The sequence below is a fragment of the Pseudomonas sp. GV071 genome, assembly GCF_003050835.1.
Lineage (GTDB): Bacteria > Pseudomonadota > Gammaproteobacteria > Pseudomonadales > Pseudomonadaceae > Aquipseudomonas.
On sequence record NZ_QAOJ01000011.1, the window covers coordinates 1 to 115,343 of the forward strand.

Below are 115,343 nucleotides of genomic sequence, written 5' to 3' on the forward strand. Positions count from 1 at the left end.
CTGCATGCGCAAGCTGCTAGTGATCCTGAACGCCATGCTCCGTGACCAGACCCATTTCGATGCGAATAAAGCTTGATTTGAAACACGGTTGCTCCCTCCGTCGTCGCTCCAGGGGCCGGGCTGAGGGCCATCCATGGCCCCATCCCTCTTCGCGGCTCCCGGCCGCTACGACCCCTTACGCAACGACTCCGCTCGGCCTGGCGCTAAAGGGGCGGGTAGATCAAAAGCGATAGATCAAGAGCGGTGGATCACAAGCGGTGGATCACAAGCGGTAGATCACGCTTCGTGACTGACTTACGGGCGGCTAATCACCCCCATCAACCACCGGGTCATGAAGGATGGCGACACCTGCCCCAACCAATACAGCACTTTAAATTGCAGGCTGATCGGCCGATGCACCGCCGCACCGTGGGCCTGCTGCCAGCAGGCCTCGGCGATGTCTTCGGCTGTCAGGTTTACCCCCAACCGCCTCAGCGCCGGTGGTTCGAACTGCTGGCTGGAAACCATCGGCGTACGCACGAACGGCGGCATCAGGTCGCCGACACGAATGCCATGGGCACGCCATTCCAGATCCAGCGCTTCGGTGAGCCCGCGCACTGCCAGCTTCGAGGCTGAGTAGCTGGCCATATGCGGCGTGCCGTACAGGCCCGAGGCCGAGCCCATGTTGATCACCTGCGCGCTCGGCGTGGCCTTGAGGTAGGGAAAGGCGGCGTGGGTCATGTTCAGCAGACCCAGCACGTTGATGTTGAGAATGGCGGCATGCTCGGCCTGGCTGATCTGTTCGAACAAACCAAAACGCAAAATCCCCGCGCAGTTGAACAGCAATCGCAGTTGACCGTTATGCCGGGCGCAGAACTCACCCAGCACGCGCTGCACCTCGGCCACGTCGGTGACATCCAGGCGCGCATACCAGGCGCCTCCCAGCTCCGCCGACAACGAGGCCAGTGCCGCCTCGTTGATATCCAGCAACCCCACCTGCCAGCCCTTGGCGTGAAACAGCCGCGCGGTCGCCGCACCAATGCCGGAAGCGGCACCGGTAATCAGAATGTTGTCCATTTCAGCGCCCTGCCTGACGAGCGAGCTGCTCCTGAATAAAGCTGGCCACCCGGTTCAGCGCCAGGTCCGCCACATCCAGCAACCCGGCGTGGGCCTGAAAGACGTGCCAACAGCCGGCATAACGCTGCAACTGCACCGTCACCCCCGCCGCGGTGGCGCGCTCAGCCAGCCGCAGGCTGTCGTTGAGCAGCACTTCGTCTTCGCCCACCTGAATCAACAACGGCGGCAGGCCGCTGAGGTCGGCGTACACGGGTGACAGAAACGGATCGCGGCGATCGATATTCGCCGGACAGAACAATGCACCGGCCTGCTGAATCCACGCCAAGCTCAGCAACGGATCGCCAGCCGGCGGCTTGTGCAGTTGGCTCAGGCTGGCATCGGTCAGCGGCGAAAAACACACCAGCGCCGCCGGTAACGGCTGGTTCAACGCCTTCAATTTGAGCACCAGGCCCAACGCCAGATTGCCGCCGGCCGAATCGCCACCGAGCAGAATCTGCTCGCCGCGATAACCCTGCGCCAACAGCGCCTGGTACGCCGCTAGCCCATCGTCCAGCGCCGCCGGAAACGGGTGCTCCGGCGCCAGCCGATAATCCGGCACACACACCGCCAGTTTGGCGCGCTTGGCTAACTGGCTGGCAATGCCGCGGTGGGTGGATGGCGCACCAATCAGGTAGGCGCCGCCGTGGAACCACAACATCACCTGCTCGGTGTCGTGCGCCGGGCGGTGCCATTCACAGCGCAGGCCCGCCAATGTGCTGTCCGCTCGGCGCACGCCGCGCGGAATCACCGCTGAGGCTGTCAGCGCGCGCAGCATCCAGCGTTGCCCGGCAATCGGCATCGGCGGGCGAATCAGGCTGCGAAACAGCAGAATCAGGCTGGTGCGCAGCACGCGGGCCAGAATGCGTTGACTCAAGCGTGGCGGCTCAACGAATGCAGTCATAGTGGGCAAGCTCCGGGCGGCGGGTGTAGTGGCGGTAAGTGAAGGTGAAACCGGGCCAGTTGACGGTGTTCTTGCCGCTGGCGGTTTTGTACCAGCTGTTGCAGCCCTGCTGCCAAATCGAATGGTCGACGGCTTTTTGCAGACTGTGGTTGAACTCGGCCTGCACGGTGGGCTTGAGGTCCATGTAGCGCAGTTGCTGCTGCGCCAGTTGCTGGATGCAGCCGAGCACATAGGCGAACTGGCTCTCCAACATGTAAATGATCGAGTTGTGGCCCAGGTTGGTATTGGGGCCATAGAGAATAAAAAGATTGGGGAAACCGCTGACGCTAATGCCCAGGTAAGCTTCGGCGCCCTCCTTCCAGGCCGCATTCAGGTCCTGGCCGTTGAGGCCGGTGATCTGCATCGGCGCGAGGAAATCAGTGGCAGCGAAACCGGTGCCATAGATGATCGCGTCCACCGCCCGCTCGCGGCCGTCGGCCGTGCGCACGCCGGTTTCGGTAACCGACTCGATGTCTTCGCTGACCACCTCCACGTTGCTGCGCACCAGCGCGGGAAAGTAGTCGTTGGAAATCAGAATGCGCTTGCAGCCCATGGGGTAATCCGGCACCAGGCGCTGGCGCAGTGCCGCATCAGCCACGCTGCGGTGCAAGTGCCAGTGAAACCTCAGCTGCATGGCCTTCATCATTTTCGGCACTACGGTAAAGGCCAGCACGCGCGCCTCGTGCTGCACGTACTTGAGGCCACGGTCGATCTTCTGCAGCCACGGCAAGCGACGCATCACGGCGATTTCCCACGGCCGGTAGGCGCGGTCCGGCTTGCTCAGCACATAGGCCGCCGAGCGCTGGAACACATGCAATTGCGCCACCTGCGGGGCAATCTGCGGAATGAATTGAATGGCACTGGCGCCGGTACCGATCACGGCCACGCGTTTGCCCGTGAGGTCGTACTCGGCATTCCAATTGGCCGAATGAAACGCTTCGCCTTTGAAGCTATCCAGCCCGGCAATCCGCGGCACCAACGGCCGGTTCAATTGACCACAGGCACTCACCAGCGCCTGCGCACTCAGCACCGCACCATCGACACAGGTAACCCGCCACAACCCAGCCTCGGCGTCGAACTGCGCATGGCGCACCTCGGTGTTGAAGCGAATACGGGGGCGCAGCCGGTACTTGTCGGCGCAGTGCTGCTGGTAGGCAAAAATCTCCGCCTGGGGCGCGAACTTGCGCGTCCAGTCGGTTTTCGGTTCAAAGGAAAAGGAATACAGGTGCGAGGGCACATCGCAGGCCGCGCCGGGGTAGCGGTTATCGCGCCAGGTGCCGCCCAGGTCGCTGGCTTTTTCCAGCAGCAGAAAGTCGCTGATACCCGCACGCTGCAACTGGATGGCCAGGCCCATGCCGGCAAAACCGGCGCCAATAATCAGCACGCGCAAGGGCGCCGCTGACGGGGACGTGTTGTTCATTGTTGTTATCCCTGATGGTCAAGTGGCAGTAGCCACGGCGCTAAGACTAGAACGCCACACTGGCGATGGTTATGGCATAGTCGGCCATCAACTTGTGATTTTCGGACAAAACATGCCGAACACCGCCACCCCCACCTGGCCTACCCGCCGCAGCGCCATCAGCGCCCAACTGCTGACCCAATTTGGCCTCGACCAGGGCTTGGCGCTGGACACCTGCCTGGCGGGTACCGGCCTGGACCTGGCGTTACTGGCCGACCCCGGCGCCGAAATCGACGCGACCCAAGAGCTCCTGCTGATCGGCAATCTGGTGACGGCCCTCGGCCATATCCCGGGCATCGGCATCAAAGCTGGCTTGCGCTACCAACTCAACACCTATGGCATCTGGGGGTTTGCCATGCTCAGCAGCGCCAACTTCCGCGACGCCGCGCACCTGGGCTTGCGTTACCTGGACCTGACCTATGCCTTCAGCGGCATGCGCCTGGAAGAGCGGGATGACGAAGCGCACTTTATCCTCGACTCGGACCAGGTGCCGGCAGCCTTGGCGGGCTTTATTCTCGAACGCGACCTGGCCGGGGTGCTGAGCATCCAGCGTGACCTCACTGCCGTGCCGATGCCACTAACCGCCGTGTGCCTGACCGTAGCCGAACCTGCAGACCTCAGCCTGTACCTCGACCTGCTGGGCGTGCGCCCGCAGTTCAACGCCCGCGAAAACCGCCTGATCTTCCCCCGCGCCCTGCTCGACCGCCCGCTGCCCGGCGCCAACCCGCAGGTAATGCAGCACTGCGAACAGCAATGCCAGGCGTTGTTGGCCAAGCGCCGCGTGCGTGGCGGGCTCAGCGGGCGAATCCGCGACCGTTTGCTGGCCCAGCCTGGACGGTTGCCGGATATGGAGCAGTTGGCGGATGAACTGCACATGACCAGCCGCACCTTGCGGCGGCGGTTGTTGGCGGAGAACAGCAGTTATCGGCTGTTGCTTGAAGAGGTACGCCAGGCGTTGGCGGAAGAATTGCTTGGCACCGGTGGTTTGACGTTGGAGGAGATTGCGGAGCGTTTGGGCTACGGCGAGATGTCCAATTTCATGCATGCATTCAAGCGCTGGAAAGGGGTGACGCCGGGGCAGTTTCGGCGGTCTGGGGTTTGAAGGTTTGCTTTGCGGGCTGGTCCGGTTTCATTGTCACGAGCGCTGGGCGCGAAACAAAATGCTCCGCACATGGGGTAGAAAACCTCCTCTATCCATGCAACAAAATCGGCAAAAAAAAGCCCGCCATTAAAGGCGGGCCAAGTCAGGAACAACCGTTTAAACAGTGTCAGTTTTCAACGTGTGGTCGGTGAGCATCCCATTGATCACCGTAGCCGCATCCGGCCCGCCGTAAGCCGCCGCCAGATCCACCCCAGTCAACACCACGCTCTGCGCAATTCCGCCGCCAGGCGTGGTGCTGATGTTGATGGTGGTGGTGCTACCGAAGTTGAAGCTCAGGTAGTCATCCAGCGCCGTGCCGGTCTGGGTCACCCCGGACAGCAGTTGCGACAGGTCGAGCACATCCGAGTTGGCGCCGGTGCGGGTGAAGTCACTGATGGTGTCAGTGCCACCCAAGCCGCCTTTTTCCCAGATGAAGGTGTCATGGCCATCGCCACCGATCAGGGTGTCGTTGCCCAGGCCGCCAACCAGGAAGTCATCGCCACCCAGACCGCTGATGGTGTCGTTGCCAGCGCCGCCATACAGGTAGTTGCTGCCGTTGCTGCTGCCGCCGCTGTTGCCCGTCAGGGTGTCGTTGAACTCCGAACCGATCAGGTTCTCGATGCTGCTGAACGTATCCGAACCTCCGCCGCCACTGGAGGTACCGGCGCTGAGGTTGACGACCACCGCCGAGTTGGCGTCGATGTAGCTGGCGGTGTCTACGCCATTGCCGCCGTTAAGCGCATCGTTGCCCGCGCCGCCGGCGAGGATGTCGTTGCCCTCCCCGCCATTGAGCGTGTCGTTGCCCCCCAAGCCGATCAGAATGTCATTGCCGTCACCGCCGCTAAGGGTGTCTGCGGAGCCATCGCGGCCGAGCAGAATCTCATCGCGGAAGGTGCCGTCCAGGGTGCTGTCGCCCGCATCGCGCACCACACTGACCGCTGCCGTATCCAGCGCCGTGGCGTGGTCCAGAGAGGCGGTGTAGTTGAAGCTGCCGCCGTTGGTGGAGCTGTTGCCAATCTCGGTGAAGGTGATACTCGAGCCGTTGTGAGTGACCGTACCGTCCAACGCGCCATTGGCAGCGATGGTCGATAGCAGGTTGTGGCTCGGGCCGGTGTCATTGGCCAGCAGCGCCCAGGTCGGGATGTTGATCTCATCGGCACCGGTCTGCGCGTTGACGTTGGTCAACACCAGATCATCACGCACCACCATCGGCGCCTGGCTGGCACTGATGGCGATGTTCAGCGCCGCTTGCGCGCTACTGTCGCCGTCCAGGTCCATCAGGGTGAACAGGATGGTCGCGGCAATCGCCGTGCTTACCACGCTCGGTGGAGTGAACGAGTAGGCGCCGGTGCCCACATTCACCGCCAGGCTGCCACCCGAAGGCAGGCCCAGGGTGAGAATCCCGGAGGAATAGACCCCGGTAGTCGTGCCTGAACCGCTACTGGCCACGGTGTTGCTGGTTTTGTCGTAGGTGAAGGTTTTGCCATCCACCGTCAGGGTGCGCACGAACCCGCCATCGGCACCGAAGCTGCCACCGGTAGTGAGGTTGCCCAACAGTGGCGAGGCCTGGGCAGTGCTGACCAGTACCGAGCTGAGGTTATTCAGGTCGGTGACCACGGTGCCCGTGGTATTGGTGTTGGTGGTGCCGTCGTAGGCAATCGGATGCAACGCCGCCTCGGTGCTGCCGCTGCCCATTCCCAGGGCGTAGGCGCGCACGTTATTGGCGGTGAGGAAGTTGATCCACGCCTGCTCTTCCGAGAGGGTACCGCCGCCAGGCCAGCCCGCGCCTGCACTGCCGGCAGCGTTAGAAATCCCGGCATCACCGTTCGGCTCGTTGGGTTCACCGTCGGAGAGGAAGTACGCCACGTTCTGCACATTGCCGGTGACGATCTTGCCCGGCTGAGCATAGGTACTGATCGCCTGGATCAACGCCGCGTCATAGTTGGTGTTGGTGGTAGGGTCCAGACCCAGGATCGCGGCCTTGGCGTCAGCAATCGACACCCACACCTCCTCTTGCGTGGCCGAGGAGGCAAAGGTCACCACACTGACCTTCACATCACCCAGCGCGTCGTATTGTTCGAACAGCTCCAGCAGGGCATTTTTCGCCACATCCAGGCGGGTCATGCTGCCCACCCCGGCGCCGCTGTCCATGCTCCCGGATATATCCAGGACGATCATCAGATTGGTGTTCAGGCTGGTGGAAGCCTGGCCGGTTTGGGTGATATTGGCCGCTGTCGGGGCATCGTCGCGGAAGCTGATGGCGTTGCCCAGGTTCAGCGAGGTGCTGGCCGAGTCGCCGTCCTTGTCCACGACCGTGGCCACCAGTTGCACCAGGTTGGCGGCACCCAGTGTGGCGACCTGATCCGGCCCGGAGTTGGGCAGGTGCAGAATCGCGCGGGCCTGGTCGAGGCTGACCTGGCCGGTAACGGTGTCGACGCCCACGGTAAACACCGTGGTGGCGCCCACGCGACCGACCACCTCGTTACCGACCTTGTACAGCAGGATATCGCTGCCAGTGGCGCTGTCTTTCAGGCCGCTGTTCACCCCGGCAGCACTGACATTCAGGCTGTAGGAAGTAGTCCCCAGGCCATCGGCACCGCCCACGGCGGTGAACGAGCCAGTGAAGTTTGCCGACGCATTGCCGGCCAGGTTGGTTTCATCCACCTGCAGGGTCACCGGGGTGACGTTGCTCAGGCTGATGCTCGGAGCGTCATCTTTGAAGCTGATGGCGCTGCCGAGGTTGAGGCTAGCAGTGGCGGTGTCGCCGTCTTTGTCGACCACAGTCGCTACCAGCTGCACCAGGTTGGCAGCACTCAGGCTGACCTCCTGATCCACCCCGGTATTGGGGGTATGCAGCACGGCACGCAGTTGGTCCAGGGTCACTGCACCGGTGCTGCTGTTGACCGACACACTGAACACCAGCTCATTGCTGCTGGCCGTGCGACCGACAATCGCCCCACTCTCGACGCTGAGCAGCACGTTCTGGCCGGTGGCCGAGTCATCCAGGCCACTGTCCACACCCGCCGCGCTGACCTTCAGGCTATAGGTGGTGGAGGCAATGCCATCAGCCCCACCGACGGTGGTGAAGGAGCTGGCGAAATTGACGATCGCATTGGTCGCCAGGTTGCTTTCATCCACCTGCAGGGAATCGGCAGCGGCCGCGCCGGCACTGATGCTCGGGGCGTCATCTTTGAAGCTGATGGCGTTGCCCAGGTTGAGGTTGGCCGTGGCGGTGTCACCGTCCTTGTCGGTGGCGGTGGCAGTCAGTTGAATCAGGTTGGCAGCAGCCAATCCGGCGACCTGATCCGGCCCGCTATCCGGGCTATGGATGATCGCGCGCACCTGATCGAGGGTGACCAGGCCCGTGCTGCTGTTGACCGAGACACTGAACACCAGCTCATTGCTGATGGCGGTGCGGCCGACAATCACCCCGGATTCGTTGCTGAGCAGAATATTCTGCCCAGTGGCCGAGTCGTCCAGGCCGCTGTCCACGCCCGCCGCACTGACCTTCAGGCTGTAGCTGGTGCCGGCCAGGCCATCGGCGCCACCCAGGGCGCTGAAGGAACTGGCGAAGCTGGCATTGGCGTTGGTCGCCAGGCTGGTTTCGTCCACCTGCAGGGTGCCCAACTGGGCACTGGTGAGGCTGATGCTCGGCGCGTCATCTTTGAAGCTGATGGCGTTGCCCAGGTTCAGCGTGGCACTGCTGCTGTCACCGTCGTAGTCGGTACGGGTGGCGGTCAGTTGCACCAGGTTGGCGGCGGCCAGGCCTGCGACCTGATCCGGACCACTTTCCGGGGTGTGGGCAATCGCCCGTTGCTGGTCGAGGGTCACCTCGCCCGCAGCGTTCACCGACAGGCTGAACACCGTGGTGCCGCCTACCCCGCCGTACTTGCCGACCACATCGTTGCCGATTTTGTACAGCAGGATGTCGTTGCCGGTGGCGGTGTCTTTCAGGCCGCTGTTAACCCCGGCAGCGCTGACGTTCAGGCTGTAGGTGGTGCTGCCCGCAGCGTCGGCGCCGTAGCCGCCGGTAAAGGCGCTGGCGAAGCTGACGCTGGCGTTGGTGGACAGGCTGGTCTCGTCCACTTGCAGGGTCGGTGCCGGCGCGGTGGCCAGACCGACTACCGGCACATCGTCCTCGATCTGCACCAGGAAGCCGCCGCTCAAGGTCATCGGGTTGCTGCTGCCATCCACGGCTTTGAGGATGCTGGCGAAATTCAGGCTGAGAATTTCGTTGTCATCGCCATTGCCCACCGGATGGTCCAGCGGCCCTTTGAGGGTGAAGGTGTAGTCACCGTTGCTCGACAGCTGCAAGGTGAACACCTGCGGCCCGCTGGCGCCGGCTTTGGCGGTCAGGGTATCGCCCGACACGCTGTACACCAGGGCGACGCCATGGGAGGTCGCAGCCGGCAGGCCACTGGTGTTGCTCAGCAGGCTGAACTGCGCGGTGCCAGGGCCGGACACCAGGTCGCCAACGCTGCCGGTGGCGATGGTGTTGACGCTGTCGCCATCGGTGATACCGGCGGCCAGTTCGTCTTCGTCGACACGGGCGATGACCGGGCCGGCATCCTCGACGTAAACCGTCAGGGTGGCCGACGACGGATCGCCGTCATGGTCGATGATGCTGTACTGGAAGGTTTCCACCTTGTCGCCACTGATGGTGGTCGGTGCGCTGTAGCTCCAGGCGCCGGTGCTGAAGTTGAACGACAGTTTGCCGCCTTCAGGCGTAACGATATTGCTCAGGCTGTTGCCAGCAATGTTGGCCCCGGGGCCGCTTGGGTCGATGGTATTCACCCCGTCCCACACATAGGTCACACCACCGATCTGAATCGACTGGATATGGCCCGGACCGTCGGCGCCATAGCCGTCGTCGTCGCCACCCCCTACGGCGTTGTTGTTGCCCAGCAGCACGTTGCCGTTGACTACGCCGGCAATCTGGCCGACCAGGGTGTCGATCAGGGTATCGAAGCCGCTGACCAGAATCGGGTCAACGGTGCCATCCAGATCTACCTGCCCCAGGTGGGTGATGTCGATGCCATCGCCGATGCCGATGGCGGTAACCCTGATGTGGTTGTTATCGACGAAGTTATTCCACTCGATGGCACCGGCATCACTCAGTGAGTTGCCGCCGCTACCGGTGTTCTGGTTGGGGTTGCCGTCACTGATAAAGAACACCTGATTGTTCGCACCCGGAAGCGGCGTGAAGTCGGTGACCACCTTGTGCACCGCGTCGGTGAAATCGGTGCTGCCATCGAACGGCCGAGTGCCACCGGTGGCCGGGTTGAGGGCATTGATCTTGGCCGCGAAGTCGGCGTAGTTGTCATAGCTTGGGTACGACGCCGCGCCATCCGAGAACACCACGATCTGCGCATGCACATCGCCTGTGGTCGCAGCAAACAGCGCCTGGGCCGCGGCTTTCACCGCCACCAGCATCTGGTTCAGTTCGGTATTGTTGATGCTGCCGCTGAAGTCCAGCACGAACACGGTATTGAAGCTCTGCGCCGGTGCCACCTGCACATAGGCCTGGTCGGACTTGGCCAGTGGGGTGTCGTCGTCGACGTCGATGTTCAGGCTGCCGGTGGCTTTGTCACCGTCCTTGTCGGTGACCTGGTAGCTCAGGCTGAAGCCCTGGTTGTTTTCCGCATTGGCGGTGGCGTGGTCGATCGGATTGTTCTGCGTCACGGTGTAGGCACCGGTGCTGGTGTTCAGCGTGACGGTCAGCACGGTGGTGCTGCCCTGCTGAACCAGCAGCGAGGTGCCTGAGGTGACGTAGTTGAAGCCGCTCGGTGCGCCAGTGGTCAGCCACTGAATCGACCCAGCGCCATCGGCGCCATAGCCATGGATCAGGGTGCCGCTGGTGTTTTGTGCGTTGATGTCATCGCCAATGCCACTGGCATTGCCATTGGGCAACGCGTCGTCGTCGAGCAGCACGGTGTTGTTGCTACCCACGCTTGGGCCGTCATCTTTGAAGCTGATAGCGTTGCCCAGGTTGAGGGTGGCGCTGCTAGTGTCGCCGTCGTAGTCGGTGATGGTCGCGGTCAGTTGCACCAGGTTGGCGGCACTGAGGGTGGCGGCCTGATCGGCACCGGTGTCCGGGGTGTGGGCAATCGAGCGGACCTGATCCAGGGTCACCTGGCCACTGGCATCCACCGCCACGGTGAACACGGTAGTTCCGCCCACCCCGCCAATTTTGCCGACCACGTCATTACCGATTTTGTACAACAGGATGTCGTTGTTGGTAGCGCTGTCCTTCAGGCCACTGTTAACCCCGGCACTGCTGACATTCAGGCTGTAGGTGGTAGAGCCCGCGCCGTCGCCACCATACAGGCCGGTAAACGAGCCGGCGAAGTTGTGGCTGGCGTTGTCCAGCAGATTGGTTTCGTCCACTTGCAGCGAGGCGGCGGTGGCGTTGCCGGCACTGATGACCGGCACGTCGTCTTCGATATTGACCAGGAAGCTGCCGGCCAGCGTCAGCGGATTAACGCCGTTGGTGGCCTGCAGAATGCTGGCGAAATCGAGGGTCAGCAGCTCGTTGTCATCACCGTTGCCAACCGGGTGGTCCAGCGGGCCTTTGAGGGTGAAGGTGTAGTCGCCGTTGCTATCCACCTGCAGGGTGAACACCTGCGGGCCTGTTGGGCCGGCGGTGGCGGTCAGGGTATTGCCGACCACGCTGTAGACCAGCGCGACTCCATGGGAGGTGGCCGAGGCCAGACCGCTGGTGTTGCTGTTCAGGCTGAACTGCGCGCCGCTGCCGGCGGCGCTCAGGTCGCTGACACTGCCGGTGGCAATGGTGGTGAACGCATCGCCATCGGTGATACCGGTGGCCAGTTCATCTTCATCGACGGTGGCCACCACCGGCGAGGTGTCTTCCACGTACACCGTGAGGGTGGCCGAGGATGGGTCGCCGTCGTGGTCGACGATGCTGTATTGGAAGGTTTCCACCTGGTCGCCGCTCAGCGACGTCGGGGCGCTGTAGCTCCAGGCGCCGGTGCTGAAGTTGAACGAGAAGGTGCCGCCGGCCGGAGTGGCGATGTTGGTCAGTTGATTGCCAACAATGTTCGCCCCACTGCTTGGGTCGATGGTGTTCACCCCGTCCCAGACATAGGTGACGCCGCCCACCTGAATCGACTGGATATGCCCTGGGCCATCGGCGCCGTAACCATCGTCGTCGCTGGTGCCGGCCACGCCGTCGCTGCCGTGCAGCACGTTGCCATTGACCATGCCGGCGATCTGGCCGACCAGGGTGTCGATCAGGGTATCGAAGCCGCTGACCAGAATCGGGTCAACGGTGCCATCCGCATCCACCTGCCCGAGGTGGCCGATGTCGATGCCATCACCAATGCCGATGGCGGTGACCGTGATGTGGTTGTTATCAACGAAGTTGTTCCACTCGATAGCACCGGCATCACTCAGCGAATTGCCGCCTGTACCGAGGTCCAGGTTGGGGTTGCCGTCGCTGATAAAGAACACCTGGTTGCTGGCACCGGGGATCGGGGTGAAATCAGTCACCACCTGGTGCACGCCGTCGGTGAAGTTGGTGTTGCCGTTATACGGCCGGGTACCACCAGCGTCCGGATTGACGGCGTCGATTTTGGCCGCAAAGTCGGCGTAGTTATCGAAGGTTGGATAGGACAACGCATCGCTGGAGAACAGCACGATTTGCGCATGCACATCGCCAGTGGTGCCACTGAACAGCGCCTGGGCCGCGGCTTTCACCGCCACCAGCATCTGGTTCAGTTCGCTGTTGTCGATGCTGCCGCTGAAGTCCAGCACGAACACGGTGTTGAAATTCTGCTGCTGCGACACCTGCACCGAAGCCACATCGTTTTGCGCTTGCGGGGTGTCGTCATCGACGTTCAGTTGCAGGGTGCCATTGGCCTTGTCGCCGTCCTTGTCGGTGACCTGGTAGTTGAAGGTGAAGGCCTGGTTGTTTTCGTTGTCCGCGTTGGCGTGATCGATCGGTGCGTTCTGCACCACGCTGTATTGGCCGGTGCTGCTGTTGAGGCTCACGGTCAGCACGTTGGTGCTGCCTTGCATCACCAACAGGCTGGTGCCGGAGGTGGTGTAGGTGAAGCCAATGGGCGCGCCGGTGGTCAGCCACTGAATCGAGCCGGCGCCGTCGGCGCCGTAGTTGTGCGCCAGGGTGCCAGTGGCATTCGAGGTGTCGACGTCGTCATTCACGCCGCCGGCAATGCCGTTGTCCAGGGCATCGTCGTCGAGCAGCACAGCGTCATTGCTGGCGACACTGGGGCCGTCGTCTTTGAAGCTGATAACTTTGCCGATATCGACGGACGCAGTGGCGCTGTCGCCGTCGCCATCCACCACGGTGGAGCCCAGGCTGATATGCCCGGAACCGAGGTACGCGGCTTCGTCCGGGTCCAGGGTTGGGTGCACGATGCTGCGCAGCTGATCTAGGGTCACGGTGCCGCTGGCATCGACGTTAAGGGTGAACGAAATATCACCACCCATGCCGCCAACGCGGCCGACGATGGCACTGCCCTCTTTGAACAGCATGATGGTCGAGCCGGTGGCGGTATCCACCAGCCCGGAGTTGGAGCCAGTAACGTTCAGCGCATAGCTCTGGCTGGCCAGGCCGTCGGCGCCGGCCTGCACGTTGAAGGTGCCACTGAAATTGGCACTGGCGTTGGTGCTGAGGTCGGTCTCATCCACCTGCAATTGCAGCGACGAACCCCAGGTAACGTTGGTGGCCACGTCGTTGTAGTCGTAGTCCGAGCCCAGGGTGAGGTCTTCCCAGTTCTGGTTGCCGGCACTGCCGTTGTCTTGCAGGTGCGAGCCGCCTGGATTGAGGGTGGCGTCGTTGAACAGCACGTTGGCACCATCCGAACCGGTCAGCGGCGTGCCGCCCACCGAAGCAACCCAGGCTCCGCCGACCAGACTGAAGGTCACGCTGGCACCGTTGACCAGGCCAGGGTTGTTGCTGGCGCCATTGGGGATGATGAAGAAGCCAGTGTGGGCCGGGTCCAGACTGCCAAGGTCGGAGGTGTCGCCAGCACTTTGATTGTGCACGTTCGCCCAGATGATCTTGCCGTCTACCGGCGTGCCATCGGCGGCCTTGGTGTAGTAGCCATAGCTGTTGTTGTAACCGGCGCTGCTGCCTTCGAAAGTGACGAAGGAATTGCCGCCGAGGTCGGCCGCCTGAATGGTCGGGCTGTCGTCGTCGATAGAGACGGTCAGTGAACCGGTGGCGCTGTCATCGTCCTTGTCGGTGACGGTGTAGCCGACGTTCAGGAGGATGTTGTCTTCGGTGCTGGTGTCCGGGTGCATCAGCGGTTGCAGGAGGTTCACCGTGTAGGCGCCAGTGGCCGGATCGGTGAGGGTCACGGTCAGCAGCGCGCCGCGGGCGGAGCTGATGGTCAGGGTGTTGCTGCCGGCATCCCAGGCCGAGGTCACAGTTTCACTGCCCAGAGTGGTCGGGCCCGTCAGCACAATGCTTTTCAGGCCATCGGCACCGGCCGCAAAGGTCAGGTTGCCGGAGGTGCTGGTGGCAGCACCCGGCACATCGCCTGGACCGCCATTGATGCCGCCCGACAGGCCTTCGTCGTCGAGCACCACTGGCACAGTGGTTTGCCCGGCAGTCGGCGCATCGTCGTGGAAGCTGATGGCGTTGCCGAGGTCGAGGGTGGCGCTGCTGCTGTCACCGTCCTTGTCGGTGATGGTAGCGGTCAGTTGCACCAGACCGCTGCCCAGGCCAGTGGCCTGATCCGGGCCGGTGTCCGGGCTATGAACGATGGCCAGGCGTTGATCGAGGCTGACCTCGCCGCTGGCGGCATCCACCGAGACCACGAAGGAAATCGCCCCCGCCGAGCCGCCCACGCGACCGACGATGTCATCACCGACTTTGTACAGCAGGATGTCGTTGCCACTGGCAGTGTCTTTCAGGCCGCTGACCGTGCCATCGGGCACTGCCGCCAGGCTGTAGCTGGTGGTACCGGCGCCATCGGCGCCATAGTTGCCGCTGAAATTGCCGCTGTAATTGCCATGGGCATCGGCGCTCAGGTCGGTTTCATCCACCACCAGGCTGGCCACTTTGCCCTCGCCCACGCTGATGCTCGGGGCATCGTCGAGGAAGCTGATGCGGTCACCGATGTTGACGGTGGCGGTGTCACTGTCACCGTCCTTGTCGGTGATGGTGGCACTCAGTTGAATCAGATTGGCCACCAGGCTGCCGGTGGATTGGTTCGGCCCGGTATCCGGACTGTGTTCGATGGCGCGCTGCTGGTCGAGGGTGACCGTGCCGCCCGCATCGACGGTGACTTTGAAGGAAATCGCGCCGGAGGCATCGCCCACCCGACCGACGATATCGTTGCCCTCTTTGAACAGCACAATGGCGTCGCCACTGGCGGTGTCCACCAGACCGCTGTCGGCGCCGTCGGCACTGACGTTCAGGTTGTAGGCAAGGGTACCGGGGCCATCGGCACCGAAACTGCTACTGAAGGCACCGCTGAAATCGGCACTGTGGTCAGTGGCCAGGAAGGTTTCATCCACTTGCAGGAATGCCACCTGGCCCTCGCCCGGATTGATCACCGGCGCATCGTCGTTGAAGGTAATGGTGTTGCCGATGTTGAGGGTGGCGGTGCTGCTATCGCCATCCTTGTCGGTGATGGTCGCGCTCAGCTGCACCAGGTTGGCCACCAGGCTGCCGCTCGATTGGTTCGGGCCGGTGTCAGGATTGTGCTCAAGGGCGCGTTGCTGATCGAGGGTGACCACGCCGTCGGCGGCTACCGTGACCTTGAACGACACGTCGCCTGCCGGGCCACCGACCCGGCCGACAATATCGCTGCCTTCTTTGTACAGCAGAATCGCGTCGCCACTGGCGGTGTCCACCAGGCCGCTGTCCGCACCGGCGGCGCTGACGTTGAGGTTGTAGACCAGAGTGCCGGCGCCATCGGCACCGAAGCTGCTGGTAAAGGCGCCGCTGAAATCGGCTTGGGCATCGGTGCTGAAGTCGGTTTCATCCACCAGCAACGCGATGCCGGCGGCAGTGCCGGGCACGATGCTCGGGCCGTCGTCGCGGAAGCTGATCACCCCGCCGAGGTCGAGGGTGCCGGTGGCGGTATCGCCGTCGTTATCGGTAGCGGTGGCCACCAGGTTGACGTGGCCGAGGCCGAGGTAATCGACGTCGTCCGGATTGCTGCCATCGGCATGCACCACGGCACGAATCTGGTCGAGGGTGACCTTGCCGGTGCCATCGACGCTGAGGGTGAACACCAGGTCGTTGCTACCCACGGTACGGCCTTCAATGCCACCGGCACCCAGGGTGAGTACCACCCCTTCACCGGTGGCGGTATCCACCAGGCCGGTGCTGGTGGTGCCGAGGGTCAGGTCATAGGTCAGGCTTTGCAGGCCATCGGCACCGGGCTGCACATTGAAGGCGCCGCTGAAGTCGGCTGAGGCGTTGACGTCCAGGTGGGTTTCATCCACCTGCAATTGCAGGGTCGAGCCAAAGGTGACGTTGGTGCTGACGTCGTCATAGTCGAAGTCGGAGCTGTTGGTGAGGTCTTCCCAGTCCTGGTTGCCAATACCACCGACGTCTTGCAGGTGCGCACCGCCCGGGTTGAGGGTGGCGTCACTGAACAGCACATTGGCACCGTCGGAACCCACCAGTGGCGTACCGCCGACAGAGGCGACCCATTGGCCGCCAACGAAGCTGAAGGTGACTTCAGCACCATTGCTCAAGCCGGCGTTGTTGCTGGCGCCATTGGGAATGATGAAGAAACCGGTGTGGGCCGGGTCGACGTTGCTGATATCGACGGTATCGCCCACGGTCTGGTTATGCACGTTCGCCCAGATGATCTTGCCATCCACCGGGGTGCCATCGTCGGCCTTCACGTAGTAGCCGTAGCTGTTGTTGTAACCGGCGTTGCTACCCTCGTAGGTGACGAACGAGCTGCCGCCGATATCGGCGGTCTGGATGGTCGGGCTGTCGTCGTTGATGGTCACCGTCAGGGTGCCGCTGGCTTGGTCGTTGTCGCCATCAGTGACGGTAACGCCGACGTTGAGGGTGATGTCGTCTTCGGTATCCACCGCTTCGTGCATCAGCGGTTGCAGCAGGGTTACGGTGTAAGCACCGGTAGCGGTGTTGGTCAGCTCCACAGTGAGCAGTGCGCCACGGGCCGAGCTGATGGTCAGGGTGTTGGTGCTGGCATCCCAGGTCGAGGTCACGCTTTCGCCGCCCAGGGTGGTCGGGCCGCTCAGGGCCACACTTTGCAAGCCATCGCCGCCGGCCGCGTAAGTCAGGTTGCCACTCACGCTGGTGGCCGCTCCGGGCGCATCATCCGGGCCGCCGTTGATGCCGCCGCTGAGGCCGTCTTCATCCAGCACGGTGTTGGCGGTGACATTCCCGGCAGTCGGCACATCGTCTTCGATATCGATGGTGAACAGGCCATTGGCCTGGTCGAAGCCTTGCACCGGGTCGCCGTCGAAGTCGGTGGCGGTCAGCAGGTGGGTGAAGTCGATGCCAAGGATTTCACCGTCGGCAAACAGCTCGCCATCGTCGCCATCGGCTTGTGGGTGGTCCAGCGGGCCTTGCAGGGTGAAGCTGAAGCTGCCGTCGGCACCCACTTGCAGGGTGAACACGTCATAGCCGGGCACGCTGGCGGTCAGGGTGGTGTAGCTGCCGTCACCGGCGATGGTGACGGTGAATTCCAAGGCCACGCCACCGGAAGTCAGGCCCTGGGCCTGCATCAGCGCGTTGGCGGTAGCGGTGCTGACCAGGCCGAAGCTGCCGATGCCATCGGCACCGAAATTCACCAGGCTGAGCAACGAACCGGGGCCGGCTTCGTAGCTGGCGTACACGGTTTGCGCTGGATCAGCATCCGCACCTTGCGGGTCGCTGTCTTCGTTGTTGCCCTCGTAGGGCGCGTTCAGTGCCGGCTGGGCTGGCAGGGCGAACAGGCTGGGGCCTTCGCTGGGTGGGGTCTGGGTCAGGGCATCTTCATGCACGGTGCCGCCGACGTGGGGGAAGGCCAGCAGTTGCGGGCCGTTGTCACCATTGCCCTCGCCTTCGCCATCGAAGGTCACCAACTCGGGGCTGTCGTCGTTGACGCTGACCGCCAGGTTACCGGTGGCCGGCGTGCCGTTGCCGTCGGTGATGGTGTAGTTGAGGTTCAGATTCAGGGTGTCTTCGGCGCCGGCCACCGGGTGGTCCAGCGGCAGTTGCAGTTCGAAGCTGTACGCACCGGTGAGCGGGTTGGTGTTGGTCGCGGTGAACACCACCGGGCCGTCAGCACCGCCGCGGTGGGCAGTGAGGGTCAGGCCATCGGCGCTGATCACCGCGACCAGGGCCAGGCCATGGGAGCTGAGGGCGGACAGGTCGACCGCGTTCCAGGAAAACGCGCCAGGGCCGTCCGCGCCGAAGTTGTAACCGAGGCTGCCGCTGATGGACGCCGGCACACCCGGCAGGTCATCGCCGTAGCTGCTGCCTTCGATGCTGCCGGGCAGCTCGCCGTCTTCGTCGAGGGCAATCGCCACGTCACCGGCTGTCGGCGCGCTGTCTACCGCCACACGATTGGCGTCGGGTTCCGGATCGGGAAATTCAGGGCCACGCACCAGGCCTTCAGTGGGGAAGCCAATGGTCGGGTCGACCGCGCCACCGACTTCGGTCAGCAGCACAAAGGAGCGACCGCCGCCGGCGCCGCCTGCACCACCCGCACCGCCTGCACCTGGGCCGGCTGCGGTGGCTTCACCCTCTTGGGTGGGGTCGACGCCCGCCTCGATGGCGGCCTGCAGTTTTTCGACGTCGGTGAGTTCTTTCTCGCTGGGGGTCGCCGGCGCAGTGGGGTCTACGGGCGTAGTGTCGTTGCCACCGCTTTGGCCGGCCAGCAACGAGGAATCAAGATTGAGGCTGCTTTCGCGGCCGAGGGTCAGTTCACCGCCGTTGGCCAGGGCCACGGCAACGGCGCCTTGCGCGCCTGTATCCAATTGTTCGCCGGCGTAGACCCGATCACCTTCAGTCAACGCGCGTCGCGATCCATCGCTCGCTACCGCATAGACCTCGCCGATTACCTTACTGACGACACCAATTAACGTAGCCATGATTCCTTCCTCACTACCGCTGCCGACGGACCGTCGACACGACATTTCAAAAGGGCCAAAAGCCTTTCAAAACCTGAGGAATTTGAGAAACCAACTGAAAGTTATGCATTGATGCCTTGCATCAAAAAGCCATGACGTCAAAAAATTATCGCCCTAGCCTGCCTCGAACTACCAGCAGATGTTCTCCCCGTTCCAGACGCTCTAAACTGCATTTGACCGTGATTTACAAGCCTCGCCAGAGCCACAGACCCCGAAAAACGTGACTTGCAGGCAAAAACAATGTGCTCGTTTTCACACACTGCATAAGATTTTTTGTTCATAAGACTTGTTCCAAAAATTTCTTAGCTTCTTCTAAAGATGTTCTTAGCTGTGATGTTACAAGCCTGAAACGGTTCATTGGGCATATAAGCCAATTTATTGGCGAAACCAACACAACACACACATCTGGAGAAGTACCCATGCCTGCACTAACCCCCTTGTGGAGCAGCGTGCTGCTGGCTTTGGTCTGCGCTCAAGCGCAGGCCATGAGTCTGTCCGAAGCCATCCAAAGCACCATCGACACCCACCCTGAGCTGCAAGCCAGCATCAACGACCGCCGCTCCACCCTGGAGCAAGTCAAGGTTGCCAAGGGTGGTTACCTGCCCGTTGTCGATGCGATTGCCGGCTACGGCCGTGAGGAAACCGACAACCCCACCACCCGTGGGCTGACCGGACACAACAAGGAGCAACTGACGTACGGCACCTCGCAACTGCGTTTGCGCCAGATGATTTTCGATGGCTTCAACACCCCCAATGAAGTGGCCCGCACCGAAGCCGTGGTCGACTCGCGCGCGTATTACATTCAAGGCACCGCCGAAGACCTGGCCCTGCGCACCATCGAGGTGTACTTGGAAGTATTGAAGCGCCGCGAGATGGTGGCACTGGCGAAAAACAACCTGCAGGCCCACCAACGCATGGGTGACCAGATTGGCCTGCGCAGCGAACGTGGGGTGGGCAGCGCGGCTGACACCGACCAGTCCGCCGCTCGTGTGGCCCTGGCGGCCAACAACCTGTACACCGAAGAAGTGAACCTGGCCGACGCCGAGGCCAACTTCTTTAGCGCCGTCGGCCGCATGCCCGACGAGCTGGAAACACCCGCCTCGATCAAAGGCCAGGTGCCGGAAGACCTCGCCAGCGCGCGGCAAACGGTGATCGACAACAACCCGCTGCTGAAATCGGCGCAGTCCGATGTCAACGCCGCCGAGAAACAATACGAAGTGGCCAAGTCGCCCTTCTACCCACGCCTGGACGCCGAACTGGCCGCTAACGCCAACAACAACACCGCCGGTGATGAAGGCCACGACAACTCCTGGCGGGCCGGCGTGGTAATGACCTACAACCTGTTCAACGGCGGCCGCGACAAAGCCAACCTGCAGTCCTCGGCCTACAAGATCAACCAGGCCATGGACATCCGTAACAATGCCCTGCGGGTGATCAACGAAAACCTCTCGCTGGCCTGGAACGCCATGCAGAACGCCCGCCTGCAAACCCCGAAAGCGCGCGACTACGCCGACTACACCAAACGTGTGCGCATGGCCTACCAGGACCAGTTCGGCCTCGGCCAACGCACCCTGCTCGACTTGCTCGACAGTGAAAACGAGCTGTTCACCGCCAACCGCCGCTACGTCGAAGTGCGCTACACCGAAGAGTTCTCGATGTACCGCCTGCAATCGGCCATGGGCGACCTGCTACACAAACAAGGCACCGTGCTGCCAACCGAAGCCACCGCCCTCAACGACGTGAAGAGCACAGCGCAACTACCTGCGATGAAATAACCCCGTGCGTAAAGCGCACGCCGTTACGTAGGTTGGGTTAAGCGCAGCGCAACCCAACAGGGAGCCCAGAGGGCTCCGCGTGAAGGTCTCCTGAGGGACAGATACGAACTACCTGCCCGCCTCAAGACCGCTACGCGTAAGCCAGATGACCGACAAGCGCCGGCCTCTGGCCGGCCTGTTGGGCTTCGCTGCGCTCAACCCAACCTACTCGATAGCGTATGTATCAGCCCCGACGTTTGAAGTCCGGCGACGATTGTCTGAACCCCTCTACAACGGTGTGTTCACACAGCAGTCAGCCGAGTTCTCAAGGTCTGAATCAGGAGTAGCAAGACTGTGACCACCATGGAACGGGCCGGCCCCTCCGGCGATCCGCGGTTAGACCATGACGACCCGTTGCTCGACGGGTTGTTGATCCTCTGCAACCTGCACAATTGCTCCGCCAGCCGCGGCAGCCTGAGCGCCGGCTTGCCGATGCCCGAACAACGCCTGAGCCCCGAACTGCTGCCCCGCGCCGCAGCCCGCGCCGGTCTGCAAGCACGTTTGCTGCGCCGGGAACTGAAAGCCATTTCCGCCCTCAACCTGCCGGTGCTGCTGCTGTTCAAAGGCGGGCGCTGCGCCGTGTTGCGTGAATGGGGGCCGAACAATCAGGCGCTGATTCTGCCCAGCGAGGCCGAAGGCGGCGAGCAATGGGTCAGCCGCGAGCAGCTGCAAAACGAATACGCCGGCCAGGCGCTGTTCGCCCGCCCCCGCCACGAACTGGAAGACTTGCGCACCCCGCTGGTGCCAAGGGTCGAGGCGTGGTTTCGCGACACCCTGAAGCTATCGCGCTGGCTGTACGCCGACGCCATTCTCGCCAGCCTGCTGATCAACCTGCTGGGCATGATGGTGCCGCTGTTCGTGATGCAAACCTACGACCGGGTGGTGCCCAACCAGGCCACCGCGACCTTGTGGGTACTGTCCATCGGCCTGTTGCTGGGCACGATTTTCGAACTGCTGCTACGGGTGCTGCGCTCGCACTTGCTGGATGTCGCCGGCAAGAAAACCGACGTGGTGCTGTCGGCCACCCTGTTCGAACGCATCACGGGCATGTCCATGATCGCCCGCCCGGCCAGCGTCGGCGGCTTTGCCCAGAGCATCCACGACTTCCAGGGCCTGCGTGAATTTCTCACCGCCGTAACCCTGACCAGCATCATCGACCTGCCCTTCGCCCTGCTGATGATCATCGTCATCGGCCTGCTCGGTGGCTGGATCGTGATAATCCCGCTGCTGGCCTTCCCCATCACCATCGGTTTTGCCCTGATCATCCAGTCACGCCTGCGCGACACGGTGCAGAAAAGCCTGGCCCTGGGTGCTGAGCGCCAAGCCCTGCTGATCGAAACCCTCAGTGGCCTGGAAACCCTGAAAGCCTGCAGCGCCGAAAGCGAGCGTCAGCACAAATGGGAAACCACCCACGGCGCCATGACCCGCCTGGATGCCCACGCGCGCAACCTGTCGGCCCTGGCCACCAATGGCACGCTGTTTCTGCAGCAGTTCTCCGGCATGGCGACGATCATCGCCGGGGTGTATTGCATCATCGACGGCAACCTCAGCGTCGGCGCTCTGGTTGCCTCCTACATGCTCGGCAGCCGGGTAATGGCGCCACTGGGACAGATCGCCGGGTTGATCACCCGCTACCAGCAAGCACAAATCACCATGCGCAGCACCGACGCGATGATGAGCATGCCGCAAGAGCGCCAGGCCAAGCAGCGTCCGCTGGAGCGCACCCACCTCAAGGGCGCGCTGGACATGCACAAAGTCAGCTTCACCTACCCCGGCGCCAGCGCCCCGGCCCTGGTCGGTGCCAGCCTGCACATGCAGGCCGGCGAACGCATCGGCATCATCGGCCGCAGCGGCTCGGGCAAAAGCACCCTGGCGCGGCTGATCATGGGTTTCTACACCCCCGAAGAAGGCCAACTGCTGCTCGATGGCCTCGACCTGCGCCAACTCGACGTTGCCGACCTGCGCCACCAGATCGGTTACGTCGCCCACGACTTGCCGCTGTTGTCTGGCAGCCTGCGCGACAACCTGACCCTCGGCGCCCGCTACGTCAGCGACGCACGGATGCTGGAAGTGGCCGAGATGACCGGCGTCAACGAGCTGGCCCGGGCGCACCCGCAAGGCTTCGAACGACCGGTGGGTGAACGCGGCCAACTGCTCTCCGGCGGCCAGCGCCAAGCCGTACTGCTGGCCCGCGCACTGCTGCTCGACCCACCGATTCTGGTGCTCGACGAACCCACCAGCGCCATGGACAACGCCAGCGAAGAAGCACTGAAAGCCAAGCTGCAAACCTGGGTCCAGGGCAAGACCGTGCTGCTGATCACCCACCGCACCTCGATGCTCAGCCTGGTCGATCGCCTGGTGGTGCTCGACAACGGCCAGGTGATGGCCGACGGGCCGAAAGAAGCAGTCATCGATGCCCTGCGCAAAGGCCGCATTGGCCAGGCCTCGGTGTGACGTCAACGAATTGAGTGTGTAACGGGAATCCCATGGACCTGAGCCAACCCCCACGCGGCTATTTTTCCAGCCTGCGGCAGAAGAAGCAGGACACCGAGTTCATGCCGGAAGTCGACGGCGTGGTCCGCGAAGACTCCCCCTGGCTGTCACGCATCACCTTGTGGGCCACCTGCGCCCTGCTGCTCACCGCCCTCGGCTGGGCGCACTTTGCCGTGCTCGATGAAGTCACCACCGGCGAGGGCAAAGCCATTCCCTCGAGCAAGGTGCAAGTGATCCAGAACCTCGAAGGCGGCATCGTCACCGAGATCTTCGTGCGCGAAGGGCAGATGGTGAACAAGGGCGACAAACTGATGCGCCTGGACGACACCCGTTTTCTCTCCAACCGTGGCGAAACCGAAGCCGATCGCCTGGCGCTGGTGGCGCGGGTCGAGCGCCTGTCTTCCGAAGCCGAAGGGCGGCCGATGGCGCTCTCCCCCGACATTCTGGAAAAGGCCCCGCAACTGGCGGCCGACGAATTGGCGCTGTACAGCTCGCGGAAAAAACACCTGGAAAGCGAACAGCGCACCCTCAACGAACAGCTGCGGCAGAAAACCCAGGAACTGGCCGAATTCCGCTCCAAGGTCGAGCAATACCGCTCCAGCCTCGGCCTGCTGCAACAAGAGCTGAACATGTCCGAACCGCTGGTGGGCACCGGCGCGATTTCGCCAGTGGAAATCCTCCGCCTGCGCCGCAGCGCCGTGGAAATCCGCGGTTCGTTGAACTCCACCTCGTTGGCCATTCCGCGCGCCGAAGCGGCCATCGATGAGATCAAAAGCAAAATGCAGGAATCCGACCTGGCCTTTCGTTCCGACGCCTCGAAAGAGCTCAACGAAAAACGCACCGAACTGCAGAAAATCACCGCCACCAGCGTCGCCATCGACGACCGGGTCACCCGCACCACCGTGGTTTCACCGGTGCACGGGATCATCAAGACCCTGAAGATCAACACCATCGGCGGCGTGGTGCAGCCGGGTAGCGACATGCTGGAAGTGGTGCCGTTGGAAGACAACCTGCTGATCGAAGCGAAAGTCCGCCCGCAGGACGTGGCGTTTCTGCACCCTGGACAGAATGCGATGGTGAAATTCACCGCGTATGACTACACGATTTATGGCGGGCTGAAAGCCAAGCTGGAGCTGATTTCTGCGGACACGGTGACGGACGACAAGGGCAATAGCTTTTATCTGATTCAAGTGCGCACCGATAAAAACCATCTGGGCACCGATGAACATCCGTTGCTGATTATTCCGGGGATGGTGGCCAATGTCGGGATCGTGACCGGGCACAAGAGCGTGTTGGATTACCTGCTCAAACCCGTACTCAAAGCGCGCTCGGAAGCCATGCGCGAACGGTGATTTGACGGTACTCCGTAGGTGAGCGAATGAAGACCTTCGAGTCTTAAAACCCCTCCGCCACCAACGCCTGCTTCACCGCCGGCCGCGCCTTGAACGCCTCACGAAACCGCGTCAACGCCTGCAGCTCGTCCAGCTTGCCACCTACCCGCCCTGCCCACCCGGCAAACACCCCCAGGTACGCATCAGCAATGGTGTAGCGCTCTGCAACCAGAAATTCCTGGCCCTGCAAGTGCCGATCAATATGCGCAAACGCCGCGTAAAGCTGCTCCAACGCCTGCGCCCGAATCCCGGCATGGGCGCCCTCATCCGCGCTGTAACGCTCCGGCCGATTCAACGGCCGAAAGCCACCCACATGCACCTCAGAAGCCAGATAGCCAATCCAACTCTGAATCTGCGCCCGCTCCACACTGCCCACCGGCGCGAACAAGGTAGTCGCCGGTTTCAGGTCAGCCAGGAACGGCAGAATCGCGCTGTTCTCGGTAATGATCCGGCCATCATCCAACTGCAACACCGGCACCCGACCCAAGGGGTTGATCTGGTGAATCGGCGAGTCCGCCGTGCGCAACACCACGCGCTCCACCTGAATCGGCAAGTCCAGTTCATGCACAACAACATGGGCGGCAAACGAGCACGCGCCGGGGGAGATATACAGGGTGGTGGTCATGGGGATCCTTAAGACTCGGGAGCGAGGTTTGCCCTATCGCGGCTAAAGCCGCTCCTACGGATTGTGCAGCCTCGTAGGAGCGGCTTCAGCCGCGATGCTGTTTAACCTTCACTAGCAGAAGAAAATAGGCCGCCCTGCCCCTGCCTGAAGAAGGGCGACCAAAACCGGTTGTTTTGATTAGCGCGCGGTAATGACCGAGAGCTTGGTAATTCCTGCCCGCTCGATCGAAGCCATGGCCTTAGCCACCTGGCCGTAGTCCACTTTCTCGTCGGCCTGCAGCTGAACGCGCAGTTCGGCATCTTTGGCCTTGGCGGTTTCCAGGTTGCCTTGCAGCAGTTCCAGCTGAACTTCGTCTTTGTTGATGAAGAACTTGCCGTCGCCGTCGATGCTTACCACCAGCGGATCTTTCTGCTCGACCGGCGCCACCGCTTCGGTCTTCGGCAGGTTGATCGGAATGGCGTTGGTCAGCAGCGGCGCGGTAACGATGAACACCACCAGCAGCACCAGCATCACATCCACCAGTGGCGTTACGTTGATCTCGCTGAGTACTTCATCGCTGTCTTGAGTGGAGAAGGCCATTACGACGCCTCCTTCACTTTCTGCGCAGGGGCTTTGCCGCCTGGCAGCTGGATCAGTTTGAACGCGGACTTCTGCGCCAGGCTGTAGAAGTCATGGGCGAAATCGTCGAGGTCGGCGGAGTTGAGTTTCAGGCGACGCAGGAAGTAGTTGTAAACCAGCACCGCCGGTACCGCGACGGCGATACCCACACCGGTGGCAACCAGGGCTGCACCGATAGGACCAGCTACCGTTTCCAGGCTGGCGGAACCGGCGGCGCTGATACCTTTCAGGGCTTCCATGATGCCCCACACGGTGCCGAACAGACCGATAAAGGGCGAGGTGCTGCCGATCGAAGCGACCACTGCCAAGCCCGATTCCAGGGAGCGGCGCTCACGCTGGATCTGCTGACGCAGGGCACGCTCGAGGCGGTCCTGGTGGTTGATCGCCTGGCTCAGGTCCTGGGCTTGTTCATGCACCTGGATAGCACCAAAGCCGGCCTGGGCCACACGCGATACTGCGCCCGGCTGGGCATTCACCAACTCGGCCGCGCCATCCAGGCTGGAGGCGCCCCAGAACAGCTTCTGGAACTTGCGGTCCTGGCGCTTCAGGCGGCCGAACTGCAGGGCCTTCAACAGGGCCAGGCCCCAGGTCAGCACGGAGAAGCCGACCAGCAGCCAGATGACCGCGCTTTCAATAGATTCGAGGGGGGATGTGGCCAGTAAGCTCATGATTCAACTCTCTCTGTAATTTTCTAATTCTGTAAATTTCTGCTGATGCGTATTCGGAGCTGCAGTTACCGCGGCATCTTGAATTCCAGCGGTACCACGACCCAGCCATCGATGGCCTGGCCGCCCTGCTTGGAGGGCACGAAGGTCCAACGCTTTACCGCTTGTATCGCTGACTTATCCAACAGCTCACGGCCGCTGGAGGTTTGAATCTGGATCTCCGCCGGGCTGCCATTGGCCAGTACCCGAACGCGCAACAACACCGTGCCTTCCCAACCGCGCCGCTGTGCCAGGGGCGGGTACTCCGGCTGCGGGTTCTTCAAATACGCCGCGTATGATGGCGGCGAAGGTGGTGCCGGTGGCGCTGGTGGAGCGGGTGTCGGTGCTGGCGCGGCTACCGGAGGGGGTGTTGGCGCTGGCGGTGGTGGCTCGACCGGTTTCGGTACAGGCTTGGGCGGTGGTGCCGGTTTCGGTTTCGGAATCGGTTTGGGCGCAGGTTTGGCGGCCAGCTCATCCACCACGGGTGGTGGTGGCTCCACAACCGGTGGCGGCGGAGGTGGTGGTGGAGGCGGTTCCACCACCGGCGGTGCCGGCCGGGTGAACTCGATTTCCATCGGCGGAATCTCCGGCGGCACCACCGGCAACGGCGGTGTGCTTTGCTGATTCAGCCAATAGATCAGGCCCCCGTGGGCGACCACAGCGAGGATCGCCAACAACACTTTTTCCCGACGACTCAGGGCGCCGACCGGAGCGACGTGATGACGACGGCTGTGCGCCAATGGCTCGCGATGGCGATGGCCGAGATCGACCAGATCGGCACTGGCCGGCGTCTGCTGCCACAGCCGCTGCGTTGTCGCGGCGGTTTGAACATTGCCCATGTAAAACTCCTTGGGATTGCTTACTTCGTTAGCCAACAGCACAGTGGCCAACGAGCACTCGACAGGGCAAAAAGGCCATTGCAGAGCGGTCTTAAGGTGTTGGGGGCAATGATTGGGGAAAGGGCTTATCTCAAAAAGTAACTTTTTCCTATTTTGTAATAACGTTATGGAATTACTATTTTTAAGTCACTGTTATTTAACGATATTTTATTTTTATGCCGCGAAAGGCATAAAAAACATGCTTTTTAGGCATTGAAAGAAAAAGCGGGCGTTCAAAAGCATCGAGGCTGAAGCCGCTCCCACAAACAGCTCGGTCCGTGTGGGAGAGGCTTCAGCCTCGAGTGTTGAGTTTGCTGTGGTCGAAGGCCTAGGTCGGGGAGCGCTGTTGGCAGAAGAACGCCGCCACTTATCCGCACTCAAAAAATCACATCGCTTCAAACCTCGCCATCAAATCCTCTACTTTCTCCGCCTTGCGCTCTGCCACCACCTGACTATCCAGCCCCCCCACGTACTCCGCCAACTCCGCCACCGAGCTGCACTCGAACATCGCCCGCAACGGCACGTTGCGCTGCAGCACCTTCTGCACTCGCGAAGCAATCTGCGTCGCCAACAACGAATGCCCACCCAACTCGAAGAAGTTGTCGTGCACCCCTACCCGCTCAACTTTCAGCACCTGCGCCCAGATCTCGGCCAGTTGCTGTTCCAGCTCCGAGCGCGGTGCCACGTAGGTCTGCCCCGACAGGCTGCCGAAATCCAACGCTGGCAAAGCCTTGCGGTCGAGTTTGCCGTTGGCGTTCAGGGGCAGGCGTTCGAGCACCTGCCAGTGCAGCGGCACCATATAGTCCGGCAGGTCGCTGCGCAGGCGCTGTTTGATCTGTTCGAACCACAGGCCCTGTTCCAGCACTTGCGCGCCTGGTGAATCTGCTTGTTGGGCGGCGCTGGCGACCAGATAGCCAACCAGGTATTTGCCCGTCGGCCCTTCCTGCACGGCCACCGCCGCGTCGCGGATGTCGGCCTGCTCGTGCAAGCGCGCTTCGATTTCCCCCAGCTCGATACGGAAGCCGCGAATCTTCACTTGGTGGTCGATACGTCCGACGTATTCCAGCACGCCATCGGCCCGCCGCCGCGCCAGGTCGCCGCTGCGGTACAGGCGTTCGTCGGGCGCAAACGGGTTGGGCACGAAGGCTTGCGCGGTACGTTGCGGGTCGCCGACATAGCCACGACCGACGCCGGTACCCGCCACGCACAGTTCACCCACGGCCCCCAGCGGCACCAGTTCCAGCGCCTCGTCCAGCAAATACAGGCGGTTGTTGTCGGTGGGGCTGCCGATAGGCAAGTAGGTGCTTTGCGTCGACGCCTGGTCGACGCGGAAGAACGCCACGTCGTCCGAGCATTCCGCCGGACCATAGGCGTTGACCAGGCCGACGGCCGGGAAGCGTTGCAACCATTGGCGCGCCAGCTCAGGTGGCATGGCTTCGCCGGTTGGCAGCATCCAGCGCAACGTGTGCAGGTCGTGCTGCACCTCCTCCGCGAGCATGCCCTGGATCAGCGACGGCACACTTTCCAGCACGCTGATGCGCTGCTCGGCGACATGCGCCAGCAAGGCCTGTGGGTCGTGGGCGATGGCATTCGGAACGATGGCCACGCGGGCGCCGAACAAGGGTGCGGCGAGGAATTGCCAAACGGAAATATCGAAGCTTTGCGAGGCGGTCTGAGCGATCACATCGTCCGCCCCGAGTTGCAGGTACGGCACCTTGCTCAGCTGGTTATTGAGCATGCCGGCCTGCTCGACCATCACCCCTTTCGGCAAGCCGGTGGAGCCCGAGGTGTAGATCACGTAAGCGAGGTTATTGGCCGCGCTGTACACCCCTGGATTACTGCCAGGCCACGGCCCGGCCTGCACGTCATCCCAGACCAGCAGCTTCGGTCTACGCCCACTGCAACCGAGTTCTTCCAGCAAGGCCTGCGCCTGCTCGCGGCAGCTACGGCTGCACACCAGCACCGGCGTGCGGCTGAGTTCGATGATGCGCGTCAGGCGCTGTACCGGGTGGCCGGGGTCCAGCGGCAAGTAGCCGGCGCCGGCCTTGAAGCTGCCGACAATCATGCCCAGCAGGTCGAGGCTGCGCTCGGCCAGCAGGGCCACCGGTTGGTCGATCTTCACCCCGGCGGCGAGCAAGGCATGGCCCAGACGGTTGGCGCGTTGGTTGAGGGCGCTGTAGCTCCATTGCTGGTCAAGGTAGCTGGCGACCACCCGTTGCGGCGCGGCGGCCACCTGCGCTTCGAACAGGCGCGCGTAACCTTGCTCCAGCGGGTAGTGCCGTTCGCTCTGGTTGCAGGTCTCGGTCAGCAACTGCTGTTCGGCCGCGCCCAGGAGCGGCAGCTCGGCCATGTCGCCATGGAAGTGCTCGGCCAGGGCCAGCAGCAGGCGTTTGAATTCGCCCAGCAGGCGCTCGATGGTCTCGCCCTCGAAATAGCGCTGGTCGTAGGACAGGTGCAGGCCAAGGTCATCGCCGGGGTAGCAGACCACGGTGAGTGGGAAGTTGGTGTGGGTGCGACCGGAGTCGGAGGTGGCATTCACGCTTTGCGCCTGGTCGAGTACGCCGCTTTCCACCGGGGCGTTTTCGAACACGAACAGGCTGTCGAACAGCGGTTGGCCCTTGGGCAGTTCGCTGCATTCCTGAATCGCCACCAGCGGCAGGTACTCGTGCTCGCGCAGGTCCATGTTGCCGGCGAACAAGCCCTGCAACCAGTCACGCACACTGCGCTGTTCACCGGGTGCCGGCACCTTCACCCGCAGCGCCACACTGTTGATAAACAGGCCAACGGTTCGCTGCATGTCCGGCATGCCCACCGGGCGCCCGGCCACGGTGACGCCAAACAGCACGTCACGCTCGCCGCTGTAACGGCGCAGCACCAGCGCCCAGGCAGCCTGGGCAAAGGTGTTGACGGTCAGTTGATGACGCTGCGCCAACTCGCGCAACTGCGCGCCTTCGCTGGCCAGCAGACGGGTGTAACGGTCACCGACCAGCATGCCGCCGTTGTCGCCGGCGTGGTCATGCACAATCGGCCGGTCTCTGGGGATATGGGTGCGGCGTTCGAAGCCGGCCAGGTTGGCTTGCCACCAGTGCCGCGCCTGGTTGAGGTCCTGGCGTTGCAGCCAGCTGATGTAGTCGCGGTACCGCGGCGCCAGTGGCAATTGCGGCGCGCACTGCTCAGCGAGGGCGGCGTAGATTTCGAAGAAATCGCTCATCAGCAAACCACGGCACCAGGCATCGATCAGGATGTGGTGGTTGCTCATCATGAACCAGTAACGCGCCTGTTCCAGCTTGATCAGCCGCAGGTGGAACGGCGGCCGTTGCAGCAGTTCGAAACCGGCTTCGCGCTCGCTTTTGTGCAGCGCTTGCAGACGCGCTTCGTGTTCCTCAGCAGGCAGGTCGCTCCAGTCCAGCACATCCAGTTCGGCGGCGCCGGGTTTATGGATGATCTGCAGCATGGCCTCGCCAGCATTCCAGGCAAACGAGGCCCGCAGCGCTTCATGGCGGGCCACTACCGCTTGCCAGGCCTGGGCGAAACGCGCGGGGTCGAGGGCGCTGTTGATGCGGTAGCGGTCCTGCATGTAATAGATGCCCGTGCCCGGCTCCAGCAGGGTGTGCAGCAGCAGGCCTTCCTGCATCGGCGTCAGCGGGTAGACGTCGTCGATCTGCGCCGCCGGTACCGGCAACTGGTCGAGCTGATCCTGGCTAAGGTGGGCCAAGGGGAAGTCTGACGGCGTAAAGCCACCGTTGCCGGCCTGCAGACAGTGCTCGATAAGGCCGTGCAGTTCGTTGATCAGGTCCTGCGCCAGGGCGTGCACGCTGTGCTCGTCAAAGCGCTCGCGGCTGTAGGTCCAGCGCAGTTGCAGTTCACCGCCGAGCACCTGGCCGTCGATGCTCAGCTCATTGGGCAGCGGCGCATCGGCGGCGTGGATGGCACCGGGGTGGTCGTCTAGCAACTGCAACAAGGCCTCGCCTGCTGGGCTCTGGTCGAGCTGGCCGAGGTAGTTGAAGGTCACCTTGGCTTTGGGCAAGGCCGCGATGGCGGCGCAACTGGCAGGGTCGGCCAGGTAGCGCAGCACGCCATAGCCGAGGCCTTTGTGCGGCACGTTGCGCAGCTGTTCCTTGGTGGCTTTCAGCGCCGTGCCGAGGTCGGCGTGCGCCTGCAAACGCAGCGGGTAGGCGCTGGTGAACCAGCCGACGCTGCGGGTCAGGTCCAACTCATCAAACAGCGCTTCGCGGCCATGGCCTTCCAGCTGAATCAGGGTTGAAGGCTCGCCGGTCCAGCGGCAGAGCACGCGCGCCAGGGCGGTCAGCAGCAGGTCGTTGACCTGGGTGCGATAGGCCGCTGGCGCCTCGCTCAGTAACTGACGGGTGCGCTCGGCATCCAGGCGCAGGCTGATGGTTTGTGCATCACGCTCGCGGTGGCTGCCGTCACGGCGCACGCCCGGCAGCTCAGCCACCGGTCCACTCAAGTGTTGTTGCCACCAGCCAAGTTCCTCGCGCAGCGACTCGCTGCTGGCATAGGTCGTCAGCCGCGCCGCCCACTCGCCCATCGAGGTAGTTTTTGCCGGCAGTTGCACCTCGCTCTGGCCCGCGTGCAGTTGCCGATAGGTGCTTTGCAGGTCGTCGAGCAGCACCCGCCAGGACACCCCGTCCACCACCAGGTGGTGAATGGCGATCAGCAATTTCTGCGCACCGCCCGGCCCATCCAGCAAGAGCGCTCGCAGCAGCGGGCCTTGTTGCAGGTCGAGGCTGCACTGGGCATCGGCAAACAGCCGCTCGGCCTGGTTGAAGTCTTTCACCTGGGCGTGCCAAAGCACCGGCTCATGGCCGGCATCGGCGTTGTAGTGCGCTTGCCAGTGGCCAGCGGCGTCGCTGAAACGCAGACGCAGGGCATCGTGCTGCACAACCAGGCGCTGCATACTTTTGCGCAACAGCCCAACGTCCAAGACCTGCTGTGGTTGCAGCACCAGTGACTGGTTCCAGTGGTTGCGCGTGGCCATTGCCGTGCTGAAGAACCACTGCTGAATCGGCGTCAGTGGCGCTTCGCCGCTCAACGCGCCCTGCTCGCTCAGCACCTGCTGCTGATGGCTGGCAACGCTGGCCAGCGCTTTCACGGTCTGGTGCTGAAACAGGTCGCGCGGGCTGAAATGGATGCCCTGCTGGCGGGCACGGCTGACCACTTGAATAGACAGAATCGAGTCGCCACCCAGTTCGAAGAAATTGTCCGCCAGGCCCACCTGTTGAACGTTGAGCACCTCACGCCAGATCGTCGCCAGGCTGTGCTCCATGGCGCTGCGGGGGGCAACGAAGTGCTGACGGTTCTGCTCCTGGTCCGGCGCCGGCAAGGCGCGCCGTTCGACCTTGCCGTTGGCGGTCAGCGGCAGGCTTGGCAGCAGTACCGTGAAGGTCGGCAGCATATGCTCGGGCAACTGCGCCAGCACATGGCGTTTCAGGCTGTCGCGCAAGGCTTGTTGCGCCTCGCTGTCGGCGCTGGCCACGGCGCTGGCGATATAGGCCACCAGTTGCTTGCCACTGGCCCCATCAAGGGCCAGCACCACGCATTGGTCGACGGCACTGTGCTCCAGAAGCCGCGCCTCGATCTCGCCCAATTCGATACGGAAACCACGCACCTTCACCTGTTGATCAATGCGGCCGACGTATTCCAGCAAACCATCGGCGCGTTGGCGCACCAGGTCGCCGGTACGGTACAGGCGCCCACCCGTCGCGCTGTTGGCAAATGGGTTAGGCACAAAACGTTCGGCGCTCAGGCTGGGCCGTGCGTGGTAACCACGGGCCAGGCCGGCGCCGCCGATATACAGCTCGCCCGTGGAACCGGGCGGCACCAGCGCCAGGTCGGCGTCCAGCACGTAAGCGCTGCGGGCACCGACCACGTTGCCGATGGCCACGCTGCTGGCACCCTCCGGCATCTGCTCCGGCGCCAGGCTGGCCAACGGCATCACCACGGTTTCGGTGGGGCCATAAGCGTTGAAGAACTGCGCCGGGGCAAAGCCGCCACGAATGCGCTGCAGGTGTTCGGCCGTCAGCGCCTCGCCGCCGGTGATGCACAGGCGCACCGGCAGTTGCTCGTTACGGCTTGCCAGCCACTGCGCCAGTTGGCTGCCATAGCTGGGGGTGAAACCGAGGATGCTCACCTGGTGCTGGCGGATCAGCGCGCAGATTTCTTGCGCATCCCATTGGCCTTGCGCCCGCAGCACCACCTGGGCGCCACACAGCAACGGCGTGAGCAGCCGTTCGCTGGCCGCATCGAAGTTGATCGAATAAAAGTGCAGCTCGCAGTCGTCCGGGCGCATGCCAAAACGGCTGATCACCGCGCGGCAATGCATGGCGATTTCGCCCTGGCTGACCACTACGCCCTTGGGCTTGCCGGTGGAGCCGGAGGTGTAGATCAGATAGGCCTGGTGCAGCGGTGAACTGCGGTCGTCCGGCGCAGCGCTGGGGTAGCCGGAGAGGTCCAGCTCGGCCAGGCAGCAACGCAGTACCCTAGCCGGCAATTCGCCGAGGCTGTCGAACAGCTCGGCCTGGCCCAGCAGCAGGCGAATACCGCTGTCGTCGATCATGTAGTACAGGCGCTCTTGCGGGTATTCCGGGTCCAGCGGCACATAGGCGCCACCGGCCTTGAGAATGGCCAGCAGGCCCACGACCAACTCGGTTGAACGCGGCAAGGCCAGCCCTACCCGCACCTCCGGACCAACGCCCTGCTCGCGCAACCAATGGGCCAGGCGATTGGCCTGGGCGTCCAGTTCGGCGTAGCTCAGGGTGTGCCCGGCGAAGGTCAGCGCCGGAGCAGTCGGCGTGGCTGCAGCCTGGGCGGCGAACAGTGCGTGCACGGTGTTATCCAGGGCGTGCTCGCCGGCTTCTTCGCTGAGGTTGGCGAGCAGGTGTTGCTGCTCGTCTGCCGTCAGCAGCGGCAGTTCGGCCAGACGCTGTTGCGGGGTAGCGAGCATGGCGTCCAGCAGGTTGACCAGGTGGCTGGCCATGCGCGCGATGCGCGGTTCATCGAACAGGTCGCAGCTGTAGGTAAAGCAGCAGCCCAGGCGATGGTCGAGGTCGGTGACCTCCAGGTTGAGGTCGAACTTGGTGGCCCGCGCATCGTTGGCGATGTACTCCACGCTCATGCCCGCCAGCTCGCGGGTTTGCTGGAACTCCCAGCGCTGCACGTTGCACATCACCTGGAACAACGGGTTGTAGGCCGCACTGCGCGGTGGCTGCAGGGTATCCACCAGGTGGTCGAACGGCAGGTCCTGGTGCGACTGGCCGTCGATCACGGTCTGGCGCACCTGCTCCAGCAGTTGCAGCACGGTCAGTTGCCCATCCACCTGGCAACGCAGCACCTGGGTGTTGAGAAAGGCGCCGATCAGCCCTTCGCTTTCCGGGCGAATACGGTTGGCCACGGGGGCGCCGATGCGCAGGTCGCTCTGGCCGCTGTAGCGCTGCAGCAAGATGGCCAGGCTGGCGGTCATGGTCATAAACAGGGTCAGGCCATGGGCGGAGTTGAACGCGCGCAGGCGCTGGGCCAGGTCGCTGCTCAGGTCGAAACGATAAAGCTCGCCGCGGTGGCTCTGCAGCGCCGGACGCGGACGGTCGCCAGGCAGGTCTAGCACCGGGTGCTCATCGCCCAGTTGCTTCAGCCAATAGTCCAACTGCCGTTGGCGCTCGCCGGCTTCCATCCACTGGCGCTGCCACTGGCTGTAGTCGAGGTACTGCACTGGCAGCGGAGCCAGCGGCGATTCGCGCTCATCGACAAAGGCCTCGTACAACGCCGCCAGCTCACGGGCGAAGATGTCCATCGCCCAGCCTTCGGTGGCGATGTGGTGCAGGGTCAGCACCAGGTAGTGCTCACGCTCGGCGCATTTGACCAGGCTGGCGCGCAGCAACGGGCCGCGCTCCAGGTTGAAGGGCTGGTGGGCATCGGCATCGGCGAACTGCTGCAAACGCTGCTGGCGCTCGGCGGCGTTCAGCTTGGAAAAGTCCTGCCAACCGAGCTGCACGTTGGACTGCGGCGCCACCTGCTGCCAGGCAATGCCGTCGCGGCTCGGGAAGGTGGTGCGCAGGGTTTCGTGGCGTTGGATCAGCGCCTGCAACGCCGCTTCGAAACGCGCCACGTCGAAGGCACCGGTGAACTTGGCCAGGCCGCCGACGTTATAGGCCGGGCTGTCCGGCTCCAGCTGCCAGAGGAACCACATGCGCTGCTGCGAATAGGACAGCGGCAACGGCTGGCTGCGGTCGACAATGGCGATGGCCTGCTGGCTGTTGCGCTGCCCGGCGGCTTGCGCGGCGGCGACCTGCGCACTGAACGCTTGCAGGGTGCTGGCCTCGAACAAGACCCGCAGCGGCAGCTCGACATCGCAGGCCTGGCGGGTGCGGGAGACGATCTGGGTGGCCAGCAAGGAATGCCCGCCGCGCTGGAAGAAATCATCGGCCAGGCCCACTTGCGGCAGGCCCAACACCTCGCGCCAGATTGCCGCGATCTGCACCTGCAACGGTGTGCTCGGTTCAATGTGCTGGCCTTGTTGCCACAGCGGCTCCGGCAAGGCCTGACGGTCCAGTTTGCCCGCCGGGCTGAGTGGCATGTGCGCCAGGCGCAGCAACTGGCTGGGCACCATATAGTCCGGCAGCTGGGCGCTGAGGGCACTGAGCAGGCGTTGGCTTTGCACGGTTTCATCGGTGTCGACCGTGCTGGTGTAGTAGCCGATCAACTGCGCCCCGGCGTGCCCGTCGCGAATCACCACCACGGCCTGGCCGACGCCGGCTTCGGCCAATAGCCGCGCCTGGATTTCTTCCGGCTCGATGCGGAAGCCGCGCAGTTTTACTTGCTGGTCCAAGCGGCCGAGGTACTCCAGCGCGCCATCGGCGCCCCAACGCACCCGGTCGCCGGTGCGGTACAAACGCGCGCCCGGTTCGCCCAACGGGTCGGCAATAAAACGTTCAGCGGTCAGCCCCGGCCGCCCGAGATAACCGCGGGCCAGACCGGCGCCACCGATGCACAACTCCCCCGCTACGCCGACCGGCACCGGCTGCAACTCGGCATCCAGCACATGGCACAGCACATTGCCCAGCGGCCGCCCTATCGGCGAGCGCTCGCCGTCGCTGGCCTGGCAGTGCCAATGGCTGACGTTGATGGCGGTTTCGGTCGGACCATAACGGTTGTGCAGCGCCACAGTCGGCAAGGCCGCCAGCACCCGATCACGCAAGGCGGCCGGCAGCGCTTCGCCACCGGAGAACAGCCGACGCAGGCTGTTGCAATGGACGACATCAGCCTCCTGCACAAACAGCTGCAACAGCGGCGGCACGAAGTGCAACGTGGTCACCCCATGTTCGCGCACCAACTGCACCAGACGCTGGGGGTCACGGTGTTCGCCGGGCGCAGCCATCAGCAGACGCGCGCCAGTGATCAGCGGCCAGAAGCATTCCCACACCGACACATCGAAACTCACCGGCGCCTTCTGCATCAGCACGTCGCTGGCATCCAGTTGGTAGGTAGCCTGCATCCAGCTCAGGCGCTCGGCCAGCGCAGCGTGGGTGACGCCGACGCCTTTGGGCTGGCCGGTGGAACCGGAGGTGTAAATCACATAGGCCAGGTTGTCGCCGCTTACCGCGTAAGGGGTGCTGGTTAGCGCAACGGTGCGAGCAGCACTGCCTACGGGGGCGAGTTCGAGCACCTGCACCTGTGCAGGCACCGGCAATGCGTGACGCAAATGTGCTTGAGTCAGCAGCAGCGTGGCGCCGCTGTCTTCGAGCATGTAGGCCAGGCGCTCGCGGGGGTAATCGGCGTCCAGCGGCACATAGGCGCCGCCGGCTTTGACGATGGCCAGCAGGCCGACCAGCAGCTCGGGCGAGCGTTCGGCAGCGATGGCTACGCGCACATCCGGGCCCACGCCCAACTCACGCAACTGCTGCGCCAGGCTGTTCGCCTCGGCGTGCAATTGGCCATAGGTGAAGCGCTGGTTTTGCCAGAGCAAGGCGATGTCATCCGCACGGTGCTGCTCCAGCCACTGCGGCAGTAGCAGGGTTGGGGAAGGCAGCGGCGCCCGGTTCCACTCGGCCAGTTGCTGCTGTTCATCCGCACTCATTAACTCGATGGCGCCCACTGCCAGCTGCGGCTGTTCGGCCACTTGCTGCAACAGGCTCACCAGGCGCTGCGCCAGGCGTTGAATGGTGGCGGCGCTGAACAGCTCGTCGGCGTAGTCGAACGACAGGGTCAGGCGCCCACGGGCGTCTTCTTCGCTGTGCAGTTGCAGGTCGAACTTGGCTTCGCGGCTGTGCCACGGCAGTTCCTGGGCGAGCAAACCCGGCAAGCGGCGCAGGCTGCTGAGGTCGCGCTGCTGGTGGTTGAACATCACCTGAAACGGGGTTGTTCCGCCCAGCGCCTGCACCAGTTGGTCGAACGGCAGGTCCTGATTGGCCTGGGCTTCGAGGGTGGCGGCGCGGGCGTTGGTCAGCACCTCGGTAAACGGCTGGCGTGGATCGAGCTGGCCACGCAGCACCAGGGTATTGATAAAGAAGCCGAGCAGGCCCTGGGTTTCCAGGCGCTGACGGTTGGCACCCGGCACACCAATGCGCAGGTCGGTTTGCCCGGTGTGGCGCAGCAATAGGCTCTGGAAGCCGGCGAGCAACAGCATAAATAGCGTCGCCTGTTGGCCCCGGGCGATTTCACGCAGGCGCTGGCTGAGGGCGTCGTCGAGCTTCCAGGTAAACCGCGCGGCGCTGTGCTGGCGTTGTGCGCTGCGCGGGTAATCCAGCGGCAGCTGCAGAGCCGGGGCTTCATCACCCAGCTGTGCGGTCCAATAGGCCAGTTGCCGCTGGCCTTCGCCCGCCGCCAACCATTGGCGCTGCCAACTGGCGAAGTCGGCATACCCCAGGGGCAACGGCGCCAGGTCGGCGGGTTGGCCGCCACAGGCTTCGGCATACAGGCGGGAGAATTCGTCGAGCAACACGTTCAGCGACCAGCCATCGGCAACGATGTGGTGCAGGGTCACCAGCAATTGCTGCTCCTCATCGGCCAGGCGCAGCAGGGTGACCCGCAGCAACGGGCCATGGGTAAGGTCGAACGGCGCGTTGGCTTCTTGCTCACGCAGGCGCGCGGCTTCGTCCTGTTGCTCAGTGCCGCTGAGGTGGCGCAGGTCGACTTCGCGCAGGTGCAGATCAGCACTGGGTTGGATGCGTTGCAGCGCCTCACCGCCCTCTTCGAGGAACACCGTGCGCAGCGCTTCGTGGCGCTGAATCAGGCGCGCGAAACTGGCACGCAGGGCGTTGTCGTCGAGCTCGCCACGCAGGTGCAGGCCACCGGGAATGTTGTAGGCGGCGCTGTCCGGGTCCAACTGCCAGAGGAACCACAGGCGATTCTGCGCCGCTGATTGCGGCAGATTCTGCTGGCGTGACAGACGGGGAATTGCCCCCTCTGCGGCGCCACCTTGGGCCAGTTGTTCGGCGACCTTGCTGGCGAATCCGCCCAGGTGGCGGGTTTCAAACAGATGACGCAGTTCCAGGTTCACGCCCAGTTGATCACGCAGTTGCGCCATCAGTTGCGCGGCGACGATGGAGTTGCCGCCGAGCAGGAAAAAGTTGTCCTTGGGCGCCACGTTGGGCACGTGCAGGTGCTCGGCCCACAAGGCCGCGATTTGCGCCTGCAACTGATCGGTTTCGATGGCCTCGCCCGGAACGCGGGCGGCCGTATCGGCGGGAAATTGCGCGTAGCTGTCGAGGCTGCCGTCATCCAGCCCGAGGCGGCAGGCCGAGCGTTGCAGTTTGCCGCTGGAGGTCTTCGGCAAGGCGCCGGGGTTGAGCAGCACGACAACACGCGGCGCTTCCTGATAGGCCTCGGCAACGGCTTGGCGAATGGCGTTGATCAGCGCCTCGGCGGGCACATTTTTCTGCACGCTGCGGCCAATTTCGGCAGCAATGCCGATGCCCTCCTCACCATCCTGCTGCACGGCAAAGGCAGCGACCCGGCCTTTGCGCACGTGGCTGACGTCGGTTTCCACCGTGCGTTCGATGTCCTGCGGGTAGAGGTTGTGGCCACGGACGATAAGCATGTCCTTGAGCCGACCGCTGATAAACAGCTCGCCGTCGCGCAAGGCGCCGAGGTCGCCGGTACGTAGCCAGGTGTGGCCGTCCAGGGCGACAAAACTTTTCGCTGTTGCTTCTGCGTTGCGCCAGTAGCCATGGGCGATGCTCGGGCCACAGGCCCAGACTTCGCCGACCTGGTTGTCGCCGAGTACGGTGAGGGTCGCCGGGTCGACAATGCGCACCTGGTGCAATGGCCGCACCGTGCCGCAGCTGAGTAACAGGCTGTCGCCGCCCGCTTCGATACGGTTCTGGGTCAGCGCCTCGGCACTCACCCCCAGGGCTGGAATGCCCTCGCCGCGCACGCCGCTGGTGACATACAGCGTCGCCTCGGCCAGGCCATAACAGGCCAGGTAGCTGCTGGCGTTGAAACCACCGGCAGCGAACTTTTGTGCAAAGCGCTCCAGGCTGTCCTGGCGAATCGGTTCGGAGCCGGAAAACGCCACACGCCAGCCGCTGAGGTCGAGCGTGGCCAGGGCCGAGGCGCTGACCCGTTCGCTACACAACCGATAGGCAAAGTCCGGCCCGCCGCTGACGGTGCCGCCGTACCGGCTGATGGCTTCCAGCCAACGCACGGGGCGTTCGAGGAAGGCCTTTGGCGACATCAGCACGCAGGGCACGCCGCTGAAGATCGGTTGCAGCAGGCCGCCGATCAGGCCCATGTCGTGGTACAGCGGCAGCCAGCTGACGATCACGTCGTCCGCTTGAATGCCAAAGCCCTGGCGAATCAGCAGCTCGTTGGCCACCAAGTTGCCGTGGCTGACCTGCACGCCTTTGGGCAAGGCGGTGGAGCCGGAGGTGTATTGCAGAAAGGCGATGTCGTCGGCCTGCAGCTCCGGCGCTTGCCAGCTGGCGGCGAGCGCTGGATCAAGGTCATCGACCAGCAGCAGTTCGGGAGCGTTGTCGATGTGCTGCAGGCTGTCGCGCTGGTCGCTGCTGGTCAACAGCAGGCGCGGTTCGGCGTCATCGAGGATCGACAGCAACCGCAGTTGATGCTGATGGCGCGACGACTCCGGCGGGTAGGCCGGCACCGCAATCACCCCGGCGTACAGGCAGCCGAAAAACGCCGCGACATAGTCCGGCCCGCTGGGAAACAGCAGCACCGCACGGTCGCCCAGCTTCGTTCGGCTTTGCAGCGCCGCAGCAATGGTCCGCGCCCGACCATCCAGCTCGGCATAGCTGAGCACCCGCCCTTCGCCGTCATCGCCCTCCAGAAAGCGCAACGCCAGTGCATCCGGCTGTTGCGCGGCGCGGCGTTGCAGGGCGTGAACCAGGGTGCGGGGAAGTTCGAACGAAGGCATGGTGGATTCCTGGGCGAAAACGGGCGGGCTGGGGTTTAACTGGCGACGCGGGGGATGCTGCGGTTCTGCCGGGCGCAGTGGCGCAGCAGGTAGAGCTCGGCATAGCGGCGCAGGCAACGCAGCAGCGGTGCTTCCTGGGTGTGCAGAAAGAAGTGGCCGCCGGCGAACATGTCGAGGGAAAAACCGCTGGCGGTTTCGCCTTGCCAGTCGAGCAACTCGTCGACGGCAATGCTGTCGTCCTTGCCACCGAACACATGGATCGGCGCCTGCAGTGGCGCGCGGTGTTGGTACTGGTAACTGCCTGCGACGAGGAAGTCGGCACGCAGAATCGGCAGCATCAGATCAAGCAATTCCTGATTGGCCAGGGCCTCTTCCGGGGTGCCTTGCAGGCTGCGCAGCTTGGCGATCAACTCGGCGTCGGACTTGGCTTCGCGGTAGTCACTGACATCGCGCCGCGCTGGCCCGGCAGTGGCGGAAATCAGCACACACAAGGGTTCGGGCAGCCCACGGGCTTTCAGCGCATGGGCCAGCTCGAACGCCAGCAGGCCGCCAAGGCTGTGGCCGAACAGGGCGTAAGGGCTGTCGAGATCGCCAGCGAGTTCATCGGCGAGCTGGTTGACCAGTGCGCTGAGGTTGCACTGCAACGCTTCGTCCATGCGCAGGCCGCGGCCGGGCAATTCCAGCGGCTGCACCTGCAACCACTGCGGCAGGCGTTTGCGCCAGCGGTGGTAGAACATGGCGCTGGCGCCCGAGTACGGCAGGCAGAGCAAACGCAGGGTGGCGGGCGCGTTCATGCTCAGGCGACCACAGCGTCCTGGTCCATCTTCTGGCGCAGGCTCAGGGGGCGCATATCGGTCCAGTGCTGCTCGATGTAGGCCAGGCAATCCTTCTTCAAACCGCTCATGCCCACGGCACGCCAGCCGGCAGGAATGGCCTTGTAGTCAGGCCACAGCGAGTACTGCTCTTCGCCGTTGATCACCACCTGAAAAATCACGTCATCACGATCGAACACCATGGTCGCTCTCCGTTGTGCCCGGGCCGGTTGCGCGGGCTTTCACAGTGGAGAACGGACGGCGAGGGAAAATAATTAGGCGGTTTTTATCGGCAGTGGGTGCCACGGAAAAATCACTTGGACGTCATGCCGCTGCAACCAAGCGAAATCTATTATCGCTCGCAATTGACAATCATTATCATTGGACATAGTTTGTTACCCCGCTCGCAGGCAGCCTCCTGCGAGCGTTTAACTGCCCTCGGTAGCAAGGTGAATTCCATGACGGAACAACTGTCCACAAGCAGGTGCGATACACCCCTATTCCAAGCATTCGTCGACAACCGCTCCATTCTGGTCAAGGTGGCCACACGCATTACCGGCTGCCGTTCACGCGCCGAAGACGTGGTCCAGGACGCCTATTTCCGTTTGCATTCGGCGCCGCAAATCACCTCTTCGTTCAAGGCCCAACTCAGCTACCTGTTCCAGATCGTGCGCAACCTGGCCATCGACCATTACCGCAAACAGGCGCTCGAACAGCGCTACGCCGGCAGCGAAGAAGAAGGCATGAATGTGGTCACCCACAACGCCTCGCCCGAGGCCTTGCACATCAACTACGCGACGCTGGAACACATCGCCGATGCCCTCGGCCAGTTGCCTGCACGCACCCGCTACGCCTTCGAGATGTACCGCCTGCATGGCGTGCCGCAAAAGGACATCGCCAAGGAACTCGGGGTGTCGCCGACCCTGGTGAATTTCATGATTCGCGATGCCCTGGTGCATTGCCGCAAGGTCGCCAAAGCCGAAGCTGAAGCCGGCACGTAGGTTGGGTTGAGCAAAACGAAGCCCAACGGACTGCCTCACCTCACTACCCGCTCACTCTTGCGACCGGCAAGCGCCGGCGTTGGCCGGCCTGTTGGGCTTCGCCTGCGGCTCAACCCAACCTAGCTGATCAGCGCAACACGCAGCGCTCAAAGAAACGCTCACGCTCGATCACCATCAATGCCGCGCGCTTGTGCGGAAAATCGAATTCCTTCTGGCAATGAAAACCGGCGCTGTGCATGTGCCCGATCATCCGCGCGTTGTCCGCCCGCGGCTCGGCCACCACGCGCTGGGTGCGCGGGTCATCAAGGAATAGGAAATGGGTCAGCGCAGTCAGCCAACTGGCGACTTTGTGCGGGCCACGGTGGCTGTCTTCCCCCACCAGCATGTGGATGCCACGGTCGTAATGGTCCGCCGCATAGAACGGCGCGATGCGGTCTTCCTTGGCCCAATAGGCTTCGAAATAGGCGAAGGGCTGCTCGTCGAAACAGCCAATCAGGGTCAGGGTGTGCGGGTCGCGCTCGAGTTTTTCCAGGTACTGGCGGTGCTGCTCCAGCGTGCCGCCTTCCTGCCAGAACTCCAGTACCCGCGGGCTGTTCTGCCAGCGGCTGAAGCGCTCGAGGTCACTGTCGATATCCAGCGCGCGCAAGGAAATCCACTGGCCCAGGCGTGCATCGAAACGGCGGTACAACTCGCCCACCGGTTTGGCCGGCCGCCGGGGATGGCGCTTGCCGTCACTGATGATCAACTGCTGCGGATAAGCAGCGCCCTGCCCGGCCAGCAACCACGGCCCGGGCAACTGCCAGAACAGCGTGCGCTCGGTGCGCAGTGCACCGTCCGCGGCTCCTAGCAACAAGCCGCTTTGCAAGGCATCGACCGGCGCCGCCGGCAGCACCCAGTTCAGGGTTTGGCAGGCCTGGTCGCGGGCAAACAGCCAGTAACTCACCAGCCACAACGCCTGCGCCGACAAGACCTCGCTGGCCGTCACCTGCAACGGCTCGCCCGTGGTCAGCCGCACATGAATGGGCTCGTGCAAATCCAGCTGCAAGTGCAGGGCATCGGCGCTTTCGTCGCCATGCAGGCAGCGGCCGTTGGGGAGTGGCAGGGTGTGCATCATCGGGCAACTCGCAAAAAGAGAGGGTGTTGCCTGATGGGACGTCAGAAAGCCGAGGAAATTTAGGCTTTTCACCCTGCGCCTTGGCTGACGTCACCGTTGCCAATTCGGCACGCGTATACTCCCGCCACCTTCAACCGGAGACTGCCATGACCATTTCTCTGTACGCCGCATCCGTTCCTGTTTTCAAACAAATGCTCAGCAGCCTCAGCGCCGTGCTGCACAAGGCCGAAGCCCACGCCAGCGCCAAGAACATCGACCCCAACGCCCTGCTCCAGGCGCGCCTGTTCCCGGACATGTTCCCGCTGACCCGCCAAGTGCAGATCGCCTGCGACTTCGCCCGTGGCGTACCGTCGCGCCTGGCCGGCATCGACGTGCCAAAACACGACGACGTGGAAACCAGCTTCGAACAGCTGCAAGCCCTGCTCAAGGAAACCCTGGACTACCTGGCCACCTTCACCCCGGCCATGGTCGACGGCAACGAAGAACGTGAAATCGTCACCCGCCCTGGCACGCCGAAAGAGCGCAAGTTCACCGGCCAGTCGTACCTGCTGACCTACGGCCTGCAGCACTTCTTCTTCCACGTCACCACCACCTATGCCTTGCTGCGCCATAACGGCGTGGAAGTCGGCAAGATGGATTACGTCGGCACCCCGCAAAACTGAGCATCACACTCCGTAGGGCGAGCCTTCGCCCTACGGGTCTGGGTGCAACTACCCTGGAATTAAACCGCCGGCACCCCACGCACCTCAATGTGCAGCCCCAGGCTGATCCGCAGGGCATTAAAAATCGCCGCCAGGTTGTCCATGCTCGGGTTGCCCGTCGGTGACAGCATGCGGTGCAGGCTTTTGCTCGGCTTGCGGATTTGCGCGGCCAATTGTTCGAAGCCAATGGTGGCATTGACCAGGTCGCGCAGGATCAGGCGCGCTACATCAGGCTCACCATTGAGAAACAGCGACGCTGCTTCATCGAGCAGGGATTTGGCGAACTCAGGCTCACGTTCAACCCGTTCGGCGATGGTCTGTTTGAAATCGCGGGTCAGCGCCATGGCGGTGTCTCCTCGGAAGCGGCAAGGAACCGGTAATCCGTTTACCGAGGCCGTTTAGCATGCAGCGCTCACCCGAGCTTTCCCGCCGGCTGGGTTGCAGGGGTTTCGAGGAAGAGTCTGTTTATCTCACCGCCAACGAGAAGTTACTGCTGTCAGAGTACTCACCACCCCCCATTAATCTGCTCCGTCAACGGCATCGGCTCCGCCAGTTTGAAATTCCGCACGCCAATGCTGGCTTTCTGTGGGCAGTAGAGCGCGCGGCAGAAATCGCCGATGTCTTCGGCCACCAGGCGGTCGGCTTGGGCGGAGAGGCGCAGCACGCATTGGCTGCCTGCTTCCTGGTAGAGGTACACGCCGGGGCTTTGTTTTTGCGCCACGCCGCGGGCGCGGCATAGCAGTTGGTCGCGACTGGCGGCGCGCAGGGAGAACTTGAGGGTGCCGTCGAGCAGGTTGATCACTTCGATGCTGTCTTCGCCATTCGCCCGACGGCCATCGGGTATCTCCAGCCAGTCGGCCTGAACAGGCAATACACACAGCATCAGCAACGCAACAACGCACTTGGGGTACATGGTGAATATTCCTGAAGGCAGGTCATCAGCCTAGCAGTGCGTGGCCTGCACGCCTGCTCAAGGCAAAACGCCGACGCCCCTGGAAGGGGCGCCGGCGTTTTTGCCTGGCGGTGGCAAGCGGTCTATTTGCTCTTTTTCGCCCCGGCAGCGTGCAAGGCGGCCAGTTGATCGGCCGCCGCTTGGAGCTTGGCTTTGACCGCCAGCAATTCTTCCTGGCGTTCGGCAATTACCCGTTTGGCCGGGCAGCGGCCGGTAAGCCCACGCAGCAGGACCACACTGCCGAGGGCGGCGCGCACAGTGCCGAGCAAGCCGCCATGGCGCAAGCCGGTGCCGACCATGGCCACGCCGCTGGTGATGCAGATCGCGCGTTCCCAGCCATGCACATTTTGCGGATGAGCTTCGAGTTCTCGAGCCAACGCTTCGAAAGCGACCATCACGTTCTCCTTAATTGCTTGGGCTTATTTGCTTGGGGCTATACAACCGACCGGCTGCCGCCACGAGCGTTCAGTCTTTCGCCCTTAACGTGCATCCTGCGGCTGCGGCAGTTCCGGGTTTTCGGTCGGCTCACCACGGGGCAGTTCCGGCGGTACATCATCCGGAACTTCCGGCGGCTGCTCGTCCGGCACCTGGGCATACAGCTCGGGCAGGCAGACGACAAACTCTTCGCCTGCCAGGCGATCACTGAAAAAACTCTCCAACACTTTAGTCGATGCGTTCATGTCTGCCTCCTGGCTTGGCTCGCTGAAGATTGGGCGGTGGCTCAGAGCGAAATCCGCCGACGGTTGAACAGGCTCTGCATGGCCCGCAGGCTCAGTTCCTGGCCGCTGTAAGTGGGAAGCTTGTGCGCCGTGCAATGCACGCTGTTGCCGCTCAGGGCGTTATCGCGGATCAGCACTTCGCGCTTCAGGCTGAGGATCTCGTCGTTGGCAGCCGCCTGGCTGTAGACGGTCTTGCCGGCGATGACTTTGATCAACGCCTGGTTGCCGGCGCTTTTCAGCGCCAGCACAAAGGTGCCATCCGGGCGTGGTTGCAGCGACACGTCGTGGCCGGGAAAGGCGGATACATAGAGATCGGTAAGTGGTTGCATGGTCTGCTCCTGATGCGGTCGGTGAGGCACGGAGCTGAAATTGCAAGATGACTGCCAAGCCTGATTAAAACATTTATCTCTTATTTATCAGTCACTTATAAAACATCGTGATCTCGCCGCGATGGCAATCTGCACGAACCACCCAGATGGCCATCATGCAAATTGCATCGCCCACCGTCTGAACCCCCTAGCCCTGCCCCGGTCACTTAACAAGGTTTCAACGTTCGGGGCACCGCCTATGTTCGACGACTTTCGCAGCCACCTACCGGTGGCGGAGCTGAAAACACTGCTGGCCGCCGCCATCACCGTACTGGTGTTGATGATCGCCTCGCGCCTGCTCACCAAGGTGCTGCAGCGCCTGGCCAAGCCGGTGCCGTTTCTGCGCGAGCTGGTGGCGCAGTTGCGCCAGCCGGTGTGCCTGTTGCTGCCACTGCTAGGCCTGCAAACGGTGTGGACCGCCGCCGACGACAGCCTGATGCTGATCAGCGCCCTGCGACACGTCACCACCCTGGCGATCATTGCCGCCTTCACCTGGCTGGGCCTGCGCGCGGTCGCGGCGGTGCAGGAGATGATCCTCATCCACCACCCGGTGGACATCGCCGACAACCTGCGCGCACGGCGTATCCAGACCCAGACCCGGGTACTGGTGCGCACCCTGAGTTTTTTCGTGCTGCTGTTTGGCCTGGCTACCATGCTGATGACCTTCCCCAGCGCCCGCCAATTTGGCGGCAGCTTGCTGGCCTCGGCCGGGGTCGCCGGGCTGGCAGTGGGTTTTGCCGCCAAGCCGGTGCTGGGCAACCTGATCGCCGGCTTGCAAATTGCCATCACCCAACCAATTCGCCTGGACGACGTGGTGATCGTCGAAAACGAATGGGGACGGATCGAGGAAATCACCGGCACCTACGTGGTGGTGCGGATCTGGGACGACCGCCGGCTGATCGTGCCGCTGCAATGGTTTATCGAAAACCCGTTCCAGAACTGGACGCGGGTCACCTCCTCGCTGATCGGCGCGATCACCTTCTGGGTCGACTACGCCATCCCCCTGGAGCCGCTGCGCAAAGAGCTCGACCGCCTGCTGCAGGAAGTGCCGCAGCTGTGGGACGGGCGCGTCAGCGTGCTGCAAGTGGTGGAAACCAGCGACCGCGCCATCCAGCTACGGGTGCTGGTCAGCTCGCGCGATTCCTCCAGTGGCTGGGACCTGCGCTGCTATATCCGCGAGAACCTGATCACCTTCATCAGCCACAAACACCCGCAATGCCTGCCGCAACTGCGCGCCGCCTTCCAGACCAGCCCCACCACCGAAGCGGTCAACCCGCACCGCCACGAACCGATTGCCGAACCGGAACGCCAGCCACCGGTTTGATGCTCCACGAGCAGCCAAGCAGGCCTTGCGCCATCTGCACTGGCCGCTTGGAGGGCGGGAAAAAAAGTAGAAACTTTTTCGCCGACCGGCCAGTCAGCACTTAGGTAGGGGCAACGACCTGTTTGTGATAGGGCCAATCCACTCCAACACACCTGAAGTCGTATTGGCCCGGCCAATGCGGGGAGACATTTACGCGGCTGACTAAGCGAAACGAGCGCCGGCCACCAGCGGCGGCGCCATGGGAGGAACGTATGGGAACTGCAATAGCGATGGAACGGCTAGACAACTTCGCTTCGATTGCCACGCCAAAGGCTCAACCACCTGTGGACAGCCACAAACCGCAAACGCTGAACCCCAGCAAGAAAAAAATCCTCTTCGTCACCTCCGAGCTGGCGGACCTGATCAAGGTTGGCGGCTTGGGCGATGTGTCGGCGGCGCTGCCCCGCGCCCTCTCCGGCCAACACGATATCCGCGTGCTGATCCCCGGCTACCCGCAGGTGCTGGAAAGCGGTCACCCCATGCGTGTGGTCGGACAGATTCGCGGCCATGCCGCCCTGCCACCGTGCCGGATCGGCCGTATGGAACTGCCGGACGGCCTGATCGTATACGTGCTGATCAGCCCCGAACTGTACGAGCGTGCCGGCACCCCTTATGGCGACGAGAACAGCCGCGACTGGCCGGACAACCACATCCGCTTCGCCCGCCTGGGCCTGGCTGCTGCCGATATTGCCGCCGCCAACGCTGGCATGAGCTGGTGCCCGGACCTGGTCCACGCCAACGACTGGCCCACCGCGCTGACCCCGGCCTACATGAAATGGCAGAAGCAGACCACGCCCTCCGTGTTCACCATTCACAACCTTGCCTACCAGGGCATGATCGACTCGCATTGCAGCCCCGAACTCGGCCTGCCGCCTGAAGCCTCAGGCCAGGAAGGCATGGAGTTCTACGGCCAGTTGTCGCTGCTCAAAGCCGGCATCACCTACGCCGACCACATCACCACCGTCAGCCACACCTATGCCGAAGAAATCACCACCGAGGCCTTTGGCTGCGGCATGCAAGGCATGCTTCAGGCGAAAACCCATGAAGGCCACCTCAGCGGCATCACCAACGGCATCGACGAAAGCTGGGACCCGCGCACCGACCCGCACCTGGTGGCCAAATTCAGCCTGCACAACATGGACGGCAAGCGCGCCAACGCGGCGTATGTGGAGCAACTGTTCAACCTCGAGGCCGACGACGGCCCGCTGTTTGCCGTGGTCTCGCGCCTGGTCCAGCAAAAAGGCATCGACCTGACCCTGGAAGTGGTCGACACCATCGTTCAGGGCGGCGGGCGCCTGGCCATCATTGGCCGCGGCGAACCGGAGCTGGAACAAGCGGTGGTGGAAATGGCCAAACGGTATCCCGGCCGCGTCGGGGTGCGCATCGGCTTCAACGAAACGGACGCCCGGCGCATGTTCGCCGGCAGTGACTTCCTGCTCATGCCCTCTCGTTTCGAACCCTGCGGCCTTAGTCAAATGTACGCCCAGCGGTTCGGCTCGCTACCCATCGCGCGCAAGACCGGCGGCCTGGCCGACACCATTGAAGACGGCGTCACCGGCTTCCTGTTCCGCCGCGCCACCCGCGACAGCTATGTCGACGCCGTGCAACGCGCCCTCAATGTGTTCCAGTACCCCGAACTGCTGCACGCCATGCGCTGCCGGGCCATGGCCTCGCCGCTGTACTGGAAACAGTCGGTGGAGCCCTACGACCGTCTGTACAAAGAACTGCTGCAACAACACGCCGGCCGCGCGCGAGGTTACTACTGATGCCTATGCCGACCTCACGGCCGGCACATGGCGCCCTGCACCTAGACGAGGGCACTACGCATTTCTCCCTCTGGGCTCCTAGCGCCAACAGCGTCGAGGTGGTGTTTGCTGACGGCAATACCCACGCGCTGAAACCGGAGCCCGGCGGCTGGTTTCGCCGTGAGCTGCCCTGCCCGCTGGGCGGCGCCTATGCCTTCCGCATAGACGATGGCCAGCAGGTGCCCGACCCGGCCTCGCGTGCGCAGCAAGATTCCGTGCACGGCTTCAGCCTGGTCACCGCACCCACTTCCTACGCCTGGCAACACAGTGACTGGCGCGGCCGTCCCTGGCACGAAACGGTGCTCTACGAAGTGCATGTCGGCCTGCTCGGCGGCTATGCCGGCGTCGAACGGCAACTGGAAGGTTTGCGCGAGCTGGGCATCACCGCCATCGAACTGATGCCACTGGGGCAATTCCCCGGCGAGCGCAATTGGGGCTACGACGGCGTGTTGCCTTTCGCCCCGCACAACGGCTACGGCAGCCCGGACGAGTTGCGCCACCTGATCGACACCGCCCACGGCTTGGGCCTGATGGTGTTTATCGACGTGGTCTACAACCACTTTGGCCCGGACGGCAATTACCTCGGCCTGTACGCCAAGGATTTCTTTCGCGACGACATCAGCACGCCATGGGGCCCGGCCATCGATTTTCGCCAGCCCGCCGTGCGCGACTTTTTTATTGAGAACGCCCTGATGTGGGTGCACGACTATCAGGTCGACGGCCTGCGGTTCGACGCCGTGCATGCCATCAGCGAAAAAGACTTTCTGATCGAAATGGCCCAGCGCCTGCGCGCCAGCGTGCCGCTTGAGCGGCACCTGCACCTGGTGCTCGAAAACGAAGACAACAGCGCCGAACTGCTGCAAGCCGGTTTCGATGCGCAGTGGAACGATGACGGCCACAACGCCCTGCACGTGCTGCTCACCGACGAGCACGAAGGCTACTACCAGGACTACGCCCAGCAGCCCACTGAAAAACTTGCCCGTTGCCTGCAACAGGGGTTCGTCTACCAGGGCCAGACCAACCGCCACGGTAATGCCCGTGGTGAACCCAGCGGCCACCTGCCGCCCACCGCCTTCGTGCTGTTTTTGCAGAACCACGACCAGGTCGGCAACCGCGCTTTCGGCGAACGCCTGACCTGCCTCACCGACCCCGACGCGCTGAAAGCCGCCACCGTGCTGTTACTGCTGTCGCCGATGATTCCGCTGCTGTTCATGGGCGAGGAATGGGGTTCGCGGCAGGCCTTTCTGTTCTTCACCGATCACCATGACGAGCTCGGCATAGCGGTGCGCGACGGCCGCCGCAATGAGTTCCGCGAGTTCGCCGTGTTTCAGGACAGCGCCATCCGCGACAGCATTCCCGACCCCAACAAGCTCGGCACCTTCAACAGCTCGTTGCCTGACTACGCCCCTGAGATCGACCCCACCCACCAGGCCTGGCGCATCTACTACCGCAAGCTGCTGGAGCTGCGCCAGCAACTGATCGTGCCGCGCCTGCCCGGCAGCCACGCCGGCCATGTCCAGGTGCTGGCCAAGAAAGCCGTGAGCGCAGCCTGGACCCTGGCCGATGGCAGCAAGCTGCGCATTGACCTCAACCTCAGCGATCAACCCGTTACCGCTCCGCCGCTGGGCTCTGCGGCGCGGGTGGTGTTTGGCAACCGCATTGACCTGCACGCCGCGCAACAGGGATTACGCGGCCCCTTCAGCGCACTGGCATCTATCGAGGAAAGCGCATGAGCGACGAGCAACTGGCCAGCCTGTCGAGCGCGGCGGGCCTGAGTGTCGATTGGCTGGACGCCAATGGACGGCCGCAACGGGTAAGTGTCGAGTCCCAGCGCGCGCTGGTGGAAAGTCTCGGCTATGCCGCCCAGAGCCCGCAGCAGATCGCCGCCAGCCTCGCCCACCTGGAACATGAACACCATTCCCGCGAATTGCCGCCGCTGCTCACCCACGAGCTGCACCGGCCGCTGTCACTGGCCAGCGAATTTGCCAGCGACACCCACTACCAGCTTGAGCTGGAAGACGGCCGGCGCATCGACGGCCGCCTGGATGGCAATGCCTGCCTGCATGCCATCGAGCACTGCGGCTACCACCGCCTGCACATTGCTGACCGTGAGCTGACCGTCGCCGTAGCGCCGCCCGCATGCCTCAGCGTGGAAGAACTCACCGACGGCCAGCGCCGGCATATCTGGGGCCTGACCGCGCAGTTGTATTCCCTGCGCCGCCCCGGCGATGGCGGCCTGGGCGATATGCAAGCGCTCGCCGACCTCGCCCGCAGCGCCGCCCAGCACGGCGCCGACGCCCTGGCCATCAGCCCGGTGCACGCCATGTTCAGCGCCTGGCCGGGGCAGTACAGCCCCTACTCACCCTCCAGCCGTCTGTTGTTCAACAGCCTGCATGCCGCCCCGGACGTGTTGCTCGGCGAGGCGGCGGTCAACGATGCGTTACAGATCTGTGGCCTGCAAGGCAGCCTCAAACAACTGGAAAGCCTCGATCTGGTCGACTGGCCTGGCGTCACCGACAGCCGCCAACGCTTACTGCGTCAGCTGTACCGCAGCTTCCGCGACCAGCACAACGCCTTGACCCCGGACTTCGACAAATTCTTGCTCAAGGGCGGCGATGCGCTGCTGCTGCACTGCCGCTTCGAGGCGCTGCAAGGTTTTATGGTGCGCCACGGTATGCCCGGCGACTGGCGCACCTGGCCCGAGCACTACCGCGACCCCAACCATGCCAACGTCGACCTGTTCGCCAGCGACCATGCGTTGGAAGTGGGCTACCACGCCTTCTGCCAATGGCTGATCGCCCGTGGCCTGGACCGTGCTCAGGCGGCAGCTTTGGGCTCGGGCATGAAGATCGGCCTGATCGCCGACCTCGCCGTCGGCGCTGACGGGGCCGGCAGCCAGGCCTGGGCGCGCCAGGACGAACTGCTGCAAAGCCTCACCGTCGGCGCGCCGCCGGACATCCTCAACCGTCAGGGCCAGAGCTGGGGCATTTCCGCGTTCTCGCCAGACGGCCTGCGCCGCCACGGTTACCGCGCCTTTATCGAAATGCTGCAAGCCAACCTGGCGCATGTTGGCGGCGTACGCATCGACCATGTGATGGGCCTCAAACGCCTGTGGGTGATTCCTCAGGGTGCCCCCGCGCAAGCCGGCGCTTACCTCAATTACCCGCTGCAGGATCTGCTGCGCCTGGTGGCCCTGGAGTCGTGGCGTAACCGCGCGCTGGTGATCGGCGAAGACCTCGGTACCGTGCCCGAAGGCCTGCGCGAAGAGCTGGCGCAGCGGCGTTTGCTGGGCATGCGCGTGCTCCTGTTCGAACAGCGCGACGGCGGTTTTATTCCGGCGCCGTTCTGGCCCGACGACGCCCTGGCGACCACCACCACCCACGACCTGCCAACCCTGCACGGCTGGATGCAAGGCCGTGATATCGAGTGGCGTGAACAGGCCGGGCACAGCACCCGCGAGCACAGTGTCGACGACCACAACCATCGTCAGTGGGAAAAACACTGCCTGCAAAAAGCCCTGCAGGACTGCGCCCTGCTGCCGATCCGCGACAACAGCATCACCGAACAGCTGGATGCCAGCGTGTCCTTCCTCGGCAGCACCCCGGCGCCCCTGGTGTTGCTGCCACTGGAAGACGCCATGGGTGAGTTCGAACAACCCAACCTGCCCGGCCCCGGCGACACCCACCCGAACTGGCGGCGGCGCTGGCCGATCAACGCCAAAGACATGCTCGAACGGCCCGAACCCAGCCAGCGTTTGCAGCGCCTGGACCAGGCCCGCCGAGCCCGCGACCACTTGGCACCGTTAGTGAGGACGCACCATGAGTAAGCCACTGCGCCCCCTTACCGCCACCGTGCGTCTGCAGTTCCACAAGGACTTCACCCTCAATGACGCGGTACCCCTGGTGAGCTACTTCGCGGCCCTGGGCATCAGCCATATTTACGCCTCGCCGATTCTCAAGGCGCGGCCCGGCTCCACCCATGGCTACGACGTGGTCGACCCCACCTGCATCAACCCCGAACTGGGCGGTGAAGCGGCACTGCAACGCCTGGTGCAGGAGCTGCGCGGCCATGGCATGGGCCTGATTCTGGACATCGTCTCCAACCACATGGCCGTCGGCGGTGACGCCAACCCCTGGTGGCTGGACGTGCTGGAATGGGGCCCCACCAGCCCCTTCGCGAACTTCTTCGATATTCAGTGGCGCTCCCACGACCCGCTGATGGTCGGCCAACTGTTGGTGCCGTTCCTGCGCAGCGACTATGGCGAAGTGCTGGCCGCTGGCGAAATCCTCCTCAAGTTCGACGCCGACACCGGCAGCCTCTACGCCCAGCATTACGAACACCGTTTCCCGCTCAGCCCTCCTACCTACGCCGACGTCCTGAGAACCAGCGACGAACCGACCCTGCAAGCCTTTGCCGCCCGCTTCGAAAGCCTCGACGTCGACCCGCTGGCCTGGCACAGCGCCCGGCAGATCCGCACTGAATTGGCGGAGGTGGTGCAGGTGCCAGAAGTGGGCTTGGCCCTGGCCGATGCCCTCAGCCATTTTGAAGTGGTGGCCGGCGCCCTCGACGATGAAGGCAGCCTGGATAAGCACGCCTTCAACAACCTGCACCAGTTGCTCGAACGCCAGCACTACCGCCTGGCCAGCTGGCGCACGGCGGCAGACGACATCAACTGGCGGCGCTTCTTTGATATCAACGAACTGGGCGGCCTGCGGGTAGAACGCAACCGGGTGTTCGAAGCCACCCACAGCAAGATCTTCCAGCTGATTCAGCAAGGCCTGGTGGACGGCCTGCGTATCGACCATGTCGACGGCCTGGCCAACCCCGGCAGCTACTGCCGCAAGCTTCGCCGGCGGGTCAATGGTTTGCTGAGCAAACGCCCGCAGGCACTGGCCAATCAGCCTTTCCCCATCTACGTGGAAAAAATCCTCGGCGCTGGCGAAACGCTCCCCGGCAACTGGTCGGTGGATGGCACCACCGGTTACGAGTTTATGAACGAGGTGTCGCAGCTGCAGCACGACCCCATCGGCCAACTGCAGTTGGCGGCCTTGTGGGAAGAGCGCAGCGGACGTACAGCCAACTTTATGGACGAGGTGCGCGAGGCACGTTTGCTGGTGCTGAACGGCACGTTGGCCGGCGACCTTGAAGCGCTCGCCCAAGGCTTGCTGTTGGTCGCCCGCGACGATATCGCCACCCGCGACCTGACCCTGGGCTCCATCCGCCGCGCGCTGCTGGAGCTAATCGTGCACTTCCCGGTGTACCGCACCTATGCCGGCGGCCACGGGCGCTCGGCGCAAGACCAGCTGTTTTTCCACCAGGCTTTGCAAGCTGCCCATGGCAGCCTCGGTGAAGCTGACTGGCCATTGCTCGGCTACCTCGACCGCTGGCTCGGTGGCCAGGCCCTGCGCCAACTGCCGCCAGGCCCGGCCCGCAAACAGCGGCAAAAACTGCTCACCCGCTTCCAGCAACTGACCTCACCGGCGGCCGCCAAAGCCGTGGAAGACACCGCCTGCTACCGCAGCGCCGTGCTGCTGTCGCGCAATGACGTGGGCTTCGATCCGCAGCACTTCAGCCTGCCCGCGGCCGAGGTGCAGGCCACCTGGCAACGCCGCGGCGAACAGTTGCCGGACAACCTGCTGACCACCGCCACCCACGACCACAAACGTGGCGAAGACACCCGCGCACGCCTGGCCGTACTCAGTGAACGCTCCACTTGGCTGGTGGAACGCATCGACAGCTGGTGGCGCCTCGCCGCGCCGCTGCGCCATGAGCTGGCCGATGGCATTGCGCCGAGCCCCGGCGATGAACTGATGCTCTACCAGACCCTGCTCGGCAGTTGGCCCCTGGGCCTGGCAGCGGACGATGCCAGCGGCCTCGACACCTACCTGCAACGCCTGCTCGGCTGGCAGGAAAAAGCCCTGCGCGAAGCCAAATTGCGTAGCAGTTGGAGCGCCAATAACGAAGCCTATGAGGGCGCCTGCCGACGCTTTGTGCAGCAGCTGCTGCAAAGCCCGGACGCTGCGCAATTGCGCAGCGAGATTGCTGCTGGCGCCGCCTCCCTGGCGCCGGCCGGCGCGCTCAACAGCCTGGCGCAAAGCCTGTTGCGCATGACCACGCCTGGCGTGCCGGATCTGTACCAGGGCAATGAGTTCTGGGACTTCAGCCTGGTCGACCCGGACAATCGCCGCCCGGTGGATTTTGTCGCCCGCCAGGCCGCTCTCAATCAGCCGCGCCCCATCGCCGAACTGCTTACCCAGTGGCCCAACGGCCAGCTCAAACAGTGGCTGATCCAGCGCACCCTGGGCCTGCGCTGCGAGCAGCCGCAGGTGTTCGCCCGGGGTCAGCATGTGCCCCTTGAAGTGGTCGGCAGCCAGGCCGAGCGCGTGCTGGCCTTTGCCCGTTTTGTCGACGACGAACGTTTTGTCATCGTGGTGCTACCGCGTCTGGCAACGCCCTTGCTTGGCGACACTGCTATTCCGCTGATTGCCACCAGCGCCTGGGGCGACACCCAGTTGCGCCTGCCGCCGCACCTCAGCCACCACTCGCTGATCAGCGCCTTTACCACCAGCAGCCATACCCCGGTGGACGGTCGCCTCGACCTCGCCCAGTTATTGCGGGACTTCCCGGTCAATTTGTTACACCCCTTCCAGGAGCCACGGCCATGAGCATCGATGAAAAACGCGTGAGTGAATTCGCCTTCCAGATCTGGGAATCCGAAGGCAAGCCCGAGGGCCAGGCCGAACGTCATTGGCAGATGGCAATCAAGTTGGCTGAGTCCGAAGCCGGCGTGCCTGCCAGCAAACGCAGCGTGAAAGGCAAAACCCTGGTCGCGCCTAACCCGGCAATTCCGGCGGCAAAAAAACCGGCCAAAGCGGAAAAACCTGCACTGCTGGAACCCAAACCGACCAAGCCAGCCGCGAAAAAGCCAGCCGCCAAACCGGCCGCGCCAAAGGCCAGCACGCCACCAAAACCAACCGCGGGCAAACCGACCAAGCCCACCGCGAGCAAACCCGTCGCGCCAAAAAAACCGGCGGCCAAGGCACCCAAGGCCTGAGTCAGAAACAGTCGACATTAACTCGCTTTAACCGAAGGAATCGTCACCATGACCAAGCCGCATAAAACGCCGAAATCGGCACCGCAAGTCGTGCGGCAATCGCGCATCTCCGAAGGCCACCCGTTTCCTCTGGGCGCCACCTGGGATGGCCTGGGGGTGAACTTTGCGCTGTTCTCCGCACACGCCACCAAGGTCGAGTTGTGCCTGTTCGACAGCACCGGGGAAACCGAGCTGGAACGCATCGTACTGCCCGAATACAGCGACGAAATCTGGCACGGTTACCTGCCCGACGCCCACCCGGGGCAGATTTACGGTTACCGGGTGTACGGCCCCTACGAGCCCTCGGCCGGGCACCGCTTCAACCCCAACAAGCTGCTGATCGACCCCTACGCCAAGCAACTGGTGGGCAAGCTCAAATGGTCCGAGTCGCTGTTTGGCTACACCATCGGCCACAAAGACGCTGACCTCAGTTTCGACAAACGCGATAGCGCCAAATTTGTGCCCAAAAGCAAGGTCATCGACCCCGCCTTCACCTGGGGCGAGCGCCCCAATGTGCGGGTGCCATGGGACAGCACCATCATCTACGAAGCCCATGTGCGCGGCACCAGCATGCGCCACCCGGCAGTGGCCGAAAACCTGCGCGGCACCTACGCCGGCTTGATGAACCCGGACCTGCTGCAACACATCAAAAAGCTCGGCGTTTCCAGTATCGAACTGCTGCCCGTGCACGGTTTTGTCGACGACAAACACCTGCTGGAAAAGGGCATGAACAATTACTGGGGCTACAACAGCATTGCCTTCTTCGCGCCCCACGCCGGCTACTCCGCCAGCGGCCATATCAACGAGTTCAAAGAGATGGTCGCGCACCTGCATGACGCCGGCCTGGAGCTGATTCTCGACGTGGTCTACAACCACACCGCCGAGGGCAACGAACTGGGCCCGACCTTGAGCATGCGCGGCATCGACAACGCCAGTTACTACCGCCTACTGCCCAGCGACAAACGCCACTACATCAACGACTCCGGCACTGGCAACACCCTGGACTTGAGCCACCCTTGCGTGCTGCAGATGGTCACCGACTCGCTGCGTTACTGGGCCACGGAAATGCGCGTGGACGGCTTTCGTTTCGACCTGGCGACCATCCTCGGCCGCTACGCCGATGGCTTCGACGAGCGCCACAGCTTTCTCGTCGCCTGCCGCCAGGACCCGGTACTGAGCAAGACCAAACTGATCGCCGAACCCTGGGACTGCGGCCCCGGTGGCTACCAGGTGGGTGGTTTTCCGCCGGGCTGGGTGGAGTGGAACGACCGCTACCGCGATAACGTGCGTGCCTTCTGGCGTGGCGACGAAGGCCAGGTGGCCGAACTGGCCAGCCGCCTCACCGCCTCCGGTGACCTGTTCAACCAGCGCGGCCGCCGGCCGTTCGCCTCGGTGAACTTCATCACCGCCCACGACGGCTTCACCCTGCGCGACGTGGTGTCTTACGACCACAAGCACAATGAAGCCAACGGCGAAGACAACCGCGACGGCAACGACAACAACATCTCCTGGAACCACGGCGCCGAAGGGCCCACCGACGACCCGGAAATCCGCAGCCTGCGCCTGCGCCAGATGCGCAATATGCTCGCCACCCTGCTGCTGTCCCAAGGCACGCCAATGCTGGTAGCCGGCGACGAATTCAGCCGCACCCAGCACGGCAACAACAACGTTTATTGCCAGGACAACGAGACCGGTTGGGTCGACTGGGATCTGGATGACGAAGGCAAGAGCCTGCTGGAGTTCACCCGCCGGGTGATCGGCCTGCGCAAGGCGTTTCCGATCCTGCGCCGGGGGCGTTTCCTAGTCGGCCAGTACAACGAGGAGTTGGGGGTCAAGGACGTTACCTGGCTGTCGCCGTGCGGCAACGAGATGACCCCGGAGCAATGGGAAGACCCGCACGCCCGCTGCCTGGGCATGCTGATGGACGGCCGCGCCCAGCCCACCGGCATCCGCCGCAAAGGCGCCGATGCCACCTTGCTGCTGATCCTCAACTCCCACAGTGACGTGGTCAATTTCACCCTGCCGCCAGTGACCGGCGGCACAGGATGGACCTGCCTGCTCGATAGCAACCGGCCGGAGGACAACAGCAAGGAAGCGTTCGAATTCGACGCCGAATTCACCGTCACCGGCCGCTCGCTCCTGCTGTTCGAGCTACAGCGCGACACCCGCGCATGAGGAGCACCCCGCATGGAACGCCATTACAGCGATGCCGATCTGCAGGCCTTTCTCGCCGCGCTCAGTACTCCGGTACGCCAACCGGGCGAGGTACTGCGCCAGCTGGTTGAACAGGGCCTGGACCGTCTGCCCTACCCGGCCGGCGGCGCCACCCTGCAGCGCTGGCGAGGGCTGGCCAAGGTAGCAGCGGCCGACCTCAGCCTGTGCAAACTCTACGAAGGCCACACCGACGCCTTGGCGATCATTGCCGAAGTGCAAGCCGACTACGCCATGCCCGCCGACAGTACCTGGGGCATGTGGGCAGCTGAACCGCCGCAAGCCAAAGTGCAGATCAACGCCCGCACTTCGGCCAAGGATGTGCGCCTGGATGGTCTCAAGGCCTGGTGCTCGGGGGCCAAGGAAATCAGCCATGCACTGCTCACCTGTTGGGATGAAGAAGGCCAACAGCAATTGGTCGCCGTCGCCCTGCAGCAACCGGGCATCGACGTCACCGACAGGGGCTGGCACGCGGTGGGCATGGCGGCGACCAAAAGCGTGGAAGTGCGCTTCGATCAAGCTCGTGGTCATCTGATCGGGCCGCCTGGTTCCTACCTCAAACGCCCGGGCTTCTGGCAAGGCGGTGGGGGCATCGGCGCCTGTTGGTTCGGCGCCGCCCAAGCGCTGGGCGAGGCGCTGCGCGCGCACTGCCACAAACGGGATGAACCCCATGCACGGGCTCATCTTGGCGCGCTGGATACGGCCTTGAGTGGCGCTGCCGACAGTCTACGGGCCGGCGCCGCGTGGATCGACGCACACCCTTACGCCGATGCCGAACGCCTGGTTCGTCGCCTGCGCAGCCAGTGCGAATTCGCCGCCGCGCAGGCCATTGAACACGTCGGCCGCGCGCTCGGCGCAGCCCCGTATTGTCGCGATGAAAAATTTGCCCAACTGCTGGCAGACCTGCCTGTCTACGTTAGACAGAGCCATGCAGAACGCGACCTGGCCGCTCAGGGTGAGCGGGTTGCCGATGAACCAGAAGGAAGCTGGATGTTATGAAACCGAACCTGATCAATAGCCAACTCATCGGCACCCCGTTGCAGGCCTGGAATCACTCCCGGCGCCTGAGCGACGTGCAGCCGATCGAACTGCAGCAACTGCTACCCGCTGGTGCCCGCGCCGTGGTTGTCGCGCCCCATCCGGACGACGAGATCCTCGGCTGTGGCGGCTTGATGCAACTGCTCGGGCAACAGCAGATCCCCATGCTGCTGGTATCGGTCACCGCTGGCACTGCCAGCAACCTCGGCTCGCATTACTGGACCCCGCAACGCCTGAGCATCGCCCGCCCGCTGGAAAGCGCTCAGGCGTTGCGCCGCCTGGGTCTGGACCAAAGCCAATACAAATGGCTGCACAGCGGTCTGCCCGACACCCAAGTGCACCTGTTCGAAGAGGAGCTGACCCAATTCCTGCTCAGCTACCTGCTACCCAACGACGTGCTGTTCACCACCTGGCGCAGCGACGGCCACAGCGACCACGAAGCCACCGCCCGCGCCTGCCTGGCCGCCAGCCAACAGCTTGGCGTGCCGCTGTGTGAAGTGCCGATTTGGGCCTGGCATTGGGCCGACCCGGAAGACTCGCGCATCCCCTGGGAGCGCGCGCGCAAGCTGCACCTCGACACCTGGACGCAAGCGCGTAAACGCCACGCCATTCAGGCCTTCGCCAGCCAGATTCATCCCGACCCGCAAGCCGACCTGCCGCCGGTGCTACCGGCCTGTGCGCTGGAGCGCTTGCAGCAACCTTTTGAACTGCTGTTTGTGTGAGGGCCAGCCATGAGCGTGGCAGATAGCTACTTCGAAGGGATGTTCCGCGCCGATGCCGACCCCTGGGCCATGCGCACCCGCTGGTATGAACGGCGCAAACGCTACCTGAGCCTCGCCAGCCTGCCGCAACGCCGCTATGCCAGCGTACTGGAACTGGGTTGCGCCAACGGCGAACTGAGCGCACGCCTGGCCGCCCGCAGCGATCAGTTGCTGTGCTGCGACACCTCCCCCACAGCCCTGGACCTGGCCCGCAGCCGCCTGCAAGCACGACCCAACGTGCAGTTCTGGCAAGGTCGGCTGCCCAAGGAATGGCCGCCGGGCAAATTCGACCTGATCGTGTTCAGCGAACTGGGCTACTACCTGGACAGCAACGACCTGACGCAACTGATTGTCAGCATGCGCTACGCCCTCAACCCCGGCGGCACCGTGCTCGCCTGTCACTGGCGGCCGGCTATCGATGGTTGCCCGCACACCGGCGACCAAGTGCACCACGAACTGCACCACCTACTACGCATGCCGCGCCTGGTCTGGCACCAGGAAGCCGATTTACTGCTGGAGGTGTGGTGCGAAAACCCCACCTCGGTAGCCGAACAAGAAGGCCTGATCAGGAGAGCAACATGATTGGTGTGATCATTCCGGTACACAACGAAGAAATCCTCCTCGGCAACTGCCTGGTGGCCATGCAACGGGCCGCCGCCCACCCGCAGCTCGACGGTGAGACGGTGCATATTCTGGTGGTACTCGATAGCTGCACCGACGCCTCGGCGCAAATCGCCCTGGCCCATGGCGTGGCGACCATCGCCGTCGACGCTCGCAATGTCGGCGAAGCCCGCGCCCAGGGCGTGCGTCTGCTGGTCGACCAGGGCGCGCGCTGGCTGGCCTGCACGGACGCCGACAGCCAAGTGGCTGAAGATTGGTTGGTGGCGCAGCTGCAGCAAGGCACTGACGTGGTTTGCGGGACCGTGCAGATCAGCGACTGGGGCGATATACCGGATGAGGTCCAGGCTGAATACCAGGGCCGCTACCATAACGGCGATGGGCATCGACATATCCACGGCGCCAACCTCGGTTTTAGCGCTCAGGCCTATATTCGCGCAGGTGGGTTTCAGCCGTTGGTGGTGGATGAGGACGTGCAACTGGTTGCCCGCTTCCAGCAAAGCGGCGCCAGTATTGCCTGGACGGCGCTGCCGCAGGTGACCACTAGCGCGCGGTTGGATGTGCGGATGGTCGGCGGGTTTGCGGATTACTTGCGGACGTTGACGGGGGGGCAGCAGGTACCGGTTTAAGAGCGCCAGGCGATCTTTTGGCGAGCGTCGATAGTCTTCTTTATCAACGGCCCCTCACCCCAACCCTCTCGCCTGCCCGGCCGGCCTAGCGGGAGAGGGAGCTAACCGAGTGGGATGACGGCCCTACGTCACCCCTCTCCCGCGCGCGGGAGAGGGGCTGGGGGTGAGGGGGCTTTGATCTGGCTGTTGATCTTGATCCGCCTGCCTCATTGGCAAAGCCCGACTGCAGGCGCCCCGCCTCCCGGCAAATAACCTGAACTGCCCCCCTACCCCCTCAGTCGGAACTATTACCAGGCGCCACCCCGCGCCACCGCTTATCCGACTGGGAGGACCACGCATGACCGCAACCCTGGTAACCCCTACCCCACACCGAAAGCAGCACTGACCATGGCCGCCATTCGAATCGGGATATCCGGCTGGCGTTACGGGCCATGGCGCGGCGAGTTCTACCCCAAGGGCCTGGTGCAGCGCAACGAGCTGAAGTTCGCCTCACGAGCGGTCAACAGCATCGAAATCAACGGCTCGTTCTATGCCCTGCAAACCCCCGAGCGCTATCGCGGCTGGGCGGCCGACACGCCTGACGATTTCGTTTTCAGCATCAAAGCGCCACGCCTGATCACCCATATCAAACGCCTGCGCGACATCGAAAAACCCATGGCCAATTTTTTTGCCTCCGGGCTGGGCCAGTTGGAGGGGCGGCTGGGGCCGATCCTCTGGCAGTTCCCGCCAAGCTTCAAGTTCGACGCGGCGCTGATTGAGGCGTTTTTCCAGCAGTTGCCCACCACTCACCGTGCGGCCAAAACCTTGGCCAGCCACAGCGATGAGCGCCGCCACCTGGAGGGCTACCTCGACTGGCCAGGCAAACAACCGCTGCGCCACGCCATGGAAATCCGCCACGAAAGCTTCGTTGATGAGGCCTTCGTCGAGCTGTTGCGCCAATACAAAGTGGCCCTGGTGGTGGCCGATGCGGCGAAGAAATGGCCCTACGCTGAAGACCTCACCAGCGACTTCGTCTACATGCGCCTGCATGGCGACAAGAAGCTCTACAGCAGCGGCTATTCGGCGCCGGCGCTCAAGCGATGGCATGAGCGCATCGACGCCTGGAGTCACGGTAAACAACCCGTTGATGCCCACCTGATCGCCCCCGAAAGCAAGCCCAGCCACGCCTCCCGGGATGTGTATTGCTATTTCGACAACGACGTAAAAGTACGCGCGCCGTTCGATGCCCGTGCGCTGTTGCAGTCGTTCGACCTCACCCAGGCGCTGGCCACTTGCCCTGGCGTTCTACCGCAAGGAATCAACTTATGAGTACCGTCACCTCCGTGCCCCTGCCGGTCAACCAACTGCGCCCGGCCGTGCACAGCCTGCGCATTCTCACGGTGAACATGCACAAGGGTTTCACCGTGTTCAATCGGCGGTTCATCCTGCCGGAGCTGCGCGACGCGGTGCGTACGATGGAGGCTGATCTGGTGTTTCTGCAAGAGGTGCACGGCACCCACCAGACCCACGCCAAGCGCTACAGCAACTGGCCGCCAACGCCGCAGTACGAGTTCCTCGCCGACAGCATGTGGCCGCAGTTCGCCTATGGCCGCAACGCGGTGTACCCGGACGGTGACCATGGCAACGCGCTGCTGTCGAAATTCCCCATCCTGCGCCACGACAACCTCGACGTGTCGGTCGGCGTCCACGAACAACGCGGCCTGTTGCACAGCGTGCTGGACGTGCCGGGCCACCGCGAAGTGCATGCCATCTGCGTGCACCTGGGCCTGCGCGAAGTGCACCGGCAAAAGCAGTTGCAACTGCTCTGCAGCCTGCTCGACAGCCTGCCGCAGGACGCGCCGGTAATCGTCGCTGGCGACTTCAACGACTGGCGCCTGCGCGCCGATGCCGTGCTGGTCGGCGCCGGCATGCAAGAAGTGTTTATGCAGCATTACGGCATGCCCGCACGCAGCTTCCCGGCGCGCTGGCCGCTGCTGTGTCTGGACCGTATTTATATCCGCAACGCCAGCAGCCACGAGCCGCAGGTGTTGTCGACCCGACCCTGGTCGCATCTGTCCGACCATGCGCCGCTGGCCGTGGAGATTCGCCTATGAAGTACGAGTGGCGTGAAGGCAACGAGGTGCAACTACTGATCAATGGCGAGGAGTTTTTCCCGCGGGTGTTTGCCAGCATCCAGGCAGCGCGCAAGGAGGTGCTGCTGGAGACCTTCATCATCTACGAAGACAAAGTCGGCCAGCAGTTGCAGCAGGTGCTGATTGCCGCCGCCAAACGCGGTGTGCACGTGGAAGTGACGGTGGACGGCTATGGCACCGCCGATCTCGGCGCGCCCTATGTGGCGGCGCTGACCGACGCCGGGGTGAAGCTCAATACCTTCGACCCGCGGCCGAAAATCATGGGGCTGCGCACCAATCTGTTTCGCCGCTTGCACCGCAAGATAGTGGTGGTCGATGCAGAGATCGCCTTTGTCGGCGGCATCAACTTCTGCGCCGATCACCTGGCCGACTTTGGCCCCATGGCCAAGCAGGATTACGCCGTGCAAGTGCGCGGTCCGATTGTCACCGACGTGCACCGCGCCGCCCTCGAGTTGCTCGCCGTGCGCCGCGGTGAACGGCCGGAGAAGCAACCGTTGTCGCCGGCCAATCACTTTCGCGGCAATGTGCGCATGCGCATGGCGCTGCGTGACAACGACCAATACCCGGACTGCATCGAGAGCGAGTACATGCAGGCCATCCGTTCGGCCAACTACCGCCTGGTGGTGGCCAACGCCTACTTCTTTCCCGGCTACCGGCTGCTGCGCGAACTGCGCAACGCGGCGCGCCGTGGGGTGAAAGTGACCCTGGTGATGCAAGGCATGCCGGACATGCCGCTGGTGCGCCTGTGCACGCGCCTGCTCTACAACTACCTGCTGCGAGACGGCGTGGTGATTCACGAATACTGCCAGCGCCCTCTGCACGGCAAGGTGGCGCTGGTGGACCATGAATGGGCCACCGTCGGCTCAAGCAACCTCGACCCGCTGAGCCTGTCGTTGAACCTGGAAGCCAACCTGATCATCCGCGATCACGCCTTCAATCAGCAGCTGTACAACCACCTCACCGACCTGGGCGCCAACAAGTGCAAAAAGGTCACCCTGGAACGGGTGATGCGCGGCTACTGGTGGCGAGCGCCGATCATCTTTCTGACCTTCCACTTTCTGCGTCACTTCCCCGCTATCGCCGGCTGGTTTCCGGCCCACTCGCCGCGGCTGAAACCGCTGACCGTGGCCGATGCACAGGGCGTGGTCGAAGAACCCACTGGCAGCGTGCACTGCAACGTCGAGGAAAGCCGATGAGCGTCAACAGCGCCACCGCCGAGCAAGACCAACCGCAAGCGGCCTGGAAAGTCTGGGGCAAACGCCTGCTGAATATTTTCTTCTTCTGCCTGGTGCCGGTGCTGTTGTACCTGCTGGTGAAAAACCTCAACTGGCAGGAAGTGAAAACTGCCCTGCACGCCTACAGCGCGCAGACCCTGCTCCTGGCCCTGGCCGCCAGCGCCGCCAGCTATGCGGTGTACAGCTGCTTCGACCTGATCGGCAGCCACTACACCGAGCACAAACTGCCGGCGCGCCAGACCATCCCGGTGACCTTCGTCTGCTACGCCTTCAATCTCAACCTCAGCTCGTGGGTCGGCGGCATCGCCATGCGTTATCGCCTGTACTCACGCCTGGGCCTCGACGTGCCGACCATCACCAAAGTGATCAGCATCAGCCTGCTGACCAACTGGCTGGGCTACATCCTGCTAGCCGGCGGGGTATTTTCCCTGCGCCTGGTGGACCTGCCCGAGCACTGGAAAATCGGTGAAACCACCCTGCAATACATCGGCTTCGGCCTGCTGGTGGCGGCCTTCGTCTACCTGTTCGCGTGCAAATTCAGCAAGCGCCGCAACTGGCACTTCGGTAAACAGGAAATCACCCTGCCGAGCCTGCGCATGGCCTCGGCGCAGATCGTGCTGGGCACGCTGAACTGGGGATTGATGGCAGCGATGATCTTTATTCTGCTGCCGGACAAGGTGTCCTACTGGGACATTCTCGGCATCCTGCTGATCAGCAGCATCGCCGGGGTGATCACCCATATCCCAGCCGGGCTCGGGGTGCTCGAAGCGGTGTTTATCGCCCTGCTGCAGCACTCAGTGGCCAAGGGCAATATCGTCGCGGCGTTGATTGGCTACCGAGTGATTTACTTCCTGCTGCCGCTGGCCGTGGCGGTGGTGGTGTACCTGATCCTGGAAAAACGCGCGAAGCATATTCGGACGTCGCAGGATGAGTGAGCGACCCTGAAAAGCATCGCGGCTGAAGCCGCTCCTACAGATTGTAAGGTCCGTAGGAGCGGCCGGTCCGGCGCTCCGGTCAGCCGCGATGCGGTGGAAGGTCGAGATCAAATCCTGAACTGCTTCACCAACGTCCCCAACCGATTGCCCAAGTCCGCCAAGCTGCGGGCACTTTGCGCGCTCTGCTGGGTCTCGTCGGCCACCCGTTCTACCGCGCCGGCAATCTGATGCACGCTGCGGTTGATCTCTTCGGCGACGGCGGTTTGCTCCTCGGCGGCGCTGGCGATCTGCGCGTTCATGGCGTTGATGGTGGCGATCAGTTCGGCAATCGCATCGAGTGACGAGCCGGCCTGGTTGGCTTGCTGGCTGGTGACATCGCCGGCTTCGCTGGAGCGGCGCATGGCGGTCACGGCATCTTCGGTGCCTTTTTGCAGGCGGTCGATCATGCCCTGGATTTCCTGGGTGCTCTGTTGCGTGCGGCTGGCCAGGGCGCGGACTTCGTCGGCGACCACGGCAAAACCGCGCCCGGCTTCCCCGGCGCGCGCCGCTTCGATGGCGGCGTTGAGCGCCAAGAGGTTGGTCTGTTCAGCAATGGAGCGGATCACCCCCAGCACGCTGACAATCGATTGCACGTCCTGTTGCAGACTGTCGAGCGAGGTGCCGCTGCTGCGGATATCACCGACCAGGGCGTGAATGCGGCTGATGCTGCCATCCACCACCTTTTTCGCCGCCTGGCCTTCCTGGTCGGTTTGCTGGGCGGCGTTGGCCGCGCCCTGGGCGCTTTGCGCCACCTGATGGGCAGCGGCGGACATTTCGTTGATGGCGGTGGCCACCTGATCGGTTTCGTGGCGCTGGCTGGCCATCGCCTGGTCGGCACGTTGGGTCTGGGCCGACACCTCGCTCACCAGGTGGGTGAGCTGGCCGGTCATTTCCACAATCTGCCGCACCAGGCCATGAATCTTGGCGACGAAGGCGTTGAACGAACCGGCCAGTTCACCGAGCTCGTCCTGGCCGTTGACCGGCAGGCGTTTGGTCAGGTCGCCATCACCGGCAGCGATGTCGTCGAGATTGTTCTTGATCTGCTGCAACGGCCGCAGAAAGGCATTACCCAAGGCCATGCCGGCGATGCCGAAGATCACCAGCAACACCAGGGCGATCACCACAATGCTGGTGACGATGGTGCTGATGCGCGCCTTGATCTGATCCTGCACTTTGGCCACGTCGGCCTCGACGCCATCCAGGTTGATCGCGGTGCCCAAGGCCATATCCCATTTCGCCAGGTAAACGTTGTAGGCCAGCTTGGGTACCAGCACTTTGTCGTTGGTGGGCAACGGCGAGGAATAGCGCAGGTAGTTGCTGCCGTTCTTGGCCACGTTGTAGAGCTCGCGGTTGACGAACACGCCGTTGGGGTCTTTGCGGTCGGCCAGCACCTTGCCGACATCCAACGGGTTGTCGCCACGGAACAGCCGCACGATGTTGGCGTCATGGCCGAAGAAGTAGCCGTCTTTGCCGTATTTGATTTTCGACAGAATAGTGATGGCCTGTGCGCGGCTGTCCATATCGCCTTGAGCGGCAGCATCGTAAAGGCTTTGTACCGAACCCAGAGCAATCTGCATGTAGTTCTGCAGTTCTTGCTGGCGCTCCTGAATCAGGCGTTCGCGGGTTTCTTTCACCTCGCCATCGGCCAGGCTGAGCAGTACCTGGGTGGCGGCGCCACTGAGCACCACGGCAAATAAAAGTACGGGCACCAGGGCCAGCAGCATCACTTTGGTCTTCAGACGCATGATCACTCCTTTAAACAGCGCACCGTCAGGCAACGGCAGTCCTGTTGTATCGGCGCTTGTTGTTATGGCTGTAGGCGAAACCTGTAATTCAGTTCAGACCATTAGCGACAGAATCGTCAGTTTTTTTAACCTCTAGCCAATGAATCGGTCGTGTCTCTGTCAACAAAAATCCTCTGCATGCTCCACAAATATCCGTTCAATATTTCAACCAGGCGTGTGCATAATTCTTTCCTGCCTATTTGGCGGGGCACGACCAAGCCCCGGATTACCTAATCTGCAAGCAGGTATCGGTGCACCACGAACAACCTTCGCGCATCAACAAAGCGCCGAACTGTGCCGATATGAGTCCTGCATTCCGACGTTTCAGAAGAGAACCTCCTTATGCTTAGCCGTCTCTCAATCCAGTGGAAAATCACGCTGCTCGCCGGCCTTTGCCTGCTGGTCATCGTCACCCTGTTGGTCGGTACGTCGCTGTATCAAGCCAAAAGCACTGCCGAGGTGGTCAAGGCCTCCAGCACCGGCATGCTCGAAGAGGCGGCGCAAAAGCGCATGGCGGCCCGAGGTGAAACCCAGTCGCTGCGCATCCAACGGTATTTCATGGATGCCTATCAGTACGGCAATGGCTTCACCCGCCAGGTGAAAATGCTCATCGCCCAGGCCAAGGCCCATAGCATCGACGCCGGTGCGATCCGCACCGACCTCTCCGAACAAATGCACACCGCGCTGCAGGGCAACGGCAATCTGCTCGGACTGTACGTGGTGTTTTTGCCCAACGGCCTGGATGGCCAGGACGCACAATTCGTTGGTCAGGACGCGTTGGGCAGTAACGACATAGGCCGCTTCGCCCTGTACTGGTCACAGTCGAGCAGCGGCGAACTGGAACCCGAGGCAATGAAAGAGGAGCTGCTCAACGACACCACCGTGATGAGCAACGGCACCCCCTACAACTCCTGGCTGACCTGCCCGCTGGACAGCAAAAAGACCTGCGTGCTCGACCCCTATATCGATGAAGTCGACAAGGTCAAAACCCTGATGACCAGCATCGCCTTCCCGGTGGAAGTGGATGGCAAAGTGGTCGGTGTGGTGGGCGTCGATATCAGCCTGGCCAGCCTGCAAGAGATCAGCAACAAGGCCAATAAAGAGTTGTACGAAGGCCAGGGCCACGTCAGCATCATCAGCCCGCTGGGCCTGTTCGCCGGTCATAGCCGCGACGCCTCTTTGCTCGGCAAACCGTTGAGCGCAGGCTTCGGCGAGCACGGCAACGAACTCACCCGCCTGACCGCCAGCGCCCAGTCCCAGGTGCTGCATGAAGGCGAGATGCTGCAGGTGCTGGAACCGCTGCAGCCGATCCCGGAATCGAAGCCCTGGAGCGTGTTGATCGAGGTGCCGGAAAAAGTCCTTACCGTACCGGCGAAAAAACTCGAAGCCGAGTTGGACAGCCGCCGCACTGGCGACAGCGCCCTGGCCCTGCTCGGTGGCCTGGTCGCTGTGCTGCTGGGCTTGTTGTTGATGTGGCTGACAGCCCGTGGCGTGACCCGGCCGATTCTCAGCGTGGCCGCCATGCTGCAGAACATCGCCACTGGCGAAGGCGACCTGACCCGCCGCCTCGATTACGCCAAGCGCGACGAACTGGGCGAACTGGCTGGCTGGTTCAACCGCTTCCTCGACAAGCTGCAGCCGATCATTGCCGACGTGAAAAGCTCGGTGCAGGACGCCCGCGGCACCGCCGACCAGTCCTCGGCCATCGCCCGCCAGACCAGCTCCGGCATGCAGCAGCAGTACCGTGAAGTCGACCAGGTGGCCACCGCCTTCCAGGAAATGAGCGCCACCGCTCAAGACGTCGCCCACAACGCTGCCCAGGCCGCCGAAGCCGCACGCAGCGCCGACGATGCCACCCGCGAAGGCCTCGGCGTGATCGGCCAGACCACCAGCGCCATCGAGCTGCTGGCCAATGAAATGAACGTGGCCATGGAAGAAGTCCAGGGCCTGGCCAGCAGCAGCCAGCAGATCGGCTCGGTGCTGGAAGTAATTCGCTCGATTGCCGAACAGACCAACCTGCTGGCGCTTAACGCCGCCATCGAAGCCGCACGCGCCGGGGAAGCCGGGCGTGGTTTTGCCGTGGTCGCCGATGAAGTACGCAACCTGGCCAAACGCACCCAGGACTCGGTGGAAGAAATCCGCCAGGTGATCGAGGGCCTGCAGAACGGTACCCGCGAAGTGGTCAGCAGCATGGGCAGCAGCCACCGCCAGGCGCAAGCCAGCGTGCAGCAGGTGGAACTGGCCGTCAGCGCGCTGCAACGCATCAGCGATGCCGTGGGGGTGATCACCGACATGAACCTGCAGATCGCCAGCGCCGCCGAAGAACAGAGCTCGGTGGCCGAAGAGATCAACCGCAACGTCGCCTCGATTCGCGACGTGACCGAATCGATTTCGGCGCAGGCCGATGAATCGGCACAGGTCAGCCAATCGCTCAACCGCCTGGCTAACCACCAGCAGGCATTGATGGATCAGTTCCGGGTTTAACCAGCAACAACATCATCGCGGCTAAAGCCGCTCCTACGAGATCGCACATTTCGTAGGAGCGGCTTTAGCCGCGATGCGCTTCTGGCGCCATCCAATCCCTAGTCTGACGCTTCTCCCCTTGCCGCAAGCGCGCGCTCTGGTTAGCCTGCGCGCTGTCTATTTCGCCCCTTACCGCCAAGGATTTGCAGATGCTCAACTACGCCATCGTCGCCGGTTCCAGCCGCAACAACAGCCAGTCGGCCAAGGTTGCCCACTTCCTTCAGCAACGCCTGATCGACCTGCAGCTGACCACCGCGGCCACCAGCAACGTCATCGACCTGGGCACCGGCCCCCTGCCCCTGTGGCCAGCCGAAGACAGCGGCCCGTGGGCGCAATACGCCGAACAGCTGAAAGCCGCCGACGCGGTGATCGTTATCGTCCCCGAGTGGAACGGCATGGCGTGTCCGGCGATCAAGAACTTTTTCATCTACACCAGCAAGGCCGAACTGGCGCACAAGCCAGGGCTGTTGGTTGGCGTTTCGGCAGCCGTCGGTGGCCCGTACGTGATCAGTGAAATGCGCGCCTCCAGCTACAAGAATTGCCGCGTCAACTACCTGCCCGAGCACATTCTGGTGCGCCATTGCGGCGGCGTATTGAACGGCCCGGAAGCGGCCAGCGAAGACGACCAGCGCCTGCGTGCGCGCATCGACTACGCCCTGGATATCCTCGGCAAATACGCCGTGGCATTGAAGCCGGTGCGTGAAGCGATCGACATGAGCAACCCGGGCTTTGCCAACGGGATGTAAACCGGGAACCTCACGGCAAACATCCGTCGTCCCAGCGCAGGCTGGGCCCCAGAGTAGTGGCTGTCACACGGTAGGCGTACGACAGAAAAATCTGGATCCCAGCCTGCGCTGGGATGACGGAGTAAAGGCCCAAACCGGAGTCGGGGGTACCCGGAGAAACTACGGATTGGGTAGTTCAACACTCACCCGCAACCCACCCCACGGGCTGTCGAGCATCTCGATCCGCCCACCCCACGCCTCGACAATATCGCGCACGATGCCCAGGCCCAGGCCATGGCCTTGCACCTGTTCATCCAGCCGTGTGCCCCGCTCCAGCACTTCGCGGCGGCGCACTTCATCGATGCCCGGCCCGTCGTCATCCACCCACAACAGGTAACCGGTGCCTTCTCGCTGAATACTCAGTTGCACCTTTGAGTCGGCCCATTTGCAGGCGTTATCCAGCAGGTTGCCGAGCATTTCCAGCAGGTCTTCACGGTCCCGGGGCAGGCGCAAACCGGACGGCGCTCGCCACGTCAGGTCCAGCCCACGGTTATGGATCATGCCCAGGGTACTGAACAGCCCCGGCAACTCTTCATCGCAGTCAAATTGCGCGCCCGGCAGTGCTTCACCGGCCAGGCGCGCACGGCCCAGTTCGCGGCTCAGACGCTGTTCGATCTGTTGCAGCTGCTCGCGCAAGGTGGCTTGCAGGTCGGGATGGGCTTTGAGTTCGTCGCGCTCCGCCAGGCTGACCAATACCGCCAGCGGCGTTTTCAATGCATGCCCCAGATTGCCCAGGGCGTTGCGCGAGCGCAGTAGGTGTTCTTCGGTATGGGCCAGCAGGTGGTTGATCTGGGTCACCAGCGGTTCCAGTTCCAGCGGCACGTCTTTATCCAGCGCCGAGCGCTGCCCTTGCTGCAGCTGTTGCAGCTGTTGGCGCACCCGTTCCAGCGGGCGCAGTGAGTTGCGCACGGTCAGGCGTTGCAGCAGCAGAATCAGCAGCAAGGCGCCGGCACCGACGCCCAGGCCGACGTATTGCACCTGGCGGAAGCTGGCGAGAATCGGGCTGTAGTCCTGCGCCACGGTAATCGACATCTGCTGGCCGTAACGGCGGTAGTCGGCGCGGTAAGTCAGCAGCTGTTGCTCGTTGGGGCCTTTGCCCAACTCGTCCTGCAAGCCAGGTTCGCTCGCCTCTGCCAGATCCCAGTCCCACAACGAACGCGAGCGCCAGGGCGCTGGCGTGCCGCTGGCAAAATCAATGCGGAAATAGCGGCCGGAAAATGGCTGTTCGTACGCGGCTTGAATGCGCTGCTCATTGAGCTGCAACCCCGTGGGACCGCGCACGGTGGCAACCAGCAGGGTCTCGGTGTGATGGCGCAAGCCGGACTCCAGATAACGGCGCAACGCCAGGTCCAGCAACCACAGGCTGCTCTGCGCCAGCAACAGACCGACCACCAGCAACACGCTGACCAGGCCGAGGCTGAGTCGGCGCTGGATCGACTTCATGCGCCCAACCCGGCAAAGCGGTAACCCTGGCCGCGGCGGGTTTCGATCACCTCGCGGCCGAGCTTGCGGCGCAGGTGATTGACGTGCACTTCGAGCACATTGGAGTCGCGCTCGGTTTCACCGTCGTAGAGGTGTTCGGCCAGGTGGCTTTTCGACAACAGTTGCTGCGGGTGCAGCATGAAATAACGCAGCAGGCGGAATTCGGCGGCGGTCAGTTGAATCTCTTCACCCTCGCGCAACACGCATTGGCGGGTTTCATCCAGTTGCAGGCCGGCCGCTTCCAGGTGTGGCTGGTTGGCCAGCCCCTTGGAACGGCGCAGCAACGCCTGAATGCGCAGTTGCAGTTCTTCCGGGTGAAAGGGTTTGCTCAGGTAGTCGTCGGCGCCGGCTTTCAGGCCATCGATGCGTTCGGCCCAGGAACTGCGTGCGGTGAGAATCAGCACCGGCGTCGCCAGGGCGCCGGCGCGCCAATCGCGCAGCACCTCGAGGCCCGGTTTGCCCGGCAGGCCGAGGTCGAGAATGATCAGGTCATAGGGCTCAGTGGCACCCTGATGCACGGCGTCGCGGCCATCGGCCAGCCAGTCCACGGCATAGCCCTGGGCACCGAGGCTGGCGAGCAATTCGTCAGCCAAGGGCACATGATCTTCCACCAACAACAGCCGCATCAGTCGTCTTCCTTGTCCTTGAGAATGCGCCCGTCGCGCACATCGATTTCCAGCTCACGGACCACGCCATCGGTGGTCAACAGTTCGATTTCGTACACCAGCACGTCGTCCTCTTCCTCCAGCTCAGCCTCCAGCAACTTCGCCCCGGGGTGACGCGCCAGGGCGGGTTGCAGCAGCTGTTCCAGCGGCAGAATGCGGCCTTCCTGGCGCAGACGCAGTACCTCGTCCTGGTCCAGATCGCGGGCGTGCACGGTGAAACTCAGGGTCAGCACGGCCAGGACCAGGGCGACGATACCGCTGTAGCGCAGCAGCCATTTACTTACGGGCTTGCTCATTACTTGTCTTGATGGTCTTTCAGGATCTGGCCGTTGCTGGCGTCCAGCTCCAGATCCCATTCCAGGCCCTGAGCGTCACGCAGTTCAACCTGGTAAATGTAGCGGCCGTATTCTTCTTCCAGCTCGGTTTCTTTCACGGTCGAGCCTGGGTGTTTGGCAATGGCGGCGGCATTGAGTTTCTCGAACGACTGAATGGTGCCGGCATCACGCAGTTTCAGCGCTTCGTCCGGACCCAGGTCACGGGCTTGGGCCAGGCCTGCAGTGGCGGTCAGGGCGGCAATGGTAAACAGGGCAGTGAACTTGTTCATGGGTTCGTTCCTTTTCTTCAGTTAGGTGTTTTGCTTTCGACGGGGATCACCTTATCGCCCGCCGCTTAACTGAAGCTTAAAACCCGTAAGGTTGGAGAAATTGCGTTTCCAGGGATCGCGGCTGAAGCCGCTCCTACGACGTTGCACAATCCGTAGGAGCGGCTTTAGCCGCGATGCTGTTAAGGCTTGGACGCAATCGCCTTGGCCAGCGCCGCCTGCAGATCCGGATCATCGGGTTTGGTCAGGCTGGAGAAGCTGGCCACCACCTTGCCCTGACGGTCCACCACGTATTTATAGAAATTCCAGCGCGGTGCACTGCTCTGTTCGGCTAGGTCTTTGAACAGCGGAATGGCTTCATCACCTTTGACGTGCTGCGGCTCGACCATGGTGAAGGTCACGCCGTAATTGACGTAGCAGACCTTGGCGGTCTCGGCGAGGTCGGGGTCTTCCTGGTTGAAGTCATCGGAAGGTACGCCGAGCACTTCCAGGCCCTGGTCCTTGTGGCTTTTGTACAGTGCTTCGAGGCCTTTGAACTGCGGGGCAAAACCACAGTGGCTGGCGGTGTTGACCACCAGCAGCGGCTTGCCGGCAAAGTGTTCGCAGAGGTTGATCTGTTCTTTGTTTTTGTCGCGCAGCTTGGGCAATTCGCCCTGCAGCAACGACGGGCATTCGGCCGCCAGCAGGGGCAGCGAGAACAACGACAGAACGACAGCAGGCAGGAGGACGCGACGCAGGCTCATGGTGGTAACGCTCGGTGGCCGGAAGACAGTCAGGTCACGCTACCCGTCATCCCCCATGGCGTCAAAGGCAACTGCCCAGGCCCAATTGCAACAAGGCAAGACCACCTTGCTGCCAGCCCCACCAGACCAGCGCGAGGACCAGCGCAGCCGCTGTCGCGCCGCCCCCCCAGGTGACTGCGCGACTCATGCCGGGCTCATCCGCAAGCGCTCCACCGGCTGCTCACGCACCGGCCAGTTGAGCGCGGCGGCGATCAGGCTGAGGGCGATGGAGATTTGCCAGACCAGGTCGTAGCTGCCGGTGCGGTCGTACAGATAACCGCCCATCCAGCCGCCGAGGAAGGCGCCCAACTGGTGAAAGAGAAACACGATCCCGGCCAGCATTGACAGGTTGCGCACGCCGAACAGCGTCGCCACCGTGCCATTGGTGAGCGGCACGGTAGACAGCCAGAACACCCCCATCAATACGCCGAAGGTGTAGGCCGTGAACAGGGTCACCGGCACACTGATAAACCACACCAGCACCACCGCCCGAGCCAGGTACAACGCCACCAGCAATCGCGGCTTGGACATGCGCCCGCCGAGCCAGCCGGCCATATAGGTACCGAAAATATTGAATAGCCCCACCAGCGCCAACACCGTGGTACCGACTGCGGCTGGCAGGTGCTGATCCACCAGGTAGGCCGGCAAATGCACGCCGATAAACACCACCTGAAAGCCGCAGACAAAAAAGCCCAGCGACAACAGCCAGAAACCTTTGTGTACCGCCGCTTCACGCAGCGCTTCGCCAAGGCTTTGCTCATGGCCAAGCACTGGCAGCGGTTTGTCCTTGAGCATCGCCACCAGCGGCACGATCAACGCCGCCAGGCCCCCCAGGGCCATCAACGCCACCGACCAACCCAGCCAGCCGATCAGCCCCAGGGTGCCGGGCAACATGGCGAACTGACCAAACGAACCGGCGGCCGCCGCGATGCCCATGGCCATGCTGCGTTTCTCCGCCGGCACCGCGCGACCGACCACCCCGAGCACCACGGAAAAGGTGGTGCCCGATAAACCCAAGCCAATCAGCAAACCGGCGCTGAACGACAGCGAACCCAACGAATCGGCCGAGGCCATCAACACCAGGCCCAGCGCATACAGAATGCCGCCGACCACCATCACCCGCGCCGCCCCATAACGATCGGCGAGCGCCCCGGCAAATGGCTGCGACAAGCCCCACAGCAGGTTCTGCAGGGCGATGGCAAAAGCAAAGGTCTCACGTCCCCAGCCGAACGCCGCACTCATCGGCGGCAGGAACAAACCAAAGCCATGGCGAATGCCCATCGACAGCGCGAGGATCAACGCCGCCCCCACGAGCACCCACTTACTTGCGCGCCATGCCGTCATTGCCCTGCTCCGCTAATCGATGGTTTCCAGGTCGTCCAGCAACAGCCAGAGCGCCTCACGTTTTTCTGCCCCCAGACGCAGCGCCAACTGCGCCTGAGCGTCTTGCCAGGCCCGCGCACCGCGCTCCAGGCGGCTCACGCCGGCCGCCGTCAATTGCACCTGACGGCTGCGCAAATCACTGCCCTCGCCCATCTGCACCAGGCCGTCGTTCTCCAGCACCTTGAGGTTGCGCCCAAGCGTGCTGCGGTCCAGGCCCATGGCCTCGGCCAGATTGGAAATGCTCGGTTGCTCAAGCCGCTGCAAATGGCTGAGCAATGAATACTGGGCGACGTTCAAGCCCAGCTCGCGCAGCGCGTCGTCGTAGACACGGGTGACGCTGCGGGCGGCGCGGCGAAGTTTGGTGCAGAGGCAATGAGTAGTCAGCATGGATGCGTGTATATACCCGCATTAGCCAGAGCGTCAATCAAAAACTTGCTCGCTGAGGGGGCGCCGCGTGCACAATCCGCGCTCGCTTGCGGCGCTGAACCGGCGCGCGGCGCACTGGTCGAACGCCTCGGGCAGGCATTGGGTAATCACGGAGATGCAGATGGGTCGTCAGTTGATCGCTGGGCTGTTGCTGTTGTGCGCCTGGCCGGCGCTTGCCGCCAACCCGCAGGTCGCCGAACTGGGCACGGCCAAAGCCCATTACCCCTTCGTGCTGTACGCCAACGCAGCGCTCGATACCCCCGCCCTGCCCGTGACCCGCGCAGTGATTCTGCTGCACGGTATCAAGCGCAATGGCAGCGAGTATTTCGACAGCGGCAGCCAACTGCTGGAAAACGCCGGCCTCGACCCCGCCACCACCCTGCTGCTGGCCCCGCAGTTTCTCACCGATGCCGACGCCGACAGCCACCCCGGCGTACCACGCTGGGCGGCCGGCCAATGGCTGCATGGCAGCCCGTCATTCAGTGGGGTGTCGGCGTTTCAGGTGCTTGATGACCTGCTGACCTTACTGGCCGACCGCCAACGATTCCCAGCGCTACGTGAGGTGGTGCTGATCGGCCACTCTGCCGGCGGCCAACTGGTGCAGCGCTACGCCGTGTTCAACCCCACCGACACCCTGCTCGCCACCCGCGGCATCCACCTGCGTTATGGCGTCGCCAGCCCGTCGTCCTACCTGTATTTCGACCACCAACGCTGGCACGCCGGCCACTGGCAAGCCAGCGCAGCCACCGACTGCCCCGGCTACAACCGCTACCGCTACGGCCTGGAAAAACTGCCGGCCTACGCCAGCCAGCAGAAACTCAGCGCCCAGCAATTGTTCCGCCGCTACGCCGCGCGCGACGTGGTCTACCTGGTCGGCGCCGACGACAACAACCCCGCCGCCCGGGTAATGGACCGCTCCTGCTCCGCCCAGTTGCAAGGCGCCACCCGCCAGCAACGCCAACTGCAGTACCTGCACTACGAACAGCAGCTGGCGCAGCAATGGAAAATACCGATCAGCCACCCGCAGGTATCGGTCGAGGGCATCGGCCATGACTCGGCAGCGCTGTTCGCAGCGCCCATTACCGCCAAAGCCTTGCTGCCGTAGGAGTTGCGGGACGTCGCACCACTCGCCAATCAGCGTTTTTTCCGGCTCTCGTTCCGGCTATTCCTGCCTGAATGAAGGCTGCCCGCTGTTCTTGCGTAGCCGCCGTCTGAATCAACCACCACGGCCTTGATCCCTCTCGACAACCGCCCAGAATCGCCTTGCACGCCACGCACAAGCCGGCAATCCGCCACGGCATTTGTGCGTATCAGCAAGGAGCGCTATGCCAGAGCACGAGCAAGGAAGCGCGAACGCCGCGCCCATGGATACCGCCCTCACCTGCCTGGTGATGTTGGCGCGCTTCCACCACCTGGCCGCCAGTCCCGAACAGTTACAGCACGACTTCGCCGAACCCGGGCGTCTGTTCGGTTACACCGAGGTGTTGCTGGCGGCCAGGCAACTGGGCCTCAAAGCCAAACGCATCCGCAGCGCTGCCAAACGCTTGCAGCAACTGCCCTTACCGGCCATTGCCCAAGACCACAACGGCAGTTTCTTCGTCCTCGCCCGCTGCGAAGGCGACAGCGTACTGATTCATGACCCACTGCTCCCAACCGCCCAACAGTTAAGCCTGCACGACCTGGCGGCACGCTGGAATGGCCACCTGCTGCTGATGCGCTCCGAGGCCAGCGTGGCGAGTGAGCTGAGCAAGTTCGACTTCACCTGGTTTATCCCCGCCCTGGTCAAGTACCGCAAGCTGCTCGGCGAGGTGCTGCTGGTGTCGTTTGTCCTGCAGATTTTCGCCCTGCTGACGCCGCTGTTCTTTCAAGTGGTGATGGACAAAGTGCTAGTCCATCGCGGCTACAGCACCCTTGATGTGATCGCCGTGGGCCTGCTGGTGATCATGCTGTTCGAGACCGCGCTGAGCGGCCTGCGCACCTATGTGTTTGCCCACACCGCCAGCCGCATCGACGTCGAACTCGGTTCACGCTTGTTCCGCCACCTGATCAGCCTGCCGCTGGCCTATTTCCAGGCGCGCCGGGTGGGCGACTCGGTGGCGCGGGTGCGCGAGCTGGAAACTATCCGCAGCTTTCTCACCGGCAACAGCATCACCCTGGTGCTCGACGTGCTGTTCTCGGTGGTGTTCATCGCCGTGATGTTTGTCTACAGCGGTTGGCTGACGCTGGTGGTGCTGTTGTCGCTGCCGCTGTACTTCCTGATCTCCCTGCTGATTACCCCGGTGCTGCGCGCCAGGCTGAACGAGAGTTTCAACCGCGGTGCCGAAAACCAGGCGTTTCTGGTGGAAAGCATCAATGGCATCGACACCCTGAAATCCATGGCCGTCGAGGCGCAAGTCAGCCGCAAATGGGATAACCAACTGGCGGCCTATGTCGCCGCCAGCTTCAACACCCAAACCCTGTCGACTCTGGCCAACGAAGCGGTCGGCCTGGTCGGCAAACTGGTCACCGTCGCCACCCTGTGGCTGGGGGCGCGGTTGGTCATCGATGGCCAACTCAGCGTTGGCCAGTTGATCGCCTTCAACATGCTCGCCGGCCGCGTGGCCCAACCGATCATGCGCCTGGCGCAACTGTGGACCAGCTTCCAGCAAACCGGCGTGTCGGTGCAGCGCCTCGGCGACATCCTCAACAGCCAGACCGAATCACGCTCCGCCAACCGCAGCACCCTGCCAGCACTGCGCGGCCAGGTGGAGTTCGATCAGGTGCACTTCCGCTACCGCACCGATGGCTCAGAAGTGCTGCGCGGCATCAGCCTGAGCCTGCAGGCCGGCGAGGTGATCGGCGTGGTCGGCCGCTCCGGCTCCGGCAAAAGCACTCTCACCCGCCTGCTGCAACGCCTCTACAGCCCCGAGCGCGGGCGGGTGATGGTGGACGGCATGGACCTGGCGCTGGCCGACGTCAGCTCCCTGCGCCGGCAAATCGGTGTGGTGCTGCAAGACAACCTGCTGTTCGCCCGCAGCATCCGCGACAACATTGCCCTGACCGACCCCGGCGCACCGATCGAAACCGTGATCCACGCCGCGCAGATGGCCGGTGCCCACGAATTTATCCTGGAGCTACCCGAAGGCTACGACACCCTGGTGGGCGAACACGGCGCTTCATTGTCCGGCGGCCAACGCCAGCGCATCGCCATTGCCCGCGCACTGATCGGCAACCCACGCATCCTGATTCTCGACGAAGCCACCAGCGCTCTGGACTACGAGTCCGAACGCATCGTGCAACAGAACATGCAGCACATCTGCCAGGGGCGCACCGTAATCATCATCGCCCACCGCCTGAGTGCCGTGCGCGATGCCCATCGCATCGTGGTCATGGACCGCGGGCAGATCGTCGAGCAAGGCAGCCATGCCGATCTGCTCGCCAACCAGGCTGGGCACTACGCCCGCCTGCACCGCCTGCAGCAGGGGTGAACCATGGGTGCCAAAACCGACCTGCTCACCCGCTACCGCAACGTGTGGCGCCAGACCTGGCGCCAGCGCAAGGCTATGGCCAGCCCGCCGTACCTGCGCGACGAAATACAATTTTTGCCCGCCGCCCTGGCCCTGCAGGAACAGCCCGTGCACCCGGCACCACGCATCTGCCAATGGCTGCTGATGGCCTTCGCCGCCATTACGTTGTTATGGGCCTGCTTCGGCGAAATCGACGTAGTCGCCAGCGCCCCCGGCAAGATCGTGCCCAACGGCAAAAGCAAAGTGATTCAACCCAGCGACGTCGCCGTAGTCAGCGCCATTCACGTGCACGACGGCCAGACCGTCAGCGCCGGGCAACGACTGGTCGACCTCGACAGCCAGATCACCGACGCCGACGTGCAGCGCAGCCACAGCGAACTGCAAGCCGCCGAAGTCGACCAGGCGCGCGCCACTGCCCTACTCGACGCCATCGCCCAACAGCGCCCACCGGCGCCGCTCGCCACCCTGCTGAGCGACGCCGAACCCGCCCAACAACAAGCCGCCCAACGCTGGGTAGACGGCCAATACCAGGAACTGCGCAGCAACCTCGACCAGGTCAGCGCCGCCATCGAGCAACAAACCGCCGGCATCCGCTCAGCCCGGGTCAGCGTCGCCTCCTTGCAACAAAGCCTGCCCATCGCCCGCCAATTGGCCAGCGACTACAAGACCCTGCAGAACAAAGGCATTCTCGGCAAACACGCCTGGCTGGAACGCGAACAGGCGCGCCTTACCCAGGAACGCGAACTGCAAGTACAACAGGCCCGCGTCAGTGAACTGCAAGCCGCCCAAAAAGAAGCCGAACAACGCCGCGAAAGCGTGCTCGCGCAAAGCCGCCGAGCCATGCTCGACCTGCAACAACAAGCCGCCGCGAAAATCTCCGCTCTGCGCCAGGAACTGAAAAAAGCACAACAGCGCGACCGCCTCACCCACCTCACCGCCCCCGTCGACGGCACCGTGCAACAACTCGCCATCCACACCCAGGGCGGCGTGGTCACCCAAGCGCAGCCGCTGATGGTGATCGTGCCAAGCGACCAACCAATGGAAGTCGAAGCCCTCCTTGAAAACAAAGACATCGGCTTCGTCCACCCAGGCCAAGCCGTCGAAGTAAAAATCGAAACGTTCAACTTCACCAAATACGGCGTAATCCACGGCACCGTCATCTCCCTTTCCAGCGACGCCATCGACGACGAAAAACGCGGCTTGGTTTACAGCGCGCGTATTCAACTACGCGAGAAAAGCATACGGGTGGGAGATAGGGAAGTTGAGTTGTCGCCGGGGATGGCAGTTACAGCGGAGATAAAGACAGATAAGAGGAAGGTTATTGACTACTTCTTGAGTCCGCTTAAGGCGTATGGGAGTGAGAGTTTTAGGGAGAGGTAAAAAATTGTGAGCACACTCGAATCTGCGAAAAAGAAGACACAACTTATAAACAACCAATCGTTCTGCAGGAACATTCTTACAGAGAGCATCTAACCACATCAAAATAATCAACACCAAGAAATCAGCCATTAAACAAAACACATCAAACTCGATACTTTCTCAGTACGAAATTTCCCAACCACCATTTCAGGTATTGATTTAGCTATTCCACAGGCAGAGTGTTCGAATTGCCGACCGACCCTTAAGATCGCCAAGATCCAAAATACAACCAACCATTTACAAACTAACTTTCACGCTGGCGTAGCCGATGGAAAACACCTACAAAACTTCGGAACGGTATTGAGCCTCATCCCGACTTTTCATATAACCAATCTAAAAAAGCTTTGATGGAACCCGAGATATCTACAACGCCTTCAGAACAGCAAGAAAAATCTGTACTCGCAGCTTTTTTCGCATGGCTTTTAGGGTTGATCTTAGCGTGGACTTTTTTTCATTACATAAACATTAGCGAACAGCAAACAGAAGCCTTGCGCAAGATAGTAAATATTTCATGCTTTGGGCTTTTAACTATCGGCGCACTTTTAAGGGAGCAGAAATACAAAGCTGTAAAGCTCTTGGGCTCTGGAATTATTTCGCTGGCGCTCGTATTTCTCGGAACGGCAGCATTTTTAATAATACAAACTTACAAAGACGGACAAAAACAATGATCACCCCAAAACCATTACACAGGATCATTCAATTTGTATTTACTTGAAACCCCAATCAGCCGTACACACCCAAACCATAAGTGGTTCCGCAAGGCATCGCAAACAGTATAGTTCGGTGACATCAGCATGAGGCCAACACCAATAATGAAGAAACTAGGCGGATCAATATTAATCTCAGACTTATTGACTGGAATTGGAATTGCCGCCGTCACACTGAATGGATACTCAGGGGAGCCGACAATAAGTTACTTCCATAAAGCCACTCTCTCCCTATGCTTTCCACTAAGTCTCGCGGGAACATACATATATCAAAAAAACAGTCGTCTATCAGAATTTACAGGAGCTCTAATTATAAAATTTTCGGTGAGTCTATTCAGCTACCTAACAACCTTTATTATTTACTCCATTACAAAAAACACAATATAGAGGCAAGCCATTAGCATAACATTCAAAAAAGCAGAACAAGCATCCTCAGTACTGGATCTCTCAATCAAAGGTAGCGAGGCCTACTAAGACAAGCCCGCTCCTAATCATATACTTCACTTGGATGACGCAACAGTTATCGCAAATGCAATGGCTAGCGTCCTCGGAGGTAATACCGCTGGCTTTCTTACAAACACCATACCGCCCTGGATATAGCCACTAAAATCAACAAACTCAAAAGATAGCAAAGCCAAAACAACGTCACACAACCCGTACAGAAGCCCAGATACCCACACCCTACAAAAGAAAGTGAAACTCACGTGAAAAGACACTTCATCCAATCAGGAAAAACATTTAATAGCAATCACATTCTAGAGGGCCTATGCGGAGTCGGAATGGCAGTAATAGCTTTTTTTATTCTAGATCCGAACAGACACATCGCAACCCTTACTTATAAACCACTAATGGTTGCTTGCATTCTGAATATGCTCATTGGGCAAATGCTATTTCAAGCCAACAACAGATTTATCGAACTCTTGGGCGGCATCCTCATTAGATCATCAAAAGTATTCGGCGCCGCCTTTATAACACTAACAATTTACTTAATGTCGACTATCCAAAAACACTAAAGGAACCTCAGAATGAGCACCAATAAAATCACACCAGAACAAATTGCCGACAGTATAAATCAAGCAGCGGCATGGAAGCGGATGACGCTGTACGCAATTTTAAATCCCACGAATTCTTGTGCCATGACGGATCGATTATGAGGTCTCCGTTAAAACCAAATTCGTTGAATGCACTAGAAGTATAAGCTCTCCATTACTTTACGCTTGCATACATCGAGTTTGGCTCTACCCACAGGAACATGGAGATATCTTAACCAAGGTAGAAGTTTTTATCCCCGCCTGCACTGGGGTCTGAGCCGCATTAAACTCCTTTTATAAGGGACTTAAAGATGAAAAGAGCATTCTGGTGTTTCCAGCTCATTCTATAGTCACAAACAAACAACTGTAGGACGTAGACCATGAGCAAAAAATAAAAACAGATAACCATAACTCTCAACTTCCGACTCCAAAAAACATTCAAACACATGAGTAAAAAATGCCACCTTCCACCCTCAACACCTACAGACTTTGGAAAGTATTCGCTGCAATGCTCTGCTGCGTCATTACTGCAGGATCAATTAGCACAGTTATCAGCAATCAAACCAAGGCTGCTGCAAATCGATACTTTTCCTCCAACGAAAATCCACTAAAGGATGTCCTCGCCACTTTACCCAGTTCCGGCGCTCATGTTCCTCCTCCTGCCTCATCAAAAGACAACGAGAACGCGCTACATGAAGCATCCAAGAAGCTAGAGAGAATTAAAGCTATTGGCTTAATCGTTGACGCAACCGCCCAATTACTGACAATTCTCTTGCACGCCCTTCTGTTAACTAAAATAAATAATCGCGAGATATCAAAATGAGCAGAAAAGAAGAAATTATAAAAACGGCCATCGAAGACGCGCAAAAAAGCGAATTTTGAGGTAGACACCATGTTCGAAATAGATCGTAGGCTATTTATTCTAGTTACAGGTGGCGACAGCGGTATTCCTAGCACACTAGAAAATTATTTCACCTGCAGTATTGGCAGTATCCGTTTACAAAATTGATCAAGGTACGGCCGAGCCTAAAGGCGCACAAGCAGTCGACTCTCTAGCCCAAATAAAAAAAACCGAATATCGAAATCACGAAGAATCCCTAATTTCCGCGCTAACCGTTATTTCATCGCATCTTTTTTCTCCAAGTTTTTTTGTGCATGCTAAAGCGAAAACGCATCTTTAATTTCAAAAAATAACTTTCATCTTCAGATCTTTCTGATAGCCAATCCTAGAACGCATCTGTTTTCCTTACTGCAACTCGCGTAACGGCAGACAAACAACATGGCCAGAAAACATTTAATTGCTACCTTTTCTTTAGCTGGGGTGATGCGAGCCACCAAAACCTGGGTGAGCCTCACGACCCACAGAAATCACACAACCATCTTTTTTTCTGTGCTTATAGTGCCATCTTGCTCAACTTTCACCCCAACAGCACAAGAGAGCTTTGCAATTAAAACAAGCACTTCACCAGACACACTATTACTTTGCATGAAGGAAACCATTGCTCAATTAAGTAGCAAGGAGCCATGGTTTACCAGAATATCCCGGCAAAACCTTAAGCCCGTCTTATTTGAAACAGAAAATTTTGATCACCCCCACCTCATAGGATTCTCCACGCAGATCACGTACGAACATACGACAGGTACGGGAGTAATAACAGTTAAAGCTATTGGGCCATATTTTGTGGATTTAGGCGCGCACAGCGGGGCTCAACGCGTTAAAGCTGGGATCCTTAAGTGCGCTCCGCCCCAGAGTCACCATTAAGAATCCGAAGCTCCGCCTAAGTTTAAAAACCACTTGAAGCATCAATCTAACCACAGCTTAAAGGACTAAAAAATGACAAGCATGTTCACTATAGAAGCTCGATCCTATGACATTCTCGGTGCGGGTGTTGCTAGCCACAACTATTGGATTCTGAGGGATTCATTCGGGAATAAAATAGCTGAACTACATGGTTTTGCTACAGACAGATCTTCAGGAAATCCGGTTGCTATTGGCACGACGGACAAAGAGTCTTTAAGAGGCTGGAGTTTCATTGACGAAGGTTGGGAAGCGGTCATCGGTGCAAGTAGCAGCTCCCCTTACTTCAGACAAAGCTATTTATATGACTCAGGACAACAAAATAAGGTCGTTTTTTCCGGAAGTGCAGAGGACGTTTTTTCGTGATGGAAAGAACCATACTTAAATCGCATATGAAAAAAACAAAAATACTGATTCTTAGCTGCTGCTTTCTGCTGCAAGCCTGCGCCGATAAATTTTACGAGCAGCGACCCTTTGACGTCAGCCTGCCAGACCAAGTATTTAGATCAAGCTTCATTATAAAAAAGGAGTATGACTATCGATTCTCGCTGATATTTAACTGGAAGAACCCAGAAAACTATCAATCTCAAGAAGAGCAAAAATTGGCCACCGGGGGGTTTGACGTCAAAGGTCTACCTTTAGCCCTTAATCTAACGATTGTTAAGGACAACGAAATATTTCTCGACGAAACAATACAGACACAACTAGTCAGTAGATACGAAGGGTTCTGCTACAACAAGAAATCCGAAAAAAACCACCCGCGCCAGACATTTATGGAAAGCATTTTTTCCAATATAGACAAGTGCAGCAAAAAAATCGACAGCAAGAGCATTTGGGGACCTTCTCGGACTATCGATATACGCACCCTCCCGCCTGGAAATTATCGCGTAGAAATAAAAACACTTTCTCCAGCCCCGGCATTTTCCGGCATGGAAGCTTTCATAAGCATCTCGCCTTACGCCCCTAAAATATAAGGATCTCACTCATGACCACAAACAAAGAATATACGGTGACATACAAAGTGTCGAGCACCGGAACTGATTATATCTATCAAGAAAACAAAAACGGACATCTTATAGGCGACCACCACAAGTCATCCGGAGGACATATGTGGTACAGCCTCAGTGATGGTATCTCCACGCCGAGTAGTTATGGCTTTTCCTCTGAGCGCGAAGAAATGCATGGCCCCGGTTATCTCACACCTCATGACAACGCTGCTTATCAGCAAACTACATACGAAGTCACTATAAAACTCACTGAAGAACAATTTACAAAACTAAAAAAATTCTCCGAAAACCCCCAAAGTTTTGGATTCCACAAAGAAACTTATAAATTGCTAACAAATAGCTGTGTAGACTTTGTATACGCATCCCTTCAACAAATTGGCTACAACAAAGATAACTTTCAAGGAAACCTACTTCCAAACAGCAACGTGGACAACATCAACAAACTCTTAGCCACCTTTGGCGCAAACATTATCCGCGATAACATCAAACGACTCGGGGATTATTACGAAGGAGAAGATGCCGCCTCATGCAAATGGCTTGGACCTGAACACATAATGCAGGCCGTGATTGATAACGAAGCGTCCAAATGGCAGTTTATTCCGTCCAATCAATTGACGTTCGATAGGGCTGTCAGCACCGATTATCTGGCCAACAAATTCAATAAAAATGGTCAGTTGGACAAAAATTTCTACAATGATTTCAGCAAGTGGTTTTCTGACACTCTCCGTAATAGCTTTAATCAATTCCAAAGCCAGTTTGTACCGAGTTTTCAGCTCGGCAACTCGGGCCTAAACCACAACCCCATCGGCGCCTTCTACGATTCCCGCTCCCTAGCCACCGACACCGCCTCCTCTATCGCCGACAAAACCCTCACCCTGTTCGACCAAAACCAACGCGGTCTCACCACCAACCAACTCACCGCACTCGACACCAATGCCGACGGCCAACTTTCTGGCAACGAGCTCAACTCCGTCTCTGCCTGGGCCGATCTCAATGAGAACGGTCAGGTCGATGGCGATGAAATGAAAACCTTGGCGCAGCGCGGCATCGGGGCGGTTAGTGCTAACGACTTTGGGTTTTTCACTCAGGGCAATAGCCGTTTCGGCGCCACTGCTGTTGCGCCTGTCCGGGTTGATGCTACGCGAGGTGTACCGGGCAGTGATTTTCGCCGCTTGCGCGACACCGACAATATGTTTTTCAACCGTGATTGGTCGGCATTTATCGGTTGGGACGCGAACAGGGTGAAGATCAATTTCGAAAACCAAAATCACATGGTCGGTACCGATGGCGACGATTCGTTCAATGCCAACTACTACGCGGCATACACGCAGTATTTCAATACCAGCCTGCTGACTCATTTCCTTGCCGGTGGCGGTAACGACAATGTCGGTGGCAGTGCACGTAGCGACAGCATCTGGGGCGGCACCGGTAACGATGCGCTGTGGGGTTATGCCGGCAACGACAGCCTGTACGGTGAGGAAGGTGATGATCAACTCTCCGGGGATGACGGCGCCGATTACCTCGACGGTGGCGTCGGCAACGACTCGCTGTATGGGGGTATGGGGGCCGATGTGCTGGTCGGTGGCGAGGGGGGCGATTATCTGTTTGGCGAGGCGGACAACGATTACCTCTATGGCCAGGCTGGTGTAGATCAGTTGGTCGGTGGTGCCGGTGATGACTACCTGGATGGCGGCAGCGAAAACGATCTGCTGTTTGGCGATGCCGGGGCGGACACCTTGTTCGGCGGCGCCGGACTAGACCAGTTGCAAGGCGGTGCCGGCAATGACCGCTTACTCGGCGAAGCCGGTAACGACCGCTTGTTCGGCCAGGTCGGCAACGATCAGCTGTGGGGCGGCGATGGCGACGATGTACTGGTCGGTTTTACCGCCAGCAATGACAGCAAACAAAGCCTCGCGGCCGGCGAAACCGATGACGATCTGATCTACGGCGGCAATGGCGACGACTATGTGCTCGGCGGCCTGGGCAACGACACGCTGTATGGCGATGCCGGTAATGATGACCTTGAGGGCGGCGCAGGCGAAGACTTGCTCTACGGTGGTAGCGGTGCAGATCGGCTGTTCGGTCAGCTCGGTGACGACGTGCTGTATGGCGGCGACGGTGACGACATCCTCATCGGTTTTACCGCTTCCAACGACAGCAAACAGACCCTCAGCGCCGGCGAGACCGATAACGACTGGCTCTATGGCGGCGCCGGCAGCGACACCCTGCTCGGTGGTCTGGGCAACGACTATCTGGACGGCGGCGCGGGCGCCGACAACATGCAAGGCGGCCTGGGCGATGACACCTACGTGGTCAACAGCGTCAACGACGTGATCCTTGAGCGTAAAGGCGAAGGCTACGACCGGGTCATCAGCAGCACCAGTTACCTGCTCAATGCCCATATCGAAGAGCTGCGCCTGGTGGAGGGGCTGGATATCCATGGCACCGGCAACGCGCAGGACAACCTGCTGATCGGCAACAGCCGCGACAATATTCTCGATGGCGTCACCGGTGCCGACCGCATGCTCGGTGGCGCGGGCAACGACACCTATTACGTCGACAACCGGGGCGACCGCACCGTCGAGTTGGCAGGCGAAGGTCTCGATACCGTACAGGCCAGCATCAGCCACACCCTGGCGGCCAATGTCGAAAACCTGATTCTGCTGGATTTCTCCAAGGCCGAGCGCGGCAGCGTCGATGGCCAGGCCAGTCTGGTGTATGGCTACCCCAAGGCCAATGAGCTGGACTACATGCAGGGCGATGCCGAACCCACCTTCCTTGGCACCTGCGCGCTGACCGCGATTGCCAACTTGCTGACCCAGGCGGACCGCCCCACCAGTGAGGGCGACGTGTTGAAAGTGGCCGTCGACAACAAGTGGACGGTGCAAGACCCAACCTTGTCGCCCCACCGGCGCGGCGGCTCGAACTTTCTGCAGCAGCAAGCGATTCTGGCCAGCTATGGTGTGCGCAACGATTTGATCAGCGGCTACAACGAGACCGGCACAGCCAACTTGCTGCGCAGCGGCCGTGGCGTGATGCAGGCGGTAAACGCCGGTACGTTGTGGGATAACCCGGCTTACAACGACAACGGCGCGGTCAACCATATGGTCACCCTCACCGGCGTGGTTTTCAGCGAAACCAGCGGCGAACTGCTGGGCTTTTATATCGCCGATTCGGGGCGGCAGAAGGTCAGCGACATGACCCGCTTTGTCAGCATCGAACGCTTCCGTCAGGCCGCCAATGTTGCCGGTGGTTACACCATCTACACCCTGGAACCGCTGAAGCTCTGGGACGAAGACATCAACGCTACGGGCAACAATCTGGACAACCTCCTGGTCGGCAACCGCGGCAACAACCTGCTGAGCGGTGGCGCTGGAAATGATGTGCTTGAAGGCCAGGGCGGCAATGACACTCTGGATGGCGGTGCAGGTAACGACACCTTGGTGGGCGGTGCCGGCAACGACACCTATGTGTTTGGCCGCGGCTATGGGCACGACACCATCGTGCAGACCGGCAGAATGCCCGCCGATGTCGAGTACGTGCGTTTTCTCGAAACGGTAGGCCCCGACAACCTGTGGTTCAGCCGTTCGGCGAATGACCTGGATGTGCGCATTCTTGGAAGCAACGACCGCCTCACCGTGCGCGATTGGTTCAGTGACAGCAGCAAGCAGGTCACCGCGTTCCAGACCTCGGCGGGTGAAGCGCTGATTGCCAGCAAAGTGAATCAGCTTATCGATGCGATGGCTGCCTTTGCCCCACCGAGCTCATCGAGCAGCAGTTTGCCGGCCAACTATCAGGCGGCGTTGCAGCCGGTGCTGGCGGCGAGTTGGGGCTAGTTGCGGATCGGCTGCATAGCGCATTCGCGGGAATGACGGTGAAACACCGTCGTCCTCGCGCACGCGGGGACCCAGCATCCTTTCCTAACGAACCACCTTCAAATTCCGCGCATACCACGGCCGTCGCGGGCTGCGTTTGAGCAGGTCGGGTACCTTCTCCTCACCACTCAAGGCGATACGCAGCCCGAGTTTCATCACCTCGACTTCCATCTCCGCAGCCACCTGGCTTTCGAAGGCGACACCGCCCTGCTCGCCGTTGCCGCAACCATGGGTCAGCGGCCCCAGCCAGGGGTCGGCGACTTCCACCCAGCGACCGGGGGCAAACCAGTTCACGCCGTTCACTTCGCGGCGTAGTACTTCGCCGGGGTGGTAGCGCTGGTGGGCGCGGTACCAGTCTTCGATGCGGGCATCCAGCCAGGCGTGGAAACGCCAGAACACCGGGTTGATGTGGGAGGAAAACGGGTCGCCGAGAAAATCGTTTTCCGCGCGAAACCAGCGGGTGGCGTAGTCGGACTGCTCGCGGTCGCCGGTCACCGGCATGCCGTTGGAGGGGTCGCGGGTCACCGTGGCCCAGCGCATGTGCAGCCAGTCGTGGATGTTCAGTTCCACCTCGGAACCGAACTGCGCCAGGGTCAGGCGGCTGAGGTATTCGGGGTCTTGGTATTGCGACTCCCAGACCTGGAAGTTGCTGTAGTGGCTATTGTCGGCCTTGATCTGCGCCAGCCACTGGCTGAGTTCTTCGTCGTCGCTGACCACCCAGGCCGGCGGCACCGAGTTGCCATCGTGGTTGTCGTGGTAGCGGATAAACGCCTGGCGGTCGTGCTCGATAAATACCGGCGGTTGCGGCAGTTCATGCCAGCTCGGCAGGTCGGGCTGCAGCGCCCTGGCGCGGGCGAGCATATGCCGGTGCATAAAAAAGAAGTCTTCGCCGGAACCGTTCAAATGTTTGCGCCGGCCGCGGGCGCCGCGTTCGGCGTTGCGCGGGCCGGGTTGCCAGCCGAGACCGCGCAGGGCGCTGCGTTTGTCCGGGTCCAGGCGCCGCCATTTATCCCGGCTGGCGTGCCACAGCTGGTGGAACAGGCGGTGCTCGGCCGACACCAGCCAGGCCAGCAACGCCGGCGCCAGGGGTGTGCGCTCGCGGGCCTCGGGAAAGGCGCGTTTGATCGCGACAAACTGGCAGTCCTGTTCGGCCTGCGCCAATGGCCGTTGCAGATCAACGATGCGGCCGTTCAAGGAGGCGCTGCCGGCATCGCTCCACGAGCCCCAGACCTCATCCAGCAGCGCGCGAAATTCATAACGCGGCACGCCATCGCTGCCCAGCAAGCGCCAACGCAGCTGGCCCTCGGGCATGCCGGTGAGGTCGCCCTGCACCCGATATTCAGCCGGTTTTTCACTGCGCAAGGTGCTCGGCAAACCCAGGTAGCCGCGCACCGCACGGCCGCTCGGGCCGACGTCCAGCAGCAGCTCGACGTTGGCCGGCAGCCCCAGCATGCCGTGGTCGACGCCGGTCAGGCGCAGGTCCCAGATGCCGCGCAATTGATCGGCAAACCGCGCGGCGCTGGCCGACGCGGCGTCCACCGTGGCTTCGTCCGGGGTCAGGCGCTGGCCGGCTTCCAGTACATCGTCGTAATCGCGCTCGCGGCGCGCGTACAGCACAGCGGGAATGGCGGCGCCGGTCACCACCAGCCCCGCCATAAAGCCTCGTCGGGAAAACCTCATCGCGCACTCATCAAGTCCTGACCTAATCCAGCTAGAACGTTGGCTGAGCAAGGAAATTTAGCGGCGCCCGGCAAAGCCCTGAGTAAATTTCCAGCCGCTCGGCTCGTCCCACCCAACAGCACAGGTTTCCCTTTCTGCCTTCCCCTCTCTTGGTTCGCGCATGAAAAACACCCGCCGTATCCTGCTTGTTGTTTCGTTGTTGCTGGTGCTCGCCGTGGCGGCCGCCGCAGCTTGGTACTTCCTGCTGCGCGCCACCGCGCCCTATCCGCCCGAGGTGATCCGCCATGCCAATGAGCTACAGGAGCGCATCGTTTCCTTCGACAGCCACATCACCGTGCCGGTGGATTTCGGCACCGAGGGCAATGAGGCGGACAAGGATGGCGAAGGCCGTTTCGATCTGATCAAGGCGGCGCGCGGGCGCCTCTCCGGTGCGGCGCTAACGGTGTTTGGCTGGCCGGAAATCTGGAACGGGCCGAACGCGCCGCACCGCCCTACTCCGGCCTTTGTCGATGAGGCGCGGCACCAGCAGGAGCTGCGCTACAAGATCATCACCGGCCTGGTCCGCGATTTCCCCAATCAGGTCGGCATCGCCTACACCCCGGCCGACTACCGGCGCCTGGCTGGCGAGGGCAAGTTCGCGATCGTTATCAGCATGCTCAACGCCTACCCGCTGGGCGACGACCTCAGCCTGCTGGACAGCTGGGCGGCTCGCGGCATGCGCATGTTCGGTTTCAGCTACGTGGGCAACAACAGCTGGGCCGACTCGTCACGACCGCTGCCGTTTTTCAATGACAGCGCCGACGCCCTTGGCGGCCTGTCGCCGCTGGGCGAACAAGCGGTGGCAAGGCTCAACGATCTGGGCGTAATCATCGATGTGTCGCAGATGTCGACCCTGGCTCTGGAGGATGTCGCCCGCCTGAGCCGCACACCGATGGTGGCCTCGCACTCGGTGCCACGGGCCTTCGTCGATATTCCGCGCAATCTCAGCGACCAAGAGATGCAGCTGATCAAAACCAGCGGCGGCGTGGTGCAGATTGTCGGCTTCCCCGCCTACCTGCGCCCACTGAGCCAGCCGACCCTGGACAAGCTCAACACCCTGCGCGCGCAGTTCGATCTGCAACCCCTGGACGGCCTGGCCAACGCGCTGATGCCCGGCGATGCAGTGATCTCCATCTGGCCCGAAGCGCGCTTCGGTGAGTACGCCAGCGGGCTGTACAAGATTCTCGAAGAGGAGCCGCTGGCCGGCCTCAAGGAGTACGGCGACGCGATTGATTACGCGGTGAAGAAGATTGGTATCGACCACGTCGGCATCGCCTCGGACTTCAACGACGGCGGCGGCCTGGACGGTTGGCACGATGTCGGCGACACCCGCAACGTCACCGCCGAACTGATCGCCCGCGGCTATTCCGACGCCGATATCGCCAAGCTCTGGGGCGGCAATTTTCTTCGCGTGTGGGAACAGACCCAGCGCTTGGCCAAACCCTGAACCTCAAAAGCATCGCGGCTGAAGCCCCTCCCACAGAAGCACGCGATCCGCTGTGGGAGGGGCTTCAGCCGCGATGCTCTTCAAGTTAAAAAACGGGAACGCTATGACCGACCGCCGTACCTTCCTCAAACAGGCCGGGTTACTGGCCGCCAGTTTGCCACTCGGCGTGCCGGCATTGGCCGCCGAACCCACCCCTTCCTTCAGCGTGAAGCAGGGCGAAAAATGGCCGCAGCTGCGCAGCCTGTTCGAGCTCGACTACAGCTTGGCGCACTTCTCCAATTTTCTGATCACCTCGCACCCCAGGCCGGTACGCGAGGCCATCGCCCAGTTCCGCGCCGAGCTGGACCGTAACCCCGCCGCTGCGGTGGATTACGAGAGCGAAGCGATCTGGAAACATGAAGACAACGCACGCAACTGGGCGGCCAATTACCTCGGGGTGAAACCGGCGCAGATCGCCCTCACCGGCAGCACCACCGAAGGCCTGTCGCTGATCTACACCGGCATCCATATCCGCCCCGATCAGGAACTGCTGACCACCGAGCACGAACACAGCTCCGCCTATGCCGCCATGCGTTTTCGCAAGCAGCGGGAAAACACTCTGATGCGCGAAATCCGCCTGTACGACGATCCGCAAACCCTGAGCGTGGACCAGGTGGTGCAGAAACTGAAAAGCGAGCTGCGCCCCAACACCCGGGTGCTGGCGCTGACCTGGGTGCATTCGGGCAGTGGGGTGAAATTGCCCATCGGCGAAATCGGCAAGATGGTCCGCGAGCACAACCAGGGCCGCGCCGAGGCCGACCGCCTGCTGCTGTGCGTGGACGGCGTGCATGGTTTTGGCATCGAGAACGTCAACTTCGCCGACCTCAACTGCGACTACTTCATTGCCGGCACGCACAAGTGGCTGTTCGGCCCGCGGGGCACCGGCATCATCTGCTCGGCCACGGCAGGCATGGACAATATGACCCCCACGGTCGGCAGTTTTTCCCGCCCGGACGACAGCTTCGCCAGCGTCATGAGCCCCGGCGGTTACCACAGCTTCGAGCACCGCTGGGCCCTGGGCAAAGCCTTCGAACTGCACCTGCTGCTGGGTAAAGCCGATGTGCAGGCACGCATCCATCAGCTCAACAGCTACCTGAAACAGCGCCTGCAAAGTCTCAAGGGGGTGCAGTTGGTCACCCCCATCAGCCCGGCGTTTTCCGCCGGTTTCACCTTCTTCAAAACCCCCCATGTCGACGAAGACGCGATTGCCGCCTACCTCACCCGCAACGGCGTGATCGTCGACGCCGTCAACCGCGATGTCGGCCCGGTGGTGCGCATGGCCCCCGGCCTGCTCAACACCGAAGCGGACATCGACCGCGCCATCAACCTGCTGGCCAAACAGCTGTGAGAACCCTGCCTATGAAAACCCTGTTGAGCGCCGCCCTGTTGCTGCTGGCGATGCCGGTTCAGGCCGCGGACAAACCTGCCGTGGGCAGCGTATTTCGCGACTGCAAAGACTGCCCGCAGATGGTCGTGCTGCCGGCCGGCACCTTCACCATGGGCACCCAGGACGAGGAAGTCGGCCGCCAGCCCGATGAAGGCCCGCTGCACCCGGTGACCTTCGCCAAGCCCTTCGCCATCAGCCATTTCCAGGTGTCGGCCGGTGAGTGGGATGCCTACGTCAAACAGGCCAAGGTGACCATCGCCAACGGTGACGAACGCCCCGGCCGCGAGTGCGTGGCGAGCAAGCCGCGTTACCCGCAGGGGCCCACCCAGCCGGCGGTGTGCATGAGCTACGACGACGTCAAAGCCTATGTCGCCTGGCTGTCGAAAAAGACCGGCAAGCACTACCGCATGCTCAGCGAAGCCGAACGCGAATACGCCGCCCGTGCCGGCTCGCCTGGGCCCTTCCCGTTCGCCTTCGACGAAGGCGCCGCCTACAGCATCGCCAAACACGCCAACACCTACGGCCCGGTGGATGGCTTCAGCTTTACCTCGCCCGGCGGCAGCTACCCGGCCAACGCCTTTGGCGTGTACGACATGCACGGCAATGTCTACGAATGGGTGGCCGATTGCATGCACGACAGCTACAACGGCGCCCCCAGCGACGGCAGCGCGTGGATGGAGGCCAGTTGCGAATACCACATGATCCGCGGCAACGACTACACCGAGGCGCCGATCTTTTCCCGCTCCGGCAACCGCAACTACCGCGAACCCTATGTACGTGGGGATTGGCTGGGCTTTCGCGTCGCTCGCGAGCTTTAAGAGCATCGCGGCTGAAGCCGCTCCTACACTGCCTACCCTTGTAGGAGCGGCTTCAGCCGCGATGCTCGTACTCTAAATTTCCCGCCCCCTCAGCCGTCCTTTCCACAGGCGATCACGCCTGCGCTCACTCCAGGAACTGCTGATGACTTCCCCTGCTCCCGCTGCGCCCAGCGCCATCCGTGAACTACTCACGCTGCTCAAACCGTTCTGGCCGCTGGCCACCCTGTGTATTGTCCTTGGCGTGCTCGGCGGCCTGAGCATCACCGCCCTGCTGGCCACCATCAATAACGGCCTGCATGCGCAAAACGGCATGAGCACCGGCGTGGTCATCGCATTTGCCGGGTTCTGTGTGGTGGCGTTGGCCAGCTCGATTGCCGCCGACATCGGCACCAACTACATCGGTCAGCACATCATTGCCCGCCTGCGTAAAGACCTCGGCGCCAAGGTGCTGTCGGCGCCCATCGAGCAGATCGAGCGCTTTCGCAGTCACCGCCTGATTCCGGTGCTGACCCATGACGTCGACACCGTCAGCGACTTCGCTTTTGCCTTCGCGCCGCTGGCGATCTCGTTCACCGTCACCCTTGGCTGCCTGGGCTACCTGGCGTTTCTGTCGTGGCCGATGTTTCTGATTACCGCCGTGGCCATCGTGATTGGCTGCACCGCGCAGTTCTTCGCCCAGTCCCTCGGCTTGCACGGTTTCCACCAGGCCCGTGAGGCCGAAGACGACCTGCAAAAGCATTACCGCGCCGTGGCCGAAGGGGCCAAGGAGTTGCGTATTCATCGCCCGCGCCGCCAGCGCATGTTCACCCAGCAACTGCAGGCCACCGCCGAGCGCATTTGCCGCTTGCAGATCCGCTCGATCAGCATTTTTGTCACCGCCAAGGCTTTCGGCTCGATGCTGTTCTTCGTGGTGATCGCCCTCGCCATCGCCCTGCAGAGCCTGTGGTTCAACAACGATGTGGCGGTGATCAGCGGTTTTGTATTGGTATTGCTGTACATGAAAGGCCCACTGGAAACCCTGCTGGCCACCCTGCCCATCGTCAGCCGGGCGCAGGTGGCGTTCAGTCATATCGCCGAGTTGTCGCGGCTGTTTTCCTCGCCGGAACCGCACCTGCTGCTGGCCGACAACGCGGACGAGCCGCTGCCGATGCAGGGCATCGAACTGCGCGAGGTGGCTTACGCCTTCCCGGCGGTTGAAGGCGCGCAGGCGTTTCACCTGGGGCCGGTCAACCTCAAGGTGGCGCCGGGGGAAATTCTGTTTATCGTCGGCGACAACGGCAGCGGCAAAACCACCCTGATCAAGCTGCTGCTCGGCCTCTACCCGCCGCAGCAAGGTGAGGTGCTGCTCAACGGCCAGGCGGTGACGCCCGAGGACCGCGACGACTACCGCCAGTTGTTCACCACCATCTTTGCCGACTACTACCTGTTCGATGACCTGGTGCAAGGCGACCAGACCTTGCCGGCCGATGCCAGCAAGTACCTGCAACGCCTGGAACTGGCGCACAAGGTCAGCGTGCGCGACGGCGCCTTCACCACCACTGACCTTTCCACTGGCCAGCGCAAACGTCTGGCCCTGGTCAACGCCTGGCTCGATGGTCGGCCGGTGCTGGTGTTCGATGAATGGGCCGCCGACCAGGACCCGGCCTTCCGCAAGGTGTTCTACACCGAGCTGCTGCCCGACCTGAAACGCCTGGGCAAAACCATCATCGTGATCTCCCACGACGACCGTTATTTCGACCTCGCCGACCAGGTGGTTCACCTGCATAACGGCCAGCTACAAGCCGCGCCGCAACCGGCGTGAAAAGACAGTTCCCGGAACTGAAAAATATTTTTCCGGTTTAGCTGCACAACCACGTCCTATAAATGCGAACTTAACTCAACAACATGCACGGAAGATCATGATGTCCTCCACGAAGCACCTTTCACCACGGATGAAGCTCATGCTTCAGCGCACCTTGCGCCCGTCACTGTTGGCCAGCAGCGTTGGCCTGTTCCTCGCCAGCCCCTATGCGGCCATGGTGCAGGCGCAGGACCTGCTGCTGGATATTCCGGCACAATCGTTGTCCAGCGCCCTGCAGGAGTTGGGACGTCAGGGCAACCTGCAGATTCTCTACAGCCCCGACCTGGTCGGTAACCGCAAGAGTTCGGCGCTCAAAGGCAGCTACCCGCCGGCCACCGCGCTGGACGCCTTGCTGCGTGGCACTGGGATCAGCTACCAGATCCGCGGCAACAGCGTGACCCTGGTCAAGGCGGACCAGAGCGCCATGGAATTGGGCGCCACCTCGATCGTTTCCAACGGCCTGGGCGAAGTGACCGAGGGCACCGGGTCGTACACCACGGGCGCGACCAGCACCGCCACCAAGATGCCGCTGTCGATTCGTGAAACGCCGCAGTCGGTGAGTGTGATTACCGAGCAGCGCATGCGTGACCAGAACATGGTCAGCCTGGAAAACGTCATCGCCCAGGCGCCGGGCGTGGAATTCAAAAAGAAGAGCAACTCGTCCGACGATGAGGTGGGCATTTTTTCCCGCGGGCTGAAGATCGAGAACTTCCAGGTCGACGGCATTCCCACCGTGTTCGAGCCGGAAATGAAAAGCCAGGACAATGACCTGGCGGTGTATGACCGGGTCGAAATCGTTCGCGGCTCCACCGGCCTGCTGAGCGGCACCGGTAACCCGTCGGCGACCATCAACATGGTGCGCAAGCGTCCGACCAAGGAATTCCAGGCGTCGATCCAGGGCAGCGCTGGCTCGTGGGATAACTACCGGACTGAAGTGGACGTGTCCGGGCCGTTGACCGAAACCGGCAACGTGCGTGGCCGTCTGGTGGGCGCCTACCAAACTGCTGATTCGTTTACCGACCGCCTGAGCACCGAGCGCCAGGTGGCCTACGGCATCATCGAAGCCGACCTCACCGAGCGTGACACCGTCAGCTTCGGTGTCGACTACCAGGTTAAGAAGTGCGACGCCTGCGGCTACTTCGGTTTCCCGGCGTTCTTCGACAACGGCAACCGCACCGACTTTGACCGCGACTACAACTCGGCGGCCGACTGGAGCCACGCCGACCGCAAGCGCACCTCGATCTTCACCACCTACGAGCACCGCTTCGATAACGACTGGCTGGCCAAGGTGGCCTACACCAACACGCGTGATGACAACGACGTGGAATATGGCTGGTTCAGCAGCTACGGGTATCCCAATCAGCAAACCGGGGCCGGTACCAATCTGTACTTTGCCAAGTGGCCAAGCAAGCCGGAACAGAACGCCATCGACGCCTATGCCACCGGTCCTTTCAGTCTGTTTGGCCGCGAGCACGAACTGATGGTAGGCGTCAGCGCCAGCAAATACCGGATGAACACCGGCGCCTACCCGCTCTGGTATGACTACAGCGGCAGCAGCTGGAACCCAGCCATCCCGAACGTCTACAAGTGGCATGGCGACATCGCCCGGCCGCCGATGGAGCGTGAAGGCGACGTCAAATACGAACAGCGCAACAGTGCGGCGTACACCGCCGTGCGCCTGAAGCCAATCGATGATCTGTCGGTAATCCTCGGTACTCGCGTGAGCTACTTCAAGCTCGACAAATCCGTGCAGTACTACTGGGACCCGGGCGTCGAATACGCTCCCGAAGGTGGTCACCGCAAGGAAACCGGTGAAGTCACGCCGTATGCCGGCGTGGTCTACGATCTCAACGAAAATTACTCGGTGTACGCCAGCTATACCAAGATCTTCAAACCACAAACCTCACAGACGCTGGAAGGCAAATTCGTCGACCCGGCCGAAGGCGACAGCTACGAGATCGGCAGCAAGGCCGAGTACTACGACGGCAAGCTGAACCTCACCGCCGCCCTGTTCGAAACCAAGCTCGACAACTACCCGGCGGGAACCGGCATGGGCGATGCATTCGGCAACGATTACGTCGACCCGACCAACCTCAAGGTCAAAGGCGTTGAACTGGAAGTAGCCGGTGAAATTCTGCCGGGCTGGCAGATGCAGGCCGGTTACAGCCACGTCAACACCTACTACCCCGACGGCGTGGACGTGAACGTCGGTTTCCCGAAAAACAGCGTCAAGCTGTTCAGCACTTACAACTTCCAGGGCGACCTCAATCGCCTGACTCTGGGGGGCGGTGTTCGTTGGGAGAGCGAGACCAGCTATGACAACACTGAGGTGTTTACTGACCGTACGCTGACTGCCAAACAGGAAAGTTATGCGTTGGTGGATGTGTTGGCGCGCTACAAGTTTGATGAGCATTTCACGGGCACCATCAACGTCGATAACGTGTTTGATAAGGAGTACTACGCCAGTACCAGCGTTTATAGCGATCTGTATGGCGAGCCGCGGAGTTTTACGGCGACGTTGCGGTGGGAGTACTGAGCGTTGGGGTGATGTGAAAAAGCCGCTTCGATTGAAGCGGCTTTTTTGTTCGGTTCATGAGGATGGTGGTTTTCTTCGTTGTCGCGTGTGGTGGGCGTTTTGTTTCGCGCCTTACGCGCGAGTTTCTTTTGTCAGTCGACACAAAAGAAACCAAAAAGTCTTGCCCCAACCTCGGGTCTTCGCTGCGCTGCGACTCCCCTCACTCCGTCGTTGCTCCAGGGGCCGGCGAGACGGGCCATCCATGGCCCTTCACGCCTCTCGCGGCTCCCGGCCGCTCGACCCCTTACGCAACGACTCCGTTCGGCCTTCGCCCATGGGGCGGGTAGATCAAGATCAACAGCTAGATCAACAGCCAGAACAACAGCCAGAACAAGATCAAAAACTCGAGGCTTCAGCGGCGATTGCTGGAAAAGAGCTGCGAGTGTGCCCCGCCGTTACTGGCTAAACACGCCCTCCAACCACTGCCCCAGTTGTTCATACACTCCGGCAATCTCTGCAGTCACCGCTCCCATCCGCAAGAAGTCATGGGTCAGTCCGCTGAATTCCAGCAGTTGCACCGGCACGCTCTGTTGTTGCAGCCGCTGTGCATACGCTCTGCCCTCGTCCACCAGGGGGTCGAATCCCGCTATGGCCACCAGTGCCGGGGCGACGCCTGTCAGGTTCGGCGCCAGTAAGGGTGAGAAGCGCCAGTCCATTCGGTCCTCGGGGGTGCGTTGGTAGTGGTGGTAAAACCATTCCAGGGTGGCGCTTTCCAGTAGGTAGCCTTCGCTGAACAGTTCCATTGATTCGCTGCGCTGTGAGGCGTCGGTGACGGGGTAGCAGAGCAGTTGCGCCAGGGGTTTGAGGGCCACGGCGGCGGGTTGCTGGGCGGCTTGGATGGCCAGGACGGTGGCCAGGGTGGCGCCGGCGCTGTCGCCGCCGAGCACCAGGCGCTGGGTGTCCAGGTGCCAATGGGCGGCCTGTTCGGCCAGCCAGGCGATGGCGTCGGCGGCGTCGTGCAGGGCGGTGGGGAATGGGTGTTCGGGGGCCAGGCGGTAGTCGACGGCGAGCACGGCGCAGTGTGCGCGGGCGGCGAATTCGCGGCAGACGCCGTCGTGGGAGTCGAGGCCGCCGAGGACAAACCCACCGCCGTGCAGGAACAGCAGCACGGGCAACGGTTCGCTCGTGGTTTCAGCCGGGCGATACAGGCGCAAGCCGAGGGCATGGCCGTCGCGCGCCTGGTACTGCAAGGCCTCGCAGCGCACCTCGGCCGGCGCTGGCCAGCGCAGTTGCGCGGTGGTGCTGGCGAATACCCGGCGGGCTTCGCTGACGGGCAGTTGATGCAGCGCCGGTGTGCTCGCGCGGCGGGTGTCGGCGAGGTCGAGGAAGGCTTCAATATCGCTGTTCAGGGTCATCACACACTCTATGTTCGAGTCGCCCCGGGCTAGTCGGCGCCAGGGCTGGGTCGGGTGGTTACAGGGCGCCCCGGTGGGCGATCAGCAGGTGCAGTTGCGCCAGGCAATCGTCCATCAGGGTCTCGATGCGCTGACGGCGGTAGCGCCGGCGGCTGTAGTTGCAGCGCAGTTCCAGGCGCCCTTCGCTGATTTGCGCGACCACTTCCAGTTCGTTGGCCAATGGCGTAAACGCGCTGTGTTCATCGCCGCTTGGTTCAGCGGCCAGGCTGAACGCTTCGCCCTGTTCAGCAAAGCCTGGGTTGAACTGGCCGAGGTAGCTGAAGCTCACCCGTGGCGACCCTCCGTGCGCCAGGCTGGCTTGAACATCAGCCCCAGCCAGGTGGCGCAGCAGGCCGTAGCCGATGCCTTGGGTGGGCACCGCTGCCAGTTGCGCCTGGATGGCCCGCAGTGCCCGCGGTGCCGCGTTGGGATTGAGGCGCAGCGGGTACTGGCTGGTGAACCAGCCGAGGGTGCGGCTGATTTCCGGGCTGCTGTCGTCGCTGTAACGACCATGGGTTTCCAACTCAACCAGCACCGAATCCTGCGCGCTCCATTGGCACAGGGCGCTGGCCAGGGCAGTGAGTAGCAGCTCATTGACCGAGGTCTGACAGGCCGGCGCGGTTTCACGCAGAAGACGTTCGCTGTCATCCGTTGATAGCGCACGGCGGACCAACGCCTGATGCAACGCCAGCTGGCTACCGCGTGGGTTGTCGCACGGCCATGGGCTGGTCTCCGTTCCCAATTGCTCCAGCCAGTAGGCGCGCTGCTGCTCCACCAGCTGTGGCACCTGTGTCTGCCAATGTTCGACCCAGGCGCGGTAGCTGCTGGTCTTCTCACCCAGTACCACGGTCTGGCCGGCGCACTGTTGCTGATAGGCCCGCAGCAGGTCTTCGCTCAGCACCCGCCAGGACACCAGGTCCATGGCCAGGTGATGGACCACCAGCAGCAGCCGTTCACTGCCATCGCTCAAGGTCGCGCACACCGCACGCAGCAGCGGGCCCTGGTGCAAGTCGAGGCTGCGTTGGGCGCGGTTGATCAGGGCCAACAGCGCCTGTTCATCGGCCACCGTTGCCTGCCACAACAGCTCGCTGGCATCGCTGACCGGCGCGTAGGCCTGGCGCCACTGGCCGTGCTCCTGAGTAAAGCGCAGGCGCAGGGCATCGTGCTGCGCCAGCACTGCATTCAGTGCCGTCAGCAAGGCCGCACGGTTCAGCGGCTGGTTGGCCTGCAGCAACAGGCTCTGGTTGAAGTGCTGCGGCTGCTCGGCGTGACGGGCGAAGAACTCGGTTTGCACCGGCAACAGGGCAAACTGCTCGGCGCCCAAGGTACTCACGCTGTGCATCGGCGCCTGAACCTCGCAGCCCTGTCCAAGCAAACCAACAATGGTCGGCTGGCGCATCAGGTCGCGCAGTTTGAGTTGCAGCTGCAGGTCCGGGTGATTACGCACCCGCGAGATCACTTGCAGGCTGAGGATCGAGTCGCCACCCAGTTCAAAGAAGCTGTCGGTAATGCCCACCTGCTCGACCTGCAGCACTTCGGCCCAGATCTCGGCCAGCAGGCGCTCCTGCTCATTACGCGGGGCGACAAAACTGGCGCTGGTAAAGCTCGGTTCCGGCAATGCCTTGCGGTCCAGTTTGCCGTTGGGGGTCAGCGGGAAGGCAGCCATGGCCAGCACTTGCGCCGGTACCATGTAGTCCGGCAGTTCGCTACGCAAGGCGGCGCGCAGGGTCTCGCCGCAGTCGGCGGCGCTGCTCACCACATAGCCAATCAATTGCTTGCCGGAGGCGGCATCGCGGGCAATCACCAGGGCATCCTCCACCCCTGGCTGGGCCCGCAGGCACGCTTCGATTTCACCCAGTTCGATGCGGAAACCACGCACTTTCACTTGATGGTCGATGCGCCCGACGTAGTCGAGAATGCCATCGCTGCGCAGGCGTACCAGGTCGCCGGTGCGGTACAGACGGGCGCCTGGCGCACCGAAAGGATCGGGCACAAACCGTTCGGCAGTGATGTCCGGGCGGCCGTGGTAACCACGGGCCACGCCATAACCGCCGATGTACAGCTCTCCGGCAAAACCGACCGGCAATGGATTGAGTTCAGCGTCCAGCACATGCAACGAACGCTGCCCCACTGCTTTACCGATAGGCGCATACGCCGCCTCGCAGCGACCGCTGAGGGGCACCCGCCAGAGCATCGGGGTGACCACGGTTTCGGTCGGGCCATAACCGTTGGTGAAGTACGCCGGGCGCAAGGCCGCCTTGACCTGTTCGAAGCTCTGCTCCGGCACCGCGTCGCCACCAAAGCAGTAGGTGTGCACGGCCGGGGCCGGCACGCCACTGGCTTCGATGTATTCGGCCAGCTGCTTGAGGTAGGCCGGCGGGAAGCAGGCAATGCTGATGCGCTGTTCGTGCAGCACGGCACAGGTCTGTTCCGGGGTCCACAGGGTGCCGTCACGAATCACCAGCGCGCCGCCACTGGCCAGGGTACTCAGCCAACGTTCATGGGCGCCGTCGAAGGCGAACGACATAAACAGCAACTCGCGGGTGCCACGGTCCATTTCATACAGTTGGGCAATCGCCTGGCAATGCATGCTCAGCGGCCCGTGACTGACCGCTACGCCTTTCGGCCGGCCGGTGGAGCCCGAGGTGTAGATCAGGTAGGCCAGGTTGTCCGCCAGCAGGCGCGACGGCAATGAGCGGCTGTCGCCGTGGGCGGGCAACTGATCCAGCGCCAGCACCGCGACCTGCGCCGGTACCGGCAACGTGCCTTGCAGCTCGCTACGGGTGATCAGCACGGCCATGGCCGAGTCGTCGATCATGTAGGCCAGGCGTTCGGCCGGGTAGTCGAGGTCCAGCGGCACATAGGCGGCGCCGGCTTTCATCACCGCCAGCAAGGCCACCACCATCTCCACCGAGCGCGGCAAGGCCACGCCCACCACTACTTCCGGGCCGGCACCCTGGGCTTGCAGCTGGCGCGCCAGGCGGTTGGCGGCGTGCTCCAGCTGCGCGAAGGTCAACTGCGCCTCCCCGCACACCAACGCCACGGCATCAGGCTGCGTGGCGGCCTGTTCGGCAATCAAGGTTGGCAGCAACTGTTCCCGGTGCGCCGCGTAAGGCGCTGCACTCCACTGTTGCAGCTCGGCCATGGCGCTGGCCGGCAGACGTTGCAGGTTGCCCAGGCGTTCCTGCGGCGCAGCGAGCATGGCTTCGAGCAGGGCCTCCATCAGCGCACGAATCTGCGCCACGCCTTCGCTGCTGAAGCTGGCACGCAGGTACATGTATTCGATCATCAGGCTGTCGCCCAGGTGCACCGCCAGGTCCATCGGGAAGTTGGTCACCCCCAGGTCACTGGAGGCACCAAAACTCAGGCCCGCCGGTTCAGCCTCGCGCAGGCGCTGGTCGATGGGGTAGTTCTCGAACACGATGATGCTGTCGAACAGCGCCTGACCACCCAGGCCCGACCAACGTTGCACGTCGGCCAGCGGCGCGTGGGAGTAAGCGCGAATGTCCAGGTTGTAGGCTTGCAACTGCTGCAGCCATTGGTCCAGCGGCTGTTCCGGCTGCAGGGTCTGGATCACCGGCAAGGTGTTGATAAACAGCCCGAGCATGCTGTCCGCCCCCGCCAGGCTTTCCGGACGCCCGGCCACGGTGGCGCCGAAGGTCACCGTGCGCTGGCCGGTGTAGCGCTGCAACAGCAGCAGCCAGGCACCCTGAATAAAGGTGTTGGGGGTAATGCGCAGCTGCCGGCAGTGCTGCTGCAGGCGCCCCGTCCACTGCGCGTCCCAGTTGGAATACAGCGCCGCGTGACCGACCTCCTCGCTGACATGCCGCGGGTACACCGCCGGGCTCAAGGCAGTCGGTTCGATGTTGGCCAACTGCTGGCGCCAAAAGCCTTCCAGAGCGGTTTTGTCCTGGCTGTGCAGCCAGGCGATAAAGTCGCCATAACGCCCCGGCGTACCTTCCAGCTCGCGGCCGGCGTAGTGCTGCAGCACCTCGGCAAACAGGTTGGAACTGCTCCAGCCGTCCATCAACATGTGGTGGCTGGTCCAGATCATCTGGTACTGCTGCTCGCCCAACTGCACCAGCAGCATCCGTTGCAACGGCGCCTGGTCCAGCTCGAAGCCTTGCAGGGCTTGCTCGTGGGCCAAGGCGGCCAGGGCTTCATCAGTCACCGTGCGCTCGCGCCAGTCGAGTACCTGCAGCGGCATACGCGCCTGTTTGTGCACCACTTGCAGCGGCTCACTGAGGTCCGCCTGCCAGTGGAAGCTGGTGCGCAGCACGCCGTGGCGGGCAGTGACGAAGGCCCAGGCGGCGTCAAATTTGGCCACGTCCAGGCCGTTTACCGGCAGGCTGACCTGGTTGATGTAAAGCGCCTCGCCGCTGTCTTCGAGGGTGTGGAAGAGCATGCCTTTCTGCATCGGAGACAGCGGGTAGACGTCGTCGATCTGCTCTTCGGGCACCGGCAAGGCGGCACGCTGCATCGGGTCGATGTGGATGCGCCGCAGCGGGCTTTGCGCCGCCGTTTCACCCCCCGTTACCTCGGCCAGCTTGGCGATGGTCTGTTGCTCGAACAGGTCACGCGGACCAATGGCGATACCGGCCTGACGGGCACGGCTGACGATCTGAATGGAGATGATCGAGTCGCCACCCAGCTCGAAGAAATTGTCCTCGATACCCACCTGTTCGATGCGCAGCACGTCCTGCCAGATCGCCACCAGTTGGCTTTCCACGGCGTTGCGCGGTGCCACATAGGCGTGCTGGGTCAGGCTCTGATCCGGCACCGGCAGGGCCTTGCGGTCCAGCTTGCCGTTGGGCGACAGCGGCATGCGCTCGAGCAGCAGCCACTGGCCGGGCACCATGTAGTCCGGCAGGTGCTGGAGCAGCTGGCTTTTCAATTCAGCGATCAAGGCGCCCTGCTCCACGTCCGCAGCCGGCTCGGCGACCACATAGGCCACCAGGTATTTGCCATGGCTACCGTCCTGCGCCACCACCACGGCTTCGCGCACGCTCGGTTGCTCTTGCAGGCGCGCTTCGATTTCGCCGAGCTCGATGCGCAGGCCACGGATCTTCACTTGATGGTCGATACGCCCGGCGTATTCGATCACGCCATCGTCACGCTGACGGGCCAGGTCGCCAGTGCGGTACAGGCGCTGGCCGGGGCGGAATGGGTCGACAACAAAACGTTCGGCGGTCAGCGCCGGGCGGCGGTGGTAACCGCGGGCCAGGCCGACACCGCCAAGGTACAGCTCGCCGGTTACGCCAGGGCTGACCGGGTTGAGCTCGGCATCCAGCACGTAGGTTTGCAGGTTGGCGATAGGCACACCGATCGGCACCGCGTCTCGGCCTTCTTCCACGCAAGTCCAGTGGGTGACGTCGATGGCGGCTTCGGTCGGGCCATACAGGTTGTACAACCCGGCCTGTGGCAGCAGCGCCAGGGTCTGACGTTGCAGCTCGACCGGCAGTGCCTCGCCGCTGCAAATGATGCGTTTCAAACCCACACACCGCACAGCCAGTTCATCGCTGACAAAGGCCTGCAACATCGAGGGTACGAAGTGCAGCGTCGTGATTTTTTGAGTAGTGATCAGCTCCACCAGTTTGGCGGGGTCGCGGTGATCGCCGACACCCGCTACCACCAGACGCGAACCCACCATCAGCGGCCAGAAGAACTCCCATACCGACACGTCGAAACTGAACGGCGTCTTTTGCAAAACGCTGTCGCTGCCATCCAGGCCATAGGCTTCCTGCATCCAGGCCAGGCGGTTGTACAAGGCCAGGTGACGGTTGCCGGCGCCCTTGGGTTTGCCGGTGGAGCCAGAGGTGTAAATCACATAGGCGAGGTTTTCCGGCTGCAGGTCCAGGCTGATGTTTTCAGCGCTGGCAGTGGCCCAGGCGTGCGGCTGATCCAGCGACAAACACTTCAATCCAGCCGGGATCGGCAAGGCATCCAGCAGGTGCGTTTGAGTCAGCAGCAAGGCAATGCCGCTGTCCTCGAACATGTAGGCCAAGCGGTCCTGCGGATACTCCGGGTCCAGCGGCACGTAAGCGCCGCCAGCCTTCAGAATGGCCAGCAAACCGACCACCATTTCCACACTGCGCTCTGCCGCGATCCCCACCAGCACATCCGGGCCAACGCCCTGCTCGCGCAGGTGCTGGGCCAGGCGATTGGCTTCGGCATTCAGCTCGGCATAGCTCAGTTGCCGCGTGCCAAAAAGCAGTGCCGGCGCCTGTGGTTGACGCGCCACCTGGGCTTCAAACAGCTGATGCACAAACGGCGCATCCGGGTAGTGCCTGGCCGTCTCATTCCAGGCCTGCACCACCTGCTGTTGCTCGCGCTCCAGCAGCAACGGCAAATCGCCAATGGCCCGTTGCGGCTGCTGGATAAACTGCTCCAGCAGGTGCACCAGCTGCCCGGCAATCCGCTCGATGCTCCGCGCACTGAAGTGCTCGGTCAGGTAGTGGAAACCCAGCTCCAGTTCGGCGCCCACTTGCGCGATCAGGGTCAGGGCATAACCGCTCTGCTCGCTGTAGGCCAGGTTGCTGAATTGCAAGCCGCCCGGCGCTGCCGCCAGGGCTTCGGACACCGGGTAGTTTTCGAACACCAGCAAGGTGTCGAACAGCGCCTCACCGTTGCGCCCTGCCAGGCGTTGCAGATCGGCCAGCGGCGTGTGTTCGTGGTCTCGCAGCGCGAGGTTCTGCGCTTGCACCTGGTGCGCCCACTGCACCGCGTTCAGCGCCGGGTCCGGGCTGGCCACCACGGGCAAGGTATTGATAAACAGGCCGAGCTGTTCTTCGATGCCGAGCAGCTCCACCGGTCGCCCCGACACCGTCGCGCCGAAGGCCACACTGCGCTGGCCGCTGTAGCGTTGCAACAGCACTAGCCAGGCCGCTTGCAGCAGGCTGTTGAGGGTAATTTGCTGCTGACGGGCGAAGGACTGCAATTGCACGGTAAAGGCCTGGCCAAGGCCGAGCAGGTGCGCGCTCTGGCCGGGTCGCGCTTCGGGGTTGGGCCCGCAGGCCAGGGCCAGCCGGGTCGGTTCGGCCAAGGGGGCCAGTTGCGCTTGCCAGAAGGCCTGGCTGGCGGCGTCCTGGCCTTGCAGCCAGCCGAGGTAATCGGCGTAACGGCTGGTCGGGGCCGCCAGCGGCTGCCCGGCATAGGCCTGCAGCACCTCACCGAGCAGGCGCGAGTTGCTCCAGCCATCCAGCAGAATGTGGTGGCTGGTGTAGATCAGGTGATAGGCCTGGGCGCCGGTCTGCACCAGGCTCAGGCGCAGCAACGGCGGTCGCGCCAGGTCAAAACCACGCTGCAGTTCAGCGGCGGCCACGGCGTCGGTGTCACTGCCCAGCGGCTGCACGCTGACCGTCAGCGTGGCCTGGCGATGGATGATCTGCCGCGGGCTGTCCAGGCCGTTGTCCCAGATAAAACCGGCGCGCAGCAGCTCGTGGCGGTCGACGGCCTGCTGCCAGGCCTGGGTGAAACGCGGAATATCCAGGCCATGGATATCCACGCGCATCTGGTTGATATAGGTCGCGCCGTCGGGCTCATACAGGCTGTGGAACAGCATGCCCTGCTGCATCGGTGCCAGCGGGTAAATGGTCGCCACCTGGCGCGCCGGTACCGGCAAGGCGTCCAGCTGCGCCTGGCTGAGCTGGGCCAGCGGCACGTCGCTGGGGGTCAGCCCGCCGTTGTCGGCCACCAGGCAATGCTCGATCAAGGCCAGCAGCGCCTGCTGATAGGCCGCTGCCAATTGTTCGATGCGTTCGACGGCAAACATCTCACCGCTAAAGGTCCAGTTCAGGCTCAACTCGCCCTGGTACACCTGGCCATCGACACTCAGCCAATTGCCCAGCGGCGCGCCCTCATCCTGCCCGGCGCCACGCCCTTCATTGGCCGGCGTCCACAGGGCATCGGCGGCAAAATCGGCATCGAACTGGCCGAGGTAGTTGAAGGTGATGCGCGGCTGCGGCAACGCGGCCAGTTGCTCACCCAACGTAGCGTTGCCATACGCACTGCTAGAAAAGTGACGCAGCAGGCCATAACCCAGGCCTTTGTCGGGGATGCTTTGCACCTGCTGCTTGATCTGCTTGATCGAGCCGGCGATATCGGCCGCCGGGGTCAGGCGTACCGGGAACAGGCTGGTGAACCAGCCGACCGTGCGCGACAGGTCACTGTCGGCAAACAGCTCTTCACGGCCATGGCCTTCGAGCTGAACCAGGGTCGAGGGTTGCCCGCTCCAGGCGCACACGGCGTGCGCCAGGGCGGCCAGCAGCAGGTCGTTGACCTGGGTGCGGTAAGCCGCTGGCGCTTCCTGCAGCAGCTGCCGGGTGTGCTCGGCATCCAGGCGGGTGGCCACGCTGCGGGCATGCCGCTGTTGCAGAGAACCTTGCGGGTTGTCGGCGGGCAAGTCGTGCGGCGCGTCGCTCAGTACCTCTTGCCAATACGCTGCTTGCGCCGCCATCGCCTCGCTTTGGGCGTGCGCTTGCAAGCGCAGGCCCCAGCTTTGGAAGGCCGTGGTTTTTGCTGGCAGACGGACAGGGGCGCCGGCTTGCAACTGGCGATAAGCGCTTTGCAGATCTTCCAGCAGAATCCGCCAGGACACGCCGTCCACCACCAGGTGGTGAATCACCAGCAACAGACGCTGGCTGCCATCGCCCAGTTGCGCCAGCGCAAGACGCAACAGCGGCCCTGCGCTCAGGTCGAGGCTGCGTTGCACCTCGCTGCAGAACGCCGGCACCTGCGCAGCATCGGCGATCTGTGCCTGCCACAGCAGGTCGTGGTTTGGCTCGCTGCCGGCATGTTCTTGCACCCAGCTATTGCCCACCTGGCGATAACGCAGGCGCAGGGCATCGTGATGGCAAACCAGTTGGCTCAGCGCCTGCGCCAACAGTGCGGCATCCAGCGCCTCATTCGGCGCCAGCAGCAGTGACTGGTTCCAGTGCTGGCGCTGGGGAATGTCGCTGGCAAAAAACGCCTGCTGAATCGGCAGCAGCGGCGCTTCGCCCGTTACCGGCCCCTGCTCCACCTGCAGCGCTTCGCTGCGCTGGGCGACCGCTGCCAGGCGGCGCACGCTCTGGTGCTGGAAGATATCGCGCGGGGCAAAACGGATGCCGGCCTGGCGCGCGCGGCTGACGATCTGGATGGAGATGATCGAGTCACCGCCCAGCTCGAAGAAGTTGTCATCCACGCCCACTTGCTCCAGGCGCAGCACCTCTTGCCAGATGGCCGCCAGTTGCTGCTCCAGGGCATTGCGTGGCGCCTGGTACGCCGTCACCAGCGCGGCGGGCTCGTGTTTGGGCAGGGCCTTGCGGTCGAGCTTGCCGTTGGGTGACAGCGGCATGCGCTCCAGCAGGTGCCAGAGGGTCGGCACCATGTAATCGGGCAGCACCTCAAGCAGGCGTGCCTTGAGGTGCTGCACATAGCCGCCCTGAATCTCTGCCTCGGCGCGGGCCAGGGTGTCGGGTTCGGGGACCAGGTAAGCGAGCAGCTGTTTGCTGCTGCCACTGTCTACCGCAACCACCACCACTTCGCGCACCGCGTCCTGCTCTTGCAGGCGGGCTTCGATTTCGCCGAGTTCGATGCGCAGGCCGCGAATTTTTACCTGATGGTCGATACGCCCGGCGTATTCGATCACGCCATCGTCACGCTGACGGGCCAGGTCGCCGGTGCGGTACAGCCGTTGACCAGGGCGGAATGGGTCGACAACAAAACGTTCGGCCGTCAGCGCCGGGCGACGATGGTAACCGCGCGCAAGGCCGACGCCGCCGAGGTACAGCTCGCCGGTTACGCCAGGGCTGACCGGATTGAGCTCGGCATCCAGCACGTAGGTTTGCAGGTTGGCGATGGGCACGCCGATGGGCACCGCATCGCGCCCCTCCTCCACGCAGGTCCAGTGGGTGACGTCGATGGCGGCTTCGGTCGGGCCGTAGAGGTTGTACAACCCGGCCTGTGGCAACAGCGCCAGGGTCTGACGTTGCAGCTCGACCGGCAGTGCTTCGCCGCTGCAAATGATGCGTTTCAAATCCACGCACCGTGCTGACAATTCATCACTGACAAAGGCCTGCAACATCGAAGGTACGAAGTGCAACGTGGTAATGCGCTGGGTGGTGATCAGCTCCACCAGTTTCGCTGGGTCGCGGTGATCGCCGACACCGGCCACCACCAGGCGCGAACCCACCATCAACGGCCAGAAGAACTCCCACACCGACACATCGAAACTGAACGGGGTTTTCTGCAAAACGCTGTCGCTGCCGTCCAGGCCATAGGCTTCCTGCATCCAGGCCAGACGGTTGTACAAGGCCAGGTGACGGTTGCCGGCGCCCTTGGGTTTGCCAGTGGAGCCTGAGGTGTAAATCACATAGGCGAGGTTTTCCGGGTGCAGGTCCAGTTTGAGGTTTTCAGCGCTGGTGGTGGCCCAGGCGTGCGGCTTATCCAGCGCCAGGCATTTCAACCCGACCGGGATCGGCAAGGCATCCAACAGGTGCGATTGAGTCAGCAGCAAGGCGATGCCACTGTCCTCGAACATGTAGGCCAGTCGGTCCTGCGGGTACTCCGGGTCCAACGGCACATAGGCGCCACCAGCCTTCAGAATGGCCAGCAAACCTACGACCATTTCCACACTGCGCTCTGCCGCCATGCCCACCAACACATCAGGGCCAACACCTTGCTCGCGCAGGTGCTGGGCCAGGCGATTGGCTTCGGCATTCAGCTCGGCATAGCTCAGTTGCCGCGTGCCAAAAAGCAGTGCCGGCGCCTGTGGTTGACGCGCCACCTGGGCTTCAAACAGCTGATGCACAAACGGCGCATCCGGGTACTGGCGGTCGGTCTGGTTCCAGGTTTCTACCGTCAACTCACGCTCTGCAGCGCTGAGCATCGGCAGTTCACCCAGGCGCGCTTCGGGGGCGCTTACCAGGGCTTGCAGCAGGTTCTGCCAGTGGCGGGCCATGCGCTGAATGCGTGGCGCGGCAAACAGGTCGCTGGCGTAAATGAAGTCGGCGCTGATGCCGCCGGGGTGCTCGGTGCAGTCCAGGCTCAGGTCGAACTGGGCGGTGGGCATCGCCCACTGCACTTGGCTGACTTGCAGGCCCGGCAGTGTTAAACCGCTGCCCGCCGCGGCGCTGACCTGGTGGTTGAACAGCACCTGGAACAACGGGCTATGGCTGAGGCTGCGCTCGGGTTGCAGGGCCTCGACCAGTTGCTCGAACGGCAGGTCCTGGTGGGCCTGGGCCTCCAGGGCAGTGCCACGCACCTGGCGCAGCAAATCGAGGAAGGAGGCCTGGCTGTCGATCTCGGCGCTGAGCACCTGGGTGTTGACGAAAAAGCCCAGCAGCCGCTCGGTCTCGGCGCGGTTGCGGTTGGCCGAGGGCACGCCCACACGAATCTGCTGCTGGCCGCTGTAACGCTGCAACAGCAGTTGGAACGAGGCCAATAGCAACATGAATGACGTGCAGCCTTCGCGTTGGGCCAGCTGTTTGAGCGCGGCGGCCAGGGCGAATGGCAGCTCCACACTCAGACGCCCGCCCTGCCCCGAGCGCTGCGCCGGGCGCGGCCAGTCGCCAGGCAATTCCAGCAGCGTGTCGCCACCGGCCAGTTGTTCTCGCCAGTAGGCCAACTGCCGCTCGCCTTCGCCGGCTTCCATCCACTGGCGCTGCCAGGCGGCGTAGTCGGCGTACTGAATCGGCAGGTCTGGCAGCACCTCATCGATGCCCAGCCGGCGGTTCTGGTACAGGCCGATCAACTCCTCGACCATCAACTGCATGGACCAGGCATCGGAAACGATATGGTGCTGCACCACCAGCAACACCGCCTCGTCCGCCGCCACCTCCAGCAGGTGCACGCGCAGCAACGGGCCGTGTTCCAGGTCGAACGGACGCTGCGCCTCGCGGCTGATTACCTCAGCAATCGCCGCCTGGTCAGCACCCGGCATGGTCTGGCGAACGATGTTCAGTGGCTGTGCCGGCTGAATACGCTGCTGCGGCTGGCCCTCGTGCAGCACAAACACCGTGCGCAGGCTTTCATGCCGCGCCACCAGGGCGTCGAAGGCATGCTGCAGGGCGTCGAGGTCCAGCGTGCCCTGCAAACGAATGGCGGTGGGCATGTGGTAGGCGCTGTTGTCCGGCTCCAGCTGCCAGAGAAACCACTGACGCTGCTGCGCGTAAGACAGCGGCAAGGCCTCGCGTTCGCTGGCCGGCACAATGGGCAGGCGGCCGACATTGACGCCTTTCTGCGCCAATTTCTGAAACAGCTCGCGGCGCTTGGCAAAGCCCAGGCCCTTGATGCGGTCGAGCAGTGCTTGGGTTTGTGCAGATGGCTGCTTGAGCATTACGCCTCCTCCAGTTCGTCGAGGGTGGCGAAAATGGCGTCGTAATCGTCTTCCACGCTGCCCAGCTCCCTGCTCTGTTCAATTAACGCCGCCAATTCGGCGACCGTGCTGGCGCGGTAGAAGTCCTGCATCGGCAGCTCGACGCCCAGCTGGTTTTTCAGCCGCGAGATCACCCGCACCAGCAGCAGCGAATGGCCGCCCAGCTCGAAGAAGTTGTCATGCAGCCCCACCCGCTCAACCTGCAACAGCTCCTGCCAGACCTCGGCCAGCTGGAGTTGCAGCTCAGTGTGCGGCGCGGCGAAATCGCCCTGCAGCGTCTGCCCTTCAATGCTCGCCAACACCTTGCGGTCGAGCTTGCCGTTGGCATTCAGCGGCATCGCCTCGAGCAGCACCCATTGCTGCGGCACCATGTATTCCGGCAGCTGACGTTTCAGCGCGGCTTTCAACTGGTCGCGCAGCTCACGTTGCTGCGCTTCATCGCTGATGCTCTGACTCGGCACCACATAGGCCACCAGATGCCGGCCACTGGCTTGTTCCTGGGCCAGCACCGCGCTGTCGCGCACGCCGGGCTGCTCGCTGAGGCGCGCTTCGATCTCGCCCAGTTCGATACGGAAACCGCGGATTTTCACCTGGTGGTCGCGGCGGCCGACGTACTCCAGCACACCATCCACCCGCCGCCGCGCCAGGTCGCCGGTGCGGTACAGACGCTGGCCGGGTTCACGGGCGAAGGGGTCGGGCACAAAGGCCAGGGCGGTGCGCACCGGATCACCGACATAACCACGGCCCACACCCGTGCCACTGACACACAGCTCACCCACCGCACGCACACCGACCAGCTCCAGTTGGCCGTCGAGCACGTGCAGGTGGTTGTTGTCGGTGGGCAGGCCGATGGGCAGGTAGATGCTGGCGGTCTCGGCCTCGCTGACGCGGGTCAGCGAGACATCGTCGGAACACTCGGCCGGGCCATAGGCGTTGATCAGTGGAATGTTCGGGTAACGCTGCAACCAGCGGCGCGCCAGTTCCGGCGGCATCGCTTCACCCGTGGTCAGTAACCAGCGCAGGCCGGGCAAGGCGATGGCCTCGCCGTCGAGCATGCCCTGGATCAGCGACGGCACACTTTCCAGCACGCTGATGCCGCTGGCATTCACATGGGCCAGCAGCGCCTGCGGGTCATGGGCGATAGCGTCGGGCACGATCTCCACCCGCGCACCGCACAGGGCCGCGGTGAGCAATTGCCAGACGGAAATATCGAAGCTCTGCGAGGCGGTCTGGGCGATCACGTCGTCGGCGCTTAGTTGCAGGTACGGCAGTTTGCTCAGTTGGTTATTGAGCATGCCGGCCTGCTCGACCATCACCCCTTTCGGTTGGCCAGTGGAGCCGGAGGTGTAGATCACATAGGCCAGGTGCCGAGGGCCGATGGGCAACTGCGGCGCGCGGCTGTCACTGCCTTGTTGCAGTTGCTCCCAGACCAGCAACTGCGGGCGCTGGCTGGCCTCCACCGCCGCCAGTAATGGCTGCAAGGCCGGCACGCATTCGGCGCTGCAGACCAACACCGGCGCACGGCTGAGGGTGAGGATATGGCGCAGGCGTTCGGCCGGCAGGTGCGGGTCCAGCGGCAGGTAACCGGCGGCAGCCTTGAGGGTGCCGACGATCATGCCCAGCAACGGCAAGCCGCGTTCGGCCAGCAAGGCCACCGGCTGGTCCGGCTGCACCCCGGCGCGCAACAGGGCCTGGGCCATGCGGTTGGCGTGCTGGTCCAGTTCGCTGTACGTCCAGTGCTCGCCGTCGCAACTCGCAGCGATGCGCTCGGCATGCGCCGCCGCCTGCTGTTCGAACAGCGGCGCATAGCCCTGCTGCAACGGGTAGTCGCGG

Annotated in this window: 66 protein-coding genes and 3 pseudogenes (1 of these 69 running past the window's edge); 38 read left to right on the forward strand and 31 right to left on the reverse strand. The window is 62.3% G+C overall.

The window, feature by feature from the left end:
- Positions 1-294 precede the first annotated feature (294 nt).
- Genes C8K61_RS19930 through C8K61_RS19940 form a run of 3 tightly spaced genes read right to left on the reverse strand, consistent with a single transcriptional unit; the run spans position 295 to position 3,455 of the window.
- On the reverse strand, positions 295-1,056 hold the full coding sequence (locus C8K61_RS19930; protein ID WP_108098042.1) for an SDR family oxidoreductase: 762 nt from the start codon (positions 1,054-1,056) through the stop codon (positions 295-297).
- 1 nt (position 1,057) lies between these two features.
- Positions 1,058-1,996 (reverse strand): alpha/beta hydrolase, encoded by a 939-nt coding sequence (locus C8K61_RS19935; protein ID WP_108098043.1) that lies wholly within the window; start codon positions 1,994-1,996, stop codon positions 1,058-1,060.
- Positions 1,980-3,455: an NAD(P)/FAD-dependent oxidoreductase gene (locus C8K61_RS19940; RefSeq protein WP_108098044.1), complete on the reverse strand. Its 1,476-nt coding sequence runs from the start codon at positions 3,453-3,455 to the stop codon at positions 1,980-1,982. Before C8K61_RS19940 ends, C8K61_RS19935 begins: the two co-directional genes overlap by 17 nt.
- A 112-nt stretch (positions 3,456-3,567) precedes the next feature.
- Between C8K61_RS19940 and C8K61_RS19945 the strand changes: the two genes are divergently transcribed.
- On the forward strand, positions 3,568-4,596 hold the full coding sequence (locus C8K61_RS19945) for an AraC family transcriptional regulator (protein WP_108098045.1): 1,029 nt from the start codon (positions 3,568-3,570) through the stop codon (positions 4,594-4,596).
- A gap of 156 nt (positions 4,597-4,752) precedes the next feature.
- On the opposite strand, the gene C8K61_RS19950 is transcribed toward C8K61_RS19945, so the two are convergent.
- Positions 4,753-18,690 (reverse strand): retention module-containing protein, encoded by a 13,938-nt coding sequence (locus tag C8K61_RS19950; protein WP_158272526.1) that lies wholly within the window; start codon positions 18,688-18,690, stop codon positions 4,753-4,755.
- Between the two features lie 458 nt (positions 18,691-19,148).
- Here C8K61_RS19950 and C8K61_RS19955 point away from each other — a divergent pair, with 458 nt between their 5' ends.
- The 3 genes from C8K61_RS19955 to C8K61_RS19965 all read left to right on the forward strand — a co-directional run bounded on the left by C8K61_RS19955 (position 19,149) and on the right by C8K61_RS19965 (position 24,388).
- Positions 19,149-20,504 carry a TolC family outer membrane protein gene (locus C8K61_RS19955; RefSeq protein WP_108098047.1) on the forward strand — a complete coding sequence of 452 codons (1,356 nt, stop codon included), beginning with the start codon at positions 19,149-19,151 and terminating at the stop codon, positions 20,502-20,504.
- A gap of 342 nt (positions 20,505-20,846) precedes the next feature.
- Positions 20,847-22,997, forward strand: coding sequence for a type I secretion system permease/ATPase (locus tag C8K61_RS19960; protein WP_108098186.1), 2,151 nt, complete (start codon positions 20,847-20,849; stop codon positions 22,995-22,997).
- A 32-nt stretch (positions 22,998-23,029) separates the two neighbouring features.
- Complete coding sequence (locus C8K61_RS19965) at positions 23,030-24,388, forward strand: HlyD family type I secretion periplasmic adaptor subunit (protein ID WP_108098048.1); 1,359 nt, start codon at positions 23,030-23,032, stop codon at positions 24,386-24,388.
- A 43-nt stretch (positions 24,389-24,431) separates the two neighbouring features.
- Here C8K61_RS19965 and C8K61_RS19970 read toward each other — a convergent pair whose 3' ends face one another.
- From C8K61_RS19970 to C8K61_RS20000, 7 genes are all read right to left on the reverse strand, one after another.
- Positions 24,432-25,052, reverse strand: a complete 621-nt coding sequence (locus C8K61_RS19970) for a glutathione S-transferase N-terminal domain-containing protein (RefSeq protein WP_108098049.1) — start codon at positions 25,050-25,052, stop codon at positions 24,432-24,434.
- Positions 25,053-25,229: 177 nt separating this feature from the next.
- Positions 25,230-25,631, reverse strand: a complete 402-nt coding sequence (locus C8K61_RS19975) for a biopolymer transporter ExbD (RefSeq protein ID WP_108098050.1) — start codon at positions 25,629-25,631, stop codon at positions 25,230-25,232.
- The gene (locus tag C8K61_RS19980; protein WP_108098051.1) at positions 25,631-26,338 is read right to left on the reverse strand and encodes a MotA/TolQ/ExbB proton channel family protein; all 708 of its coding nucleotides are present in this window, start codon (positions 26,336-26,338) and stop codon (positions 25,631-25,633) included. Before C8K61_RS19980 ends, C8K61_RS19975 begins: the two co-directional genes overlap by 1 nt.
- Before the next feature lie 65 nt (positions 26,339-26,403).
- On the reverse strand, positions 26,404-27,213 hold the full coding sequence (locus tag C8K61_RS19985) for an energy transducer TonB (RefSeq protein ID WP_108098052.1): 810 nt from the start codon (positions 27,211-27,213) through the stop codon (positions 26,404-26,406).
- Positions 27,214-27,637: 424 nt separating this feature from the next.
- Positions 27,638-40,636, reverse strand: a complete 12,999-nt coding sequence (locus C8K61_RS19990; RefSeq protein ID WP_108098053.1) for a non-ribosomal peptide synthetase — start codon at positions 40,634-40,636, stop codon at positions 27,638-27,640.
- Between the two features lie 35 nt (positions 40,637-40,671).
- A complete protein-coding gene (locus C8K61_RS19995) occupies positions 40,672-41,430 on the reverse strand; it encodes a thioesterase II family protein (RefSeq protein ID WP_108098054.1) in 759 nt (252 codons plus the stop codon).
- Between the two features lie 2 nt (positions 41,431-41,432).
- Positions 41,433-41,651, reverse strand: coding sequence for an MbtH family protein (locus C8K61_RS20000; RefSeq protein ID WP_108098055.1), 219 nt, complete (start codon positions 41,649-41,651; stop codon positions 41,433-41,435).
- A gap of 255 nt (positions 41,652-41,906) precedes the next feature.
- Here C8K61_RS20000 and C8K61_RS20005 point away from each other — a divergent pair, with 255 nt between their 5' ends.
- Positions 41,907-42,449: an RNA polymerase factor sigma-70 gene (locus C8K61_RS20005; RefSeq protein WP_108098056.1), complete on the forward strand. Its 543-nt coding sequence runs from the start codon at positions 41,907-41,909 to the stop codon at positions 42,447-42,449.
- A gap of 127 nt (positions 42,450-42,576) precedes the next feature.
- Here the strand turns inward: C8K61_RS20005 and C8K61_RS20010 are convergent, their stop codons facing one another.
- Positions 42,577-43,563 (reverse strand): GNAT family N-acetyltransferase, encoded by a 987-nt coding sequence (locus tag C8K61_RS20010; protein WP_108098057.1) that lies wholly within the window; start codon positions 43,561-43,563, stop codon positions 42,577-42,579.
- A 146-nt stretch (positions 43,564-43,709) separates the two neighbouring features.
- On the opposite strand from C8K61_RS20010, the gene C8K61_RS20015 reads away from it, so the two are divergent.
- Positions 43,710-44,225: a DUF1993 family protein gene (locus tag C8K61_RS20015; protein ID WP_108098058.1), complete on the forward strand. Its 516-nt coding sequence runs from the start codon at positions 43,710-43,712 to the stop codon at positions 44,223-44,225.
- A gap of 59 nt (positions 44,226-44,284) precedes the next feature.
- On the opposite strand, the gene C8K61_RS20020 is transcribed toward C8K61_RS20015, so the two are convergent.
- The 5 genes from C8K61_RS20020 to C8K61_RS20040 all read right to left on the reverse strand — a co-directional run bounded on the left by C8K61_RS20020 (position 44,285) and on the right by C8K61_RS20040 (position 46,264).
- A complete protein-coding gene (locus C8K61_RS20020; protein ID WP_108098059.1) occupies positions 44,285-44,608 on the reverse strand; it encodes a DNA-binding protein in 324 nt (107 codons plus the stop codon).
- A 161-nt stretch (positions 44,609-44,769) separates the two neighbouring features.
- The gene (locus C8K61_RS20025) at positions 44,770-45,177 is read right to left on the reverse strand and encodes a hypothetical protein (RefSeq protein ID WP_108098060.1); all 408 of its coding nucleotides are present in this window, start codon (positions 45,175-45,177) and stop codon (positions 44,770-44,772) included.
- A 122-nt stretch (positions 45,178-45,299) separates the two neighbouring features.
- Positions 45,300-45,611, reverse strand: coding sequence for a DUF2892 domain-containing protein (locus C8K61_RS20030; RefSeq protein ID WP_108098061.1), 312 nt, complete (start codon positions 45,609-45,611; stop codon positions 45,300-45,302).
- An 84-nt stretch (positions 45,612-45,695) separates the two neighbouring features.
- Entirely contained in the window at positions 45,696-45,896 is a 201-nt protein-coding gene (locus C8K61_RS20035) for a hypothetical protein (protein ID WP_108098062.1), read from the reverse strand.
- A 41-nt stretch (positions 45,897-45,937) separates the two neighbouring features.
- The gene (locus tag C8K61_RS20040; RefSeq protein ID WP_108098063.1) at positions 45,938-46,264 is read right to left on the reverse strand and encodes a hypothetical protein; all 327 of its coding nucleotides are present in this window, start codon (positions 46,262-46,264) and stop codon (positions 45,938-45,940) included.
- Between the two features lie 238 nt (positions 46,265-46,502).
- On the opposite strand from C8K61_RS20040, the gene C8K61_RS20045 reads away from it, so the two are divergent.
- The 15 genes from C8K61_RS20045 to C8K61_RS20115 all read left to right on the forward strand — a co-directional run bounded on the left by C8K61_RS20045 (position 46,503) and on the right by C8K61_RS20115 (position 66,123).
- Entirely contained in the window at positions 46,503-47,627 is a 1,125-nt protein-coding gene (locus tag C8K61_RS20045; RefSeq protein WP_108098064.1) for a mechanosensitive ion channel family protein, read from the forward strand.
- Positions 47,628-47,878: 251 nt separating this feature from the next.
- Positions 47,879-49,432 carry a glycogen synthase GlgA gene (glgA, locus tag C8K61_RS20050; RefSeq protein ID WP_108098065.1) on the forward strand — a complete coding sequence of 518 codons (1,554 nt, stop codon included), beginning with the start codon at positions 47,879-47,881 and terminating at the stop codon, positions 49,430-49,432.
- Positions 49,432-51,204: a malto-oligosyltrehalose trehalohydrolase gene (gene treZ, locus C8K61_RS20055; RefSeq protein ID WP_108098066.1), complete on the forward strand. Its 1,773-nt coding sequence runs from the start codon at positions 49,432-49,434 to the stop codon at positions 51,202-51,204. Before glgA ends, treZ begins: the two co-directional genes overlap by 1 nt.
- On the forward strand, positions 51,201-53,297 hold the full coding sequence (malQ, locus tag C8K61_RS20060; RefSeq protein WP_108098067.1) for a 4-alpha-glucanotransferase: 2,097 nt from the start codon (positions 51,201-51,203) through the stop codon (positions 53,295-53,297). Before treZ ends, malQ begins: the two co-directional genes overlap by 4 nt.
- A gap of 4 nt (positions 53,298-53,301) precedes the next feature.
- Positions 53,302-56,136 carry a malto-oligosyltrehalose synthase gene (locus tag C8K61_RS20065; RefSeq protein ID WP_108098187.1) on the forward strand — a complete coding sequence of 945 codons (2,835 nt, stop codon included), beginning with the start codon at positions 53,302-53,304 and terminating at the stop codon, positions 56,134-56,136.
- Positions 56,133-56,525 (forward strand): DUF2934 domain-containing protein, encoded by a 393-nt coding sequence (locus C8K61_RS20070; RefSeq protein ID WP_108098068.1) that lies wholly within the window; start codon positions 56,133-56,135, stop codon positions 56,523-56,525. Before C8K61_RS20065 ends, C8K61_RS20070 begins: the two co-directional genes overlap by 4 nt.
- A 48-nt stretch (positions 56,526-56,573) precedes the next feature.
- Positions 56,574-58,739, forward strand: coding sequence for a glycogen debranching protein GlgX (gene glgX, locus C8K61_RS20075; RefSeq protein ID WP_108098069.1), 2,166 nt, complete (start codon positions 56,574-56,576; stop codon positions 58,737-58,739).
- Between the two features lie 12 nt (positions 58,740-58,751).
- A complete protein-coding gene (locus tag C8K61_RS20080) occupies positions 58,752-59,774 on the forward strand; it encodes an acyl-CoA dehydrogenase (RefSeq protein WP_256589495.1) in 1,023 nt (340 codons plus the stop codon).
- Entirely contained in the window at positions 59,771-60,535 is a 765-nt protein-coding gene (locus tag C8K61_RS20085; RefSeq protein WP_108098070.1) for a PIG-L deacetylase family protein, read from the forward strand. Before C8K61_RS20080 ends, C8K61_RS20085 begins: the two co-directional genes overlap by 4 nt.
- Positions 60,536-60,544: 9 nt before the next feature.
- Positions 60,545-61,156, forward strand: a complete 612-nt coding sequence (locus C8K61_RS20090) for a class I SAM-dependent methyltransferase (protein ID WP_108098071.1) — start codon at positions 60,545-60,547, stop codon at positions 61,154-61,156.
- Entirely contained in the window at positions 61,153-61,821 is a 669-nt protein-coding gene (locus C8K61_RS20095) for a glycosyltransferase family 2 protein (protein WP_108098072.1), read from the forward strand. The genes C8K61_RS20090 and C8K61_RS20095 overlap by 4 nt, the downstream gene beginning before the upstream one ends.
- Before the next feature lie 387 nt (positions 61,822-62,208).
- Positions 62,209-63,129 (forward strand): DUF72 domain-containing protein, encoded by a 921-nt coding sequence (locus C8K61_RS20100; RefSeq protein WP_108098073.1) that lies wholly within the window; start codon positions 62,209-62,211, stop codon positions 63,127-63,129.
- Positions 63,126-63,914, forward strand: a complete 789-nt coding sequence (locus tag C8K61_RS20105) for an endonuclease/exonuclease/phosphatase family protein (RefSeq protein WP_108098074.1) — start codon at positions 63,126-63,128, stop codon at positions 63,912-63,914. The genes C8K61_RS20100 and C8K61_RS20105 overlap by 4 nt, the downstream gene beginning before the upstream one ends.
- Complete coding sequence (gene clsB, locus C8K61_RS20110; protein ID WP_108098075.1) at positions 63,911-65,149, forward strand: cardiolipin synthase ClsB; 1,239 nt, start codon at positions 63,911-63,913, stop codon at positions 65,147-65,149. The genes C8K61_RS20105 and clsB overlap by 4 nt, the downstream gene beginning before the upstream one ends.
- Positions 65,146-66,123 carry a lysylphosphatidylglycerol synthase domain-containing protein gene (locus tag C8K61_RS20115; RefSeq protein WP_108098076.1) on the forward strand — a complete coding sequence of 326 codons (978 nt, stop codon included), beginning with the start codon at positions 65,146-65,148 and terminating at the stop codon, positions 66,121-66,123. The genes clsB and C8K61_RS20115 overlap by 4 nt, the downstream gene beginning before the upstream one ends.
- A gap of 107 nt (positions 66,124-66,230) precedes the next feature.
- On the opposite strand, the gene C8K61_RS27310 is transcribed toward C8K61_RS20115, so the two are convergent.
- Together C8K61_RS27310 and C8K61_RS27315 are read right to left on the reverse strand one after the other, a co-directional pair.
- On the reverse strand, positions 66,231-67,052 hold the full coding sequence (locus tag C8K61_RS27310) for a methyl-accepting chemotaxis protein (protein ID WP_371920013.1): 822 nt from the start codon (positions 67,050-67,052) through the stop codon (positions 66,231-66,233).
- Positions 67,053-67,088: 36 nt separating this feature from the next.
- A pseudogene (locus C8K61_RS27315) lies at positions 67,089-67,907 on the reverse strand (cache domain-containing protein); the annotation flags it as partial.
- A gap of 711 nt (positions 67,908-68,618) precedes the next feature.
- On the opposite strand from C8K61_RS27315, the pseudogene C8K61_RS27320 reads away from it, so the two are divergent.
- From C8K61_RS27320 to C8K61_RS20130, 3 genes and pseudogenes are all read left to right on the forward strand, one after another.
- A pseudogene (locus C8K61_RS27320) lies at positions 68,619-69,572 on the forward strand (HAMP domain-containing protein); the annotation flags it as partial.
- 345 nt (positions 69,573-69,917) lie between these two features.
- Positions 69,918-70,430 (forward strand): annotated as a pseudogene (locus C8K61_RS27325) (methyl-accepting chemotaxis protein); the annotation flags it as partial.
- A gap of 188 nt (positions 70,431-70,618) precedes the next feature.
- Positions 70,619-71,215, forward strand: a complete 597-nt coding sequence (locus C8K61_RS20130) for an NADPH-dependent FMN reductase (RefSeq protein ID WP_108098078.1) — start codon at positions 70,619-70,621, stop codon at positions 71,213-71,215.
- Between the two features lie 159 nt (positions 71,216-71,374).
- Here C8K61_RS20130 and C8K61_RS20135 read toward each other — a convergent pair whose 3' ends face one another.
- From C8K61_RS20135 to C8K61_RS20165, 7 genes are all read right to left on the reverse strand, one after another.
- Positions 71,375-72,697: a sensor histidine kinase gene (locus tag C8K61_RS20135; protein ID WP_108098079.1), complete on the reverse strand. Its 1,323-nt coding sequence runs from the start codon at positions 72,695-72,697 to the stop codon at positions 71,375-71,377.
- Entirely contained in the window at positions 72,694-73,362 is a 669-nt protein-coding gene (locus C8K61_RS20140) for a response regulator transcription factor (protein WP_108098080.1), read from the reverse strand. Before C8K61_RS20140 ends, C8K61_RS20135 begins: the two co-directional genes overlap by 4 nt.
- Positions 73,362-73,697 (reverse strand): PepSY domain-containing protein, encoded by a 336-nt coding sequence (locus C8K61_RS20145; protein WP_108098081.1) that lies wholly within the window; start codon positions 73,695-73,697, stop codon positions 73,362-73,364. Before C8K61_RS20145 ends, C8K61_RS20140 begins: the two co-directional genes overlap by 1 nt.
- Positions 73,697-74,005, reverse strand: coding sequence for a PepSY domain-containing protein (locus tag C8K61_RS20150; protein ID WP_108098082.1), 309 nt, complete (start codon positions 74,003-74,005; stop codon positions 73,697-73,699). Before C8K61_RS20150 ends, C8K61_RS20145 begins: the two co-directional genes overlap by 1 nt.
- Positions 74,006-74,184: 179 nt before the next feature.
- Positions 74,185-74,745, reverse strand: coding sequence for a glutathione peroxidase (locus tag C8K61_RS20155; RefSeq protein ID WP_108098083.1), 561 nt, complete (start codon positions 74,743-74,745; stop codon positions 74,185-74,187).
- 183 nt (positions 74,746-74,928) lie between these two features.
- Positions 74,929-76,128 carry an MFS transporter gene (locus C8K61_RS20160; RefSeq protein ID WP_108098084.1) on the reverse strand — a complete coding sequence of 400 codons (1,200 nt, stop codon included), beginning with the start codon at positions 76,126-76,128 and terminating at the stop codon, positions 74,929-74,931.
- A 12-nt stretch (positions 76,129-76,140) separates the two neighbouring features.
- Positions 76,141-76,554 (reverse strand): MarR family winged helix-turn-helix transcriptional regulator, encoded by a 414-nt coding sequence (locus C8K61_RS20165; protein ID WP_108098085.1) that lies wholly within the window; start codon positions 76,552-76,554, stop codon positions 76,141-76,143.
- A gap of 160 nt (positions 76,555-76,714) precedes the next feature.
- Here C8K61_RS20165 and C8K61_RS20170 point away from each other — a divergent pair, with 160 nt between their 5' ends.
- The 8 genes from C8K61_RS20170 (at position 76,715) to C8K61_RS20190 (ending at position 86,028) form a co-directional block, all read left to right on the forward strand.
- Positions 76,715-77,698, forward strand: a complete 984-nt coding sequence (locus tag C8K61_RS20170) for a hypothetical protein (RefSeq protein ID WP_256589496.1) — start codon at positions 76,715-76,717, stop codon at positions 77,696-77,698.
- Positions 77,699-77,918: 220 nt separating this feature from the next.
- Positions 77,919-80,060, forward strand: a complete 2,142-nt coding sequence (locus C8K61_RS20175; RefSeq protein ID WP_108098087.1) for a type I secretion system permease/ATPase — start codon at positions 77,919-77,921, stop codon at positions 80,058-80,060.
- A 3-nt stretch (positions 80,061-80,063) separates the two neighbouring features.
- A complete protein-coding gene (locus tag C8K61_RS20180) occupies positions 80,064-81,479 on the forward strand; it encodes an HlyD family type I secretion periplasmic adaptor subunit (protein ID WP_108098088.1) in 1,416 nt (471 codons plus the stop codon).
- Positions 81,480-81,865: 386 nt separating this feature from the next.
- The gene (locus tag C8K61_RS26650; RefSeq protein WP_146174311.1) at positions 81,866-82,186 is read left to right on the forward strand and encodes a hypothetical protein; all 321 of its coding nucleotides are present in this window, start codon (positions 81,866-81,868) and stop codon (positions 82,184-82,186) included.
- A 1,064-nt stretch (positions 82,187-83,250) separates the two neighbouring features.
- Positions 83,251-83,379 (forward strand): hypothetical protein, encoded by a 129-nt coding sequence (locus C8K61_RS27025; RefSeq protein ID WP_256589497.1) that lies wholly within the window; start codon positions 83,251-83,253, stop codon positions 83,377-83,379.
- 334 nt (positions 83,380-83,713) lie between these two features.
- Positions 83,714-84,079 (forward strand): hypothetical protein, encoded by a 366-nt coding sequence (locus C8K61_RS26655; RefSeq protein ID WP_146174312.1) that lies wholly within the window; start codon positions 83,714-83,716, stop codon positions 84,077-84,079.
- Between the two features lie 1,011 nt (positions 84,080-85,090).
- The gene (locus C8K61_RS26660; protein WP_146174313.1) at positions 85,091-85,420 is read left to right on the forward strand and encodes a hypothetical protein; all 330 of its coding nucleotides are present in this window, start codon (positions 85,091-85,093) and stop codon (positions 85,418-85,420) included.
- Complete coding sequence (locus C8K61_RS20190) at positions 85,420-86,028, forward strand: DUF5625 family protein (RefSeq protein WP_146177607.1); 609 nt, start codon at positions 85,420-85,422, stop codon at positions 86,026-86,028. Before C8K61_RS26660 ends, C8K61_RS20190 begins: the two co-directional genes overlap by 1 nt.
- An 863-nt stretch (positions 86,029-86,891) precedes the next feature.
- Here C8K61_RS20190 and C8K61_RS26895 read toward each other — a convergent pair.
- Positions 86,892-87,332 carry a hypothetical protein gene (locus tag C8K61_RS26895; RefSeq protein WP_218277830.1) on the reverse strand — a complete coding sequence of 147 codons (441 nt, stop codon included), beginning with the start codon at positions 87,330-87,332 and terminating at the stop codon, positions 86,892-86,894.
- On the opposite strand from C8K61_RS26895, the gene C8K61_RS20195 reads away from it, so the two are divergent.
- On the forward strand, positions 87,333-89,897 hold the full coding sequence (locus tag C8K61_RS20195) for a calcium-binding protein (RefSeq protein ID WP_218277831.1): 2,565 nt from the start codon (positions 87,333-87,335) through the stop codon (positions 89,895-89,897).
- 84 nt (positions 89,898-89,981) lie between these two features.
- Here C8K61_RS20195 and C8K61_RS20200 read toward each other — a convergent pair whose 3' ends face one another.
- Complete coding sequence (locus tag C8K61_RS20200) at positions 89,982-91,616, reverse strand: PvdJ/PvdD/PvdP-like protein (RefSeq protein ID WP_108098092.1); 1,635 nt, start codon at positions 91,614-91,616, stop codon at positions 89,982-89,984.
- A gap of 160 nt (positions 91,617-91,776) precedes the next feature.
- Here C8K61_RS20200 and pvdM point away from each other — a divergent pair, with 160 nt between their 5' ends.
- From pvdM to C8K61_RS20225, 5 genes are all read left to right on the forward strand, one after another.
- Positions 91,777-93,102: a pyoverdine-tailoring dipeptidase-like protein PvdM gene (pvdM, locus tag C8K61_RS20205; protein WP_108098093.1), complete on the forward strand. Its 1,326-nt coding sequence runs from the start codon at positions 91,777-91,779 to the stop codon at positions 93,100-93,102.
- A gap of 103 nt (positions 93,103-93,205) precedes the next feature.
- A complete protein-coding gene (locus C8K61_RS20210; protein ID WP_108098094.1) occupies positions 93,206-94,489 on the forward strand; it encodes an aminotransferase class V-fold PLP-dependent enzyme in 1,284 nt (427 codons plus the stop codon).
- Positions 94,490-94,539: 50 nt separating this feature from the next.
- A complete protein-coding gene (locus tag C8K61_RS20215; protein ID WP_256589503.1) occupies positions 94,540-95,346 on the forward strand; it encodes a formylglycine-generating enzyme family protein in 807 nt (268 codons plus the stop codon).
- Between the two features lie 142 nt (positions 95,347-95,488).
- Positions 95,489-97,147 (forward strand): cyclic peptide export ABC transporter, encoded by a 1,659-nt coding sequence (locus C8K61_RS20220; RefSeq protein ID WP_108098096.1) that lies wholly within the window; start codon positions 95,489-95,491, stop codon positions 97,145-97,147.
- A 139-nt stretch (positions 97,148-97,286) separates the two neighbouring features.
- Positions 97,287-99,722 carry a TonB-dependent siderophore receptor gene (locus C8K61_RS20225; RefSeq protein WP_158272527.1) on the forward strand — a complete coding sequence of 812 codons (2,436 nt, stop codon included), beginning with the start codon at positions 97,287-97,289 and terminating at the stop codon, positions 99,720-99,722.
- Between the two features lie 434 nt (positions 99,723-100,156).
- Here C8K61_RS20225 and C8K61_RS20230 read toward each other — a convergent pair whose 3' ends face one another.
- The 3 genes in view from C8K61_RS20230 to C8K61_RS20240 are tightly spaced (at most 58 nt apart) and all read right to left on the reverse strand, a layout consistent with a single transcriptional unit that may run on beyond the window.
- Positions 100,157-101,116, reverse strand: coding sequence for an alpha/beta hydrolase (locus C8K61_RS20230; protein ID WP_108098098.1), 960 nt, complete (start codon positions 101,114-101,116; stop codon positions 100,157-100,159).
- Between the two features lie 58 nt (positions 101,117-101,174).
- Entirely contained in the window at positions 101,175-113,471 is a 12,297-nt protein-coding gene (locus C8K61_RS20235) for a non-ribosomal peptide synthetase (protein ID WP_108098099.1), read from the reverse strand.
- Positions 113,471-115,343, reverse strand: the final stretch of a protein-coding gene (locus tag C8K61_RS20240) for a non-ribosomal peptide synthetase (RefSeq protein ID WP_108098100.1). 6,005 nt of this gene lie beyond the right edge of the window; the window shows 1,873 of its 7,878 coding nt (coding positions 6,006-7,878); its start codon lies off the right edge, out of view; the stop codon is at positions 113,471-113,473. The genes C8K61_RS20235 and C8K61_RS20240 overlap by 1 nt, the downstream gene beginning before the upstream one ends.

Bases quoted from the DNA above. Each gene is read 5' to 3' on its own strand.
- C8K61_RS19930 (WP_108098042.1), bottom strand. From the start codon at position 1,056: ATGGACAACATTCTGATTACCGGTGCCGCTTCCGGCATTGGTGCGGCG.
- C8K61_RS19935 (WP_108098043.1), bottom strand. From the start codon at position 1,996: ATGACTGCATTCGTTGAGCCGCCACGCTTGAGTCAACGCATTCTGGCC.
- C8K61_RS19940 (WP_108098044.1), bottom strand. From the start codon at position 3,455: ATGAACAACACGTCCCCGTCAGCGGCGCCCTTGCGCGTGCTGATTATT.
- C8K61_RS19945 (WP_108098045.1), top strand. From the start codon at position 3,568: ATGCCGAACACCGCCACCCCCACCTGGCCTACCCGCCGCAGCGCCATC.
- C8K61_RS19950 (WP_158272526.1), bottom strand. From the start codon at position 18,690: ATGGCTACGTTAATTGGTGTCGTCAGTAAGGTAATCGGCGAGGTCTAT.
- C8K61_RS19955 (WP_108098047.1), top strand. From the start codon at position 19,149: ATGCCTGCACTAACCCCCTTGTGGAGCAGCGTGCTGCTGGCTTTGGTC.
- C8K61_RS19960 (WP_108098186.1), top strand. From the start codon at position 20,847: ATGGAACGGGCCGGCCCCTCCGGCGATCCGCGGTTAGACCATGACGAC.
- C8K61_RS19965 (WP_108098048.1), top strand. From the start codon at position 23,030: ATGGACCTGAGCCAACCCCCACGCGGCTATTTTTCCAGCCTGCGGCAG.
- C8K61_RS19970 (WP_108098049.1), bottom strand. From the start codon at position 25,052: ATGACCACCACCCTGTATATCTCCCCCGGCGCGTGCTCGTTTGCCGCC.
- C8K61_RS19975 (WP_108098050.1), bottom strand. From the start codon at position 25,631: ATGGCCTTCTCCACTCAAGACAGCGATGAAGTACTCAGCGAGATCAAC.
- C8K61_RS19980 (WP_108098051.1), bottom strand. From the start codon at position 26,338: ATGAGCTTACTGGCCACATCCCCCCTCGAATCTATTGAAAGCGCGGTC.
- C8K61_RS19985 (WP_108098052.1), bottom strand. From the start codon at position 27,213: ATGGGCAATGTTCAAACCGCCGCGACAACGCAGCGGCTGTGGCAGCAG.
- C8K61_RS19990 (WP_108098053.1), bottom strand. From the start codon at position 40,636: ATGCCTTCGTTCGAACTTCCCCGCACCCTGGTTCACGCCCTGCAACGC.
- C8K61_RS19995 (WP_108098054.1), bottom strand. From the start codon at position 41,430: ATGAACGCGCCCGCCACCCTGCGTTTGCTCTGCCTGCCGTACTCGGGC.
- C8K61_RS20000 (WP_108098055.1), bottom strand. From the start codon at position 41,651: ATGGTGTTCGATCGTGATGACGTGATTTTTCAGGTGGTGATCAACGGC.
- C8K61_RS20005 (WP_108098056.1), top strand. From the start codon at position 41,907: ATGACGGAACAACTGTCCACAAGCAGGTGCGATACACCCCTATTCCAA.
- C8K61_RS20010 (WP_108098057.1), bottom strand. From the start codon at position 43,563: ATGATGCACACCCTGCCACTCCCCAACGGCCGCTGCCTGCATGGCGAC.
- C8K61_RS20015 (WP_108098058.1), top strand. From the start codon at position 43,710: ATGACCATTTCTCTGTACGCCGCATCCGTTCCTGTTTTCAAACAAATG.
- C8K61_RS20020 (WP_108098059.1), bottom strand. From the start codon at position 44,608: ATGGCGCTGACCCGCGATTTCAAACAGACCATCGCCGAACGGGTTGAA.
- C8K61_RS20025 (WP_108098060.1), bottom strand. From the start codon at position 45,177: ATGTACCCCAAGTGCGTTGTTGCGTTGCTGATGCTGTGTGTATTGCCT.
- C8K61_RS20030 (WP_108098061.1), bottom strand. From the start codon at position 45,611: ATGGTCGCTTTCGAAGCGTTGGCTCGAGAACTCGAAGCTCATCCGCAA.
- C8K61_RS20035 (WP_108098062.1), bottom strand. From the start codon at position 45,896: ATGAACGCATCGACTAAAGTGTTGGAGAGTTTTTTCAGTGATCGCCTG.
- C8K61_RS20040 (WP_108098063.1), bottom strand. From the start codon at position 46,264: ATGCAACCACTTACCGATCTCTATGTATCCGCCTTTCCCGGCCACGAC.
- C8K61_RS20045 (WP_108098064.1), top strand. From the start codon at position 46,503: ATGTTCGACGACTTTCGCAGCCACCTACCGGTGGCGGAGCTGAAAACA.
- glgA (WP_108098065.1), top strand. From the start codon at position 47,879: ATGGGAACTGCAATAGCGATGGAACGGCTAGACAACTTCGCTTCGATT.
- treZ (WP_108098066.1), top strand. From the start codon at position 49,432: ATGCCTATGCCGACCTCACGGCCGGCACATGGCGCCCTGCACCTAGAC.
- malQ (WP_108098067.1), top strand. From the start codon at position 51,201: ATGAGCGACGAGCAACTGGCCAGCCTGTCGAGCGCGGCGGGCCTGAGT.
- C8K61_RS20070 (WP_108098068.1), top strand. From the start codon at position 56,133: ATGAGCATCGATGAAAAACGCGTGAGTGAATTCGCCTTCCAGATCTGG.
- glgX (WP_108098069.1), top strand. From the start codon at position 56,574: ATGACCAAGCCGCATAAAACGCCGAAATCGGCACCGCAAGTCGTGCGG.
- C8K61_RS20080 (WP_256589495.1), top strand. From the start codon at position 58,752: ATGGAACGCCATTACAGCGATGCCGATCTGCAGGCCTTTCTCGCCGCG.
- C8K61_RS20085 (WP_108098070.1), top strand. From the start codon at position 59,771: ATGAAACCGAACCTGATCAATAGCCAACTCATCGGCACCCCGTTGCAG.
- C8K61_RS20090 (WP_108098071.1), top strand. From the start codon at position 60,545: ATGAGCGTGGCAGATAGCTACTTCGAAGGGATGTTCCGCGCCGATGCC.
- C8K61_RS20095 (WP_108098072.1), top strand. From the start codon at position 61,153: ATGATTGGTGTGATCATTCCGGTACACAACGAAGAAATCCTCCTCGGC.
- C8K61_RS20100 (WP_108098073.1), top strand. From the start codon at position 62,209: ATGGCCGCCATTCGAATCGGGATATCCGGCTGGCGTTACGGGCCATGG.
- C8K61_RS20105 (WP_108098074.1), top strand. From the start codon at position 63,126: ATGAGTACCGTCACCTCCGTGCCCCTGCCGGTCAACCAACTGCGCCCG.
- clsB (WP_108098075.1), top strand. From the start codon at position 63,911: ATGAAGTACGAGTGGCGTGAAGGCAACGAGGTGCAACTACTGATCAAT.
- C8K61_RS20115 (WP_108098076.1), top strand. From the start codon at position 65,146: ATGAGCGTCAACAGCGCCACCGCCGAGCAAGACCAACCGCAAGCGGCC.
- C8K61_RS27310 (WP_371920013.1), bottom strand. From the start codon at position 67,052: ATGACCGGCCAGCTCACCCACCTGGTGAGCGAGGTGTCGGCCCAGACC.
- C8K61_RS20130 (WP_108098078.1), top strand. From the start codon at position 70,619: ATGCTCAACTACGCCATCGTCGCCGGTTCCAGCCGCAACAACAGCCAG.
- C8K61_RS20135 (WP_108098079.1), bottom strand. From the start codon at position 72,697: ATGAAGTCGATCCAGCGCCGACTCAGCCTCGGCCTGGTCAGCGTGTTG.
- C8K61_RS20140 (WP_108098080.1), bottom strand. From the start codon at position 73,362: ATGCGGCTGTTGTTGGTGGAAGATCATGTGCCCTTGGCTGACGAATTG.
- C8K61_RS20145 (WP_108098081.1), bottom strand. From the start codon at position 73,697: ATGAGCAAGCCCGTAAGTAAATGGCTGCTGCGCTACAGCGGTATCGTC.
- C8K61_RS20150 (WP_108098082.1), bottom strand. From the start codon at position 74,005: ATGAACAAGTTCACTGCCCTGTTTACCATTGCCGCCCTGACCGCCACT.
- C8K61_RS20155 (WP_108098083.1), bottom strand. From the start codon at position 74,745: ATGAGCCTGCGTCGCGTCCTCCTGCCTGCTGTCGTTCTGTCGTTGTTC.
- C8K61_RS20160 (WP_108098084.1), bottom strand. From the start codon at position 76,128: ATGACGGCATGGCGCGCAAGTAAGTGGGTGCTCGTGGGGGCGGCGTTG.
- C8K61_RS20165 (WP_108098085.1), bottom strand. From the start codon at position 76,554: ATGCTGACTACTCATTGCCTCTGCACCAAACTTCGCCGCGCCGCCCGC.
- C8K61_RS20170 (WP_256589496.1), top strand. From the start codon at position 76,715: ATGGGTCGTCAGTTGATCGCTGGGCTGTTGCTGTTGTGCGCCTGGCCG.
- C8K61_RS20175 (WP_108098087.1), top strand. From the start codon at position 77,919: ATGCCAGAGCACGAGCAAGGAAGCGCGAACGCCGCGCCCATGGATACC.
- C8K61_RS20180 (WP_108098088.1), top strand. From the start codon at position 80,064: ATGGGTGCCAAAACCGACCTGCTCACCCGCTACCGCAACGTGTGGCGC.
- C8K61_RS26650 (WP_146174311.1), top strand. From the start codon at position 81,866: ATGGAACCCGAGATATCTACAACGCCTTCAGAACAGCAAGAAAAATCT.
- C8K61_RS27025 (WP_256589497.1), top strand. From the start codon at position 83,251: ATGAGCACCAATAAAATCACACCAGAACAAATTGCCGACAGTATAAAT.
- C8K61_RS26655 (WP_146174312.1), top strand. From the start codon at position 83,714: ATGCCACCTTCCACCCTCAACACCTACAGACTTTGGAAAGTATTCGCT.
- C8K61_RS26660 (WP_146174313.1), top strand. From the start codon at position 85,091: ATGACAAGCATGTTCACTATAGAAGCTCGATCCTATGACATTCTCGGT.
- C8K61_RS20190 (WP_146177607.1), top strand. From the start codon at position 85,420: ATGGAAAGAACCATACTTAAATCGCATATGAAAAAAACAAAAATACTG.
- C8K61_RS20195 (WP_218277831.1), top strand. From the start codon at position 87,333: ATGGTCGGTACCGATGGCGACGATTCGTTCAATGCCAACTACTACGCG.
- C8K61_RS20200 (WP_108098092.1), bottom strand. From the start codon at position 91,616: ATGAGGTTTTCCCGACGAGGCTTTATGGCGGGGCTGGTGGTGACCGGC.
- pvdM (WP_108098093.1), top strand. From the start codon at position 91,777: ATGAAAAACACCCGCCGTATCCTGCTTGTTGTTTCGTTGTTGCTGGTG.
- C8K61_RS20210 (WP_108098094.1), top strand. From the start codon at position 93,206: ATGACCGACCGCCGTACCTTCCTCAAACAGGCCGGGTTACTGGCCGCC.
- C8K61_RS20215 (WP_256589503.1), top strand. From the start codon at position 94,540: ATGCCGGTTCAGGCCGCGGACAAACCTGCCGTGGGCAGCGTATTTCGC.
- C8K61_RS20220 (WP_108098096.1), top strand. From the start codon at position 95,489: ATGACTTCCCCTGCTCCCGCTGCGCCCAGCGCCATCCGTGAACTACTC.
- C8K61_RS20225 (WP_158272527.1), top strand. From the start codon at position 97,287: ATGCTTCAGCGCACCTTGCGCCCGTCACTGTTGGCCAGCAGCGTTGGC.
- C8K61_RS20230 (WP_108098098.1), bottom strand. From the start codon at position 101,116: ATGACCCTGAACAGCGATATTGAAGCCTTCCTCGACCTCGCCGACACC.
- C8K61_RS20235 (WP_108098099.1), bottom strand. From the start codon at position 113,471: ATGCTCAAGCAGCCATCTGCACAAACCCAAGCACTGCTCGACCGCATC.